Below are 113876 nucleotides of genomic sequence, written 5' to 3'. Positions count from 1 at the left end.
GCCAACGAGTGCCTCGCGCTACTCCTGGGTCTGCCGCGGCTCGCCGTGGTCACCTGGCCGAAGCCGACCGTTTAGCCGTCAGCGGTTCCTCCGGCGTCCGGAAAGGCGTCCTTGACGGGGCTCGCGCCGGGAGGGGACTTTGATTGCTGCTCTCAGGGATTCCGGTCAGGCGGCCCCGGCGGAGGAAGTGCTCGTGAGGAAGTTCGGCACGGTCCTGTGCGTAGTGGCGCTGGTCTCGGCCGCCGCCGCGTCGGCGCAGACGCCGGCGGCGGCCGTGGGCCTGGTGAACTGCGCGGGCACGACCACCGTTGACTTCTCACCCGGCGTCACCGACACCAGCCGGACCGTGGCGGTCAGTGGAGCCGACGAGGCCACCACCTGCCTCAGCCTCACCCATCCGGGCCTGACCAGTTTCTCCGGCCCGTTCTCGGGCACCGCCACCCAGTCCTGCACCACCCTTTTCGGCGGCGGGTCGGGCACCGAGACCCTCTACTGGAACGACTCCACCACCAGCACGTGGAATTACACCAACAGCTTCTCCAACGTGAACGGCACGAAGGTCGGCACCTCCACGGGAACCATCTCCGCCGGAACGCTCACAGGAGCGTCGATCACCCAGACCATCACCTTCGTGAACCTCGACCTGTCGGCGTGCTCCACCACCGGCGTCACCGAGCTCAACGGCACCGATACCTGGACTCTCGCCGGCCTGTGACGGTCAGGAGCCGTCCTCCAGTCGCCGAGGGAAGGATCCCTGCCATTTCCCCGCAGCCGTTCCGCACCTACGTCGAGACCGTCCTGGACGGCCTTGCCCCCGACCGGCCCGTCATCGTCGGCGGTGGCCGCCGCTGGACGGCGCGGGAGTTCCGCTCCCTGGTCCACCGGCTGACCCGCGCGCTCGCCGAACTCGGAATCGGCCGTGGCACCCATGTGACGGTCCTGAGCGGGAACCTGGTGGAGACCGTCGCCGCCCGGTACGCCGTCAACCTGCTCGGAGCGTCCTACAACCACCTTTACAACCGGCTCTCCGCCGACGTCCAGGCCATGATGGTCCGCGACGTCGAGACGAGCGTCCTCCTCGTCGATCCACTGCTGTCCGCCCGCGCCGCGCAGATCGTCGCGTCAGCACCCGTCGCACACGTCCTGCGGCTCGGGCCCGCCCCGAAGGGCGGCCTCGCTGTCGGAGAGGACCTCCTCGCGCTCGCCGAGGGCCGCGGTGACGAGCCGGTCGCGAGTCCGGCGCGGCCCGGGGACCTGTGCATGATCCGGCACTCGGGCGGCACCACCGGGCATCCCAAGGGGGTCCGCAGCACTTTCGGCCGGATGCGGCACACCGAGCAGATGCGGGAGCTGTTCGTCGGTGAAGCACCCCGGGACCTGGTCTGCACACCGATCTCTCACGCCGCCGGGTTCATCGCCGACGGCACCCTCGCCGCCGGCGGAACGGTCGTCCTGCACTACGACTTCGACCCCGCGCGGATCCTCGCGACGATCGCACGCGAACGCATCACCCACATGATGCTGCTGCCCCCGCTGCTCTACCAGGTCCTCGACCACCCCGACGCCGACCGCGCCGACACCTCCAGCCTGAAGCAGGTCACATACGGCGGCACCCCGTCCTCACCGAGCCGCACCGCCGACGCGGTGCGGCGGTTCGGCCGGATCTTCCAGCAGTCCTACGGCCAGTTCGAGGCCGGAGCCGTCACGCTCCTGCCGGCGCACGAGCACGACCCCGACCGCCCCGACGTGCTGCGCACCGCCGGACGCGTCCTGCCGGGCGTCGACGTCGAGATCCGGGATCCCGACGGGAAGGTCGTGCCCGACGGCGAGGTCGGCGAGATTTGCGTCCGCGGCCCGGACATGATGGAGGGCTACTGGAAGGACCCCGAACTCACCGCCCGGACCCTCGTCGACGGCTGGATGCACACCGGCGACCTCGGGAAGCTCGGTGAGAACGGCTACCTCACGGTCGTCGACCGGGTCCGCGACATGATCGCCGTGGTCGGCGGCCACGTCTACACCGTCGAGCTTGAGGACTTCCTCACCACACACCCCCAGATCCTCCAGGCGGCCGTCTACGGCGTCCGCGACCGCGAAGGCCCCGAACGCGTCCACGCGGCCGTCGTCCTCGCCCCCGGCTCCACCCTTACCGCCGACGGCCTGCGGGCCCTGGTACGCAACGGACGCGGCCCCATGTACGAACCCGACCACGTCCACCTCACCGACGCCCTCCCGCTCACCGACGCGGGAAAACCGGACAAGAAGCACCTTCGCCGGCAGGCAGCCGAGGAGCGGAGCACCCGCCCATGAGCTGGGCGGTCCACGCTGATCACGAACCGAACAGGAGGAGTTGGCATGAGCTGGACCGAGGTTCCCGGGGGCATGATCACGAGCCTGCCCCCCGCGGCCGCCATCGGCCCCGACGGGACGTGTTCGTCCTGGCTGTCGGATCCGACCAGGGAATCTACTGCAATTACCGGACCGGGGAGACCTGGCAGACCGCCTGGACCAAGATCCCCGGCGGGCAGACCAAGAACGCCGTCGCCGCCATCGCCACCGGTGGAGGCGGCATCAGCGCCGTCATCACCGGCCTGGACGGAAAGTTCTACACCTCCTGGCGCGACCCCAGCAGCGGCACCTGGACCCCCTGGGCCTCACTCGACAACGGAACCGGGTCCAGCCCGGTCACCGTCGCGGGCGCCGCGGACAGCGACAAGACCGCGTGGGTCCTGACCGGCAACAACAAGCACGTTTACACCTTCATCCAGGAGAACTTGATCGCCGAGTGACCCGCGCCGCCCCACACCCTGGGCGGAATCCGCCACCCACGCCGCCTCCCGTGATCGACATCGGGGCCGAACCACTGCCGGAACACCCGCACGCGACCAGCCGCGAGGAGCATCCATGAGCCCAGGCCCCATCGATACCACCGATGCCACCTTCACCGCCCAGGTCCTGCAGGCGCAGGGCCCGGTCATGGTCTTCTTCTGGGCCGAGTGGAGCGGCGGCTCCAAGATGATCAGGGCCGATGTCGACAGCTCGGCCTCCGACTTCGCCGGAAGACTGACGGTCGCCCGGCTCAACATCGACCAGAACACCGCGACACCTCCGCAGCAGAACGTGTCAAGCATCCCGGCGCTGCTGATCTTCAAGAACGGCGCGGAGGTCGCACGCAAACTCGGCGCGCTCAGCAAAGGGCAACTCACCGAGTTCATCGAGGCCAACCTCTAGAAGGCCGCCGAAAGGGCCCGGCGCGGGCAGAACTGTTGGCGCCGGCCGCGTATCCGCCGTCCCCCGCACCACAAAAGCGCGGCCGGCACGGAGGCTGTGGCCGACACACGCCGCTCCCATCAGGGGAAGTGTCCCGTCCGGCAGTTGCAGTTCCCGTTGCGTTCACTCCCGTTCAGCCCGGTCCGTCCCCCTGCTGCCGAGCCTCTCATCACAGGTCAGAGCGCTGACGGACCGAGCTGAACCCCAGGACGATCAGTTGGAAAGCGTGTTGGGGGCAACCCCTCACGATTCGCATCTCGTATCCTCCGCCAGTGCCTCAGCGGGCACGATGTCGTTGGCCCCCGCTGCTCGCAGCCGGGGCCAACGACGTTCGGGGTCTCGCCCTATGCGTATCTGCAGCCCACCGCTGACCGGGGCGCACGCCGTTGTCCGTCCACCTCCACGACGGCTACGGGCCTCTGCCGTGTCGGGTGGCGCCGTGGGGCTACCAGGGAAGGGGCTCGGGGCGGCGGCTCCACCACCAGCCGGCGTCGTCCGTGTACACGGGCTTCTCGTCGTCCGAGTCGAGCAGCCGTGCCCGGGTGACCGTACCGTCGGCGGCCGCGAGCCAGTACGCGCTCGGCCGGATCGATTCCGTCGGGTAGAGGACCGAGTGGCCGAGCACCCGTGCGAGCGCTGCGGCCAGCTCCGGCTCGCTCGGCTGCGGCTGCACGCTGTCCTGGGCATTCGTTGGCGGCAGCAGTGATTTTGCCGGCCGCGTCTACGCCGCCGCCGAAGACCGCCCCGAAGAGTGCGGCGTCGGTCGCCTCGTCGAGGTTGAGGCCGCTGCTCTGGCCGGTGGCCATCGCGATGGGCTGGGTGACGGCGAGGTCGACGGTGATCGACTCGACGCCGGCGATGGCGGCGGTGGCCAGGGTGGTGCCGATGATCGCGGCGACCTCGGTGGGGACGGCCACGCCCAGGGTGGCTGACAGGTCCACGACCTCGGCGGTGGCCGCCGCGGCGGCGGCTTCGGTGAGTCCTGCGGTGAAGAACGCCAGGGCGGTGCCGGCGACGGTGGTTCCGCCGACGATCTCCAGCTTGTCGCGCCCGCCCCGCCGTGGCCGTAGTTGTGCACCACCAGAGTGCCGTCCTCCAGCCGGTCGCTCTCGATTCGAACCCTCTCGCGGGTGGGTCGGGCTCCGATGCGGTGCTCGGTGATCTGCGCGTCCACCAGGTGGGGCTCGCTGAATGTGCAAGGGGCCAGGATGGCCTCGGCCGCAGCATCATCAGGGTCCAGGTCGCCGTTCCCTTCCATGGCGGTACCGCCCAGGACGACGGTGTCCGCCTGCGGGTAGATGCACAGCAGATCCGAGGAGAGGCCGCTGTCCCGGGTCTGGGACGAGGTTGCCGTCTCTCGCACCACCACCCCCACTCCTCCGACTTACTGACAGGGACGCCACCCTTCGGCGGCACACGAACGAGTGTGAACCGAGTTGGGGTCCAGGGACGGGACGGAGCGTCAGGCCGTCCCGTTCCGCGCGTGCCCGGACGTCCCCGACTGGCAGGGCATGCGCCGGCGGCGGGTGCCTGTGGCCCGGCACGCGGTGATCACGGTCCCGTTGCCGGACGCCTGGCGATCACTGCTCCCAGCAGCAGGCCGGCGGCGATGGCGGTGACAAGGGTGATCATCTTTGTCAGATCATGGAAGCCCTGGATGGGGTAACCGCCTGCCACTGCGGTCAGGCCGCGCATCCCGAGAGAGCCGACGGTGAGGGTGAAGAACCCGGGCAGGAGCAGCACGATCCGCGGTGGCCATGCCGGACGGGCGGCCAGCCAGGTGGCGAGCCCTCCGAGCACGACGGCGGCGGCGAAGGTGCCGCCAACTTCACCGACCAGTTCGGTGAAGCCTGCCTGCACCCCGACCGTCACATACACCAGCGCCAACAACGGGCCGGTCAGCCTGGCGGGGACCGCGAACGCCAGCACGGTACCCACGGTGAAGACGATCCATGCCAGGAACAGCGCCCACCGGGGCAGATCGCCGTGCGCGGCGACGTCGAACAGTGCGTGCCGGGAGCGCCCGGTGATCACCAGGCCGAGGATGACGCCCAGATAGAGCTGGATGAGAAGGAAGACGGCGTAGACCAGGCGGATCGCGCCGGTGGTGAGGAAGCCGGCGGCCATTTCCGCGGTCGCGGCACTCAGGTAGTCGCCGGGCACGAAGTAGAACAGCGCCGGGAGCATGAGCAGGACCGGGCCGCCGTGCGCGGGGGTGCGGGCGAACGCCTCCAAGGTGACCAGGGAGACGGCGGCCGCGGCGACCAGCGGCAGCACGGTGGCCAGCCGGGGCAGCCGCTCGGCGGCCGCCGCCAGCGAAGCGGTGCCGGCGCCGAGCACGGCGGTGGTCCACACCTCGTACCAGGTGGGCTGCATCAGCGGCGCGAACCCGACCGCGAACAGCACGATCCCGACCAGCTTCAGCCACCCGGGATACGGGGGCCGGGCGCTCTCGATCGCGGTCAGTCGTCGGTCGGCCTCGGCGACGTCCAGCCGCCCCGCGGCGATGTCGGCCAGCAGCGGCTTGAGGGCGACGACCTGGTCCATCCGGAACGCTTCGGGGAACTCCCGGACCGCCTTGGTGGTCGTCCGGCCCTGTGAGGCCACCGTGACGGTGGCGCCGTCGAGGACGACGACCAGGTCAGCGGTGGCACCGTAGACAGCCGCCGCCGAGCGCACCGACCGCTCGATCTGCTCGGCGCCCTCACCGCTGGTCCGCAGCAGCACGCGCGTCAGCCGCGTGAGGAACTCGGTCGCCTCCTGGTGGCGCTCCTGTCCCCGGTCCGCGGCGGCCGCAGGTCCGGTCACGGCCCGAGCTGGGCGAAGTTCTGCAGGAAGCGCGCCTCCACTTCGGCCATGTGCTGGATCTCGCCGGGATCCACGCTCTCGTTGGGCGCATGGATGAGACACCGCGGTTCTTCGACGCCCATCAGGATGATCTCGGCGTGGGGGTAGGTGTCGGTGAGCACGTTGCACAACGGGATGGACCCGCCCTGGCCGAGGAAGGCCATGGGTCGCCCGTAGACGGCGCGCATCGCGTCGTCCAGTGCCCGGTAGGCGGGGCCGTCGGTGGACGCGGCGAAGGGGTCGCCGCTCGACTCCGGCTCGACGGCGACCCGTACGCCCCAGGGTGCGGACCGCGTCAGATGAGCTGTCAGAGCCTGGAGCGCGTCTGCCGCCTCGACGCCCGGCGGGACGCGCAGCGAGATCCGGGCTCGGGAGCTGGGCGGTACGGCGGCGGCGGAGCCGACCACCGGCGGGCAGTCGATGCCCAGGACCGTGACGGCGGGCCGGGCCCAGAGCCGGTCGGCGACCGTCCCCTCGCCCGTGAGGGGAATCCCGTCGAGGACACCGGCATCGTGCCGGAACTGCTCCTCGTCGTATCCGGCGCCCTGCCAGGTGCCGTCGGCGGCGAGGCCTTGGACCCGGGTGGCGCCGGTGGACGGATCGCGCAGCGTGGACAGCAGCTGGATCAGCGCGGCGAGAGCGTCGGGGGCGGGGCCGCCGAACATGCCCGAGTGGACCTCGCCGGCCAGGGTCTCCACGGAGACGACGACGTTGACCAGTCCGCGCAGCGAGGTGGTGGCGGTACCGACGCCGACGGCGGCGTTGCCGGTGTCGCAGACCAGCAGCGCGTCGGCGGCGAACTCATCGCGGTGCGCGATCACATATTGCTCGAGGCCGCCGGTGCCCTGCTCCTCCGAGCCCTCGGCGACGAATCTGATGCCGACCGGCAGGTCGTCGCCCAATGCCCGCAACGCGGTGAGATGCATGACGATGTTGCCCTTGCAGTCCGCCGTACCGCGCCCGTACCAGCGGCCGTCGCGTTCGGTGAGGGTGAACGGTGGGCTGGTCCACGCGTCGTCGTCCAGCGGCGGCTGCACGTCGTAGTGGCAGTACAGCAGGACGGTGGGGGCGCCGGGAGGGGCGGGGCGGTGGCCGATGACCGCGTCGCTGCCGTCGGGGGTGCGGGCGAGGTGGACATCGTGCAGTCCGGCCTCTGTGAAGGCGTCGGCGACCCACTGGGCGGCCTTGCGGCACTCCTCGGGCGGGTACTGGCGGGGGTCGGCGACGGAGGGGATAGCGACCAGTTCGGTCAGGTCGGCTCGGGCGCGCAGCATGAGCGTGGCGATCCGGGAGCCGAGACCGTCCTGCGGTGTGGTGGTCATCCGGTGCGCACCGTCCGTCCGGTCTTGAGGTCGTTGATCTTGTCCTGGACCTTGTGGAGGGTGTCGGGACAGTAGATCTCCAGCACCTTCTTCTCGGCCCGGACGGCCCTGCCATCGGCGATGACGGGGCGAATGCCGGGGCCGGTGGCGCCGTTGGCGAGGTTGATCTTCCAGAGGGCGGAGGCGAGGGCGGAGCCGGGCTTCTCGCACGCCTGGCCGCCGTCGGTGCCCAGCGCCCGCTTGAGGGTGCCCACATTGGGCCGCGGGTAGCCCGCCTGTTCGGCGGCATCGGCGAGCTGCGTGGCCTTCTTGGTGGCCTCGTTGTCGGTGCTGACATTGGTGTAGCGGATGACGCCGACGATCGCGAGGGCCACCAGGAGGACGATCGCGCCGACGTACAGCCAGCGGTGCTCGGAGGCGAAACGGGTGGTCTTCATGCCGTCTCACCCGCCTGGTCGGTGACAGCGGGCTGTTTCCAGCCGGGCTTGCGCAGCTTGAGGAAAGCGTAGGGAATGAGCAGGCCGAGGATGACCAGACCGCCGCCGATGATCCCGATGTAGGCGCCGATGCTGCCGCTGCCGAACTGCGACGGCGGCACGAAGCCGATCACCAGGGCGGCCAGTGACGCCAGTAGGCCGACCACGCACATGAGGTTCAGGGCGGGCACCCGGTACCCGCGCGGATGGTCCGGCTGGGTCCTGCGCAGCCGCATCGCGGCCACCAGCATCAGCAGGTACACGATCAGGTAGACCTGCGTGGTGATCGTGGAGAAGATCCAGTAGACGTTCGAGACATCCGGGATCAGTGCGTACAGCAGTGCGATGACCGTGGTGACCACTCCCTGGGTCACCAGGATGTTCTGCTGGATGCCGTTCTTGTTCAGCTTCTGCAGGTACGGCGGCAGATAGCCTTCCTGCCGGGAAATCTCCAGCAGGCCCTTGGACGGGCCGGCCAGCCAGGTCAGCATCCCGCCCAGTGCCGCTGCTACCAGCATCACCGCGGCGATCGGGGTGAGCCATCCGACGTGGAAGTGGGAGAAGAACGCGTCGAACGCCTGCATCACGCCTGCGGTCAGGCTCAGTTGGTTGCCGGGCACCACCCAGCTGATCGCCAGTGCGGGCAGGATGAAGATCAGCAGGACCAGGCCCATCGCGAGGAACATCGACTTCGGGTACTCCCTGGCCGGGTCCTTCAGTGAGGAGACGTGCACCGCGTTCATCTCCATGCCGGAATACGACAGGAAGTTGTTGACGATCAGCACCAGGCTCGCCAGGCCGGTCCACTGCGGGAAAAGGTGCGAGGCGGTCATCGGCGCGGCCGAGGCGTTGCCCTGCCCGAGGAAAACGATGCCGAGCACGACCAGAACGGCGCCGGGGATCAGCGTGCCGATGATCAGGCCCCAGGAGGACAGCCCGGCCAGCGCCTTCGTCCCTCGCGAGGACACCCAGACGCCGGTCCAGTACAGCACCATGATCACGATCGCGGTGTACAGGCCGTTCGCGGCCAGCCGCGGGTCGATGACGTACGCCAGGGTGCTGGCCACGAAGGCCAGCAGGCTTGGGTAGTAGAAGATCGTCATGGCGAACTGGCACCACACCGCGAGGAAGCCGAGCGGCTTGGACAGCCCCTCGCTGACCCACCGGTACACCCCGCCCGGCCAACCCGACGCCAGCTCGGCGGACACCAGGGCGGTCGGTAGCAGGAACACGATCGCCGGTACCAGGTAGAGGAAGACACAGGCCAGGCCGTAGACGGCCATCGTCGGCGCGGCCCGCAGGCTCGCCACCGACGACGTCGTCATCAGCGCGAGCGTCAGCCAGCTCAGCCGAGGCGCCGCGGCGGCCTGCGCGGCCGCCTTCGGCACAGACCGCTCCGCGCGGCCTCGTGGCAGGTCTGCCGGCATGTCCATCGAGCTCATGCGCACCTCCGGTATCGGAGCGCCGTGCCGCGTGGCGCCTCCGGATGACAAACCTCTGCCTTCCCGGCCTGCACCGCGCGCGGAAACAGCCCACACGGGTGACAGCGGACAAGCCCGCCTCACCGGGCACGACGTCGACGGCCCCCACTGCTCGCAGCGGGGGCCATCGACGGTGGGGGTCGCGCCGGCGGCGTGGCCATGCCGCGCAGCTTCGCGATCAGCACCCTGTGGGCCACCGGGCATCACGGCATTGCCGCCGGGCATGTGCGGAGCTGTTGAATGAGGGACTGGGGGGCTTCCCTGGTGATATCGCGTTTCCTGGGGCAACGCGTTCAGAGGAATGATCCGTCAGGCGCTGCAACAATGCACCTTGATGGCTTCCAAAGGGTCGACGGCAAGCCCGGCTCTCCATGAGGGGAATTCCCGGCCAGGAGTTCCCCAAGAGGACGCCGCACAGCTATCTGCCGTGGTAGGCATTCCCCAAGGCTTCACGGAGGGGGGATGTCGGCAATGAGCGGTGACCAACTGGGATCTGATCCTGATCAGGAAACCGGGGGAAGCGGAATCTGGGGGAGCCGGAGCGGTAAAACGCAAATCATCGTCGCCGTGATCGGTGTCGTAGGAGCCGCTCTCGCGGCCGTACTCGCCGGAGTGTTCGCCGGTGGCGACAGCGGCAGTAGCAGCCCCAAGGCCGGCGAGCCGGCGTCTCTACCGGTGACGAGCAGCCAGACGCAGGACACCGCCGCCGCTGCGACCAGTTGCGGCAAGCACCTGCGGATCGTCGCTCCCCAGCAGAATTTCCGGATCGCGGACGGCAATCTCGGCGCCACCGTGCAAGTCGAGGCCTGCGATCTGAACGGCGACACGGGATGGATCTTCGATTTCGACCCCGCGGGCGACCAGGCGTACTTCCTCGACGGCACGGCTCCGTTCGCCCCGATCGCGCCGGGCGACGGCAGCTGGCACCTCGTCGACCAGGGGATCGGAAGCGTCGGCGATGTGAACACCCCGCACATCATCTACCTGGCCGAGGCGTCGCCCCAGTGCGCCAGCACGCTGCGCAAGGCCAAGCCCGACAAGAACGGCGACGTCACCTTCAAAACACTGCCCACCGGCTGCACCGTCGTCGACTCCGTCGACGTCACGGTCGTGGCCTATCCGTCCGAATCCATGAATGAGCAGGGCTCGCCCTCGGCGATTCTCTGACACCGACGACTGAACTCGTGGCGTCGCACGCAAGCGATCAGGTGAGGATCTGATGGGCGATGCCCGGCGCGCGCTGAACGAGCCGTCTCACGGACGGCGGTGGGCACTGGCTTATGGGTCGTCGAATCCGGAGATCGCCTTGCCGGTGTTGCTCTCGATCAGGGTGCGGGCTGAGGTGTTCGCCGCGGCGGTGAGTTCCTCCATATCGTCGGCGAAGGTCCGCCCTGCTGTGGCGGCGTCCCGCAAGCCGCCTTCGTCGGCGTCCGGCCAGAGGGGCGGGCTCAGAGAGGGGCGGGCTCAGAGGCGGGTGGCGGCCCGGACGAGGGCGGCGACCGGGCGCGAGCGGCTGTGGGGGGGCCACGCGATCACCGTCGTCACCGTCGGCGCGTCGGCTACGGGGACGGTGACGAGGCCGTCCCTCAGCTCGGCGCGCACCGACTCCGGCATGATCGCCGACGCGCGGCCGAGCGCGATCAGCTGGAGCAGCTGGGTGGAGTTGTGCACCGGCGGGCCGGCGCCGTCCGGGAAGGTGCCGTCGAGCCTCGGCCAGCGGGGCATGGGCAGGCCGGGCAGGGCGGCGACGTCGGCCATCCGCACACCGGCCCGGCCGGTGAGGGGGTGGCCGGCCGGAAGGACCACGACCTGTCCCTCCGTGTGCAGCTCCTCCGTGTCGAACCCGGCCGTCGAGTCGAACGGCCGGTGCAGCAGCGCCACATCGGCCCGCCCGTCCCGCAGCAGCCGCTCCTGTTCGCCGATCCCGCACAGCATCACGTCGACGGCGACCGCGCCGGGCTCCGCCGCGTAGGCGTCGAGCAGCTTCGCCAGCAACTCCCCCGTCGCTCCGGCCTTCGTGACGAGGACCACGCCGGGCCGGCCGGTCGGCGCGAGAGCGGCGCGGCGGGTGCGGCGCTCGGCGGCCTCGATCGCGTCGAGGGCCGCCCGCCCCTCCCGCAGCAGCACCGATCCGGCCTCGGTCAGGGTGACACCGCGGCTGCCGCGCTCCAGCAGTGCGGCCCCGAGACGGCGTTCGAGCTGCTGGATCGTCCGCGACAGCGGAGGCTGGGCGATCCCGAGTCGCTGCGCCGCCCGCCCGAAGTGCAACTCCTCGGCGACGGCGACGAAGTACCTCAGCTCCCTCGTCTCCATCCCGCCAAGCTACCCGACGCCGCCTCGGCGCCCGCTGCCACGACCGCTGCGAGCTGCTCCGATACCGGAGAGGTATCGCCGCTTACCCAGACGGTGTTGGCCGCGTGGCGCAGGTGCGGGACACGATGGACCGCATGAGCGGACAGACGATCACGCTGGTCACCGGCGCGAACAAGGGAATCGGGTACGAGATCGCGGCGGGCCTGGGCGCCCTCGGCTGGAGCGTCGGCGTCGGCGCCCGGGACGAGGCACGCCGGGACGCCGCCGTACGGAGACTGCGGGCGGGCGGCGCCGACGCGTTCGGCGTGCCGCTCGACGTGACGGACGACGCGAGCGTGGCGGCCGCCGCCCGGCTGCTGGAGGAGCGCGCCGGCCGGCTCGACGTCCTGGTCAACAACGCCGGAGTGACCGGCGGCATGCCGCAGACGCCCACCACGGTCGATCTCTCGGCCGTACGGACGGCCCTGGAGACCAACGTGGTCGGCGTGATCCGCGTCACCAACGCGCTGCTGCCGCTGCTGCGGCGTTCGGCGTCGCCGCGGATCGTCAACATGTCCAGCAGCGTCGGGTCGCTCACACGGCAGACCTCCTCCGACGGCGAGACGGGGCCGATCTCCGCGGCGTACGCACCGTCGAAGTCGTTCCTCAACGCCCTGACCGTCCAGTACGCCAAGGAGCTCCGCGACACGAACATCCTGATCAACGCCGCCTGCCCCGGCTACTGCGCGACCGACCTGAACGGCCACCGCGGGGTGCGCACCGCCGAACAGGGCGCGGCGATCGCGATCCGGCTCGCGTCCCTCGCCGACGACGGCCCGACCGGCGGGTTCTTCGACGAGGACGGCGTGGTGCCGTGGTGACCTCCGACGCGCTCCCGGGCTGAGGCGGGATCGGCGGTCGCACCCGCGGTCGCCGGGGGATCGCGGGCGGCCGAGCGACCGTGCCGGGAACAGCCGGTCCGGCCGGCATGGTTGCAAAGGTCGGGGACAGGCGCCGCACGGCGGGAGCCCGCAGGACACGGAGGTCGCGGGGTCGCCCGTTTCGCCGGTGTCCGGGCACCCGCGCCGTGGTACGCCTGGTACGCCTGGTACGACCGCCGCGCGCTTCGGATCACGACGTATGTCCGCAGGAGGACTGCTCCATGACTGACCGGCCCTTGACTCTCATGGCAGTGCACGCCCACCCCGACGACGAGGCCACCGGAACCGGCGGGGTCCTCGCCCGGTACGCGGCGGAGGGCGTGCGCACGGTTCTCGTGACGTGTACCGACGGCGGTTGCGGTGACGGACCGGACGGCGTCAAGCCCGGCGATCCCGGGCACGATCCGGCAGCGGTCACCGCGATGCGCCGTCGCGAGCTGCAGGCGAGCTGTGACGTCCTGAGGATCAGCGATCTGGAGATGCTCGACTACGCCGACTCGGGGATGATGGGCTGGGCGACCAACGACGCCGCCGGGTCCTTCTGGCAGACCCCGGTCGAGGAGGGCGCCGCCCGACTCGCGGAACTCATGCGGCGCTACCGGCCCGATGTGGTCGTCACGTACGACGCGTTCGGCTTCTACGGCCACCCCGACCACATCCAGGCGCACCGGATCACCATGGCGGCGCTGGAGATGACCTCGCTGACGCCGAAGGTGTACTGGACCACGGTTCCCCGCTCGATGATGCGGCGGTTCGGCGAGGTCATGCGGGAGTTCGGCGCGGCCATGCCGGAACCGGACCCCGCCGGGGCCGGCGCGATGACCGAGATCGGCCTCCCCGACGACGAGATCACCACGTGGGTGGACGCCACCGCCTTCAGCGGCCAGAAGTTCGACGCGCTGGCCGCGCACGCCAGTCAGGGCGAGAACATCTTCTTCCTCAAGATGGGCAAGGAGAGGTTCGGCGAGTTGATGGGCGTGGAGACCTTCGTGCGCGTCCGGGACACCACCGGCGCGGCCGTACCCGAGAACGACCTCTTCGCCGGACTGCGCTGATCCGCGAGCCGCACAACCGGGCGGCGTCGATCCCCGCCGCGCAACGCGGCTCGCCGCACACCGCCCTGGCCGCCCTGGCCGCCCTGACCGCCCTCCAGCGCTGCGCGGGCGCCCGGTCCTGCGACCGGGCGTCCGCCCTCCCACTCGGACGGACGCCTCCACCGTCGCGGCCGCACCTCCGGGGAGCCCGTAACGGCGATGGCACGTACGTGCGACCGAGTGGAAGGACCGCCCGCCGGCGACGGGTGGTTCGCAGGACGACTACGCCGAGTTCACGCAGGCCGTGCAGGCGGCCGGCGACACGATCGGCGTGATCCGCCGCACCGACCTCACCGACGAGCGGACCATCACCCAGTACGACACGGTGTGGACCGCCGTGCGGGAGATCCGTACGGCCACCGACGCGGGCGTGCGGATGCCCGGCCTCGCGGAGGTGGGCCGCTCCCGGGACACCATGCACGGGACCACGCCGGTCAGGGGCGCCAGCGGCTGGATCTGCCTGGACAACTACGGCAACGCCTACGACAAGGCGGTCGCCGTGGTCCGCCTCGACCCCGCCGCGCACGCCACCCGCCTCGTCGGCATCGCCTGGCCCGTCGGCAGCCCGCCCCCGGCCGACTGCACGGCTCCGCGCGGGAGATGAGCGGCCGGGGGGGCGGGGCGGGCGCGGTGGGCCCTTGGCCAACGGGTGTCACCAGTCCGAGTTGGTCGCCCCCAGTCCCATCAGCACCTGGTCGAAGGAGTTGCCGTCGTTGTCGTCGGTGTACGACATCGCGAGTGTGCCGAACGGGGATGAGGCCAGCGCGAGTTGCTCCTGGCGGCCGGTCGTGGCCTGGCTGACGGACTGGGCCGGCAGCCGGCCGGCGAAGGTGCCGTCGGGGTTGAGGCCGCGGGCCCAGACCGCCGGATCGGCGCCGGCGACGCTCCAGCCGACCACGGCGTCGCGCTGGTCGTCGATGCCGACGGTGGGGTTGCCGGCTCCGGCTCCGCTGGAGACCTCGACCTCGGCCGGGCCGGCGACGCCGGCCGCGGTGAACGACCGGGCCCAGACGCCGCGGGTGCCGGTGCGGTCGGACTCCCAGGCCACGGCGAAGTCGCCGTTGAAGTCCGCTGCCACGGACGGGCGTTGCTGCTGCCCGCCGGTGAGGCTGTTGGCGTCGCGGCGGGTGAGGGTGACGGCCCCGTTCGCCTTGGCCAGCTTCACCAGACCGACCTGGTAGGAGCCGTTGTTGTCGGTGTCCTCGTCCCAGACGACGACGGCGTCACCCGAGGCGGAGGTCGCCACGTCGGGGTTGTGGTGGGCGCCGCCGGGCGCGTTGACGGTCACCTCGTAGGCCTTCGTCGTGGTCCCGGTGAACCCGGCCGCCGTCACCGTCGCCGGCGCGGTGCCCTGGATGTCCTCCCACACCACGGTGAACGCGACCGCGGTGGTGCTGTTGGGCGCGCCGTCCGGATCGACCGCGACGCGCGGATGGATCTGCTGGCCGGCGGCGTTCGCGTTGGCCTGGCCGGAGCCGAGGACCGCGCCGGCCGGGGAGAGCACCCGGTAGGTGATGTTGTAGAACCCGTTGCCGTCCGGGTCCTCCGCCCACACGACGACGGCGTCGCCCCGGTCGTCGAGGCCCACGTCGGGCTGGAGATGCCGCCAGGCCGCGCCCGCGGTCCCGCCGGCCGAGAGCTTCTTCTCGTAGGCCGAGACGCCGTTGCGGTACAGCCGCACCCACACGTCGCTGTGCGCGTTGTCGTCCGGGGCGGTCGTGTCGCGGTCGTCCTCCCAGACCACCGCGACGTCGCCGAGGCGGTTGGCCGCGATCGCGGAGGAGTCCTGGTCGCCGGCGGAGTCGCTGTTCGCGGTCGCCCAGGACGTGGGCCCCGCCGCCGAGGCCGGGGCGACCAGGGCGAGGACCGCGACGATGCCGGCGACGGCCGCGCCGAGTACGGAGAGCTTACGCATCGGCCAACCCCGGCTGTCCGTCGTGGATGATGAAGGTCCTGGCGGTGGTCGCCGCCGCGCCGTGCTCGGTCACCGACGCCACCGACCGGAAGTCGGCGGTGATTTGCGACGGCGTGATGTGCGTGCGGACGTAGCCGCGCCGATCGGAGTAGAAGCGCAGGTGCGGGTTGAGCGATCCGTTGGGGATCGCCGTGGTGGCACTTCCGTTGCCGCCGCTGGTGATGGAGGTGCAGACGAGTTCGGAGCCGAAGGTCGCCGACGACGGATCGGCGTAGTCGGCCTTGAGGTTGTTGCCCCACGACGCGTGCACGTCGCCGGTCAGGACGACCGGGTTGCGTACCGCCCGGTCGATGATGCCCTGCTGGATCCGCGCCCGGCCGGCCCGGTAGCCGTCCCAGGCGTCCATGTTCATCGCGCCGGAGGAGTCCACGTTGCGGGCGAAGAAGACCTGCTGGCCGATGAGGTCCCAGGTGCCCAGGTGCTGGCCGAGTCCGTCGAGCAGCCACGCCTCCTGGGCCGCGCCGGTGATCGAACGGCTGGGCAGGTCGGCGTCCGCGCAGACCTTCGTCCCGTCGCCGCACGCCTGGTCGTCGCGGAACTGGCGGGTGTCGAGCATGTGGAACGTGGCGAGGGTGCCCCAGCGGACCCGGCGGTAGAGCTGGATGCTGTTGCCCGAGGGCGTCGCGGCGGCCCGCAGGGGCATGTTCTCGAAGTAGGCCTGGTACGCGGCGGTGCGTCGTGCGGTCCACTGGGCCGCGGTCAGCACGGGGCTGTTGTCGGCGCGGACCATGCCGGCGTAGTTGTTCTCCACCTCGTGGTCGTCCGGCACCACCAGCCACGGCGCGATCGCGTGCGCGGCCTGCAGGTCCGGGTCGCTGCGGTAGAGCGCGTAGCGGCGGCGGTAGTCGGCGAGCGACACGATCTCGCTGCCGAGGTGCTGGCGCAGGGCGCCGGAGGTGGCGCCGCCCTCGTAGATGTAGTCGCCCAGGTGCAGGATCAGGTCGGGGCGGTCGTCGGCCATACGGCGGTAGGCGGTGTAGTAGCCCTGCTCGTAGTGGGCGCACGAGGCGAAGGCCATCGTGAAGTCCCGCCCCACCGTGGTCGGCGCCGGCGCGGTGCGGGTCCGGCCCACCGGGGAGATGAACCCCTGGGCCCGGAACCGGTAGTAGAACTCCGAGTCCGGGGCGAGCCCGCCGGCCAGCACGTGCACCGAGTGGGCCTGGGCGTAGCGGGCGGTGAACGTACCGGAGGTGACGAGGGTGGTGAAGTTCTGGTTGGTCGACACCTGCCAGTCGACGGTGACGTCGGCGTTGGGCATGCCGCCCTGGCCGTCCGCGTTGGTCGGCGTGGGAGCCAGCCGGGTCCAGAGCACGACGCTGTTCTCGTCCGGTTCCCCGGAGGCGACGCCGAGGGTGAAGGGGAAGGGGGTGGGGGAGGAGGCGGCGGACGACGGCGTTGCCATCGCGCCGAGTTGGAGCGCGGCGGAGCCCGCGGTGGTGAGCCCGCCAAGGATGAGGATGCGGCGACTGAGGTTGCTCATGACCGCCCATGCTCGCGGACGCCGGTGAACTTCCGCCCCTGCGATCGGGACGGTCAAGTGTCATGTCAGCGGCGAGAGTTGACGACTTCCAGAGGGTGACCGTCCTGCTCCCGGTGGCGTCGAGGAGGCCCTCCGGAGGAGACCGTCGCGGGCTCGGGCGCGGGCTCGGGCGCGGGCTCGGGCCGGGGAGCCGGGGCCGCCCGCGCCCGTGTCAGTGGTCATCGCCGTGCGTGGATACATGGCCGACCTCGGGGAGTCGCCTGTCGTGCGACGAGGTCGGGACCAGCCGTGTGACGGAGTCGGGCATCGCGCCGACCGTGAACACGCGGACCAGGCCGTCGACGGCGGCGGTGACGAAGGAGGCGCGGGACGGCACCTGGTCGGGCAGCCGGACCGCGTGCGACCCGGCCTCACGGCGGCCGTCGAGGACCCGCATCGAGGTGCTCCTGGGCTCGGGCGGCACGAAGGAGGTGCCCCACAGGGCCTCTACGGTGACCTGCGCGGGCTCCCCGAGGGTCAGCCGCACGCACCGGTCGGCGGCGTCGTAGGTGATCTCGGCGCCGTCCGGGCGCCGCCGCCCGTCGGAGGTGGCCGCTTCGACCTGGGCGGCGATGACCCCTGGGATGCCGGCGAGCCCCTGGACGAAGGTCACCCCCGGGTTGCGCCTGGCGACCTCCTCGCGCAGGTGCTTCTTGGTGTCGGCCGGGACCATTCCGCCGAAGACCAGCACGTCGAGGCCGGTGACGTCGTAGTCGTCGAGGACGCGGTCGAACTGGTTGGTCGCGTCGGCGGCGTAGCCCTTGGCGCGCAGGATGCCGACCGCGGCGAGCAGGACGCCGGGGCTGCGGCCGACCACGAGGACGCGGTCGGGCTCGTCGGTGGGCGTGGCGTTCATCGTCGGATCTCCCTGGTGGTGGAGGCGCGCCGGCGGTCGGCGCCATGTTGGCTCTACCAATGTTGGCATCTCCAACATAGGCGATGTTGGCCCTCCCCACAATTGGTAATCTGAGGGCATGCCTGTGCCCCCCCATCGGCCCGGCCGTACGCCGGATCGGCTCAAGGACCGCCCGACCTGGCTCATCAGCCGCGCCTACGCGCGCTCCGCGGCCCTGCTCGCGGCCGGATTCGAAGCCGACGGAAAGGGCCTGCGCGGATATCACTACCGCCTGCTCGTGACCCTCGAACAGTGGGGACCCTCCAGCCAGGCCGACCTCGGCCGCGACACGGGGATCGACCGGAGCGATGTCACGGCGGCGCTCACCGAGCTCGAGTCACTCGGCCTCGTCGAACGCAGGGTCGACCCCGACCACAAGCGTCGGAACATCGTGACGCTGACGCCTCAGGGCCTGGACACCCTCCTCGCACTCGACGTCATGGTCGACCGGACCCAGGAGGCCGTGCTGGCGCCCCTGACCGCCGCCCAGCGACGTCAGTTCGTCGACCTGATGTCGCGGCTGCTCGACTAGGGCCCGCCGGCCCGCGGGTGTCCGTGGGGTGGCGCCGCGGCGTTACGCCGGGGTGTCGGCGGGTGAGACCTCGCTCGCCGGGGCGGCGGCGACCTCCGCGACCTGCTCCTCGGCGGCCGGGCGGGTGGTCTCGCCCCAGCGGGCGATGGCCGGCCCGGTGGCGCCGAGGAGCGCCAGCAGGACGCCGAGTCCGAACCATCCGGCGCGCCCGAAGCTCAGGGCGAAGCCGAGCAGGAGGGCCGGCGCGGCGGCCTTCACGGCCCCGGAGACGGTGTTGGAGAGCCCCTGGTACTGGCCCTGGGCGTGCGCCGGCGGCAGGCCGTACTCGAAGGCGAAGGTGCCGGCGGCGTGCCAGATCTCGCCCAGGGTCAGCAGCAGCATGCCGGTGACCAGCAGCAGGAGCGCCGCCCAGGCGGGCAGTCCGGCCATCAGGCCGAGCGCGGTGCAGCCGAGCAGCAGGACGAAGCCCGCCCTGCGCAGCGCGCCGCCGCCGTCCTTGACGGTGTGGACCTTCTCGCCGAGCCTGACCTGCAGCAGCACCACCACGGTGGTGTTGATCACGAAGGCCACGGTGATCGCCCAGGCCGGTGCGTCGGTGTGGTCGACGATCCACACCGGAATCAGGATCTCCAGGATCATGCTCTGCAGCATCATCGCGCCGCCGACGGTGGCGTAGGCGACGAACGGCAGGTCCCGCAGGGCGATCCAGCGGGGCACGCGCGCGTCCACGTCGTCCTGCTCCGGCCGCGGCAGCGGCGGGAAGTTGGGCACCCGCAGCAGCAGGAGCGACGCGCTGAACTGCGCCACGGCGAACAGGAGCAGCAGCACCTTGTAGGAGGTCTGGGTGCCGATCTCCACGCCGACCCCGCTGGCCAGCGAGCCCAGCGCCACGCCGAAGTTGGCCGCCGCCCTGACCTGGGAGCGCAGCTTGACGGTGTGCTCGCCCCCGACGCGGCGCAGCAGTGCGCCCACCGCGGGCATGTAGGCGGCGAAACTGAAGGTGATGACCGACTCGGCGGCGATCAGGCTCCAGAAGTTCTGCACGAACAGGAAGCCGATGCCGGCCACGCACAGCCCGGCGAGACCGCCCATCGCCACCCGCCGCGGTCCGATGCGGTCGGCGAGTTCACCGGCCGGGATCGAGAACGGGATGGCCAGCAGGCCGGCGATCATGAAGGCCAGTCCGACCTGGGTGGCGTCGACACCGACGATCCTCGTGAAGTAGAGGATGCTGATCGGCATGATGATGCCGCCGCCGACCGTGCTGATGAACGACGAGGTGACATAGGTCCGCTGGACGCCCGGCTCGGGGAGGAGGGACCTGAGGAAGGAGTTCGGACTTATCGTGGACATGACCCGCCTTCGCGTGGGTTGCGACCCGATGGGCATCGGCGTCGAGAGGGGTGGGGACCTGCCGTCTACGGGGTCAGCCGGCGCCTGTCGAGGGGCGGCCGCCGCACGGTCACGGCCGGAGCCTGACCGCGGTCACGACCGCAGCCTGGTCTCGCCGAGCCGTTCGGTGAGAAAGGCGCGTTCCACGTCGTTGTCGCAGAGGATCAGTGCCTCCTCGTACGCCTCGGCCGCCTGGTCCCACCTGCGCAGCTGCCGCAGGAAGTCGGCGCGCGCGGCGCTGAGGTAGCTGTACGCGGCCAGCGTCGGCTCCTCGGACAGCGGGGCCAGCGCGTCGAGGCCGGCCCGCGGCCCGTCGCGCAGTCCGACGGCCACCGCGCGGTTCAGCGCGATGACCGGGGAAGGCCACAGGTCGAGGAGCACGTCGTAGAGTCCGACGATCTCCGCCCAGTCGGTGTCCTGCCAGGTCGGCGCTTCGGCGTGCACCGCGGCGATGGCCGCTTCGAGGGCGTACCGGGTCGGCGGCCGGCGGCGCAGCGCCTCGGTGAGCAGCGCGACCCCTTCCTCGATCAGCCGCGGGTCCCAGCGGGTGCGGTCCTGCTCGGAGAGCAGCAGCATCCGCCCGGAGGCCGACAGCCGGGTGTCCGCCCGCGCGTCGATCAGCAGCATGAGGGCGAGCAGGGCGCCGGTCTCGGCGTCGTTCGGCATGATCAGGCGCAGCATGCGCGCCAGGCCCAGCGCGCTGTCCACCAGGTCCCGGCGCACCAGCCGGCTGCCGACCGGCGCGGTGTGGCCGGTGGTGAAGATCAGGTGCACGACCTCCAGGACGGCGCCGGTGCGTTCGGCGAGCTGGTCGGGCGACGGCACGCGGTACGGGATGCGCGCCTTGGCGATCTTGTGCTTGGCGCGGGTGACCCGTGCGGCCATGGTGGACTCGGACACGAGGAACGCGCGCGCCACCTCGGCCGTCGACAGTCCGCACACCAGCCGCAGCGTCAGCGCGATCCGGGCGTCGCGGGACAGCGCCGGGTGGCAGCAGGTGAAGATCAGCCGCAGCCTGTCGTCGTCGAGGGCGTCCTCGGGCCCGGGCACCGGCTCGTCCGCGACGAGCAGCGGCAGGTTCCGCGCCAGCACGGCCTGGCGGCGGTGCGTGTCCAGGACCCGGTGGCGTGCGGTGGTCGTCAGCCAGGCGCCGGGATTGTCCGGCAGGCCCGATTCCGTCCAGCTCTGGAGCGCCTGCGTGAAGGCCTCCTGAACGCACTCCTCGGCGAGATCGAGGTCCCGGGTCAGGTGGGCGGTCGCCGCCAGCACCCGTGCCCACTCGCGGCGGTGCACCTGCGCCACCACCGCGGCGACCTCCTCGCTCATCCCCGCTCCACCACCGGGCGGATCTCCACCCCGCTGTGGCCGGCGGTCGCCTCGTACAGCCGTGAGGCCAGGCCCATGACCTCGTCGAGGTCGCTCGCCTCGATCAGGTAGTAGCCCCCCACCGCCTCCTTGGTCTCCAGGAACGGCCCGTCGGTCGTGGTGGGCTGCCCTGACGCGTCCGTGCGCAGCGTGGTGGCGACGCTCGCCGGCTCCAGCTCGCGGGTGTCGAGCACCGCCGTCCCGGCCGCCGCGACCAGGTCGCGGTGCCCGTCGCCGAGCTTCTGCCGCTCCTGGTCGGACATCGAGGCCCATGCCCGCTCGTCGCCGTAGATGAGCACCAGGTACTTCGCCATGTCAGCCATCCCTTCGTTCGGAACCCCCCGAGAAGTCCGTCTACCTGAGCGACGAACACGAAGGGGTCCGGATCGACAATCTTGGAAGGGATTCTGGTGCAGGCGGCCGGCGAGCGGGTCGCCCCCGGTCGTGGCACCGGCGTGGAGACCGCCGCCGGCGCCTCGACCGAGGGGCCCGACGCCGCCCGCCGGTCCCTCTCAGCCCCTGAGGTAGACCGGCTGGTCGGAGTGGCCGTTGACGACGAAGCTGCCCTGCCCCACCAGCTCGTCGCGCGGCACCGCCAGGCGCATGTCCGGGTAGCGCTCGAACAGCGCGGGTATGCCGATCATCCAGGCCAGCTTGGCCAGGCTGACACCGAGGCAGTAGTGCGCGCCGAAGCCGAACGACAGGTGCCGCTTGTCCGCGCGCAGCGGGTCGAAGACGTCGGCGGTGTCGCCGTGGATGGCCGGGTCACGTCCGATGCCGGCGAAGTCGACGAGGATGACGTCGCCCTTCGCCATCCGCACCCCGCCGATCTCGAGGTCCTCGGTGGCGAAACGGAACGGCAGGTGCCCCACCGGCGACTCCACCCGGAGCGTCTCCTCGAACACCTCCTCCCAGGGGATCTCGCCGTTCGTCACCTTCTCCCGCAGCGCCTGGTCGTCCAGGAGGGCCAGGGTGGCGTGGGCGAGGCCGTTGACCAGGGTCTCGGACCCGGCGCCGAGCAGCAGGTGCAGGGTGCCGATCATCTCGGAGTCGCTCAGCCGCGAGCCGTCCTCGTCCTTGGCGGCGATCATCCCGGTGGTCAGGTCGTCACCGGGGTTCGCGCGCTTGTACTCGACAGGTCGGCGATGGCCTTCTGCCACTGGTCGAGGTTGGCCTCGGCGACGTCGTCGGTCATCGTGGTGTCGACGTTCTTGTGCCCGCCGGCCAGCACCTCGGCGCGGGCCTCGGCGGGCACGCCGAACAGGTCGCACATCAGGCGGGTGGGCAGCTCGCCGTGGAACCGCGACTTCAGGTCCACCACGCCGCCCTCTTCGCAGGCCGCGTCCAGTTCGTGGAGGAGCTCCTCGACCGTCTTGATGATGTGCGGCCGCATGGCCTCCACGCGCCGCGCGGTGAACGCCTTCAGCAGCAGCCTGCGCAGCCGGGCGTGGTCGGGGCCGTCGTGGGTGGCCATGTTGTCCATCGCCGCCCAGGTGATCAGCGGCCAGCCGTCCGAGATCTCCCCGTTGATGTACTCGGGCCAGCTGCGGCGGGGGTTCTTGGAGAACCGCTCGTCGCCCATCATCTCCTTGGCGACGTCGTAGCTGTGCACCGACCATGCCAGGACGTTGCCGGGCAGCTCGACCCGCGCGATGGGGCCCTGCTCGCGCAGCCGGGTCGTCTCCGCGTGGATGTCGGTCCCCTGGGGGTCGAGGGCGTACGGGCACACCGCTTCTGCCATGATCCTGCCTCCTCGTGGTGGAATCCGCGATCGCGGCCAACGTGAGCGTGGCGGCTTCGCGCCGCCGCTGACTCAATCTTTTTCACGGTATGGCTTCCTATCGGACTCGTATCACTTTCAAATTGCCTGATCGGGTCGCTGCGGTGCGCCCGCGGGAGGCCGCGGGTGCGGCAGGACGCGGCAATCTCGGAGATCCGGCGGCCGGATTCCGCCGTTACGGTGTCACCGATCCGGCTCCGGCGGGCCAGTTGGGCACGAGGCGGTCCGCCTGCGGGACGCGCCGGGCCGCAGGGCCCGGAACCCATCGACCGCGCGGGCCGGCTGGGCCCGCCGTCACCGAGGAGCACAGATGGAACCGTTCCGCGTCGACGTCCCCCAGGCCGCGCTCGACGACCTGAACCGCCGTCTGGACGACGCCCGCTGGCCGGCGGAGGTCCCCGGAGCCGGCTGGGACCGCGGGGTGCCGGTGGAGTACCTCAGGGAGCTGGCCGGGTACTGGCGGACCCGGTACGACTGGCGGGCCGCCGAGGCGCGGTTGAACGCCTTCCCGCAGTTCACCACCGACATCGACGGGACCAGGGTGCACTTCGTGCACGTGCGGTCCCCCGAGCCGGACGCGACGCCGCTGCTCATCACGCACGGCTGGCCGGGCTCCATCGTGGAGTTCCTCCGCGTCGCCGGGCCGCTGACCGATCCGCGCGCGCACGGCGGGGATCCGGCTGACGCCTTCCACCTGGTGCTGCCCTCGCTGCCGGGCTTCGGCTTCTCCGGCCCGACTCCGGAGGCCGGCTGGGGCGTCGGGCGGATCGCGGGCGCCTGGGCCGAGCTGATGCGCCGTCTGGGCCATGAGCGGTACGTCGTGCAGGGCGGGGACATCGGCGCCTGGATCAGCCTCGTCCTGGCAGGACTCGACAGCGAGCACGTCGTGGGCGCGCACGTGAACTTCCTGGACACCGCGCAGGGCGGTGCCGCCGCGTCCGCCGACCTCACCGAGGACGACCGCGGCCGGCTGCGCCTGCTGGACGACTTCCTGGAGCACGGGTCCGCGTACATGAGCCTGCAGGCCACGCGACCGCAGACGCTCTCCTACGCGCTCACCGACTCCCCCATAGGGCAGTTGGCGTGGATCGTCGAGAAGTTCCGGGAGTGGTCCGACTCCGACAAGGTTCCCGAGGACGCCGTGGACCGTGACGACCTGCTGACCAACGTCATGCTGTACTGGCTGACCGCGACGGCGGGCTCCTCCGCCCAGTTCTACTTCGAGATGGCCGGCTTCCTGCCGACCTCCCCGGTGCCGCCTCCCCCGGCCGACCAGGGGCCGCTGCCGGTACCGGTGGGGGTGGCCGTGTATCCGGCGGACCTCGCCAAGCCGGTGCGGCGGCTGGCCGACCGGGCGTTCTCCTCGATCGTGCACTGGAGCGAGCTGGAGCGCGGCGGCCACTTCGCCGCGATGGAGGAGCCGGACCTGTTCGTCGCCGACCTGCGCGCCTTCCGCCGGGCCCTGCGGCTCCGGGGCGCCTGACGTTCGTGCGTGCGGCGCCCGCGTGCCGTACGTGTCCGACGGCCCGGCCCTGCGTACCGCTGCGCGGCGCAGGGCCGACGGCCGTCAGGCGGTGTCGGTGTCGGTGTCGGTGTGCATGGTGAAGGTGCGGGCGGCGCGGACGCAGAGTGCGTCGAGTTCGGTGGCGCTGTGCGCGCCGAGGATCAGGAAGAAGTACCAGTCGGAGGGGCCGGTCAGGCGGGCCCGCTCGCCGATCTGCCGCTGCCGGTGCCAGGTGATGGTGCCGGGGAACGCGCGCAGTTCCTCGTCGGTCGGGGCGCTGGTGATGACGCCGGGGACCGTCGGCCGGATGCTGATCCCGCCGACGTGCGGCCAGGCCGGCTTCAGCGGCGGGATGCCGCCGGTCAGCGCGGTGTCGGCGATGAGGGACCAGGTGGAGCGGCCGTGGTAGGCGCCGAGCATCAGCTGCACCCAGGCGCCGCCGCCGCGTGAGGCGATCTCGGAGAAGACCAGCTCCCCGTCCGGGCGCTGGAAGACCTCCAGGTGCGTCGGGCCGTCGGCGATGCCGAGCGCCGGGTTGATCCGCGCGTGCATCTGCCGGAGCCGGTCGTAGAGTTCGGGGTACTCCTCGGGCGCCAGGATCATCGATCCGTCCAGGGCGTTCTCCAGCACCGTGATCCGCGGCCGCAGGTAGCGGTGCACCACGAACGTCTGCTCCCGGCCGTCCGACCAGATCGCGTCGACGCACAGCTCCTCGCCCGGCACGAACTCCTCGACGATCAGGTGCCGGGACCGCTGCGCCGGGTCGAACCGCAGTCCCGTCGCGGCCGCGGCCAGCTCCGCCGTCTCCTCGACCCGCACCGTCGCGCTGGCGCCGAAGCCGGCCGCCGGCTTGACGATCAGCGGCGCCGTCAGCTCCTTGCCGACCTCAGCCGTGGCCGCCTCGTCCTGGGCGTCGGCCAGCGACCGGAACCGCGTCACCGGCACTCCGGCGTCCCGCACCAGCTCCTTCATGAGGCGTTTGTCGCGGTGCGCGACGTGGTGCCGGGGGTCCGCGGGCGCGTCCTGCACCAGCATCCGCAGGTAGCCGGCGCCGAACTGGCTCAACTCGTTCTGGTTGCACACGCGGATGACCGGTGGACACGTCTGCCGCACGTCGACGGCGACGGCCGACAGTTCGGCCAGCGAGTCGAGGCTGCCCACGGTGTAGACCTTCCGGCACCGGGCCAGCAGCCGCGGGTCGGGCGACTCGTACCGGACGTCGGCACGCTCCAGCACCAGGCAGACCTCGACCTCGCGTTCGGCGCGCGCGGGGTGGTCCAGCAGGGCGGCGAGCAGCTCCGGCTGGTATCGGCAGACCACGACGGTGCAGGGGCCGGCGTGGTCAAGACGCCCGACGGTCATCGCCGGCCTCCTCCGGGTCGAGAAGTTCCCTGAGGCCCCGCCGGTCCGCCTTGCCGCCCGGGAGCAGCGGCATCGCCGCGAGCGCCACGACGCGGTCGGGCATGGCGGCGCCGAGCACGGCGTGCAGCGGGCGGCGCAGCGCCGCGGCGACGGCCGGGTCCGGACCCTCGACGACCAGCACGAGGTCGCCGCTGGAGGGCAGTTGGACGCAGCACGCCGAGCGGACCGCGGGCAGGCCGGCCGCAGCCGCCTCGACGGAGGCGATGTCCACGAACACACCCCGGCGTTTGACCAGCGAGTCCAGCCGGCCGAGGACCACCAGCCGCCCCGCCTCGTCGAGTACGCCGCGGTCCTGGGTACGGAACTCGGTCGTCCCCCCGGTGCACGTCAGGCGCGCGCGGTCGTCGGGCCCGCAGGTGTCCGGCAGGTATCCCAGCGAGCCGTCCGGGGTGGTGACGACGACCCTCTGGACGCCCGCCGGGCCGCCTGCCGGGCTGTCGGAGCGGTCGGCGCCCGCGTCGGCGCCCGTGTCGGCGGGTTCCAGGCCGAGGACCGCGCCGGGCAGCGGGTGGCCGACCGGTTGCAGGCCGGGGCCGCAGTCGCCGGGCACGTCGTAGTGGAACTTGGCGAGCGTGGTCTCCGACGGGCCGTAGAGGTTGGCGACCTTCGACTTCGGGGCGGCGGCACGCCACGCCCGCACGTGCCGCCCGTACAGGGGTTCGCCGGCGAACACCGTGTGCCGCAGCGCGTCCGGCGCCGGCGTCGTCGGCGGGGCGGCCGCCAGCCAGCGGGCGCTCAGGCTCGGCACCGCGTGCAGCACCTCGATGCCGTTGCCGGCGAGCCAGGGAAGCACGGCGGCCGGGGTGGCGCGGACGGCCGGGGCGGCGATGTGCAGTTCACCGCCGGAGCACAGCGGCAGCAGCAGGTCGCGGTAGACCACGTCGAAGGAGGGGGAGGTCAGCATCGCCACCCGGGTGCCGGGCCCGAGGCCCAGGGCGGCGATCTCCCAGTCGATGAAGGCCAGCAGCCCGGCTGCCCGGCCGACGATGCCCTTGGGGGTTCCCTGGCTGCCCGAGGAGAACACCAGGTAGCCGGCGCCGGCCGGCAGCACGCGCGGGTCGGGCTCGCCGGTCGGCTCGGCCTCGCCGGTCTCCGGCCGCAGCACGGCCGACGGCCGGGCGGTGTCCAGCACGTCGGTCACGCGGTCCGCCGGCTGCTGTTCGTCGACGAGCAGCGGCACCAGCCCGGCGGCCCTGGCGCCGAGGAAGGCGGCAGGCCACGCCGGGTCGCCGCCGGCGAGGACCGCGACGACCGTGCCGGGCGCCAGGCAGAGGTCCGCGCACCGGCTCTGCCACTGATCCGTCTGCCGCAGCAGGTCCCGGTAGGTGATCCGCTCGCCCCCGCCGACCACGGCCGGGTCCGCGGGATGCCGCGCCGCGACCTGCCTGACCCGGTCGACCACCGGGCAGGGCGGGACGCCTTCCACGGCGCTAGCGGCCACTGGCCGCGTCGATGCGCTGGACCAGCAGGTCCGCCAGCTCACCGAGCGACGTGGTGTCGAAGATGTCCACGATCGTGCACTCGACGTCGAACTCCTCCTCCAGCACGGTGGCCATCTGCACCGCGGAGATCGAGTCGAAACCCGCCGCGATCGGATCGACGCTCGCGTCGACCTCCTCGCCGTGCGCCTGCCGCGCGGCGGCGAGTACGGCGGCGAGCACCCGGCCGGAGAGGTTGCTGCTCGTTGCGGTGTCCACTAGTTGTCCCTCCAGGGCTGGTCAGGGGTCTGGGCGATGCGCAGGACGAGGTCACGGAAGTCGCCGGTCCACCGTTCGACGGTGCCGGCCTCAAGGCGGTCCGGGGGGTACTCGAGCTGGCCCATGAGGCCGCCGGAGGACAGTTCCCACATCCCCCAGATGCACCGGCCGCCGCGGTCGAACGGGATCTCCTCCCGGAAGGTGACCCGCTCGGCTCCCTCGGCGAAGGGGATCTCGTCGGGACCGGGAAGGGGCCGCAGGTAGTTGAAGAAGAGCGGCACGTTCCCGGGCTGCTCGTTCGGCCGCATGAACGCGGGCATGCGGCGTTCCAGCTCGTTGTTCGGCATCGGGTGGCGGTACGCCTGCAGGCAGGTGGTCCGTGCGCTCAGCAGGACGTCGCGGAGGGTCGCGCAGCCGTCGAGGTCGACGCGCAGCGGCAGCGCGTCGACGAAGTTGCCGATCGTGTCGAGGAACGTCGGGTGGTCGCGGGGCGCTCTGACCGTCATCAGCGCCGGGTCGCTGGTCCCGGTGAGCCCGTTCGCCAACAGCGCGCCCGCGGCGACCAGGACGTGCCAGGTCGATGCGCGCTCGGCCTTCGCCCTGGCCCGTACGGCCGCCATCTCGCCCGGGGTGAGGTCGAAGGTGAGGGTGCCGTACGGGGCTTCCCCGGGCGCGGCGAACGGACGGTCGGCGGACGGACGGTCGGCGGGCAGCCGGTCGGCGGGCGGCGCGAAGACGGCGGCTCCGGCCAGGTGACCGGCCCAGTACGCGCGCGTCGCGCGGGCCTTGGCCTCGTTCAGCGTCCGCTGCTGCCAGGTGGCGTACTCGCCGTACTGGCGGACCGGCGGCAGCGCCGGGGCGGTGCCCGCCGTCCTGGCCTGGTAGAAGGCCGCCAGGTCGCGGCGCAGCACGCCGGCCGACCAGGCGTCGCCGGCGATGTGGTGGGTCACGAGGGTCAGCACCGCGTCGCGGTCGTCGAAGCGGTACAAGGCCGCGCGCAGCAGCGGGCTGTGGTTCCTCGACATGGTCTGCGTGTAGAGGTCGGCGAGCAGTTCCTCGGCCAGGTCCTCGCGTGACTTGTCAGGTCCCGTCTCCAGCCGGTGCTGGGTGAAGGGCACGGGCGCCGGCGGCAGGACGCTCTGGTGCCCGTCGCCGCCGTCCTGCGCCGGGGAGGTGATCACGGTCCGCAGCGACTCGTGCCGGACCACCACGTCGTCCAGCGCGCCCTGAAGTGCGGCGGAGTCCAGCGTCCCCTTGATCCGTAAGGCCATGGGCATGATGTACCGGTCCATGTCCTGTCCCGCCGCCTCGTTGACGCAGCACATCGTCAACTGGGCGGAGAGGGGATACCGGAGCCGCCCCTGGAGTTCCTGCATCTGCCAACCGCCTTCCCTGGTCGCGCCGCGGTGACTCTACTGCCGGCCACGCGGCGGCAGGGCCGCGACGGCGGCTGCGCCCGGGTCCGGAAGCCGGGTGCGGGCGGCGGGGACGGCACTCGTGCGGGCGGTGCCCGGGGCCGCGGGGGTGGTGGGCGAGGCCATGTCTGCTCCCTCAAGGGCGGTGATCGACGGGTACCGGTGCCGCTGGAGTGCCTGCTGACCGGCCGGAACGGGCGCCGCCCGGAGGCGGTCGTCCCGCGGTGGCCGTCCTGCGCCCCCTACCGTCACACCGCGCGCGGGCCGTCGCATCTTCCAGCTTGTGGAGTGCGAGGCGGCACTGCGGAAGATGCCGGAGGCCCGCGGCGGTTGGCAGGCTGCGGTACGGCGCGGCGGCGGTGGCGACCGCCACGATCGAGGCGGAGAGGCGGGGCGATGCGGATCGACACCAGGGAGAACGCCAGGATCGCCGTGGTGGGCGTTCAGGAGGCACTCGACCGGAACTGGCACGACCCGGCATGCGACGTCGACATCGTCCGGGCGCGACTGGCGGACCTCGGCCGGCGCGCGGAGTTGGAGGCGGCCGGCTTCCTGGTCAAGCCGTCGTGGGTCAACTGGCTCGCCCCGCTGACCGATTCGGCGGCCGCCTTCCAGGCGCGGCTGCCGTCCAAGGAGCGCAAGAGCCACCGCTACGCCGCCCGGACGGCCGAGAGCGGCGGGATCACCCTGCGCGTGCTGCCCACGGTCGGCGAGCAGGACCTGCGCGACTTCCTCCTGCTCTACGACCGGCAGATCGCCGGCATGGCCCACGGCGTCAACCACGCCCGCCGTCAGGAACGCCATCTGCTGCGCCATCTGGACACACTGCTGGGCGTGTTCGCGTTCGCCGACGGCGCCCTGATCGGAGGCTGCCTGGGCTGGCTGCGGCCCGAGCAGTCCCTGATCCAGCTGCGGTTCTCCGCGGTGGCCGACGCGGCGCGGCAGGGCATGCTGTCGCGCCTGATGTACCTGGCCGCCTTCGACGCGGCGCGCGAACGCGGCTGCACCCTGGCCTCGTTGGGCAACGACCCCTCCCTGCTGGGGCACACGGCCCAGCCCGGCCTGTTCGGCTTCAAGGCGCGCCTCGGCTTCACGCCGGTCCCCACCCAGACGCTGCCGCCCCAGGTCACCGGCGACGAGGCCGAACTCGTCGTCCGGATGCGGGCGTTGGCGCAGCCCTCGCTGTCGATCGCGTATCACGGCGCCGAGACGGCGCCGATCCTGGAGGGACTGCCGGCCTCGCTGCCGCTGCGGGCCGTGCTGCTCTCTGCGGCGCCGGACCCGCAGGAGCCCGCCTGGCTGCCGCGCTCCCCCATCCCGGTCACCCGGCGCGTGGTCGGCGAGGCGCAGGAGTCGCTGCGCTGAGCCCGGCCCGGGTCCCGGCCTGCCCGGGTCCCGGCCGGGCCGGTGGCACCGCTCCGGCCGGGAGCCGCAGGCCCTTCGCGCGGCGCCTCACAGGCGCAGCACCACCTTGCCGACGTACTCCCCGCGCATCTGGCCGACCGCCGCGTCGACGCCGTTCTCCAGGCCGTGCACCACGGTCTCCGCCACCACCAGGTCCCCGGAGCGGACCCACTGCGGGAACTCCTCCTCGAACTTCGGCACCAGGTCGGGGTGGTCGAAGGTGTAGTACGCCTGGAGTCCCAGGCGCTTGCGGACGAGGGTCATCATGTTGCGCGGACCGTTCGGCACCCCCGAGTGCAGCTGCTCGGTCTGCCCGCACACCACGATCCTGCCGCGCGGCCTCATCGCGTCGATGGCCGCTTCCAGCTGGCGGCCGCCCACGCTGTCGAAGTACACGTCGATGTCGTCCTGGAGGCGGAAGTCCTCGTCGTGGTGGTCGAACGCGGCGTCGTAGCGGAGCGTCTCCTTCGCGTAGGCGACCTTGCGGGCCGAGCCCACCGAACCGATGACCTTGGACGCCCCGCGCAGCCGGGCGATCTGCCCGGCGATGCTGCCGACCCCGCCGACCGCGCTCGACACCAGGACGGTGTCTCCCGGCCTGATCCCCGCCAGCTCGATGCCGATGTAGGCGACGATCCCGAAGCACAGGTGGTGGGTCAGCGACGGATACGCGCCGGCGTCGACCCGGCGGAACCGCGTGGCCGAGGCCACCGCGTAGTCCCGCCACCCCAGCCGGTGCCAGACGATGTCGCCGGCCTTCAGGTCCTCGTCGGCCGACTCGATCACCTCGCCGACCGCGTCGCACCACATGGCGGTGTCCGTCGCGAAGTGCGGGATGTCCAGTGCCGAGAGGTCCTTCATGTGCATCAGCGCACCGGGGTCGATGGACATGTACAGATTGCGCACCAGCACCTCCCCCGGCTTCGGGTCCGGCACGGGCACCTCGATCAGGCGGACGTCCCCCGCCTCCGGGATGAGCCGGGCCGGACGGGCCACCAGATGCATCTCACGACCGAGCCTCACGACAAGCCTCCCCTATCGGTGATCACTGCTGCGGCGGCCCTGGAGCGCCGCCCGCGCCGCTCCCGGTACCTTTCCCGCCACGCGGCCCGCGCGCACGTACGCGGGCACGGCACGGGCAGGGCACGGGCACGGGCACGGCACAAGGCTGCTGCGCCCGCGGGCGCCCGGCATCTCCCGGCATGCCCGACCGCGGACGCCGGTCTTGACCGCGGCGCGTATCTGAGGAGTGAGGTCGGAGCCGATTTTCCCGTCCGAGAAGAAACCGCAGGTCAGAAGCGGTCTTCTCGGATTTTTCCGGCAGGACGGCAGGCGGCGGCCGGCCCGCGCCAGGAATCCGATGCGGACAGCCGGAGCGAAGGAGACCTCCGGGGGGGCACACTAGGTGCAATGACAAAGCCCGGTGCACCGAAGCGTCATCTGCCCACCAGCCCTTTCAAGGCTGCCGTCCCGCCAGACCCCAAGCACTTCGCCGCAGGCGACCAGGTCGCCCATGACATCTACGGCCTCGGTCGGGTCACCGACACCGAGGAGGGCGTCGCGGCGCTCGTGGACTTCGGGTCGACCCGGATGCGGATCCTCAGCCCCTACACCAAGATGATCAAGCTGTAGGACCACCGTCCTCGGCCTCCCGATCACCGCACACCAGGCTCCCCCGGGAGCCTGCGACGAAAGACGGACCTCCCATCGACATGACCTCGCTGTTCTCCTCACTGGAAGAACAACCCCGCCGCCCCGCCGCGTCCTCGCCGACTCCGACGACGAACCCGTTCCAGGACCCGGGCTTCGAGGTGGACGAGTCCTTCCCGTGGGAGGACGCACAGGAGCCTGCCTAGGGCCACCCCCGGGCAGGCTCACGGGGGATAGCTTTCGTGGACATGACGTTAGCGCTGAACCTCACCGCCATGATGATCTCCCTCGTGGCGCTGGTCGTCTCCATACTCCTGACCCTGCGGCAGATCCGCCTCAGCAACGGGGGGAATCACCTGCCGGTGATCCTCGAGGCGTTCAAGCTGGCCCACGACCCTGACTCGACCTACCTCAACGCCGAGAAGTACCTCCTGAACGACCTGGCGCGGGAGCACTCCGTCGACTGCGGCGTCACCGAGCTCCCCGCCCCGGCCCGCGCCTACGCGCTGACCATCGGGATGTTCTTCGACGACCTCGGCAAGGTCGTCGCCCACGACATCGTCCACCAGGACATCGTGGTCGGCTCCTTCGGCCCGGGGCTCGTCCGCATGTGGGACGCCCTCGCCCCGTACGTCTACCGGCAGCGGCGTACCCACGGCAACCACTTCTGGATCTACTTCGAGGACCTCGCGGTGCGCGCGGCCACTCGACCGAGTGCCGTGGTGTACGCCGCCCTGGGCCTGCGGTCCCGCCCTCCGCGGCAGGAGCCGCACGTCTCCGCGGCGTGACCGGGCGCGACCGGGCTTGACCCTCGACCTGGTCGAGTGCCCAGAGTTCGGGGGGTGGAGAGCGAGATGCGCGGCATCGGCGAGATGGCCCGGTGCAGCGGGCTGAGCGTGAGTGCGCTGCGGTTCTACGACGGCGCCGGCGTGCTGGTCCCGTCGTGGGTGGACCCGGTGAACGGGTACCGCTGGTACGCCCCCGGGCAGCTCGACGAGGCCCGGCTGCTGGCCCGGCTGCGCGCGGCCGGCATGCCGCTGGCGGACATCCGGCTGGTGCTGGCCGGCTGGTCCAGCGCGGACACCGAGCTGGTGCGCCGGTTGCTGCGGACGCATCTGCGGCGTCTGGAGCGGGACCTGTCCGACGCCCGCACGGAGCTCTCCACGGTCCGAGCGCTCCTCGATCACCGGGAGAATCCCATGGCCTCAGCCCACACCGCGACCGTCCGGTTCACCGTCCCCGCGCCCGCACTGGCCGCCGCGCTGGACGCGGTCCGGTTCGCCGCCAGTACCGACCCCGAGCTGCCGATGCTCGGCGGCGTCCTGCTCGACGTCGAGGGCGCGTCGCTCCACGCCGTCGCCACCGACCGCTACCGGATGGCGGTCGCACACGCCCGCGGCGCCGCTGACGGCGCGCCTCGCGCGCAGGTCATCGTGCCGTCCCCGGTGGCCGACGCGATGCGGGCGCTGCTGGATGGCGGGGGCTCCGTCCAGCTCACGGTGGAGGGCGGCCAGGTGGCCCTGGACACGGGCGCGCACCAGGCGGCCGGCCAGTGCCTCGACCACGACTTCCCCGACTACCGCCGGCTCGTCCGGCTGCCGGCGGGGACGCGCGCCGTCGTCGACGTCCGGGCCTTCCGGGCGGCGGTGGAGAACGGCCCCTTCCGTACCGCCGAGGGCGCCGAGCCGGGGGGCGGCGCCCCGGATCTCAGCGTGCTGAGGGTGGCGGGCGACGGCACGGTCGCCGTCTGCGCGGAGGAGGACGACGACCAGGACGGCGTCGTCGCGGTCAACCGCGCGTTCCTGCTGGACGCGCTGGACGCACTGGCCATGGGGGCCGCGGGGGCGCGGGACCGGCTGGTCCTGGAGTTCGGCGCGCCCAACGCGCCGATGGCGATCCGCCGGACCGACACCGAGGACGCCTTCTCGATCCTGATGCCCGTCCGCCTGGACGCGTGACTCCCGCCGCGGCCGCGGCTGGGACCGCGCTCCGCGGCGGTTCCGCCACCCGTCATGCTGGTCGTACGGACGTCGGCGCGCACGAGCGCGCGGTCGTCCGCGGGCGGAGAGGGGCAGCGCGGTGACGCACAGCGAATCCATCGGGTCGGTGTCGGGGTCGGAGTCGGGGACGGGGTCGGGGACGGAGTTCCGGGCCACCGCCGAGGAGGCGGAGAGCGCCGTGGGCGTCGCCGCACCCGAGGAGGACAGCGCAGCCGAGGGCGACAGCGGCGACTCCGGGCGTCCTCGGCGGCCGCTGCGGCGGAGGCTGGGCGGGACCGTGGTGCTCCTCGTCCTCGCGTCGCTGTTCGTGCTGCCCTGGTGGACGCTGTTCGGCTCCGGGGCCGGGTGGCCGTTCCCGGTGTTCCTGGCCGGCACGGTGGTCTTCGCCTGCTCGCTGGTCTCCTTCCCGTTCCTGATGGCCGCCGGCCACGGGCGCCGGCGGGCCGACCGGGCGGCTCGTGTCGCGGACAGCACCCTCGGGGCGGTCTGGGTGCTGTTCACCTGGTCGGTGCTGGGCGGCCTGGTCCACCTGGCGCTGATCGCGCTGGACGCCGGCGGCCCCGACCGGGCCAGGTACCTCGCCGCGGCCGTCGCCGCGGTCTCCGTCGCGCTGCTGGCCTGGGGGCACTACGAGGCCATGCGGGTGCCGCGGGTGAAGCGGCTCGACGTCCACCTCCCGCGGCTGGGCGGCGGGCTGGACGGCGCCCGGGTCGTCGTACTGGCCGACACCCACTACGGGCCGATCGACCGGGCCCGCTGGTCGGCCCGCGTGGCCGAGGCGGTCAACGCGCTCGACGCCGACGTCGTGGTCCACGCGGGCGACATCGCCGACGGCACCCCCGAGCAGCGCCGGGAGCAGTCGGCGCCGCTCGGGACGATCCGGTCGCGGCTGGCGAAGGTCTACGTCACGGGGAACCACGAGTACTTCGGGGAGGCCCAGGGCTGGCTGGACCGGATGGCGGACCTGGGCTGGGAACCGCTGCACAACCGCCACGTCGTGGTGGAGCGCGGCGGGGACTCCCTCGTCCTCGCGGGCGTGGACGACGTGACCGCCGCGTCCTCCGGCCTGGCCGGGCACCGCGCGGACCTCGGCGGCGCGCTGGCCGGGGCCGGCCCCGACCGGCCGGTGCTGCTCGTCGCCCACCAGCCCAAGTACGTCCCGCAGGCCGCGGCCGCCGGCATCGACCTCCAGGTCTCCGGGCACACCCACGGCGGCCAGATCTGGCCGTTCCACCTCCTGGTCCGGATCGACCAGCCGGTGGTGCACGGCCTGAGCCGGCACGGCGAGCGGACGCAGCTCTACACCAGCCGGGGCGCCGGCTTCTGGGGCCCGCCCTTCCGGGTCTTCGCGCCGAGCGAGATCACGCTGCTCACCCTGCGCTCGGGCAGCCGTCCCGTGTGAGCGCCGCCGGTGTCCTATCGTGAGCGGGACGTTCCGGTACGGCACGCCGGGCCGCGGGCCGCGGGCCGGGAACGCCGACCCCACTGATCGCGCGCCACGGGAGCACCGGGAGCACCGCATGGGCCTCATCCACATCGAGATGTTCGCGACCCTCGACCTCGTCGGGCAGGCGCCCGGCGGCCCCGACGAGGACCCGGCCGGGTTCCCGTTCGGCGGCTGGCAGGCGCCCCTGATGGACGACGCCTCCGGCGCGCAGATCGGCGCCGCGTACGAGGGGACGGACGCCCTCCTGCTCGGCCGGCGGACGTACGACATCTTCGCCGCCTACTGGCCGCACCAGGAGGGCGGCGAGGAGAACGGGATCGCCGCGCTCTTCAACGGCATCCCGAAGTACGTGGCCTCCCGCGGCACGCCCGACCTCTCCTGGGCCGGGTCCACGCAGCTCGGGCCCGATCTCGCCGGCGCGGTGCGGGAGATCCGCGACCGGCACGAGAACATCAAGGTCGTCGGCAGCCTGGACCTGGTGCAGACCCTGCTGCGCGAGAAGCTCTTCGACCGCCTCGACCTGTGGGTGCACCCGATCGTGCTCGGCGTCGGCAAGAAGCTGTTCGACGGCGGCGCGGTGCCGACGAACCTCACGCTCCTCGAACCGCCGGCGGCCGGCGGGAAGGGCACCGTGTACCTGCGCTACGGACTCGCCGACGGCACCCCCGCCACCGGGGACATGAGCGCGCCCGATCGCGGCGTCTGACCCGGCCCGGCCGAACCCGAGACCACGGCCCGGCCCCGGGACTCCGGGGCCGGGCCGTGGAACGTTCCGAGCAGCGGCTCAGGGGCTCAGCAGGCGCCGAGGTCCTGCCAGACGCCCCACTCGCCGGTGGTGCCGGGCTCCTCGCCCTGCGTCCACCACTTCGCCTTCCAGTTGTGGCCCTTCCAGGACGCCGTGTTGCCGCCGGTGTAGATCTGCGAGGAGCTCCAGGACGCCGTGGTGCACGTCGTCCCTCCCCCGCCGGTCGTCGTGCCGCCCGTGGTGGTGCCGCCGGTCGTCGTGCCGCCCGTGGTGGTGCCGCCGGTGGTCGTCCCGCCGGTCGTCGTGCCGCCCGAGCCGCCGGTGTACCGCAGGAAGGCGTCGGTGAACGCCAGGCTGCTCTGGCTGATCTCACTGCACGTGGAGAGCGAGTTGGCGCTGCCGCTGCACGGCTGGTCGCGGTTGACCGACCAGAACGCCAGCCGTGCGACGCCGTGCTGCGCGGCGAAGCTCTCCACGGTCTGGGCGTCCGCCAGGGTGAAGGTGGAGCCGTCGTCGTTCTTGCCGATCATCGGGGTGATCCCGAGGTTGGCGTAGCCGTACGTGGAGTCGACGGACTGCATCTGGGAGAGCGTGGCCTGGGCGGCGGCGACCGAGCCCTGGCCCATCTCGGTGCCGGTGCCGGCGTAGAAGTCCATGGTCATGATGTTGACCACGTCGATCTTGACGCCCGCGTTCTTGGCGGCCTTGATGATGTTCACGCCGTCGTTGGTCAGTCCGCTCGTCAGCACCGGCAGGGTGACCGAGAACTTCAGGCTGGGGTTGGACGCCTTGAGGTCCTTCATCGCCTGCATCTGCCGTGCGGCGGCCGCGGTGTCCGCGATCGCCGCGCCTTCGATGTCGAAGTCCAGCTGGGTGACGCCGTAGTCGTTGATGAGCGCCTGGTACCCGGCGTCGATCGAGCTCTGGGTGGAGCAGGTCCAGGCGAGCGGCAGGCCGCTGGCGCCGCCGGAGGAGATGATGAGGGAGGCGCCCTCGGACTTCGCCTTGGCGATCAGCGGATCGGTGAAGGAGTCGTTGCCGATGGGGAGGGTGTCGCCCCAGATCTGGTTGCAGCCGGAGCCGAGCACGAAGGCCGCGGTGTAGGCCTTGAGGCCGTGTCCGGTGATGGCGGTGTCGAGCAGTCCCTCCTGACTGTTCGACATGTCGACGTAGGGGGCGACGGCGTAGGGGCTGGTCGCCGCGGCGTTGCCGGCGGGAGCCAGGGCGAAGACCGCACCGGCGGTCGCGAGCGTGAGCGCGGTGGCGGAAGCCGCCCATTTCACAGGGTGCATGGGAGTCCTCGGGCGTGGAGTGGTGGGGGGATGCGTCGCGGGCCTGAGTTGGTACGTACCAAACCGCCTGCGGGCGCGCCCCGTCAAGAGGACTAGACCAACTTCCTCATTCCCAGCACATCTCGCCGGCCGCCCGGCGCCCTTCCGACAGCCCGTCATCCCGCCGACACCCCGGGCCCGGTCGATCGCCGACCGGGCCCGGGGTGCGTGCGGGTGTGCCGCGCTCAGTTGTAGAGGTTGGCCTCCACGATCGACCACCAGCTGGTCGAGGCGCCGGTCTGCACGACCTTGACGTAGCGCGCGGTCGCCGCCGGGAAGACCGCGGTGACCTGCGCACCGGTCCCCGATCCGGTCGCCACCGCGTTGCCGAAGTTCACGCCGTCGGCCGAGGTGAACACCTGGTAGCCGCGGGCGTAGTCCGCCGCGCTGCCGCCCGAGTCCATCACCAGCTTGGAGAAGGTCCGCGCCGCGCCCAGGTCGAGCGTGAACGACTGCCCGGAAGCCATCGGGACGCCCGTGCTCCAGCGGGTCCCGGTGTTGCCGTCGAGCATGTTGGCCGGCACGTCGCCGCCGCCGGTCGCCGACGCGGTCGCCGTCCAGCCGGTGCGCGGCAGCACCGCGCCGGTTCCTCCTCCGCCGCCTCCCGTGCTGCCGTCGGTGTAGGCGTTCAGCTCGGCGATCGACCACCAGCTGGTCGAGGCGCCGGTCTGCACGACCTTGACGTAGCGCGCGGTCGTCGCCGGGAAGACCGCGGTGACCTGCGCGCCCGTCCCGGAGCCGGTGGCGACGGCGCTGCCGAAGTTCACGCCGTCGGTCGAGGTGAACACCTGGTAGCCGCGGGCGTAGTCCGCCGCGCTGCCGCCCGAGTCCATCACCAGCTGGTCGATGCTCCTGGCCGCGCCCATGTCGAGGGTGAACGACTGCCCGGCCGCCATCGGGGTGCCGGTGCTCCAGCGGGTCCCGGTGTTGCCGTCGAGCATGTTCGCCGGCACGTCGCCGCCGCCGGTCGCCGACGCGGTCACCGTCCAGCCGGTGCGCGGCAGCACCGTCTGGGTGCCGCCACCGCCGCCACCGCCGCCGCCGGCGATCGTCGTGCTGCCGGTGAGCCGGATGTCACGCGACGACGAGCCGACGTAGACGGTGTTGGTGCCGGCGGCGTTGGTCCAGCCGTTGTTCCAGTACTGGAAGCTGCGCGCGTCCAGGGTGAGCGAGACGTGCTGGGTCTGGCCGGGGTTGAGGGTGACCCGGGTGAACCCGCGCAGGTTCTTCGGCGGTTCGCCGGTGGTGCTCGGCTGCCCCACGTACACCTGCGGGACCTCGGCGCCGGCCCGCGAGCCGCTGTTGGTGACGTCGAAGCCGACGGCCACGCTGCCGCCCGCGTCCGGGGCGCCGACGGTCAGGTTGGCGTACGTGAACGAGGTGTACGACAGGCCGAACCCGAACGGGAACAGCGGCGCGACGCTCTGGCTGTCGTACCACCGGTAGCCGACCTTGAGGCCCTCGGAGTACTGCACCTGGCCGTTCTGGCCGGGCCACTGGGCGGTGGAGGAGGTCGGCCCCTGCGACAGCGCGGTCGGGAAGGTCACCGGCAGCTTGCCGCTGAAGTTGACGTCGCCGAAGAGCAGCGAGGCGATCGCGTTGCCGTCCTCCTGGCCCGGGTACCACGCCTCGACGACGCCCTTGACGGCGTTGACCCACGGCATCGTCACCGCGGAGCCGCTGTTGACCACCACGACCGTGTTGGGGTTGGCCGCGGCGACGTCCGTCACCAGCTTGTTCTGGTCGGCGGACAGGTCGATGCCGCTGAGGTCGCCGCCCTCGGACTCGAAGTTCGACACGAAGACGACAGCCAGGTTGGCCGCACGCGCCGCCGCCACCGCCTGGTCGTGCACGTTCTGGCCGGGGATGCTCCAGCCGAGGGTGGCGTTGCTGGCACCGCCGGCGTTGTAGTAGTCGACCTCGATGCTCACCGGCTGGCCCGCGGTCAGCGACACCGTCCCGGTACGGGTGGTGCTGCCCTGGTCGGCCCAGTTGTCGATGACCTTCTGGCCGTTGACGAACACCCGGGAGCCGTCGTCGCTGGTCGCCGAGAGCTGGTAGCTGCCGGTGACCGGCGGGTGCAGGGTGCCGGTCCACTTGGCCGACCAGTTGGTCGCGTTGACGCCGGGGGCCGGCGAGGCGCCGCCCCACACGTCGTCCACGTTCGCCTCGTTGCGGGTCAGCACCGGGGTCCCGGTCAGCCCGGTGTTGTTGTAGTACGACGCGGTCAGGCCGGCGCCGCTGCCCGAACTGGGCGTCAGGGAAGCGCTGTCCACCGGCGGCAGCGCGCCGCCGGCCGGGGTGCTGCCCTGCGAGTACGTGACGTTCACGCCCGAGCCGGCCCGGCTCTTGATGCCCTGGTACGGCGTGACGAGGTAGGGGGCGTTGACGCCGGCGCTGCCACCGCCCTGCGACATCGCGTCGGTGCCGGCGTCGTCGCCGATCACCGCGATCGAACCGGTGCCGGAGCCGATCGGCAGCACCGGACCGGAGTTCTTGAGCAGCACCGAGCCCTCCTGCGCGACCTGCTTGGCGGTCGCGTTGTGGGCGGAGCTGGTGACGACCGATCCGGTGGTGCCGGTCTGCGCGTGGTCGAAGAGCCCGGCCTTGAACATCGAGGTCAGGATGCGGCGCACGTGGTCGTCGATGGTCGCCTGGGAGACCTGGCCGCTGTTGACCGCGTTGGTCAGCGCCGTGCCGTAGTAGTCGCTCCCGGGCATCTCCATGTCCAGGCCGTTGTTGGCCGACGCCACGGTGGAGTGGGTGGCGCCCCAGTCGGAGGTGATGAAGCCGGTGAAGCCCATGTCGCCCTTGAGCACGGTGTTCTGGAGCTGGCCGTTCTCGCAGGCGAAGGCGCCGTTGATGGCCGAGTAGGAGCACATCGCCGAGTCGGCGCCGCCCTGCTTGACCGATGTCTCGAAGGCCGGCAGGTAGATCTCCCGCTCGGTGCGGTCGGAGACGACGGCGTTGTCGGTGATGTTGTTGCGGTTCGTCTCCTGGTTGTAGACGGCGTAGTGCTTCACCTGCGCCATCGGGCCCTGGCTCTGGATGCCCTGGATGTCGGAGGCGCCGATCTGCCCGGCGAGGTAGGGGTCCTCGCCGAAGGACTCGAACGCCCTGCCCCACCGCGGGTCGCGCACGATGTTGATGGTCGGGGCCAGCACCACGTTGGTGCCCTTGCCCCACTGCTCGGAGCCGAGCACCTGGCCGTACTGGTTCATCAGACCGGTGTCCCAGCTCGCGGCGCCCGCCACCGGCGCGGGCAGCTGCGTGACGCCGCTGAACCCGTCCCCGGCGCCGACCGGCCCGTCCTGGAGGTGCAGCGGCGGGATGCCCAGCCGGGTGTTGCCGTCGACGCAGCCGACGTAGCCGCATCCCTGGCCGCCGTGCAGCATGGCCAGCTTCTCGGTCTGGGTCATGGCGGCGAGCAGTTCGTCGGCGCGGGCCAGCGGGGTCTGCGCGGTGTTCATCCACGGCTGGTCGGCCGCGCCGGCCTGCTGGGTCCCGGCGACGGCGCCGCCGCTCAGCAGCAGCGCGAGGACGGCGCCGACCACCGTTCTCCTGGCCAGGCGGGCGCGGAACGGCAGGCGGCGCCGGGGCGGCCGGGCCCTTCGCTCCGGACGGGCTGGTGCGTTCATGGGCGTACGCTCCGTTTCTGGCGACCGCGCACGGCGGCGCGCTGCGTCGCGCGTCCGCCGGGTCACCGGGGGTCCGCGCCGGACCGCGGGGTGTCCGGGCGGGGCTCGGGCGTGTGGGGCGTCCAGCCGCTACGGCGGCGACAAGCATCGGAGAGCGCTCTCCGTCGTTGAGAATCGCCTACCCCCACTCTCGCGTCAAGCATTCCCACAGGCTTCTTTCACGCCGTGAACCGACGTGTCCCCGGCCGGGGTCGGCGCCGGGACGACGCCGGCCCCCACCGCGGACGGTGGGGGCCGGCGCTGTCCTGCCCGGTGGATCAGAGGGCCAGCCGGCTGACGGCGGCAGCGGTGATGCCCTTCACGTAGCCGGGGTCGTCGCCGGGCTGGCCGGTGAGTTCGACGATCCCGAACCGCTGGCCGCCGCGGATCACCGCGACGCCGCCGGAGACCACGCCGTCGCCGCTGAACGCCGTGTACCAGGTGGCCGTGCCGGACGGGAAGGAGACCGCGTGCGCCGGGCCGAAGTACCAGTGGCCGGCCACCTCGTCCTGGCAGTCGCGCACCAGCGCGTTGAGCAGCTTCTCGTCCGCGGCAGCCGCCTTGGCGGTGGAGGCGTCCGCGACGGACTCGGTCAGATAGCTGTCGCGGTCCTCGAAGGTCCAGGCCACGTCGGCGTACGCGGCGGCCTTCCCCTGCGTCAGCGTGCGCATCGACTCCTCCCCGGAGCACGCCGACAGGGCCTGGTCCCCGGTCAGGTCCACCGTCGCGGAGAGCGGGGTCATGCCCTGCTGGTAGAAGTCGCCGCTCTGGACGAGGTTGCCGGAGCCGAGGCCGGGCCCGGCGGTGGTGGCGGTGGTGTGCACGGCGGCCGCCGTGGTGTGGGCGACACCGGCTGTGATGTGCGCGGTACCGGCGGTGTGCGCGGCGACCGCGCCGGCGCTCGCCGGGTGCACGCCGATCGCGACGGTGAGCACGGCCGCGCCGAGGCAGGCCGCCGTAGCGGCGACGCGGGTGCGGGTGCGGGTGCGGGTGCGGTGGTCGGACATCTCGTATCCCCCTGTGTGGTCTCGACGCGCCTTGCGTCGTCGTACATCAGGGGAGATGCCGGCGGTGGCGGAAAAGTTGGACGGGAATTCCGCGGCGATCGGAAGCGGGCGACGCGGGCGGACGCGGAGGTCTCAGAGCCGGGTCACGGCATCGCGGACGATCCGTGACGTCGCCGCCGTGCCGAGGCAGGAGGCGATCTCCAGGAAGCCGTAGTGGGTGCCGTTCCGGAGCACGGCGATGCCGCCGCACGGCTCTGTGCCGCGGGGTGCGGCGCCCGTGGTGTTCAGGTCACCGTCGTAGGAGCCCATCCAGCTCGCGGTGATGTCCGCCGTGATCCGCACGGTGTGCGTGGGGCCGTACACCCAGTGGGTGGCCGGCTCGTCCTGGCACGGCACCTCCTCCAGCAGGAGGCGCTCGGCGAAGTTCGCCGCCATCGCCGAGGACTCGGCTTCCGCGGCGACCTCCCGCGCCACCTGGTCCTCGACCTTCGCCGCCAGTGTGGAGTCGCTGTCCTCGGTGCGCTCGGAGGTCAGGAACCCGCGGAAGTGCGCACCGGGCCCGCCGAGCGTCTCGCCGAGGGTCTTCTCCCCGGCGCAGGCCGAGTTGGCGTAGTTGCCGTCCCCGAAGCGGTCCCGTACGTAGAGCTGCCGGACGACCCCGACCTGCGCGAACTCGGCCGCCGTCAGCAGATTCCGCTCGGTCAGCGGTCCGGTGGAGGCCGTGACGGAGACGGAGGAGGCAGAAGGCGAGGCGGAGGGGGAGGCAGAAGGCGAGGCGGAAGGGGAGGCGGAAGGGGCGCGGGCGGGCAGCACGAAGCGGCCGGTCAGCACGCCCAGCCCGACGGCAGCCGCCATCAGGAAGACGATCGTCCGTGTCCGCACAGCGGCAACACCTCCCGGTCCCGATCTGCCTGACGCTCGCGGCGTGTGGAAAGTTGGGTGGCTTCTCGCGGAAGCCGCCGTTCTCAGCGAGCGCCGCCGCCGAGGCGGTCGCGCATGAAGCGGCGGGCCTGGTGGATGCGGTCCTTGACGGTGCCCAGCGGGACGTCGAGGGCCTCCGCGACCTGGCCGTAGGTCAGATCGCCGAGATCGCGCAGCACGAAGGACTCGACCAGGGCGGGATGCCGCTGCTCGAGCGCGCCCAGCGCCTCCATCAGGTCCAGCCGGGTTCCCGCGATGACGCTCGTCGTCCGGGCGTCGACGCTCTCGGGGAGGACCGCGTGGCTGTCCTCCGCGCGCCGGCGCATCGAACGGTAGGTGGACCGGGCGGCGTTCGAGGCGATCACCGTCACCCAGCCCAGGAACGCGCCCCGCCCGTCGTACTCGTGCAGATGGGTGCTGACGGACAACAGGGCGTCCTGCGCGGCCTCTTCGGCGTCGGCGTGATGCGGCAGGAAGCGGGAGCAGCGGCGCATGACGAGAGGCCGCAGCTTGGTGAGGAGGCATTCCATCGCCGCGCGGTCGCCCGCCTGGGCGGACGCCACGAGCCGTGCCAGCCCGTCCTCTTCGTGCACCGCGCTCGTCTCCCCGTTCTCGTCCTGTCCGTGTCCCGGTAGGCGCCCGGGAGTTCCCCGGCACCTCCGGCTCAGGCAGAATGCCGCCATATGCAGAAACTAGGCCGCTACCTCCTTGAGGGCAGGCTGGGAGCGGGCTCGTTCGCCACAGTCTGGAAAGCATACGATCCCGAACTCGACACGGACGTCGCGGTCAAGGTGCTGGCCGACAACTGGGCGTCCAACGCCGACGTGCGCGAACGGTTCCTGGCGGAGGCGCGGCTGCTCCGCAGGATCTCCAGCCCGCGGGTGGTGCGCGTCCACGACATCGGCGTCCAGGACGAACGGCCCTACTTCGTCATGGACTACGTACGCGGCGGCACCCTCGCCGAGCGGATCGGGAACTGCCGTCCCGCCGAGGCGATCCAGCTGGCCGCGGAGGCCGCCCGTGCCGTCGAGGTGCTCCACGGCACGGGCGTCATCCACCGCGACATCAAGCCGTCGAACCTGCTGCTCGACACCGCCTGTACGCCTGCCGCGGTCCTGGTGGCGGACCTCGGCAGCGCCAAGCAGCTCGCCGACGCCTCGGGGCTGACCGTGACCACCGGCACCCCCGCGTACATGGCGCCGGAACAGGCGTACCAGACCGGCGGGTTCGACGGCCGCGCCGACGTCTACGCCCTCGGTGTCGTGACGTTCGAACTGCTCACCGGGCGCAAGCCGTTCGGTTCCGCGGGACGCACCTTCCTCACGCCGGACCAGCCGCCGCCGCCCTGGCCGCCGGCCTGCCCCGGGGACCCGGTGTTCCCCGACGCCCTCCACCGCCTCCTGCGGGCCGCTCTCTCCGTCGACCCCGACGACCGCCCGCAGTCGGCGCAGGCGTTCGCGGACACCCTGCTGTCACCGGAGGTGGCGGAGGCAGCGGACGGAACGGTGCAGTCGGCGGAGCCGGTGAGGACAGCGGCGACGGTGGAGCCGGCGGCAGCGGAGGGGCCGGCGGCCGGGTCGTCGCGGCCCGCCCGCCCGGTGGCGGTCTGGCTCGCGGCGCTCGCCGTGTTCCTGGTGGCGGCGGGGCTGACCTGGCTGGTGCGCTGAGCCCGGCGTCCCCCGCAGCACGAGCCGCTCAGCACCGTCCGCTCAGCACCGTCCGGTCAGCACCGTCCGGTCAGGACGAGCCGGTGAGGGCCGGGGCGGTCCAGATGTCGATCACGATCTGCGAGTGCGTGGCCTGCGCCGCCGCCGCGCGGCCCGCGTAGTTGCGGTCGACCTGCGCGGCCTCGGCCGCGCTCGGCTTGGCGTTGGTGCACGAGGTGCCGGGTCCGTGGCCGGACATCAACTCCGAGCACGGTCCGGTGTAGTGGTCGGGCAGCCCGAGGATGTGGCCGGTCTCGTGGGCCGCGATGCGGGTCACGTCGTAGCCCTCGTCGACCGCTTCCTGGCCGAGCTGCACCTGCCCCTTCCTGCCGCCCGGGACGATCGGCCCCAGCGTGGTCTGCGGCCAGCCGGAGGTCGCCTGGTAGACGAAGTTGGCCGTCGCCGACGAAGTCGCCGGCTGCAGGTGCACGTTGTGCACGGCGTTGTTCCAGTTCTGCACCCCGAGCGTGATCGCGCTCGCCCAGGTCCCCGCGCGGCTGGCGTCGTAGGTCAAGGTGACCACCGCCGCGCTCGCCTTCGGCGCGGGCTGTGCCGTAGCGAGACCGGATGTAGCGCCCAGCACTGCCGGGATCAGCGCCGCCACTGCGGCTATTCGCTTGATCATGAGACTCGTGCGCCTCCTCTGCACCAACTGACCGATGGGCCACAAGAGCACCACGGCGGCGCGGAGTTCCACAAGTACGCGCACACGTGGACGCGCCGCCCGGACGGTGTCCGGGCGGCGCGTCCTCCAGCGGGGTCGGGGCCGTCAGTGCGGCAGCCGGACCGGAACGGACGGCGGGTGGGTGAGGTGGACCGGTGCGGCGTGCTTGAACAGGCCGGTGGACGCGGTCACGGTGAAGGCGTCCGGCAGGTAGCCGGTCGAACGGGTGCCGGGGGTGTAGCCGTTGCTGTCGAGCACGACGTCGTAGCGGCCCGGCGTGACGCCCCGGGTGTTGAGGAGGATCGTCAGGGCGGTGCCGTCGGCGCTCACCGACACCGGGGTCGACATCGAGTAGTCGGTCGCCTTCAGGCCGTCGTGCGCCAGGTCGACCTCGGTGCCGAGGTTCAGGTTGGCGCCGTGGACGACCAGGCGGTCGTCCGTGCCGGCCGGACCGGAGGCGGGTGACACCGAGGTGACGTCCGCGGGCTTGGGCTGGGTCGAGCACTGGAAGCTGCACACGCCCTGCATCGTGTACGCCAGCGGCGTCGGCGTGCTGCCGGGGCTGACGACGAACAGCACCTGGGTGGCGGCGGCGTCGTCCTCCACGAGGCAGTAGTAGTGGAACCCGGGACGGTATCCGCCGCACTGGTACGCGTAGTCGAAGCTGGTGCCGTTCCAGTTCGCGCTGCTGTACATGCCGAGCGCGGGTGCGGCGCCGGGGCTGTCGGTCGTCCCGTACACGTCGAAGGTCAGCCGCGGCTTGACCTGCATCACACCGCAGAAGGCGGTGGCGGACTCGGTGAGCGAGCCGCCGCGCGGCCCGAACCCGTCAGGGGAGAGGGAGTTCGCGGTGCACTGCGGCACCCAGCCGGACGCGGTGCCCACCCGCCAGGTGTCCACACGCGCGGCGATCGGCGTGCCGGCGTAGCCGGAGGCGAGCACGATGGCCACGTAGGACGTCGAGCCGCTCACCCGGCAGGCGGCGCCGTGCTGCCAGCACACGATCGTGCCGGAGGCGTCGACGACCAGGAGGTCCGCGCCGGTGTTGCGGGCGGCGTCCGGGGTCCGCACCGACAGCCACAGCTTGTCGGTGGCGGCGGCCTCGACGCGCAGGCAGCGGGAGTCCAGGGCGGAGGTGAAGCTGTAGCCGGTGGACGGGCCGCCGACGGTCAGCGACGCCGGGGTGGCGCACACCGCCGTGGACGACACGTCGCGGCGCACCAGGTGGTAGGTGTCGGCGTGGCCGGTGCCCACCAGGACGGCGGTGTAGTCGACGCCGGCGGTGTAGCGGCAGGTCGTCGCCGAGCTGCCGCCGTTGCTGCACAACTGGTCGCCCGCGGCGTCGAACACCTGCACGGAGGCGTTGGCCTGGTTGGTGCTGTTGGTGTAGTCGAACATCTCCGCCGTGGTGTGGGAGCTCGCGGGCAGCGCCAGGCAGGCGGTCTGCCGCGCCGCGGTCAGCTGGACCGGCGTCCCTGTGGAGCCGCCGAACGGCGTCCGCGGCCACGCGGCGCAGCCGGTGGCGTCACCGGTGCGCTGGACGGTCAGCCCGTACACCCCGGGGACCGGGGCGGTCAGCACGAGGTGGAAGGGGGCGGTGCCGGTCAGCTTGCAGACGGCGAAGGAGTACTCGTTCTCGCACTGCGGGCTGCCCTTGGTGTCGTACACCGTCTCGATCGGCTCCGGCCCGTCCTCGGTGGGACTCCCCACCAGGTAGAGGCCGTTGCCCGAGGCGGTGGGCAGCGTCACGCAGTCGCGGGCGCCGGCGGCGGTCAGGTCGTGGCGCACCGGGCCGCCGCTGAAACCCGTGCCGGCCCCGGCCACGCACCCCGCGGTCTGCGTCGGCGAGATGAAGACCGGCGAGAACGCGGTGCCGTCGACGTGATCCGGCCGGAACACCATGGCGTACGTGCCGGCCGCCGGGAAGGTGCAGGTGTCCTCGCCCTGCCGGCAGAACCGGGTGCCGTCCAGCTGGTAGACCGGCGTCCCGCCGACGTCGTAGGTGCCGGCCGCGGGCACCTGGAGCAGCCAGCACGGGTCGGTGGAAGCGGCCGGAACGGTGCCGTACGCCTGCGGTGCCAGCGGCGTGCAGCCCGCCGGGTCGGACAGCCGGGCGATGCGCAGGCTGTACGCGCCGGCCACCCGGTAGCCGAGCACCCGGTACGGTCCGCTGCCGGTCAGCACGCAGCCGTCCTGGCTGCCGCCGTCGCCGCTGTCCGTCGAACAGCTCGGCGTGCCCGACGGGTCGACGATCGAGGTGGCGAGGCCGCCGTAGGCGTCGGTGCTCGCGGTGAGGTCGATGCGGTCGCCCGCCGTCGCGTCGAACGGCTGGCAGTCCACCTGCACCGGCGAGTCGAACGTCCGGTGCAGCACCGGCAGGTCGTACGCCGTGCCGACCGGCGGCGCGCACCCGTCGGCCGCCGCCAGCGGGACGAGCGCGATCGTGTACGCGGCGGGGTCCCAGCCGTTGTCCACCATCAGCAGGGTGTACGTGCCCGCGCCGGGCAGGTCGGCGCACGTCGTCCCGTCGATGCCGCTGCACGCCACATCGGCCTGCGGGGTGAGCAGTTGCCAGGTCGCGTTCGATCCGTTGCCGGGGACGGAGACCATCACCCGGCCCTCGGGCAGCGTCACGGTACGGCACTGCGCCTCGTCGACCGCCAGCGTGCCGGACGCGGCCGCCGGGCCCGGGTCGCCGAAGTGCGCCGCGGGGAGCGCCGCACAACCGCCGGGGTGGGACAGCCGGTTCACCGCCACGCCGTACGACGCCGCCTGCGCGTAGGAGTCCACCAGCAGCATCCGGTAGGGGGCCGTGCCCGAAAGGGTGCAGGCCGCACGGGAGTCGGAGGCGGAGCACACCGCGGTGCCGCTCGCGTCGTAGACCGTGGCGGGCACCTCGTACGACACGCCGCCCAGCCGCAGCACGTCGCCGCTCGCGGCCCCGCTGCCGAGCGCGTGGCAGGACGCGGCGGCCCCCGCGTCGAGCGAGCCGGTCACCGGCGCGCTACCGAAGTCCAGTCCGGTCGACGGGAGTTCGGGGCACGGCGAGGAGCGCAGCGAGGACACCGCGAGGGAGTAGGCGGCGGTGCCGTACTCCTCGGCCACCACCAGCGTGTAGGTGCCGGCCTCGCCGGTCGCGCAGCTCGTCGGGCCGTACGGCGACAGGGAGCAGAGGTAACCGGCGCCGTCCGGGCCGTTGACCGTGCCGCCGAGGTTGCCCCCGCCGGTCGCGGTGAGCTGGATCGTCAGGACGTCGTCGGCGGCGGAGGTGGTGACGGTGTACGTGTCGCTGCCGCCGTCCGGGATCGACGCGCAGGCGTGCACGGTGTCCAGCGGGAGCGTGCCGCCGCAGGTCGCGCCCTGGGTGTCCTTCGCGCCGGCCGAGGAGGAGGCGCGGGCCGCGGCCTTCGCCCGCAGGGCCTTGACCTCGGCGGCCGAGGGCGCGGCGGGCTTCGCGACCGGCTTCTGGGCGCTGGCCTTCACCCCGGCCGGCTTCTGGGCGGCCGGGGTGTGCGCGGTGGCGCGCGGCGCGGCGGGACCGGTCGCGGCCGCCGGCTTCACGGCCGCCTGCTTCGCGGTCGCGGGCTTGACGGCTGCGGGCTTGACGGCTGCGGGCTTCACGGCCGCCGGCCCGGTGGTGGCGTAGCTGGGCCCCACCCAGCCGAGCAGCGCCACCGCGGCGCCGGTGACCAGTGCGGTGAGCGCGACGGCGCTCGTTCTCCCTCGGCGACGCCCACGGCGTCGCCCGGTGCCGGGCAACTGAGACATACGGTCCCCCCCCTGGAAACCGCCCCGCCCCGGTGACGACCACCGGGGTCATAGGGCCAGGGAAGTGTAACGACCACGTATGACGGGTCACCACCGCGTAAGCGCCGCACCCCTGGCGTTCATCCGTCCGCCACCTCCAGGGCACCCGCGCCCCCGGCCCGGCCCGCCGCCGCCCGGGTCACCCCATGCTCTTCGCGCCGTCCAGGGACTCGCGGATGATGTCGGCGTGGCCGGCGTGCTGGGCGGTCTCGGCGATGACGTGCATCATCACCCGGCGCGCCGACCAGCGGCTGCCCTCCTCGAACCACGGGGCCTTCGGCAGCGGCTGGGTGGCGTCCAGGTCGGGCAGCGTGGCGACCAACTCGTCGGTCCTGCGGGCCTGTTCCGCGTACGCGTCCAGCACGCCGGCCAGCGTCTCGCCGGGCAGCAGCCGGAACTCGTCGGCCCGCCGCGCCCAGTCGGCCTCGGTCATGGCGCTCGCGTCGCCCATCGCCGAGGGGCCCTCCACGACGAACCGCGCCCAGCCCCGCTCGACCGACGTGACGTGCTTGATCAGTCCGCCCAGGCACAGCTCGCTCGCGGTGGTCCGCCGCCCGGTCTGCTCGTCGGTGAGGCCGCGGGTGGTGAAGCGGAGGAAGTGCCGGTGCTTGGCCAGCATCGCCAGCAGGTCGGCCCGTTCGCCGGTCACGTCCCGCGTCGCCTCTGTCGCCTCGGCCGTCTTGGCGGTCTCGTCACGGACCGTCGTGCTGGTGCTCATCGTCAGCGCCTTCCGTCGTCGCGTTCCCTCGTTCCACCACCACGGTAGGGACCATTGCGGTCATTTCCCGTCCTGAATGGCGGGAGACTGGACCCCATGGCGAACACCAGCTCCCGGACGCTGCGACTGCTGTCCCTGCTCCAGACCCACCGGTACTGGCCGGGCGCCGAGCTGGCGGAGCGGCTGGGGGTCTCGGTCCGCACCCTGCGCCGGGACGTCGACCGGCTGCGCGAGCTGGGCTATCCGGTCGAGGCGCAGCGCGGCGTCGACGGCGGCTACCAGCTCGCCGCGGGCGCGGCGCTGCCGCCGCTGGTCATCGACGACGAGGAGGCGGTCGCGCTGGCCGTCGGGTTGCAGGCCGCGGCCGAGGGCTCGGTGGAGGGCATCGCCGAGGTCTCCGTCCGGGTGCTCGCCAAGGTGGCGCAGGTGATGCCGGTCCGGCTGCGGCGGCGGGTCGAGGCGCTGCGGGCGATGACCGTGCCGGCCGGCTGGGGCGACGCTGAGCCCAGCGCCATCGACCCGGCCGTCCTCGTCACCCTCGCGCTGACCTGCCGGGACGGCGAGCGGCTGCGCTTCTCCTACACCGCGGCGGACGGCCGCCGTTCCGACCGGCAGGTCGAACCGCACCGCCTGGTACGCCTGGACCGGCGCTGGTACCTGGTCGCGTACGACCTCGTCAGGCACGACTGGCGCAGCTTCCGCGTCGACCGGCTCGCCGACCCCGGCGGGACCGGCGCCCGGTTCCGCGCCCGGGAGCTGCCCGCCGCCGACGCCGCCGCCTTCGTCAGGGCCGGCCTGCAGCACCGGCGGCACCCGCACCGGGTCGAGGTCGTGGCGGACGCCCCGGCCGCGGCGGCACGCGAGCGGATCGGCCGGTGGTGCACGGTCGAGGAGGTCGACGCGGAGCACTGCCGGCTGCTGATGACCTCCGACTCCCTGGACTGGCCGATCCTGGCGCTGGGCGTGCTCGGCGTCGACTTCCGGGTCGTCGGGCCGCCCGAGCTGCTCGACCGGCTCCAGGACTGGGGGGACAGGTTCGGCCGGGCTACGGGCACGCGTCCCGCGGGTCCCCGCCCGTCCTGAACCGGGCGAAGAGCGGCGGCGAGTCCCATCCGGGCCGCTCGCCGCTCAGCCATGCCTCCACCGACGGCGCCGGCGGGCGCACCCGGCCGAGCCAGTACAGGGCGACGGCGGCCACCGCGCCCGCGACGGCGAGCGCGAAGCAGATCCACAGCGCCATCCTGGTGCCCGAGTCGAGGCCGCCGCTGAAGGTGGTGGCCGCGTACAGCAGCACCGGGGCGATCATGAACGCCGCGACCGCCCTGAGCAGTTCGATGATCGCGAAGACGCGCTGCACGTTGGTGGACTGGAGCGAGAAGCCGGCGATGAACAGCGCCGGCACCACGGACGCGCCGACGCCGATGCCCACCAGGCCCGAGCCCGTCGCGGTGAGCGTGGACGTGGGCGGGGCCGAGCCGTTCATGACCAGGATGCCCGCCGTCAGGAAGCCCATCCCGGCGAGCACGAAGTAGTGCAGCCAGCGGGTGCGGAAGGCGCTGCCGAAGACGACCGCGGCGATGACCGCGCCGCCGAACTCGGGGAGGTAGAGCAGCCCCAGCCGCATGGGCGTCTCGTGCCGGGCGAGCGAGGTCAGGGTCAGCGTGATCGCCGACACCGACGCGGCCGCCGCGCAGATGGCGGCGACGATGCCGGCGACCGGGAGGGTGCTGAGCAGGCTCCCCACGCACAGCAGCGGCCGCTCGGTGCGGTATTCGTGGACGAAGAGGATCACGATCAGCAGCAGGCCGCCGAGGAGCGGTGCGATCGTGGTGGGGTCGACGAAGTCGTGGGAGAGCAGCTCGGAGGCGCCGAAGAACGCCGCCACGCACCCGACGGTGGCCAGCACCAGCGCCGCGTAGTCGATGCGCGCGCCCGGGTTGGCCGGCGGGGTCTCCTGGAAGGTCAGCAGCGACAGCACGAGCGCCGCGGCCGCGATGCCGGCGATGATCCAGAACAGCGGCCGCCAGCCGTGCGAGGAGGCCTGCACGCCGCCGACCACCGGGCCGAGCGCGACCGCGCCGAAGATGCACACGTTCATGACCATCGCCGTGGTGCGGAGCCTGCTCGCCGGATATCCGATGATCAGCGGCGGCACGGCCGCGATCAGCAGCAGGCTGGTGCACAGGCCCTGGAGGATGTGCCCGACGATGAACATCGCCGGGTCGACCGCCGCCGCGGTGAGCACCGAACCGATCAGCAGCAGGACCCCGTAGACGAGCAGCATCCGCCGCTGCGGCAGCAGTTGGGCGAACTGCACGGCCAGGACCGTGCCCACCGCGTAGCCGGCGTTGGCCATGCCCAGCGTGATGCTCATCGCCTGCGGGCTCATGCCCAGTTCCCGGGCGATGAGCGGCGTGATGGGTCCGAGGGCCGCCGAGAGGGCCAGGTAGGGCACGAGAGCGAAGACGACCATGGCCGCCACCGCGGGGTACCGGCCGGCCAGGGGACCCTGTCGCATCACTCGACTGCTCCTCGTTCGGTGATCGTCGGTACGGGACGTATCGGCGGCATTCGGGCGGAAAAGGGCGCGCAGTCACCATGGTGGACCGCCGCCCCCCCCCGCTCACGTCAAGCGCAGCCGCCGAAGTCACCCGATCGACGCTCGGGCGGGTGAACCCGCCGGTCCGCGGGCGGGGCGTCCCGCAGGGCGTCGCGCAGGACGCCGATCGCGGCGGGGATCTCGGTGTCGCCGATGTTGCCGTAGCCGAGGACGAGCGCGCGCCCGGCGGAGGGCGCCGCCCGGTAGGTGTCGAGGTCGACCAGGCACAGCCCGGCGGCCGCCGCGGCCAGCACCGTACGGCGGGTATCGGTGGTCTCCGGCAGGTGCAGCAGGATGTGCAGCCCGGCCGCCGCGCCCTCCACCCGGCCCTGCGGCAGCAGACCGCCGAGGGTGCGCAGCAGCAGGTCGCGGCGGGCCCGGAAGCGCCGCCGCGCCAGGCGCAGGTGGGCGTCGTACCAGCCGCGGTCGATGAAGGTGGCGAGCGCGAGCTGGTCGAGCACCGGGGGCGCGGCGGCCACCGGGTTCGCCGCGCGCAGCGCCCGGCCCGTCGCGGCGGGCGCGAGCAGCCAGCCGAGGCCGAGGGCCGGCGAGAGCGTCTTGCTGACCGAGCCGAGCAGGAAGACCCGGCTCGGGTCCATCCCCTGCATGACCGCGACCGGCCGGTGGTCGTAGCGGAACTCCGCGTCGTAGTCGTCCTCGACGATGAACCCGTCCACCTCGCGGGCCCAGCGCACCAGGCCCGCCCGGCGGGCCGGGGACAGCGACGCGCCGGTGGGGAACTGGTGCGCCGCGCCGACCACGACCGCCCTGGCCGGGGTACGCGCGAGGTCGTCGGTGCGCAGGCCGTCGCGGTCCACGGGCACCGGGTGGACGCGCAGTCCGGCGCTGGCCGCGGCGACCCGCAGCCGGCCCCAGCCGGGGTCCTCCACGGCCACGTCGGTGATGCCCCGGGCGGACAGCGCCCGGCAGGTGCGGACCAGGCCGTCGGTGACGCCGGCGCAGACCGTGACGCAGGACGCGTCGGCGTCCGCGGCGCGCGAGCGCCGCAGGTACTGGGCGAGGGTGCCGCGCAGTTGCGGGTGCCCGGCGGGGTCGGGCAGGCCGAGGTCGTAGTGGACGGCGGAGCCGGTGACCGCGCGGACGGCGTCCGCCCAGCGGCGGCGCGGGAACGCCCGCAGGTCGGGCAGCCCCGGCGCGAGGTCGTAGCGGACCGGCGGCGGCGCGGGCGCGCGGCGGGCGTCCGGGGGTGCCGGTGCGCTCTGCGGCGACCAGGAGACGCGGGTGGCGGAGCCCACCCGGGCGGCGAGGTAGCCCTCCGCGCCGAGTTGCCCGTACGCCTGCGTCACCACCCAGCGGGAGCAGCCGAGTTCCTCGGCGAGCGCCCGGCTCGGCGGGACGGCGGCGCCCTCCGCCAGCCGGCCCTCGCGGATCGCCGTGCGCAGCGCCTGCGCGAGCCGGTCGTGCAGGGCCCGCGGGCCCCGCGGGCCGCGCCCGGCGCCGGCGCCGGCCGCCGGGGGGACGTCCAGCAGGGTCGCCCAGGCGAAATTGGTCTGTGAAAAGGCCATGGGATTGGAGCGTAGTACCGATCCGAATCGGCCTAGCGTGGTGGACATGGATGACAACCTGGTTCTCGGCGCGATGCTCTTCGGCACGGTTCAGGACGAGCGCAGCTCGTTCGAGATCCTCGACCACTTCGTGGCCGCGGGCGGCGTCTGGATCGACACGGCCGACTGCTACGCGTTCTGGGCCGACCCCACCGGCTTCGGCGGCCGCAGCGAGGAGCTGCTCGGACGCTGGCTCGCCGCCCGGCCCGGCGTCCGCGACCGGGTGCGGATCAGCACCAAGGTCGGCTGCGAGCCGACCGAGGCCGGGCGCTTCCCGGAGACCGCGGAGGGCCTCTCGGCCCGCGCGGTCAAGAACGCCGTCGAGGGCAGCCTGCGCCGCCTCGGCACCGACCACGTCGAGATGTACTGGGCGCACATGCCCGACCCGGTCACGCCGCTGGAGGAGACCGTCGCGGCCTTCGGCGAGCTGGTGTCCGCGGGGACGGTCGGCCGGCTCGGCTGCTCCAACTACCCGGTCTGGCAGATCGAGCGCGCCCGGCAGATCGCGCGGGCCCAGGGCGCCGAGGGCTTCACCGCCGTGCAGCAGCACCACACGTACCTGCGGCCGCTCCCCGGCACCCGGCCGACCGTGTCGCACCGCTTCGGCGCGGTCACCGACGAGGTGCTGCACTACCTGGAGCACCACCGGGAGATGGAGCTGTGGGCGTACACGCCGCTCTTGAGCGGCGGCTACACCCGCGAGGACAAGCCGCTGCCCGCGGAGTACGACCACCCCGGCACGGCGCGCCGCCTCGCGGTGCTCGACGAGATCGCCGCCGAGACCGGCACGAACCGCAACCGCGTCGTCCTGGCCTGGCTGACCGGCGGCCGGCCGGCCGCCACCCCGATCGTCGGCGTCAGCACGGTCGCCCAACTCGACGAGGCGATCGCCGCAACCGCCCTCCCCCTCACCGCCCCCCAACGCGCCCGTCTGAACGCCGCCGCCTGACCGGCCGACCGGCCGCGTCGGCCGCGTCGGCCGCGTCGGCCGCGTCGGCCGGCTGAGCGGACCGGGCGCGCCCCGGGGGGGCGGCCGGCCGGGGCCGATGGGGTCCGGCCGGAGGCCGGGTGGCCGACCCGGGCGGTCGGCGTCGGCTGGCGCCCGGCCGGGGCCGGCCGACCGGCCGCCGCCCGAACCGGACCGGGCGCGTCCCGCGAGGGGCCGTTGGCCGAAGGCCGGTGGACGGCCTGAGCGGTCTGATCGGTCGGCGGCGGGACGCCGGGCCCCCGCCCCCCGGCCGGGGACGGTCGACCGACGTCAGCCGTCGGCTGGCCGAGCCCGCACCGGGCCGGGCGCGACCCACGGGGGTCGGCCGGCAGGGGCCGACCCGGGGTGGCCGCCGCCGGACCGCACCGGACCGCACCGGACCGCACCGGACCGCACCGGGCCGGGCGCGCGCCCGCAGGGGGTCGGCCGGTCGGGGTGACGCCCGGAAGGGCGGGGCGGTGCGGGTGGGAGGTCAGCGGGTCACCGCGGTTTCGCGGGTCACGCGCGAGAGCTTTTGGGGGTTGCGCACCACGTAGAGCGCGCCGATGAGGCCGTCGTCGATGCGGAGCGTGACGACGGCCTCGATCTCGGGGCCGATCCGGATGATCAGTGCGGGGCAGCCGTTGATCTGGGCCGGTTCGACCGCGGCGGTGCCGACGAGCAGGGGGAGGCCCTGGGAGAGGGTGCCGGCCACGCTGTCGGCGCCGACGAGCGGCTGGGTGGCGGCGGGCCTGATGCCGCCGCCGTCGCCGATGAGGACGACGTCGGGGGCGAGCAGGTCGAGCAGGTCGCGCAGGTCCCCGGTCTCGACCGCCTGCTGGAACGCCCTGAGCGCGCGTCCCGCCTCGGCCGCGGAGACCGTGCCGTGCGGCCGGCGGGCGGCGACGTGCGCGCGTGCCCGGTGGGCGATCTGGCGGACCGTCGCCGGGCTCTTGTCGACGGCCTCGGCGATCTCCTCGTACTCCGCGCCGAACACCTCGCGCAGCACGAACACGGCCCGCTCGGTGGGCCGGAGCGTCTCCAGTACGAGCAGCATCGCCGTCGAGACGCTGTCGGCCAGCTCGACGTCCTCGGCCACGTCGGGCGCCGTCAGCAGCGGTTCGGGCAGCCAGGGGCCGACGTACGTCTCCTTGCGGCGGGCCAGGGTGCGCAGCCGGTCGAGCGCCTGGCGGGTGGCGATCCTGACCAGGTAGGCGCGCGGGTCGCGCACCGCGCCGAGGTCGACGCCCGCCCACCGCAGCCAGGTCTCCTGCACGGCGTCCTCCGCGTCGGCGGCGGACCCGAGCATCTCGTAGGCGACGGTGAACAGCAGGCTGCGGTGGGCGACGAACGCCTCGGTGGCGCGGTCGCGTTCGGGGCGGCCGCCGGGGTCGAGCGGTCCGGCCGGGTACGTCGTTCGCTCGTCCATCGCCGGTTCCTCGCCCTTCGCCTCGCGGATGCGCCACCCATGGGACGCCGGTCCCCGCCGCCGCGTGACACCCGTGTGCGGTGGCGCACGTCACATCGCGGCGCTGTCACGGACGCGGGGGCGCCGCCATCTCGTGTTCGTCCCGGTGTCCGCGACAGCGGACCCATCGTCACCCGTGAGGACCCGCACCTATGGAACCCCGATTCGACCTGCTCGACAGCCCGACCGCCGCGAAGGTCGCCAAGCGCTTCTACACCACCTCCCTGGCCCTCCAGCAGTCGGCGCTGCCCAGGACCCTTCAGGAGCTGCTGCAGTTGCGCGTCAGCCAGATCAACGGCTGCGGCTTCTGCGCCGACGCCCACATCAAGGAGGCCGCGGCGGCCGGCGAGACACCGCTGCGGGTCGGCCTGGTCGCCGCCTGGCGGCACACCACCGTGTTCACCGCGGCCGAGCGGGCCGCGCTGGCGTTCGCCGAGGAGGGCACCCGGGTCGCCGACGCCGACGAGGGCGTGTCCGACGCGACCTGGGCCGCGGTGCGCGAGCACTACGACGACGACCAGGTCGGCGCCCTGGTCTGCCTGGTCGCGCTGATCAACGCGGCCACCCGGATGGGGGTGATCGTGCACAGCCAGGGCGGCTCCTACGAGCCGGGCGCGTTCGCCGCGCTCGCCTGACGCCGGTCCGCCCCCGCCGGGCACCCGGCGGGGGCGGACCGGCCGGCAGGACCGGGCGGTCCGCGGTCAGGGGTCAGCGGTCCGCGGTCAGCCGCAGGACGCGCACAGCCCCCGGTAGGTGACCTCGACCTGGGCGACCGTGAAGCCGAACCGCTGGTCGGGGGGCAGGTCGGCGAGGGGGTCGCCGGTGGGGTGGACGTCGCGGATGGTGCCGCAGCCGGAGCAGACCAGGTGCTGGTGCGGGCGGTGGGCGTTGGGGTCGTACCGCTTGGCGCGGCCGTCGGTGGCGACCTCGATGACCTCGCCGAGGGAGACCAGCTCGCCCAGGGTGTTGTAGACGGTGGCCCGGGAGATCTCGGGCAGCCGGTCCGCCGCCCGGGCGTGCACCTCGTCTGCGGTCAGGTGCACGTGGTCGCCGTCGAGGACCTCGGCCACGACGCGCCGCTGGGAGGTCATCCGCCAGCCGCGCCCCCGCAGTCTGTGCAACAGGTCACTCATGTCGGTTCACCTTTTCAGGTCCGCGGATGCCCGAGGCTACCAGTGGTGTCCGGAATCCGATCGGATACGCAATTGGCGTCCTTCTTGACTTGGACTGAGTCCATCGTAGGATCGGTTCCGGTGATAGCCAAGGGACAGGAAGACTCCAGTACGGCAGGAGCGGAGACGTGGCCCCCTCCGTGGGACTGCGGCAGTCCCCGAGTCACCCCGCAGTGCCCGAGCCCCGTGGTCCGCCCGGTCCGGAAGGATTCCCATGTCTGAGAACCATGATGCAATCGTCGTAGACGCGAAGTCGGAGGGCGAGGGCGGCTGCCCGGTCGCGCACGATCGCGCACCCCACCCCACGCAGGGCGGCGGGAACCGCGCCTGGTGGCCGGAGCGGCTGAACGTCAAGATCCTCGCCAAGAACCCGGCGGTGTCCAACCCGCTGGGCGAGGAGTTCGACTACGCTGCGGCGTTCCAGAGCCTCGACCTGCCGGCCGTCAAGCAGGACATCACCGAGGTGCTCACCACCTCGCAGGACTGGTGGCCGGCCGACTTCGGCCACTACGGCCCGCTGATGATCCGGATGGCCTGGCACAGCGCCGGCACCTACCGGATCAGCGACGGCCGCGGCGGCGCCGGCGCCGGCCAGCAGCGCTTCGCGCCGCTCAACAGCTGGCCCGACAACGTCAACCTGGACAAGGCCCGCCGGCTGCTGTGGCCGGTGAAGAAGAAGTACGGCCAGAGCCTGTCCTGGGCCGACCTGCTGATCCTGGCGGGCAACGTCGCGCTGGAGTCGATGGGCTTCGAGACCTTCGGCTTCGCCGGCGGCCGCGTCGACGTGTGGGAGCCCGAGGAGGACGTCTACTGGGGCCCCGAGACCACCTGGCTCGACGACAAGCGCTACACCGGCGACCGCGAGCTGGAGACCCCGCTCGGCGCGGTCCAGATGGGCCTGATCTACGTCAACCCCGAGGGCCCCAACGGCAACCCGGACCCGCTGGCCTCCGCCCGCGACATCCGTGAGACCTTCCGCCGGATGGCGATGAACGACGAGGAGACCGTCGCGCTGATCGCCGGCGGCCACACCTTCGGCAAGACCCACGGCGCCGGACCGGCCGAGAGCGTCGGCGACGACACCGAGGCCGCCCCGATGGAGGCCCAGGGCCTCGGCTGGAAGAGCACCCACGGCACCGGCAAGGGCGCCGACGCCATCACCTCCGGTCTGGAGGTGACCTGGACCACCACGCCCACCCGGTGGAGCAACGGCTTCTTCGACAACCTCTTCGGCTACGAGTGGGAGCTGACCAAGAGCCCGGCCGGCGCCCACCAGTGGAAGCCGAAGGACGGCGCGGGCGAGGGCACCGTCCCCGACGCGCACGACGCCTCGAAGCGGATCGCCCCGTCGATGCTCACCACCGACCTCGCGCTGCGCGTCGACCCGGTCTACGAGCAGATCTCCCGCCGCTTCCACGAGAACCCGCAGGAGTTCGCGGACGCCTTCGCGCGCGCCTGGTACAAGCTGACGCACCGCGACATGGGCCCCAAGTCGCTGCTGCTCGGCCCGGAGGTCCCGCAGGAGACCCTGCTGTGGCAGGACCCGCTGCCGGCGGCCGAGGGCCAGTCGATCGGCGCGGACGACGTCGCCGCGCTGAAGCAGAAGCTGCTCGACTCGGGCCTGACCGTCTCGCAGCTGGTCACCACCGCCTGGGCGTCCGCCTCGACCTTCCGGGCCAGTGACAAGCGCGGCGGGGCCAACGGCGCCCGCATCCGCCTTCAGCCGCAGCGCGGCTGGGAGGTCAACCGGCCGGACGAGCTGGGCGTGGTGCTGAGCACCCTGGAGGGCATCCAGCGGGAGTTCAACGCCGGCTCCGGGGCGGCGAAGGTCTCCGTCGCCGACCTGATCGTGCTCGGAGGCACCGCGGCCGTGGAGAAGGCCGCCGCCGACGCCGGGTTCGCGGTCGAGGTCGGGTTCACCGCCGGCCGGGTCGACGCGACCGACGAGCACACCGACGCGGAGTCGTTCGCCGCGCTCGAGCCGAGCGCCGACGGCTTCCGCAACTACACCGGCAAGGGCAACCGGCTGCCGGCCGAGTACCTGCTGCTGGACCGGGCGAACCTGCTGAGCCTGAGCGCTCCGGAGCTGACCGTCCTGGTGGGCGGGCTGCGCGTGCTGGGCGCCAACCACGACGGCTCCAAGGCCGGCGTGCTGACCGCGACCCCGGGCGTCCTGACCAACGACTTCTTCGTCAACCTGCTCGACCTGGGCACGACGTGGACGTCGACCTCCGAGGACCAGAGCACCTTCGAGGCGCGCGACGCGGCCGGCGCGGTCACCTGGACCGGCACCCGCGCCGACCTGGTCTTCGGCTCCAACTCCGAACTGCGGGCGGTCGCGGAGGTCTACGCGAGCGACGACGCGAAGGAGAAGTTCGTGAAGGACTTCGCCGCCGCGTGGACCAAGGTCATGGAGCTGGACCGGTTCGACCTGGTCTGACCGCCCCGCGGGGGCCGCGCACCCGCACACCCCGCACACCCACGGCGTCCGGACCGGCCTGCCCAGGCCGGCCCGGACGCCGTGCGTCCGGCGCCCGCCGACGACTGACGGCCGGCGGCCGGGCGCCGACAGCCGGCGGCGGTGTCAGCGGCCCGGTATAGCGTGGGGCCGTGCTCGACGCCGAGGAGGTCCGCCGCATCGCGCTGTCCCTGCCGGGGACGGTCGAGAAGGAGCTGTGGAACCATCCCACCTTCCACGTGGCCGGCCGGATGTACGTCACGGTGCCCGGCGACGGGACGTCGTTCGCGGTCCGCTGCCCGCGGCACGAGCGGGCCGAGCTGATCGCGGCGGAGCCGGCGAAGTTCTGGGTGCCGCCGCACGAGGCGCACTCCTCATGGGTACGGGCCCGGCTGGCGGCGCTCGACGACCGCGCCGAGCTGTACGACATCCTCGTCGACTCCTGGCGGCAGGCCGCACCCCGGGACCTCGCGGACTCCTTTCCCTGAGCCGCCGCGCGCCGCGGGAGCGCCCGCGCCTGCTGATCGCCGCCTGCTGATCGCCGCGGGCGCTGCCGCGGCCGGCGGCGCGGGCTCACGTCCGCCGCCGAGCCGCCTTCCTCCGCCCGCCCCGCCGGCCCGCCCCGGCAATGCCCCCGGCCCCGCCCGACTCCGCGGCCGCCGCGATGTTCCGGGCCATCCCGCCGAAGACGGCCGCGTGGAAGGGGGCGACGCTCCACCAGTACGCGTGCCCGGCCAGGCCGTGCGGCTGGAACAGCGCCTGCTGCCGGTACACCGTGCGCCCCTGCCGGTCCTGGTCCACGTACATCACCAGCCAGGCCCGGCCCGGCACCCGCATCTCCGCCCGGAGCCGCAGCAGCCGGCCCCGCTCGATCCGCTCGACCCGCCAGAAGTCCAGCACGTCGCCGTCCTCCAGGTGGGCCGCGTCCCGGCGGCCGCGGCTCAGGCCCACCCCGCCCCACAGCGTGTCCAGCCAGCCCCGCACCGACCAGGCCAGCGGCCAGGAGTACCAGCCGTTCTCGCCGCCGATGCCCTCGACCACCCGCCACAGCTGCTCGGGCGTCGCGGCGACGGTGCGGGCGCGGCGGTCGGAGTAGAGGCTGCCGCCCGCCCAGCCCGGGTCGGTCGGCAGTGGATCGCCGGGCGCGGAGTGGGCCGCCGGGTCGGCGGCGCGGCTGCTCGCGTCCGCGCCGCCGACCCACTGCAGGGCCAGCAGCAGCGACCGGTCGAGGCCGGCGCGTCCCTCCGGCGGGTCCGGCACGTAGCGCGCGATGTCGCCCTCGCGGCAGACCACCTCGTGCTTCAGCGACTCGACGAGCGGCTTGGCCAGGCCGCCGGGCACCGGCGTGACCAGGCCGACCCACAGGCTGGACAACCGCGGGGTGAGCAGCGGCACCGGCAGGATGAGCCGCCGGGGCAGCCGGGCGGCGGCGGCGTACCGCTGCATCATCTCCTGGTAGGTGACGACGTCGGGGCCGCCGATGTCGAAGGTCCTGTTCACGTCGTCCGGCAGGCCCACGCATCCGACGAGCAGGCGCAGCACGTCGTGCACGGCGATGGGCTGGGTGCGGATGCGCACCCACGCGGGGGTCACCATCACCGGGAGCCGCTCGGTGAGGTAGCGCAGCATCTCGAACGAGGCCGATCCCGATCCGATGACCACCGCGGCCCGCAGCACGGCGGTCGGCACGCCGGAGGCGAGCAGGATGCGGCCGACCTCGGCGCGCGAGCGCAGGTGGGGGGAGAGGTCGTGCTCGGGGACGTCCGGCGGGTTGAGACCGCCGAGGTAGACGATCCGCCGCACGCCGGCGGCCCGCGCCTGCTCGCCGAAGACGGTGGCGGCCCGCCGGTCGGTGTCCTCGAAGCCGCGGCCGGTGCCGAGGGCGTGCACCAGGTAGTAGGCGACGTCCACGTCCTGCATGGCCTCGCGCACGGACGCGGCGTCCGTGACGTCGCCGCGCACGGACTCCGTCCGCTCCGCCCAGGCGTGGCCGCGCAGCTTGGCGGGCGAGCGGACCAGGCAGCGTACGGAGTGGCCGGCGGCGAGCAGTTCGGGTACGAGCCTGCTGCCGATGTAGCCGGTGGCTCCGGTCACCAGGCAGCGCTGCGGCGTTTCGGGTCCCATGTCACTCCCGGAGGTGCGGCCTCTTTGCCGCGACGCCTGCCCGGCGGGCGCGGAGCGCAATCGCTGTTCACGATTCTGAACCCTTGTGCCGCGCCGGATGCCCCCGTACGGCGCAGCGCGGGAGCGGGTCCGGAGCGGCAGGGCCGGCGGCGCCGAGCGGCCGCCCTCCGGGTGAACCGCCCTGAGCTGCGGGAACACCGATCGTCCAACTCCGGTGCGCGCGCGATTCGTTGACGTGCCGTAGCGGTCGTGCTATCCAAGTCAGGCGCCCCATTGGACTGGACCAAGTTCAGGTCAGTGAACTTCATACATCAGGAGGACCCCCCACATGAAGATCCGCGCCCAACTCCTCGCCACCGCGGTCGCCTTGACCACCGTCGGCACCCTCGGCTTCCTCGGCGGCAGCGCCCAGGCCGCCGACCCCGGCGTCGCCCCCGGCGGCAACTTCAACCTCTCCGTCTGGGAGCTGCAGGAGCCGGTCGGCTCCCCCGGCTCGCCGACCACCATCCCGTCCTCCCGACTCCAGGGGGCGAACGGGTTCCAGGACTCGTACTTCTACACCGACACCCGCGACGGCGCGATGACCTTCTGGGCGCCGGAGAAGGGCGTCACCACCCCGAACTCGAACTACGCGCGCTCCGAGCTGCGGGAGATGAACAGCAACGGCAGCGCCGCCGACTGGTCGCTCGCCGGCAGCCACAAGCTCAGCGCGACGCTGCGCGTGGTGTCGGTGACCTCCAACGTGTGCGTCGGGCAGATCCACCTCGGCTCGGGCGGCAGCTCCACCAAGCCGCTGATCGAGCTGTACTACCACTCCAACGGCGACATCGTCGCCGGCACCGAGAACTCGCCGGACGGCGGCCAGACGACACACACGGTCGGCCACGTGTCGGTCGGCAAGACCTGGACCTACACGATCGCGGTCTCCGGCGGCCACACCATCGACCTGACGGTCAACGGCAGCACCACGCACTACGCCATACCGTCGTCCTTCAACGCCTACAAGCAGTACTTCAAGGCGGGTTCGTACAACCAGTCGTCGTCCAGCAGCACCACCAAGGGCGCCCGGGTGGCCTTCTACGGGCTGACCGTCTCGCACAGCTGAGCGCCCCCTGCCGGACGCCGCTCGACCCGCCCGCACGGCCCCCCACGGCCCGGGGCGCTCCGCCACCTCCCTCCGCCGCGCCGTCAACCCCGTTCGCCATCAGGGCTCTTGACGGCGCGGCACGGGGGAGGACACTATCCGTGGAACGTTAGGAACCTTTCCTAACTACGGTCGGCACGCCCCCCCGTGCCGCCGCAGTCCGCTCTCCCCCCACGCCCCCCCACGTACGACCGAAGGGCTGACATGAACAGGACTTCCGGAATCGTCTCGCTCGCCGTCGCGGCGAGCCTCGGCTCCGCGGGCCTCCTCGCCACGACCGCGCTTCCCGCCCAGGCCGCCGCGGCCTCCTTCCCCGCCCACTACTCCGCGCCCTACCTGGAGCTGAGCAGCTCCAGCGCCGCCGACATGGCCGCCGACATGAAGGCCACCGGCACCAGCCACTACACGCTGGCCTTCCTGATCCCCAAGTCCGGCTGCACCGCGAAGTGGGAGGACGGCGACGCCTCCGTCGGCTCCTTCACCTCCCAGATCAACGCGCTGAAGGCGGCGGGCGGCGACGTCGTCATCTCCTTCGGCGGCGCCGAGGGCGGCGAGCTCGCGCAGACCTGCACCTCGGTCTCCAGCCTGACCGCCGCCTACCAGAAGATCGTCACCACCTACGGCGTCACCCGGCTCGACTTCGACATCGAGGGCCCGGTGCTGGACAACACCGCCGCCAACTCCCGCCGCGACCAGGCGCTCGCCGCGCTCCAGGCGGCGAACCCCGCGGTGCAGGTCGACTACACCCTCCCCGTCGACCCCGACGGCCTGGAGTCCGACGCCCTCAACCTGCTCAAGGACGCCAAGAGCAAGGGCGTCAAGGTCAACCTCGTCAACATCATGACGATGGACTTCGGCGACGGCGAGAACGCCCTGGCCGACGCCGAGTCGGGCGCCAACGCCACCCACACCCAGCTCACCAGCCTCTACGGCGGCACCTCCGCCGCGGTGTGGAACAAGATCGGCCTGACCCCGATCGCCGGCCGCAACGACGACGACGAGAACTTCACCCAGGCGAACGCGTCCACCCTGGAGAGCTTCGCCGCCTCCAAGGGCGTCCAGGAGCTGGCGTTCTGGGAGGTCGACAGCTACGACAAGGCGACCGGCTACGCCTACTCGAAGATCTTCAACAAGCTCACGTGAGGCCCGGCCGGGGCCCGCGGCGTGACGGCGCCCGCGGGCCCCGGTCCGACGTGGCACGTGTCACCCCGGATCGGGGAATCGGGCCCGGCGTGGCGCGGCTGAGCATGTACGAGGTCGCGCAGCCGGGGGACCTGCGGACACGGAAGCGGACAAGGAAGCCCATCGCATGTACAAGAACATCCTCACCGCCGTCGACGGTTCGGCCCACGGCGCGGCGGTGCTGGACGCCGCCGCGTCCCTCGCCAAGCTCACCGGCGGGCGGGTCCACGTCATCCACATCCGCGCCTCGGAGATCATCGCCGCGGGCCTGACCGGCGGCACCGTCGTGCCGGTCGAGGAGACCACGGCCGGCCGGCAGGTCCTGGACGAGGCGCTCGCCCGGCTGCGGGCCGACGGGATCACCGCCGACGGCGAGGTGGACGAGGGCATGCGCCATGACCTCGCGGCCATCCTGGTGGAGCGCGCCGAGGCGCTCGGCAGCGACCTCATCGCGGTGGGCCCCGGCCACTACAGCGGCATCTCCGGCCTGCTGCACACCAGCGTCAGCCAGGGCGTCGCGCGGACCTCCCCGGTGTCGGTGCTGCTGGTGCACGACGCGGCCTGAGCACCGTCCGGCACGCGGCGGCGGGGGCGCGGCACATCGTCGCGCCCCCGCCGCCGTCTCGCCGACGCGGCGTCAGTTCACCGAGTAACCCATCACGTCCGCCACGACGTTGACCGAGCCGTACGGGTTGTAGAGCCCGACCTGCCCGTGCCCCAGCGGGAGGTAGACGAGCTGGGACGTGATCTGCCCGCGCGGGAACACCAGGGCCTGCATCGAGGGCTGGAAGGTGTTGCGGTCGCCCCACGCGACGAGGTAGCCGGTGGAGGACGGGGCCAGCGCGGTCAGGTTCAGCAGCACCCCGGTGGCCCCGGCGGGGACGCCGCCGAACCCCGCGGCCTTGAAGACGAGCCGCCCGGTGGCCGGGATCGGCCCCTTCCGGGCGTTGACGCCCAGCCGGGTGTCGAGGACCCGCACCGGGGCGGCCGTCGCCGTCACCGGCATGTTGATCGAGGAGCCGGACACCAGCGGCAGGTAGAACCCCTCCACCGAGGCGGTCAGGTCCACCGAGCCGAAGTTGTTGTACAGCGTCACCCGGCCCTGGCCGTCCACCGGGACCACGATCGTCGCCGACCGGGCCTCCCCCGCACCGAAGCTCAGCTCCGAGGCGTACGGCACCTTGCCGCCCGCCCGGTACGCGCTGACGAAGCTCGCCGCCGTCGCGTGCGTGGCCGTCACGTCGAGGACCACGGCGGTCGCCGCCGACTCGACGGAGTTGCGCTGCCGCGAGAGCGCGGTGAAGGTGAGCGACCTGCCCTGGCCGAGCTTGCCGGTCTTCGGCAGGCCGTTGCCGCCGGTGGTGTCCAGCACCTCGTGGAACTCGCCCCAGATCGCGGCGTCGTTCGCCAGCACCGTGCCGGTCTGCGCGGACGGGGCGGTGGTGGTCCAGCCCTCGGCGTCCACCGCGAGGCCGACGCTCCCGGCCGAGTTGTAGACGTACACCGAGCCGTCCGGGCCGACCGGCACGTTCACCAGGTTCGCGGTGGACGCGCCCTGGTGGAAGGTCAGGTCGGAGACGGGCGGGCGCTTCGCGCCGGTCGGGTAGACGGTGATCGAGCCGCCGGCGGTGGGGTGGCTGACGGTGAGGTTCAGCAGCACCGAGGCGGCCTGCCCGATGCCGCCGGCGCCGGCCACCTTCATCCGGACGGTGCGGCCGGGACCGAGCGGCGCCTCGGCCACGCCCAGCCCCAGGTGGGTGTCGAGGATGCGGGCCGGGTCCATCGGCACGAAGACCGGGCCGACGACGGCCTTGGCGGTCGCCGTCGCAGTCCGCCCGCCGGCGTCGGTCACGGTGCCGGTGAGGGTGTAGGTGCCGGGCCTGGCGTAGGCGTGCGTCAGGCCCTCGCACGATGCGCCCTGGCTGGCCTGCGGCGTCCCGTCGCCGAAGGAGACCCGGCAGGAGCTGACGCTGAAGGGGCTGGTCGACCGGTCGCGGACGGTCACCGTCATCGGTGCCTGCGCGTCCTGCTGGGCGACGCTGATCGCGGCGGCCAGCGGGGCCATCGGCAGGACGCTGAAGGAGACGCGGTAGCTTCGCCCCGGCTCGGTGACGGTCGCCGTGTAGAGGCCGTCGGCGGCGGCCGCCGCGGGCAGCGCGAGGCCCGCCGCGAGCAGTGAGAGCACGGCGGCGCACGCCCTGCGGGATCCGGCCACGTGGTCCCCCCCTGGGTCCAAGCCGGGGCGTATGCAGGCCGGTCGGACGGCCGCGGCACACACCCGGGATACGCAGCGGAAGATATCACCGGCGCGCGACGGCAGTGCGCGGCCATGTGGGGCTTTGCCGAAGCGGCAACGAGGGTGGCCGGGCGCGCGCCGGCCGGCGCATGATCGGCCGGGACCGCCACAGGACGCCGCCACGGGACGCCGGCACGGGAGCCGGGCGGCCACCGGACGCTGGAGGAAGCATGCCGCAGCAGGATCCGACCACCGCCGCCACGCACCGCCTGGTGCCCTCGCCCGCCGGACGCGTCCACCTGGTGGAGCAGGGCGCCGGGCCGCTGGTGCTGCTCGTGCACGGCTTCCCCGAGTCCTGGTACTCCTGGCGCCGCCAGCTGCCGGCGCTGGCCGCCGCCGGATACCGCGCGGTCGCGGTGGACGTGCGCGGCTACGGCCGTTCGTCCCGGCCCGCCGACCCGGCCGCCTACCGGATGGTCGAGCTGGTCGCGGACGCCGCCGCGGTGGTCGAGGCGCTCGGCGAGCGCACCGCGGCGGTCGTCGGGCACGACTGGGGGTCGGGCATCGCCGCGAACTGCGCGCTGCTGCGGCCCGACGTCTTCCACGCGGTGGGGATGCTCAGCGTCCCCTACACCCCGCGCGGCGGCCGCCGGCCCAGCGAGGTCTTCGAACGCCTCGGCGACGACGAGGAGTTCTACGTCTCCTACTTCCAGCAGCCCGGCCGCGCCGAGGCCGAGATCGAGCCGGACGTGCGCGGCTGGCTCGCCGGGATCTACGCGGCGCTGTCCGCCGACACCATGGCGGCGCCCGGCGAGCCGACCCCGCACTTCGTCCCGCCCGGCGGCCGGATGCGCGACCGGTTCCCCGCCGGCCCGCTCCCCGGCTGGCTCAGCGACGCCGAACTCGACTTCTACGCGTCCGAGTTCGAGCGCACCGGGCTGACCGGCGGGCTCAACCGCTACCGCTGCATGGACCGCGACTGGGAGGACCTCGCCGCCTTCGACGGCGCCCCGATCCGCCAGCCCGCCCTCTTCGCCGGCGGCGGCCTCGACCCCTCCACCACCTGGCTGGCCGACGCGATCGACGCCTACCCGACCACCCTCCCCGCCCTGCACACCTCCCGCGTCCTCGACGGCTGCGGCCACTGGATCCAGCAGGAACGCCCCGCCGAACTCAACGCCCTCCTCACCGACTGGCTGAACGCGGTCACACCTCGACGCTGACGCCAGGCGCCTCGCGTCCCGCGCCCGGGGTCACGCGCCGGCCCCCGCCCGCCGGCCCACGCGTCGGCCCGTCACGCGTCGGCCATCGGCGGCATCCCGCCCTCGGTGGTGCTCATGTCGATGACGGTGAAGTGGGCGCCCTGGGGGTCGGTGAGGGCGGCGAAGCGGCCGAAGGGGCTGGTCATCGGGCCGAACCTGAGGATCGCGCCGTGGTCCACCGCGCGCTTGACCGCGGCGTCGCAGTCGTCGGTGGCGAAGTAGACGTTGATGTAGGAGGGGACCTCCGGGGGGAACTCCTCGCCCATCCTCATCCGGCCGAGCACCGGGTTGTCCTTGCCGCCGAGGCTGAAGACCATGAAGTCGACGTGCTCGTCGGCCATCTTCTGCGCCTGGTACGGGAAGACCTCCGACAGGAAGGCGTCCGCGGTGCCCGGGTCGCGGGTGAAGACCTCGGCCCAGGCGTACGCGCCCGGCTCGCCGCGCTTCTCGAAGCCCTTGTGCCCGCCCGGCTGCCAGACGCCGAAGGCCGCACCGCTCGGCTCCCTGGCGAGGGCCATCGTGCCGAACGCGCCGACCTGCATCGGCTCCATCAGCACCTGGCCGCCCGCCGCCTTCACCTTCTCGGTGGTCGCCGCGGCGTCCGGGGAGGCGAAGTACAGGCACCAGGCCGACTGGCCCTCGGCGCCCGGCATCGGCGGCACGATCGCCGCGACGGCCTTCCCGTCGGAGTACGCCTGCGTGTAGTCGCCGTACTCGGACGCGCTCTCTCCGAAGGTCCAGCCCAGCACCTCCCCGTAGAAGCTCTTGGCGCCCTCCAGGTCGGAGAACATCGCGTCCGCCCAGCACGGCGTGCCTTCCGGGAACTCGGTCATGATCCAGACTCCGTCGTTCGAGATCAGCGGGGAATTCGTCCCCCTGGTTCCGTTCATCTCTCGTGGACCCATTCGCCCCCTTAACCCCTTTCGCCCACGCTAGTCAGTCCGTGCGCCGCCCGCGCGGGGAACCGCCGGATCGGGGCCCGGGGGGAGAGGATGGCGGCATGGACATCACCGTGCGGCTGGCCCAGGACCCGGCGGCCGACGAACTGCTCGGCCGCAGCCCGCTCGCCCTGCTCGTCGGGATGCTGCTCGACCAGCAGGTGCCGATGGAGTGGGCGTTCTCCGGCCCGTACACGATCGCGCGGCGCCTGGGCGCGGACGACCTCGACGCGCACGCCATCGCCGCGTACGACCCGGAGGGGTTCGCCGCGCTGCTCGCCGAGAAGCCGGCCGTGCACCGCTACCCGGGGTCGATGGCCACCCGGGTGCAGCAGCTGTGCCAGTACCTCGTCGACACCTACGGCGGCGACGCGGCCGCGGTGTGGGAGGGCGCGGCCGACGGCGCGGAGCTGCTCGGCCGGCTCAAGGCGCTGCCGGGCTTCGGCGAGCAGAAGGCGAGGATCTTCCTTGCGCTGCTCGGCAAGCAGGCCGGGGTGCGCCCCAGCGGCTGGCGCGCGGCCGCCGGCGACTACGGCCAGGAGGGCTCGTGCCGGTCGGTGGCGGACATCACCGGCCCCGAATCGCTGGCGAAGGTGCGGGCGCACAAGCAGGAGGCGAAGGCCGCCGCGAAGGCCGCGAAGGCTGCGAAAGCGGCGGAGAAGGGCTGACCAGGGGCCTGCGGCGACCCGCCGGACGGGTGATCCGGGGCGGCGAATCCCCCACCGGGATCGGGACTGTGTTACTGTCGAAACAGTTGCAGTTTTGGTACCCATGAACTCTGTGTGCGCCTGACGGGATGTGACCCCTCGGGCGCATTTTTGTTTGCGGCCTCCAGATGGGGTCAATGCAGCGACGCCGGACCCGCGCAGTGTGGATCCGGGAACTGCCCCTATCAGAGGAGATTGACATGGCCACCGGCACCGTGAAGTGGTTCAACGCGGAAAAGGGCTTCGGCTTCATCGAGCAGGACGGCGGCGGCGCCGACGTCTTCGCCCACTACTCGAACATCGCTGCCCAGGGCTTCCGCGAGCTCCACGAGGGCCAGAAGGTCAGCTTCGACGTCACGCAGGGCCAGAAGGGCCCGCAGGCGGAGAACATCGTTCCGGCCTGACCTGGGACATCCGCCGCGGGAGGCTTCTCCCGTAGCGGTCTCGGCCGGGTCCCGCACTTCAGGGCGCGGGCCCGGCCGTTCGCTTTTCCTGACGCGCCCCTGTGAGCGCGCGTCACGCACACCCCGCGCATCCCGCGCCGCGCGCACAGAGCAGTGCGCGCCCATGAGCGTCGCTATTACGGCGCATCGCCGCCACCCGTGAGTTGCCGGCGTCACCCGCCCGGCTCGTTCTGCGGATCTCCGCCCCGCTCCTTTCTTCTCTGCGGAGTCTTCTCCGGCACGCGCCGCCGTACGAGAAATGACTTCGTGATGAACGAAAACCTCCATGGCCGCAACCCGGCCAGGTCCCGCCCGCGCAAGCGCCGCGAATTCGCCGGCTCCGGTGATTCCGGCGCCGCCACCACCGTACGGGCCGGCGCCCCGGCGCCCGTCGAGGCCCCCGCAGAACCCGCCGCTCCCCTCGCCGCGTCCTTCGCGGAGCTGAACATGCCCGAGCCGCTGCTCGCCGAGCTGGGCCGGCAGGGCGTCACCGTCCCCTTCCCGATCCAGGCCGCGACGCTCCCCAGCTCGCTGGCCGGACGGGACGTTCTGGGCCGCGGCAGGACCGGTTCCGGCAAGACGCTCGCCTTCGGGCTGGCGCTGCTGGCGCGCACCGCGGGCTCGCGGGCCGAGGCCCGGCAGCCGCTGGCCCTGGTGCTGGTCCCCACCCGGGAGCTGGCCCAGCAGGTCACCGACGCGCTGACGCCCTACGCGAGGGCGCTGCGGCTCCGGCTGACCACCGTCGTCGGCGGCCTCTCGGTGCGCCGCCAGGCGCTCGCGCTGCGGGACGGCGCGGAGATCGTCGTCGCCACCCCCGGCCGCCTGCGCGACCTGGTCGAACGCGGCGACTGCCGGCTCGACAAGGTCGCCATCACCGTCCTGGACGAGGCCGACCAGATGTCCGACCTCGGCTTCCTGCCGCAGGTCACCGCGCTGCTGCGGCAGGTCCGCCCCGACGGGCAGCGGATGCTGTTCTCCGCCACCCTCGACGGCGACGTCGACCGGCTGGTCCGCTCGTTCCTGACCAACCCGGTCCGGCACAGCGTCGACCCCTCCGCGGGCTCGGTCACCACCCTCGCCCACCACCTGCTGCGGGTCACCGCCGAGGACAAGCGCGCGGCCACCGTGCGCATCGCCGCCCGCGACGGCCGCGTGCTGTTCTTCCTGGACAGCAAGCGCGCGGTGGACCGGCTCACCACCGGACTGCTCGCCGCGGGCGTACGGGCCGGGGCGCTGCACGGCGGCAAGTCCCAGCCGCAGCGCACCCGCGTCCTCACCCAGTTCAAGTCCGGCGAGGTCACCGCACTGGTGGCCACCAACGTGGCCGCGCGCGGCATCCACATCGACGACCTCGACCTGGTCGTCAACGTCGACCCGCCCGCCGACCACAAGGACTACCTGCACCGCGGCGGCCGTACCGCCAGGGCCGGGGCGTCCGGCAGCGTCGTCACGCTGGTGCTGCCCGAGCAGCGCCGCGACACCGACCGGCTGATGGCCAAGGCCGGCATCGTCGCGCAGTCCACCGCCGTCCACTCCGAGGACGCGGAACTCGCCAGGATCACCGGCGCGCGGCAGCCCTCCGGGGTGCCCGTCGCGGTGCACGTGCCGGCGCAGCCGGTGCGGGTCGGCCGGGGCGGCGCCCCGGCCGGCGGCGGGCGGGGGCGCGGTCGCGCACCCCGTGCCGGAGCGCCGGGCGGTGGCGGCGCCCCGGCCGCGGGCCGCGCGGGACACGGCGGCCGCACCGGCCGCTCCCAGGCCCCGGCGCGCCGCGGACGTGCCGGATGACGCCCGTGGAGGCGACCGCGACGGTCGCCCGCGACGGCGAGGACACCGCCTGCGAGGGCAGCGACTTCGCCGGGCTGGCCCGCCGGATAGCCGCCTCGGGCCTGATGGCCCGCAGGCCGGGCTACTACTGGGTCCGGATCGGCGGGGTCGCGGTGCTGTACGTGGCGGCGTGGACGGCGTTCGCGCTGCTCGGCTCCTCGTGGTGGCAGCTGCTGGTCGCGGGCGCGCTCGGCGTGCTGTTCTCGCAGGTCGCGCTGGTCGCGCACGATCTCGCACACCGGCAGGTGTTCCGGCTGCGCCGGCCAAGCGAGACCGCGGGCCGGATCGCCGGCAACCTCTGCGTCGGCATGAGCTACGGCTGGTGGCAGGACAAGCACACCCGCCACCACGCCAACCCCAACCACGAGGAGCTCGACCCGGACGTCAACCCGGACATCCTCGTCTGGTCCCAGGACCAGGCCAGGAACGCCCGCGGGCTGGCGCGCTGGATCGGCGGCCGGCAGGCGTACTGGTTCTTCCCGCTGCTCACGCTGGAGGGCATGAACCTGCACGTCGCCGGGGTACGGGCACTGTTCCGTCCCGGCTACCGGCGGCGCGGCCTGGAGGCGTCCCTGCTCGGCGTGCACATCGCCGGCTACCTCGCGGCGCTGTTCCTCGTGCTCACGCCGCTGCAGGCGCTGGCCTTCCTCGCCGTCCACCAGGCCGTCTTCGGGGTCTACATGGGCTGCACGTTCGCGCCGAACCACAAGGGCATGCCGACGCTGACCGGCTCCGCGCGGCCCGACTTCCTCCGCCGCCAGGTGCTCACCTCGCGCAACGTCCGCGGCGGCCGCTTCATCGACGTGGTACTCGGCGGGCTCAACTACCAGATCGAGCACCACCTCTTCCCGAGCATGCCCACGCCGCACCTGCGCCGCGCCCAGCCGATCGTCCGGGCGTACTGCTCCGAACTCGGCATCTCCTACACGGAGAGCGGTCTGCTGGCCTCCTACGCGCAGGCGCTGCGCCACCTGCACCACGTCGGCGCACCGCTGCGGGCCACGCCGCAGCTCCCGTGACACCGCCCGCCGCCGGGTCCGTACGGGCACTGCTGTCGTCACTGCCGGAAACGTGAGAACGTGGGTTTCCGGCTCCACTCCCTCACCCCTCTCGAGGCATGATGCGCGTCACCATCGCCCGCCGCCACTTCTACTTCCACGCCAATGAGGTGGAGCAGGCGATGAACGGGGTCACCCCCGAGCCCGCCGTCACCGGCATGTCGGTGGACATCGGCGGCGTTCGCTACCCGATCATGCAGGTCGGCGCGGTGATCACCCGCCAGGACCGGCGCGACTTCAACGCGGGCGAGGTGCAGCGGGCGATGCAGGCGCTGGGCTTCCCCATCCACACCACGTCCGGCTGACGCCGGGCGGTTTCGGCCGGCGCGGCGCCGGCGGACGCCGGGCCGCACGAGCTCGACCCGGCCGACCTCGGCCGACCCAGCGGGACGCCGGCGCGCACCGGCGGACCCGCCCGGGCCCCGAGGCCGGCTGACGCCGACGCGCACCGGGCCGACCCGGCCGGCCCGGCGAACCCGGGGCTTCTGCGGCCGCCCGCCCCTCCCCGATCCGGCGGGCTTCGGCCCGCACCCCGGCCCGGCGGGCACCGACGGATTCGGCGGCCTTCGGCCCGCACGGGCCCCGGCTGACGCCGACCCACCGGCTTCGCCCGCCGGCCGACTCGGCGAGCCCGGCAGAGCCGGGCCTCTGCGGCCGCCCGCCGCTGCCCGATTCGGCGAAACGCCGACACGCACCCGGCCGGCGCACGCCGAGCCCGCACCGGCCCCGGCTGACGCCGACGACACCGGCTGCCGCCAGGCCCGCACCGGCCACCCCCGCCAAGCCCGGCAGAGCCGGGCCTCTGCCCGATTCGGCGAAACGCCGACACGCACCCGGCCGCCCGTCGCTGGCGGATTCGGCGCACGCCGACACGTACCCCGCCGCCACTCGACCGGCTCGGCCGCGCCGAATCTCGCTGACGCGGGCCCGCGGGTCCGCGGGGGGTGGGGTGGACGTTTGGGGTGGGGGATGACAGAAAGGGGGCGGTCTGCGGAAGGGTGAGGGGTACGCGTGATATCGGAACCGGAGTTGAGCGGGGGGCCGGAGGGGCCCGGCCCCGACCTGGCGGGGGATGTCGCCGAGGCGGACGGCTGGGGGCAGGCGCTGCGGGGCGGCCGCAGGGGGTGGGTCTGGGGGCTCGCCGGGATCGTCGTCGCGTCCGCCGGCTGGGCGGGCGGCCTGCAGGCGTACCACTCCCACCACGGCTCCGGCCCCGACATGCACGGGTACGCGCTCGGCGCCAGCCCCTGCGCGGGCGGCACGCTCAGCCCGCTGACGGACGCGCTGGAGCTCCACGACGCACAGGCGGTGTCACCGGCGGCGGTGCACCTCGGCGAGGCGCTGGACCAGATCCGCTGCACGCTGTCGGGGGCCTCGCCGCTGCCGCACGGCGGCACCGCCCGCTACGAGGTGTTCGTGACCATCGACCTGCACAAGCGGACCGATCCGAAGGCCGAGTTCGAGGACCAGCGGGACCTCAACCCCAGCGACATCAGCCCGGTCGAGGCGACGACGACCGTGCCGGGCCTCGGCGACGAGGCGTATCTGCTGACCGTCAGCGACCAGACCCGCGATCTGGAAGTCCTGCACGGCGGCGCGGTGTTCACCCTCACCCTCACCGGCTACAACAGGCTGCCGGTCTCCGACGACACCGTCAACGCCCTGCACACCCCCGACGTCTCCGCCGACGTCGGCCGGTTCCAGCCGGCGATGGTCGACGCGATGCGCCGGGTGATGAAGGACCAGGAGCGCGGCTGAGCGCGGCCGCTCACACCTCGAAGCGGTAGCCCATCCCCGGCTCGGTGATCAGGTGGCGCGGGCGGGTCGGGTCGGGTTCGAGCTTGCGGCGCAGCTGGGCCATGTAGACGCGCAGGTAGTTCGTCTCGGTGCCGTAGCTGGGCCCCCACACCTCCTGGAGCAGCTGGCGCTGGGTGATCAGCCGGCCGGCGTTGCGGGTGAGCACCTCCAGCAGGTGCCACTCGGTGGGCGTCAGCCGCACGTCCGCGCCGTCCCTGACGACCCGCTTCGCCGCCAGGTCGACGGTGAAGGACGCGGTCTCCAGCACGGCGGCGCCGGGGCCGGGGTCGGCGCGGCGGAAGGCCGCGCGCAGCCTGGCCAGCAGCTCGTCCATGGCGAACGGCTTGGTGACGTAGTCGTCCGCGCCGGCGTCCAGCGCCTCGACCTTCTCGCCCGAGGCGTGCCGTGCGGACAGCACGATGATCGGCACCCGGGTCCAGCCGCGCAGCCCGGCGATCACGTCGACGCCGTCCATGTCCGGCAGCCCGAGGTCGAGCAGCACCACGTCGGGGTGGCGTTCGGCGGCCAGCCGCAGCGCGGTCGCGCCGTCCGGGGCGGCGTCCACCTCGTACTTGCGCGCCCGGAGGTTGATCACCAGGGCCCGGACGATCTGCGGTTCGTCGTCGACCACCAGCACCCGGCTCATACGGGTCCCCCCTCGTCCGCGGCGCCGCCGGCGACCCGCAGCGTCAGTACCATCGTCAGCCCGCCGCCGGGGGTCTCCTCCGCGGTCAGCGTGCCGCCCATCGACTCGGCGAAGCCGCGGGCGACCGCGAGGCCGAGGCCGACGCCGTTGCCGCGCGGCGCGTCGCCGTACCGCTGGAACGGCTCGAAGATGCCGTCGCGCGCGGCCTCCGGGACGCCGGGGCCGCGGTCGGCGACGCGCAGCTCCACCCGGTCGCGCAGCGCGCTGGCCGCGACCAGCACCCGGCGGCCCGCCGGGCTGTACTTGACGGCGTTCTCGACGACGTTCGCCACGCTGCGTTCGAGGAGGCCGGGGTCGGCCGAGATCATGGGGAGGTCCTCCGGGATGTCGAGGTCGACCCGGTCGCGGGGCACCGCGGCCAGGGCCGCGGGCACCACCTCGTCGAGGTCGACCGGGGCGACCAGCGGGCTGACCGTGCCGGTCTGCAGCCGGGACATGTCGAGCAGGTTGCCGATCAGGTGGTCGAGCCGGTCGGCGCCGTCCTCGATGCCCGCCAGCAGCTCCGCCTCGTCGTCCGCCGACCAGGCGACGTCGTCGGAGCGCAGCGAGGTCACCGACGCCTTGATGCCGGCCAGCGGGGTGCGCAGGTCGTGCGAGACGGCGGCGAGCAGCGCGGTGCGGATGCGGTTGCCCTCGGCCAGCTCGCGGGCCCTGGCGGCCTCGTCGGCCAGCCGCTGCCGGTCCAGCACGCCGGCCGCCTGGGCGGCGAACGCGGACAGCACCCGCCGGTCGGAGGCGGGGAGCACCCGGCCGCCGAGCGTCAGCAGCAGCCGCTCGTTGACGGCGACCTCCACGTCGGCGTCGCCAGGGCGGTCGTGCGGGCCGCCGCCGGCCGCGCCGGCCCTGGTCCACGGGCCGCGCGCGTCGTGGCGCTCCCACAGTGCGGCCGACGCCATCCCGAAGGTCTCCCTGACCCGTTCCAGCAGCGCCCCGAGGGTGTGCTCGCCGCGCAGCACGCTGCCCGCGAGGTACGACAGGATCTCGGCCTCCGACTGGAGCCGCGCGGCCTGCTCGGTGCGGCGCGCGGCGAGGTCGACCACCGAGGCGACCGCGGCGGCCACCACCACGAAGACGACGAGCGCGGTGATGTTCTGGCCCTCGGCGATGGTGAAGGCGTGGGTGGGCGGCGTGAAGTAGTAGTTGATCAGCAGCGAGCCGCCGACTGCGCAGGTCAGCGCCGGGTAGAGGCCGCCGAGCAGCGCGGTGGCGACGGTCAGGGTCAGGAACAGCAGCATGTCCGTGGCCAGGCTCGGACCGCCCTGCCACGGCGTCAGCGCGGCGGTCAGCAGCAGCGGCCCGCCGACGCCGGTCAGCCAGCCGGCCAGCACCCGGGTGCGGCCCAGCCGGGCGCCGCGGGCGACGGGCAGCGCGCGGCCGCCGCCGGCGTGCTCGTGGTTGACGATGTGCACGTCGAGGTCGGTGCCGCCGCCGCGGGCCACGGTCGCGCCGACGCCGGGGCCGAGCACGTACTGCCAGGCGGGGCGGCGGCTCGCGCCGAGCACGATCTGGGTGGCGTCGGCGCCGCGGGCGAAGTCGAGCAGCGCGGACGGCACGTCGTCGCCGACGACCTGGTGGAAGGAGCCGCCGAGGTCCTCGACCAGGGTCCGCTGCGCCGCGGTCTCCTCGGTCGGGGCGCCGCCGCCGGCGAGGGCGGCGTCCTGGTAGCCGCGGGCCCCTCGGCCGCCGCTGCGCACCACGTGCACCGCGAGGATCTCGCCGCCGGACGCCTTCGCGGCCAGCCGCGCGGCGCGCCGCAGCAGGGTCGCGCCCTCCGGGCCGCCGGTCAGGCCGACCACGATGCGCTCCCGGGCCCGCCAGGCCGCGGAGATGGCGTGCTCGGCGCGGTACTGCCGCAGGTGCTCGTCGGCGCGGTCGGCGGTCCACAGCAGCGCCAGTTCGCGCAGCGCGGTGAGGTTGCCTGGCCGGTAGTAGTCCGACAGCGCGGCGTCCACGCCCTCCGGCGGGTGGATGCGGCCGTCCGCGAGGCGGCGCCGCAGGCCCTGCGGCGACAGGTCCACCAGTTCGATCCGCTCGGCGGTGCGGACCACCTCGTCGGGCACCGTCTCGCGCGGGCGCACCCCGGTGATCGACTCGACGATGTCGCCGAGGGACTCCAGGTGCTGGATGTCGAGGGTGGTCACCACGTCGACGCCGGCCCCGAGCAGCTCCTCGACGTCCTGCCAGCGCTTGGGGTGGCGGGCGCCGGACGGGTTGGCGCTCGCGAGGTCGTCGACCAGCGCGGTGCGCGGGGCGCGGGCGAGCACCGCGGCGACGTCGAGCGCGCCGCCGGGCCCGGCGGGGAGCGTGTCCAGGCCGCGCAGCAGCGCCTCGACGGGGGCCCGGCCGCGGGTCTCGACGCGGGCGGCGAGCACCGCGTCGCCACGTCCCCGGCAGTCGCGGGCGGCGGACAGCATGGCGGAGGTCTTGCCCACACCGGGGGCGGCCCCCAGGTACACGCACAGACTGCCGCGCGCTGTCGCTTCCACGCAGCTCACTGTAGGTCCGCGGGAGGCCGCGAACATCACCGAGCCGGGCGTACCGGCCGATATTGACGGCCCCTTGACGAGGCGCTTCATCCGTCCGCGCGCCGCCCCCGCCCCGCCGCAGCGCCGACCTGCGCGGGGAGCGCGGCGAGGAGGGGGCGGGGGCGTTAAGAACACGTATGGATCGGCTGCGCCGCCGTGGGTCGCCGCCCGTGCGGGGGTTCGATGGGGCGGCAGCAGTACGCAGTACGACAGGAGCACCCGATGTCCACCCCCGTCCGGACGGACCGCGTGCGCGCGTGGCTCCTGGAGGGCCTGTCCGACATGGCAGGGCACCAGCCGGGCCCGCACGCCAAGCCGGCCCCCGCCACCGAGCACCAGGGCCAGCGGTGGTGGCGGGTGATGTGCCTGACCGGCGTGGACTACTTCTCCACGCTCGGCTACCAGCCCGGCATCGCGGCCCTCGCAGCCGGGCTGCTGTCGCCGATCGCCACCGTGGTGCTGGTCGTCGTGACGCTGGCGGGCGCGCTGCCGGTCTACCGCAGAGTGGCCGTCGAGAGCCCGCACGGCGAGGGCTCGATCGCCATGCTGGAGCGGCTGCTGACCTTCTGGAAGGGCAAGCTCTTCGTCCTGGCGCTGCTGGGGTTCGCGGCCACCGACTTCCTCATCACGATCACCCTGTCGGCCGCCGACGCCTCCACCCACCTGGTGGAGAACCCGCACTTCGCCTCGGCCCTGCAGAGCCATCAGGTGCTCATCACGCTGCTGTTGATCGCGCTGCTCGGCGCGGTCTTCCTCAAGGGCTTCCTGGAGGCCATCGGGGTCGCGGTGGTGCTGGTCGGCATCTACCTGGCGCTGAACGTGGTGGTGGTCGGCGACGGCCTGTGGCACGTGATCACCGCGCCGCACCTGGTGACCGACTGGACCAGCGGGCTGACCGCGGAGCGCGGCAACGTCTTCGTGATGATCGGCGTCTCGCTGGTGATCTTCCCGAAGCTCGCGCTGGGCATGTCGGGCTTCGAGACCGGTGTGGCGGTGATGCCGCACGTGCAGGGCGATCCCGCCGACACCGAGGACGCGCCGGCCGGACGGGTCCGCGACACCAGGAAGCTGCTGACCACCGCGGCCCTGATCATGAGCGTCTTCCTGATCGCCACCAGCTTCATCACCACCGTGCTGATCCCGAAGGACGACTTCGAGGCCGGCGGCCCGGCGAACGGCCGGGCGCTGGCGTACCTGGCGCACCAGTACCTGGGCTCGGGCTTCGGCACCGTCTACGACTTCTCCACCATCGCGATCCTGTGGTTCGCGGGCGCCTCGGCGATGGCGGGCCTGCTCAACCTGATGCCGCGCTATCTGCCGCGCTACGGGATGGCGCCGCACTGGGCGCGGGCGGTACGGCCGATGGTGCTGGTCTTCACGCTCGTCGCGTTCCTGGTGACCTGGATCTTCGACGCGAGCGTCGACAAGCAGGGCGGCGCGTACGCGACCGGCGTGCTGGTGCTGATGAGTTCGGCCGCGGTCGCGGTGACCATCTCCTCGCACCGGTCCCGGCAGCGGCGCTGGACGGCCTCGTTCGGGGTGATCGCGGTGGTCTTCCTCTACACCACGGTCGTCAACGTGCTGGAGCGGCCGGACGGCGTGAAGATCGGCGCGTGCTTCATCGCGGGCATCGTGCTGGTCTCCCTGCTGTCCCGGCTGGCCCGCTCCTTCGAGCTGCGGGTGACCGGCGTGGAGCTGGACCCGATGGCGGCGCGGTTCGTACGGGACGTGGCCAGCCGCAGGATCCGCTTCATCGCCAACGAGCCGGGGCTGCGGGACGCCGCCGAGTACCGTGACAAGATCCACCAGATCCGCGCGGACAACGACATCCCGCCGGAGGACGACCTGGTGCTGGTCGAGGTCACCGTGCTGGACGCCTCGGAGTTCGAGTCCGCGCTGATCGTGCGGGGGCACGTGCTGCACGGCCGGTACCGCGTGCTGTCGCTGGAGAGCTCCTCGGTGCCCAACGCGCTCGCCGCGCTGCTGCTGCACGTCAGGGACGTGAGCGGGTGCAAGCCGCACATCTACTTCGAGTGGACCGAGGGCAGCCCGTTCGCCAACTTCCTGCGGTTCTTCCTCTTCGGGCACGGCGAGATCGCGCCGGTAACCCGGGAGGTGCTGCGCGAGGTCGAGCCGGACCCGGCGAAGCGGCCGCGCGTGCACGTCGGCTGACCGCCCGGAGGCCCGCCTCGGAAAAGGCGGCCCGGGAGCGCCGCGCGCCAAGGGCGCGTCAAGATATCGCCGCCGCGCGTCAAGGCCCTGTCAGCCGCGGGTCCGTACCGCCCGGGTGCGCCCTAGCGTCGCGGGTATGGCCCCGCGAACCGCACGCACCGGCCCGGCGGCCGGGACCGGTCCCGGCGCCGAGGCCGCCGACCGCCACTGGCTGGGCGGCGCCCGGTGCGCGGCGGGCTGCGCGCTGGGCTTCTGGAGCCTGACCACGCTGCTCGACCTGGCCGCGGGCAGCCTCACGCCGGGGCGGGCGGGGCTGTGGTGCGCGCTCGCCGCGGCGCTGTTCGCGGTGCTGCTGCCGCCGCGGGTCACCGCGGGCCGGGGCCGGATGGCGGCCCGCGGCCTGCTGCGGGTGGAGCGGGTGCGCACCGACGCCCTGGTGGCGGTGCGCCGGCAGGGCGGCGCGACCTCGCAGACGCTGGTGCTCCAGGACGTCCACGGCGGCCGGCTGCACCTGGACCCGCGGCTGCTGTCCGAGGCCCCGCTGCTGTGGCACGAACTCGACCGCGGCGCGCGGATCTCCCGCGCGCACGGCACCCTGCGCTGCGGCCAGGAGGTGCTGCGCGAGCTGGAGACCACCATCGACCGCGACCTGGCCCACGAGGTCTTCAGGGCGTCCGGGCTCGACTGAGCCCGGACGCCTCCGCACCGCTCAGCCGATCTCCGGTTCCGTCGGCGGCCGCGGCTCCGCGAGCGGCTCGGCGCACGCCGCTGCCAGCGACACCACCATGGTCAGGCCGCCGCCGGGGGTCTCCTCGGGGATGAGGGTGCCGCCCATCGCCTCGGTCAGCCCGCGCGACAGGGCGAGGCCCAGGCCGAGTCCCGTGGTGTTGTCGGTGTCGCCGAGCCGCTGGAACGGCTCGAAGACCCGGTCGCGGTCCTCCGGCGGCACGCCGGGGCCGTGGTCGGCGATCCGCAGCTCGACGTGCGCGCCCAGGGCGCTCGCGCTGACCAGCACCGGGCTGTCCCGCGGGCTGTGCCGCAGCGCGTTGGCGACCAGGTTCGCCACCACCCGTTCCAGTAGCGGCGGATCGGCCAGCACGTCGGGCACCGCGTCCAGGCCGCGTACGGCGATCGCGGCGATCGCGGCGGCGTCGCCGTCCGGGCCGCCGCGGGGCGCGCCGGTGCGGGCGCCGGACGCGCCGCTGAGGGTGTCGAGCGCCGCCGGGGTGATCTCGGCGAGCGCGGTGGGGCGCAGGTCGAGGGTGAGCGCGCCGGCCTGCAGCCGGCTCATGTCCAGCAGGTTGTCCACCAGCCGGTCCAGGCGCAGCAGCGACTCCTCGGCGGTGGCGAGCAGTTCCTCGCGTTCGGCGTCGGTGAACTCCACGTCGCGGCCGCGCAGCGAGCTGATCGCGGCGCGGCCGCCGGCCAGCGGGGTGCGCAGGTCGTGGCTGACGGCGGCGAGCAGCGCGGTGCGCAGCCGGTCGGCGGCCCTGACCGGCTCCACCTCGGCGGCCGCCTCGGCGAGCCGGGCGCGTTCCAGCGCGGCGGCGACGTGGCCGGCGAAGGCGATCAGCACCCGCCGCTCGGACGCGGCGAGGGTGCGGCCGCGCAGCACCAGCTCGTCGTCCGGCCCGACCGCCACCGCGACCCGCCCGGCGCCGGCCGTCTCGGCGGCGCCGGGCGGCGCGTCGGGGCCGGCGGGGCGGTCCGGGCCGGCGCGGTGCACCAGCTCCGCCGATTCCATGCCGAACGCCTCGCGGGTGCGTTCCAGCAGGACCGCGACGCCCCGGTCGCCGCGCAGGATGCTGCCGGCGACCGAGGAGAGCGTCTCGGCCTCCGCGGTGGCGCGCGCCGCCCGGCGCGACAGCCGCAGCGAGCGGTCCACGATCGTGGCGACGGTGACCGCGAGGACCGCGAACACCGCGAGCGCCAGGGCGTTGTTGGTCTCGCCGATGGTGAACCGGCCGACCGGCGGGATGAAGTAGTAGTTCAGCAGCAGCGAGGCGGTCACCGAGGCGAGCAGCGCGGACAGCACGCCGCCGATGCAGGCCACGCCGACCACGCTGAGCAGCATCAGCAGCGCCTCGCTGGTGAGGTTCAGCTGCCCTCGGGAGTGGGTGAGGACCGCCGTCAGCAGCACCGGCAGCACGAGTCCCGCGACCGGTCCCGCGATCCTGCGCACCGGCGACAGCACCCCCCGTGCGGTCGGCAGCAGCCGCCCGCGCCCGGCGCGTTCGTGGGTGACCATGTGGACGTCGATGGCGCCCGACCCCTCGACGGTGCTCTCCCCGACGCCGCGTCCGGTCAGGAAGTGCGCGAGGCGGCCGCGCCTGCTGGTGCCGACGACCAGCTGGGTGGCGTTCTCGGCGCGGGCGAAGTCCAGCAGCGCGGTGGGCACATGGTCGCCGACCACCGTGTGGAAGGTGCCGCCGAGGCTCTCCACCAGGGCGCGCTGCCGGGACAGCGCGGCCGGTGAGGCGTCGGCGAGGCCGTCGCTGCGGGCCACGTGGACCGCCAGCAGGTCGCCGCCGGCGGACCGGTCGGCGATCCTGGCGGCGCGGCGGATCAGCGTGGCGCCCTCCGGCCCGCCGGTCAGCGCGACGACGACGCGTTCGCGGGTCTCCCACACCCCGCCGATGCCGTGGTCCGAGCGGTACTTCTGCAGCGCCTCGTCGACCCGCCCGGCCACCCACAGCAGCGCCAGCTCGCGCAGCGCGGTGAGGTTGCCGACCCGGAAGTAGTGGGACAGCGCGGCGTCGACCTTCTCCGGCGCGTAGACGTTGCCGTGCGCGAGGCGGCGGCGCAGCGCCTCGGCGGGCATGTCGACCAGTTCGATCTGGTCGGCGCGGCGGACCACCTCGTCCGGCACGGTCTCCCGCTGCGGCACGCCGGTGATCTTCTGCACGACGTCGTTGAGCGACTCCAGGTGCTGCACGTTGACCGCGGTGATGACGTCGATCCCGGCGCGCAGCAGCTCCTCGACGTCCTCCCAGCGCTTGGCGTGCCGGCCGCCCGGCACGTTGGTGTGCGCCATCTCGTCGACGAGCGCGACCTCGGGGGCGCGGGCGAGCACCGCGTCGAGGTCCATCTCGGGGAAGACCGCGCCCCGGTGGGTGCGGGCGGACCTGGGCAGCTGCTCCAGGCCGTGCAGCATCTCCTCGGTGTGCGGCCTCGCGTGGCACTCGGCGTAGCCGACCACCACGTCGGTGCCGCGGCGCGCCCGCCGGTGCCCCTCGTCGAGCATCCGGTACGTCTTGCCGACGCCCGGCGCCGCGCCGAGGAACACCTTCAGGCGTCCGCGCCGCCGGGTCGCCACACCGCCCGCCCCGCCGGCCCCGCCCGGCCCGGTCGTCATCACGTCACCTCGATCCGGCCAGCGCCAGGTTGAGGTCGACCACGTTCACGTACGGCTCTCCGAGGAAGCCCGCGGCGCGGCTGTGCGTGTTCTCCCGCACCAGGGCGCGGACCGCGGCCGGGTCCAGGCCGCGGGCCCTGGCGACCCGGTCGACCTGCTCCGCGGCGTACGCCCGGGAGATGTCCGGGTCCAGGCCGGAGCCGGAGGCGGTGACCGCGTCGGCGGGCACGTCCTGCGGCCGCACGCCGTCGAAGGCCGCGACGGCCGCCTGGCGCTCCGTGATCGTCGTGACCAGGTCCGGGTTGTTCGGGCCGAGGTTGGACGCTCCGGAGGCCAGCGGGTCGTAGCCGCCCGCGGACGGGCGGGGCTGGAAGAACCTCGGGTCGGGCCTGGCGGCCTCGTTCGGGTCGTCGGGGTGCTTCTTCGGCAGGTCGTAGGTCTGGCCGAGGAGGCTGGACCCGGCGACCTGCCCGTCGTGGTGGACGAGCGAGCCGTTCGCCTGGTGCCCGAAGGCGGCCTGGGCGACGCCGGTGACCAGCAGCGGGTACACGATGCCGGTCAGCACGGTGAGCACCAGCAGCATCCGCAGGGCGGCCAGGTGGTTGCGGACCGTGGCGGGAAGGGAGCTTGGCATGATCTGTTGCCTTCTTCTGTCAGCGTGCGCGGTGCTCGGTCAGCGCAGTCCGGGGATGAACTGGATGATCAGGTCGATGACCTTGATGCCGGCGAAGGGCAGCAGCAGGCCGCCCAGGCCGTAGACCCAGATGTTGCGGCTGAGCAGCTTCGCCGCCGAGGACGGCTTGTACCGCACGCCGCGCAGCGCCAGCGGGATCAGCACCACGATGATCAGCGCGTTGAAGACGATCGCCGAGGTGATCGCGGACGTCGGGCTGTGCAGCCGCATGAGGTTGAGCGTGTCGAGCCCCGGGTAGGCGGCGGCGAACATCGCCGGGATGATCGCGAAGTACTTCGCCACGTCGTTGGCGATGGAGAAGGTGGTCAGCGCGCCGCGGGTGATGAGCAGCTGCTTGCCGATCTCCACGATCTCGATCAGCTTCGTCGGGTTGGAGTCCAGGTCCACCATGTTCCCGGCCTCCTTGGCGGCGGAGGTGCCGGTGTTCATGGCCACGCCGACGTCGGCCTGCGCGAGCGCCGGGGCGTCGTTGGTGCCGTCGCCGGTCATCGCGACGAGCTTGCCGCCCTCCTGCTCGCGCTTGATCAGCGCCATCTTGTCCTCGGGCGTGGCCTCGGCGAGGAAGTCGTCCACGCCGGCCTCGTCCGCTATCGCCTTCGCGGTCAGCGGGTTGTCGCCGGTGATCATCACCGTGCGGATGCCCATCCGGCGCAGCTCCTCGAAGCGTTCGCGCATGCCGGACTTGACGACGTCCTTGAGGTTGATGACGCCCAGCACCGTCGCGGTGGTCTCGCCGTCGCGGCGCACCACCTCGCCGACGACCAGCGGGGTGCCGCCGCCGCCGGCGATGGAGTCGACCATCGGGCCGACCTCCTCGGCGGGGTGGCCGCCGTTGTCGCGGATCCAGTGCATGACCGCGGTCGCCGCGCCCTTGCGCAGCGAGCGGTGGTCGCCGTCCTCGACGAGGTCGACGCCGCTCATCCGGGTCTGCGCCGTGAACGGCACGAACTCCGCGTGCGGGAGCTGCCCTTCGGCGCGGCCGCGCAGCCCGTGGCGCTCCTTGGCCAGCACCACGATGGAGCGGCCCTCGGGGGTCTCGTCGGAGAGCGAGGACAGCTGCGCCGCGTCGGCCAGCTCGTCCACCGTGACCCCGCCGACCGGCAGGAACTCGGCGGCCTGCCGGTTGCCCAGGGTGATGGTGCCGGTCTTGTCCAGCAGCAGCGTGTTGACGTCGCCCGCGGCCTCCACGGCCCGGCCGGACATCGCCAGCACGTTGCGCTGCACCAGCCGGTCCATGCCGGCGATGCCGATCGCGGACAGCAGCGCGCCGATGGTGGTCGGGATCAGCGCGACGGTCAGCGCCACCAGGACGACGATCGACTGCTCGGCGCCCGCGAAGACCGCGAACGGCTGCAGCGTCACCACGGCCAGCAGGAAGACGACGGTCAGCGAGGCCAGCAGGATGTTCAGCGCGATCTCGTTCGGCGTCTTCTGCCGGGCCGCGCCCTCGACCAGGGCGATCATCCGGTCGATGAACGTCTCGCCGGGCCTGGAGGTGATCTTCACCACGATCCGGTCGGAGAGCACCTTGGTGCCGCCGGTGACCGCGCTGCGGTCGCCGCCCGACTCGCGGATGACCGGCGCGGACTCGCCGGTGATCGCCGACTCGTCCACCGAGGCGACGCCCTCGACGACGTCGCCGTCGCCGGGGATGACCTGGCCGGCCTCGACGACCACGTGGTCGCCCAGGGTCAGCGCGGCGGCGGCGACCTGCTGCTCGCGCGGCGCGGACGCGCCGGGCGTCCAGCCGGTGAGCCTGCGGGCGACGGTGTCCGTCTTGGCCCTGCGCAGCGTCTCCGCCTGCGCCTTGCCGCGGCCCTCCGCGACGGCCTCCGCGAGGTTGGCGAAGACCACCGTCAGCCACAGCCACACGGTGATCACCCAGGCGAAGACGCTCGGGTCCTTGACCGCGGAGACGGTGGTGAGGACGGCGCCGACCTCGACGACGAACATGACCGGGTTCTTGACCATGGTCCGCGGGTCGAGCTTGCGGGCCGCGTCGGGCAGCGCGGCGAGCAGCTGCCCGGGGTCGAGCATGCCGCCGGAGATCCGGTGCGCCCGCGTCGGCTCGGCGGGTGTGCTCCCCGGCGAGGCGGGGGGTTCGAGGGTGGTCAGGGACATCAGTGCAGACCTTCCGCGAGCGGACCCAGCGCGAGCGCCGGGAAGTAGGTGAGGCCGACGACGATGAGGATCACGCCGGTCAGCAGGCCGACGAACTGCGGCCGGTGGGTGGGGAGGGTGCCCGCGGTCGCGGGCACCGGCTGCTGCCGGGCCAGCGATCCGGCCAGCGCCAGCACGAACACCATCGGCAGGAAGCGGCCGAAGAGCATGGCGAGCCCCAGCGCGGTGTTCCACCAGTCGGAGGTCACGGTGATGCCGGCGAAGGCGGAGCCGTTGTTGTTCGCCGCCGAGGTGAAGGCGTAGAGGACCTCGGAGAAGCCGTGCGGGCCGGAGTTGAGCATGTTCGCCCGCTCGCCCTTCAGCGACATCGCGGTGCCCGCGCCGATCAGGACGACCGCCGGGGTGGTGAGGATGTAGAGGGAGGCGAACTTCATCTCGCGGGCGCCGAGCTTCTTGCCCAGGTACTCCGGGGTGCGGCCGACCATCAGACCGGCCACGAACACCGTGATGACCGCCAGGATCAGGATTCCGTAGAGCCCGGAACCGGTGCCGCCGGGCGCGATCTCGCCGAGCATCATGTTGAAGATCGTCATCCCGCCGCCGCCGGGCGAGAAGGAGTCGTGGAAGGAGTTGACGGCTCCGGTGGAGGTCAGCGTGGTGGACACCGCGAACAGCGCGGAGGCCCAGACGCCGAAGCGCTGCTCCTTGCCCTCCATCATCCCGCCGGCCGCGTGACCTGCGGCGCTGCTGACGCTGTGCAGTTCGTTGACGGTGACCACGGCCACCGAGGCGGCCCAGATCAGGCCCATCACCGCGAGGATCGCGTAGCCCTGGCGCCGGTCGCCGACCATGCTGCCGAAGGTGCGCGGCAGCGCGACGGCGATCACCAGCAGCAGGTAGATCTCCAGCCAGTTCGTGAACGCGTTGGGGTTCTCGAAGGGGTGCGCGGAGTTGGCGTTGTAGAAGCCGCCGCCGTTGGTGCCCAGCTCCTTGATGGCCTCCTGCGAGGCGACCGGGCCGCCGGTGATCGACTGCTTGTCGCCGACCAGCGTGGTGATCTCGTGGACGCCGTGGAGGTTCTGCACCGTGCCCGCCGCGACCAGCACGATCGCGAAGACGACCGCCAGCGGCACCAGCACCCGCAGCACGATCCTGGTGAGGTCCACCCAGAAGTTGCCGACCCGGTCGGTGCGGTTGCGGGTGAAGCCCCGGATCAGCGCGGCGACCACGGCGATGCCGACGGCCGCGGAGACGAAGTTCTGCACCGCGAGGCCGGCCATCTGGACCAGGTGGCCCATGGTCGACTCACCGGAGTACGACTGCCAGTTGGTGTTGGTGACGAAGGACGCCGCGGTGTTGAAGGCGGTGCCGGGGGCGACCGCCTTCATCCCGACGGCCAGCAGCAGGTGGTTCTGCAGCCGCTGGAAGGCGTACAGGAAGAGCACCGACACCACGGAGAAGGCCAGCACGCTGCGCAGGTACACCGGCCAGCGCTGGTCGGCGTCGCCGTCCACCCCGCCGAGCCGGTAGATCGCGCGCTCCGCCCGCAGGTGGCGGACGGAGGTGAGGGTGTGGGCGAGGTGGTCGCCCAGCGGCCGGTACGACAGGGCCAGCGCGCCGATCAGCGCGATGACCTGGAGCCAGCCGGCAAGGGTGTCGTTCACTAGAACTTCTCCGGGTGGATCAGGGCCAGCACCAGGTACCCGACGAGGGCGGCCGCGACGACGAGACCGACGATGTTGTCGGCGCTCACAGCCGCTCCACCCCCTTGGCGATCAGACCGACCACGGCGAAGACGGCCAGGACGACGAGCACGAACACGAGGTCTTGCATGCGGAAGCACCCCGGGGGGTCAGAAGGGGACGGGTCCGCGCGCCGAAGCCGGCGGGCGGGCCGGCTCGTGCCGGCGTGACCAGGGAACAGCCGCCCCACCCGGATGCGGCCGCCCCTTAGCGCGTCCCTGACGCGGCCCCCGGGCGCCTTGACGGGGTCTTGACGCGGCGCGGACCACCCGCGGACCACCGGCGGCTGGCGCGGACCAGCCGCGGCCCCCGTCAGCGGGCGGTGCGCCCCGAGGTCAGCAGGCCGGGCGGGGTGCGGGGATCCGCTGCTCGGTCCAGATGATCTTCCCCGCCGCGGTGTAGCGGGTGCCCCACTGCTCGGCGAGCTGCGCCACCAGGAACAGGCCGCGGCCGCCCTCGTCGGTGGTCGCGGCGTAGCGCAGGTGCGGGGAGGTGCTGCTGGCGTCGCCGACCTCGCAGATCAGCGTCCGGTCCTTGAGCAGCCGCACCCGGATCGGACCGCCTGCGTACCGGATGGCGTTGGTGACCAGCTCGCTGAGGATCAGCTCGGTGGTGAAGGCCAGGTCCTCCAGGCCCCACCGCTCCAGCTGCTCGGTGGCGCCCCGGCGCACCTCGGCGACCGCGGCCGGGTCCTGCGGCACCTCCCAGCCGGCGATCCGGTCCGCCGGCAGCGCCCGGGTGCGGGCGACGAGCAGCGCGATGTCGTCCTTCGGGCTCTGCGGGAGCAGGGCGGCGAGGACCGCGTCGCAGATCTCGTCGGGGGTGCGGCCCACGCCCTGCAGCGACGTGCGCAGCAGTTCGAGGCCGACGTCGATGTCCCGGCTGCGGTCCTCGACCAGGCCGTCGGTGTACAGCACCAGCCTGCTGTCCTCGGGCAGCCGCCGCTCCACCGCCTCGAACGGCAGCCCGCCCAGGCCCAGCGGCGGTCCGGCCGGCACGTCGAGGAACTCCGCGGTCCCGTCGGGGCGCACCAGCACCGGCGGCAGATGCCCGGCCCTGGCCAGCTCGCAGGTCCGCGACACCGGGTCGTAGATCGCGTACAGGCAGGTCGCGCCGGAGATGGTGGTGCCGGTGGCGCCCGGCGCGGTCTCGTCCTTGTCGATCCTGGCGACCAGGTCGTCCAGGTGCGCCAGCAGGTCGTCCGGCGGCAGGTCCAGCATGGAGAAGTTGTGCACCGCGGTGCGCAGCCGGCCCATGGTGGCCGCCGCGTGCATGCCGTGCCCGACGATGTCCCCCACCACCAGCGCGACCCGGGCGCCCGGCAGCGGGATCACGTCGAACCAGTCGCCGCCCACGCCGGCCTGGGCCGGCAGGTAGCGGTAGCCGACGTCCAGCGCGTCCTGCTCGGGCAGTCCGTGCGGCAGCAGGCTGCGCTGCAGGCTGACCGCCATGGCGGTGTTCCCGGTGACCGCGGAGTCGAGCTGCTCCTGGGTGGCGTACTTCGTGTCGAAGAAGCCGGTGTTGCGGCCGACCCGCAGCACCGCGACGCGGTCGCTGACCGCCCGCACCTCGTCCATGTCGTCGCTGACGAAGAGCACGCCCAGCCGCTGGTCGCGCAGCCGCTGCACCAGTTCGAGCACCAGGGCGGCCTGCCGCGGGCCGAGCGCCCTGGTCGGCTCGTCGAGCACCACCAGCTCCGGTTCGCCGATCAGCGCCCTGGCGACCCTGACGCCCTGCCGCTGCGCGCCCGACAGCGAGGCCACCGGCACCCGCAGGCTGGGGATGTCCACCGACAGCGACTCCAGCAGGCGGCGGGAGCGGCGCTCCATCGCGACCTCGTTCAGCATGCCGAAGCGGCGCAGTTCGCGGCCGAGGTAGAGGTTCTCGACGGTGTCGAGGTTGTCGCACAGCGACATGTCCTGGTGGACGGTCGCGATGCCCAGGCGCTGCGCGTCCAGCGGCTTGCGCAGGTCGATCCGGCGGCCCTTCCACTCCACGGTCCCGCTGTCCGCGGCGTGCACGCCGGAGACCATCTTGACCAGGGTGGACTTGCCCGCGCCGTTGCCGCCGACGAGGCCGAGCGCCTCGCCCTCGCGGATCTCCAGATCGACCGCGCTGAGCGCCTGGACGGCCCCGAAGCGCTTGCTGATCCCGCGCATGGTGAGCAGGGGATCGCCTCTCACACCATCACCTCCGGCTCGCGGCCCGCCGCCGCGTACCGAAGTCTGCCCGCCGCGGGGGTGCGGCGCACCGCAGACGACGAGAGTCGACGGGCCGGTCCACGCCGAGGTCACCGTACGTGCGACCGCCGACACGCCAGGTCACGCCGCGGGCCCGGCGGGCGGTCCGCGGCGGCTCCGGCCGGGCCGCGGCGGCGGCGCGGGAGGGGCGTGCGGGCCGATTCCGTAAACGTTGCCGGGAGATGACGGCAAAGCCCCCCGTAAACGTTGCCGGTTGTCTTGACACTCCAGGGGGGACAGAGCACTCTCCCCTGAGAGCGCTCTCATCCCCCACCCTTCCGGCGGCCACCGTTCCCGGCCGGACCCGGCCGCCGGACCCCCCACAAGGAGATGGATCTCGCATGTCGATCACAGGCAAGCGCTTTCAGCGAGTGCGGAGCCGGATGCGCGGCGCCGGCGCCGGCCGCGGGCCGGGCGGACGGGTCGCGGTCGGGCTGCTGGCCGTCGCGGCCCTCGCGGCGGTGGCGCTCGGCGGTTCGCCGACCGCCTCGGCCTCCGCCTCGGCCGGGGCCGGCGCGGCCGCACGGCCCGCCGCGGCGCAGGCCGCCGCACAGCCCGCCGACGTCCCGGCCGCGCCCGCCGGCTTCTCCACCACCTGGAGCGACGACTTCAGCGGCGCCGCCAACACCGGGCTGAACACCGACACCTGGCGCTACGACGCCGGCGCCGGCTGGACCTTCGGCACCGGCGAGATCGAGACGATGACCAACAGCACCGCCAACGTCTACCAGGACGGCAGCGGCCACCTGGTGCTGAAGGCGCTGCACACCGGCACCGACCCGAACGCCAACTGGACCTCGGGCCGCGTCGAGACGCAGGCCGACGGCTTCGGCGCGAAGCCCGGCGGCGTGGTGCGGATGCAGGCGTCCATCCAGCAGCCGAACCTCAACACCACGAACGGCGCGGGCTACTGGCCGGCCTTCTGGATGCTCGGCGCACCGCTGCGGGTCGGCGTCACCTGGCCGGGCTCCGGCGAGGTCGACATCATGGAGGACATCAACGCCCGCAGCTCGGTCTTCGGCACGCTGCACTGCGGCGTCGGCTCCGGCGGCCCCTGCAACGAGACCAGCGGCATCGGTTCCGGCGAGCGCGCCTGCTCCGGCTGCCAGACCGGCTATCACACCTACGCGGTGGAGATCGACCGCTCGGTGCAGCCCGAGCAGATCCGCTACTACCTCGACGGCGCGAACTACTTCACCCTCAACTCGAGCCAGGTGGACGCCATCACCTGGGCCAACGCGGTCGACCACAGCTTCTACATCATCTTCGACCTGGCGATCGGCGGCGGCTTCCCCGCGGCCTTCGGCGGCGGCCCGACCGCCGCGACCGCCTCCGGCGGCCAGCTGAACGTCGACTACGTGGCCGTCTACAACAAGGGCCCGGCCCTCGGCACGAACATCGCGCAGGGCAAGCCGACCACGGCCTCCTCCAGCGAGAGCGCGACGTTCCCGCCGTCCAACGCCACCGACGGCAACGTCACCACCCGCTGGTCGAGCGGCTTCTCCGACCCGCAGTGGCTCCAGGTCGACCTCGGCCAGCCGTACAACCTCAGCCACGCGACGCTCACCTGGGAGGCGGCCGCGGCATCGGCCTACCAGTTGCAGACGTCCAACGACGGGACCAACTGGACGACCGTCTACTCCAACAGCAACAACCCGCAGGACATCCAGGACACCGCCCTCTCCGGGTCGGGACGCTACGTCCGGGTCTACGCGACCGGCCGGGTCTCCCAGTACGGCGACTCGCTCTACGAGTTGGCGCTCTACGGCACGCCCGTCTCGGGCGGCACCACCACCGGCGGCACCACGACAGGCGGCACCGGCGGCACGCCCGTCCTGCTCTCGCAGGGCAGGACGGCCACCGCGTCCTCCTCGGAGAACGGCAGCTTCACCGCGCCGATGGCGGTCGACGGCAACACCGGCACCCGCTGGTCGAGCGGCTTCTCCGACCCGCAGTGGCTCCAGGTCGACCTCGGCGCGAGCCACACGATCAGCCAGGTCGGCCTCACCTGGGAGACCGCGTACGGCACGGCCTTCCAGATCCAGACGTCGAACGACGCGACGAACTGGACGACCGTCTACAGCACCACCACCGGCACCGGCGGCAACCAGACGCTGAACGTCTCCGGCACCGGCCGCTACGTGCGCTTCTACGGCACGCACCGCTCCACGCAGTACGGCTACTCGCTCTGGGAGTTCCAGGTCTACGGCACCTGAGCGCGCCCCCGCACCACGGCGCCACGGCACCGCCGCACCGCCGCCCGCCCCGGCCCGCCCCGCGCGAGCCGGGGCGGGCGCTCGCGCGCCGACGGGCGTCAGTGCGGGTGGTGATGGCTGCGGCGGTCGCCCTGGGGCAGCCGGCTGATCCGCACCAGCCGGTCGAAGTCGACGGCGACGCCGCGCAGCAGCAGGTCGACCAGCCGGACGGCGGCGGGCTCGTCGACGGGGGCGCCGCCGAACAGCGCGCGCTGGTAGACCACCGACGCGAGCAGGTCGACGAAGAGCTCGGGGTCGACGTCGGGCAGCAGGTCGCCGCGGTCCACCGCCCGGCGCACCGCGACGGCGGCCGCGCCGCGGCTCGGCTGGACGAGCGTGTCGACCAGCCGCCGGTGCAGCGCCGGGTCGGCCGCGCAGTCGGCGATCAGCGGCGCGAGCACCCCGGGCGGCAGCCGCCGCTCCAGCACCTCGGCCAGCAGCCGCACGCTCTGGTGCAGGTCGCAGCGGGTGCAGTCGTTGTCCGGCACCGGCGGGGTGACCAGCACCGAGGCGAGCGCGTCGATGACGAGCTGCTGCCGCACCGGCCAGCGCCTGCGGATCGCCGCCTTGGTGGTGCCGGCCCTGGCGGCCACCTTCTCCAGCGCGAAGCCGGCGTAGCCGCCCTCGCGCAGCGTCTGCACGGTCGCGGCGAGCAGCGCCGCGTCGATCGCCGGGTCGCGGGGCCGACCGGCCGCGGTCGGGGGCGTCACCGCTCGGCGTCCTGCGGGTACCAGCGCAGCTCCACGGTGTTGCCGTCCGGGTCGCTCACGTACACCGACTGCGCCCGGCCGCGTGCGCCCCAGCGCGGCACCGGCCCCTCCAGCACCGTGAACTCCCCCGAGTCCAGCACCTCCTGCCAGTCCAGCGGCTCGACCACCAGGCATATGTGGTCGACGTTCGACTCCCCCCGCGGCCGCTGCACCAGGTCGATGACGGTGCTCGGGCTGACCCGCACGGACGGGAAGGGCACGGTGCCGGCCCGCCACTCCTCGGCCCGCTCGATCCCGAGCCCGAGCGGGCCACCGTAGAAGCCGAGCGCGCGCTCGACGTCGCTCACGTTGAGCACCAGGTGGTCGAAGGCGGTGACGCGCATGGGGTGTTCCCTCCGGACAGAGATTAAATACGAACCGGTTCGGATCGTATCCAGGGCCGCCGTCCCGGTCAACGGCCGCGGCGGAAATCCGGTGGCCCCGCCCGCGCCGGAGGACTGGAATGGGCGCGGACGTGCACACGCCGGTGAGGAGACACACGTGACGGGTTCCGCCGACCAGGACCGGGGTCCGGTCGAGACCGGCCCCGAGACCGTACGGGCGCTGCTGGCCGACCAGTTCCCGCAGTGGGCGGAGCTGCCGGTGGAACCGGTGGGCGAGCCGGGCGTGGACAACCTCACCTACCGCCTCGGCCACGCCATGTCGGTGCGCGTGCCGCGGTTCGCCCGGTGGGAGGGCCAGGTGCGGCGGGAGCAGGAGTGGCTGCCGCGGCTCGGCCCGCTGCTGCCGCTCGCGGTGCCGGTGCCGCTGGCGCAGGGCTCGCCCGGCCGGGGCTGCCCGTTCGTCTGGTCGGTGTACCGGTGGCTGCCCGGCGACCGCGCGGACCTGCGAAAGATCGACGAGCCGCGGCAGGCGGCGGTGGACCTGGCGGCCTTCCTGCGGACGCTGCGCGAGGTGGACGCGGCCGGCGGGCCGCCGCCGGAGTGGAGCAACGGCTTTCGCGGCGTGCCGCTGGACGACCCGCGCGACTCGGCGGTGGTGGCCCACCGGATGCGCGAGCGGATCGCCGCGCTGGACGGCCTGACCGACACCGACGCGCTGACCGAGGTCTGGCAGGCCGGGCTGGCGGCGCCCGCCTGGGACCGGCCGCCGGTGTGGGTGCACGGCGACCCGGCGCCGGGCAACCTGCTCAGCGCGGGCGGCCGGCTCAGCGCCGTCATCGACTTCGGCACCCTCGCGGTCGGCGACCCGGCCACCGACCTGATCGCCGCCTGGACCTTCCTTGACGCGCGGACCCGCGGCGTCTTCCGCGACGCGCTGGACGTGGACGACGCGACCTGGGCGCGCGGCCGGGCGTGGGGGCTCTCCGGGGCGCTGCCCTCGCGCGCCGAACTGTCCGGCGGCGAGGAGGCCGGCGGCGCGGCGGCCGCCGCGGCGGCCCGCCGCCGGCTGGACGACCTGGTCGCGGACCTCGCCGGCTCGCGGCCCCGGCGGTAGCGGCGCCGCGGCCGTGGCGCCTGCGCGGCCTCGCGGCGCGGACGCCGACGGGCCGCCGGCAGGTGCGCCGGCGGCCCGTGGTGGAGCGGGGGTGGAGCAGGGGTCGAGCGGTGGGGCGGGCGCGCGGTACCGCGCGCGGAGTCCCGGGCCTCGCGGCCCGCGGGCTCAGTGGTTGCCGGCGCCGTTGCCGGACAGGACCGGGATGTTGCTGAGGATGTGCGACAGCGGCTCGTCGCCCTTGATCTGGCTGCTGTTCTCGGTGCACTGCTGGTTCTGCGGCGAGGACAGCACGTTGATGTCCTGGACGGTGATCGGGATGAGGCCGATCAGCGAGCCGACGTTCGCCTTGACCGGCAGGCCGATGCAGGGCTTGTTCAGGGTGCCCTGGACCAGGCCGATCTGGGGGCTCTGGGTGCCGCCGGTCACGGTGTTGCCGTAGGCCTGCTGGGCGCCGTTGCCGTTCACCGTGGTGGCGCCCTCGTCGTTGCCGACGGCCATGGCCGGGGAGGCGGTGGCGCCGACGGCGGCGACCGACGCGGCGAGAGCAGCACCGGCGAGCATCTTCTTGATCATTGTTGTCCCTTTTTTGGTGCTTGGATGCACGGTCTGGAAGGTCTGGCAGAGCGATCTGATCAACCGCTCGTGGGGGGTTTGGTTCCGCCTTTTCACTCCGACGGGCGAGCCGCCGGAGCGAGGGTGACGCCGCGTCAGCCGCCGAGCGGCAGGCCGTTCAGGGGCAGGCCGCCGAGCAGCGAGGCGACCGGCAGGGCACCGGTGAGGGTGGACAGCGGGCCGCTCTTGGCCGCGTCGGTCGCCTGGCCCAGCAGCGCGTTCGCCGGCACGGCGTCGGCGGTGTGGTCGACCTGCGCGGCGGTCGAGGTCAGGTGCGTCCCGTCGAGCACCTGCTGCACCGGCTGGGCGGCCATGAGCTGGTCGACTCCGGAGTTGATGCTGGTGGGCATCGCCGGCGCGGCGGCCGGTGCGTCGGCGAACGCGGGTGCGCCCACGCCGACCGCGATCACGGAGCCCGCCATGGCCGCTGCAACCTTCGAATACTTCACGTGCCAGCCTTTCAGTAGCCGAAGCCGAATTCGTCGGCGATTCGGCGGTCCGGTTCTGTCGGTCGGGCCGATGTCGCTTCCTACGGCAGTTCTTCTTCGCGGTGGTCAACGACCGCGCAAAGCCGTGGAAACGCCGACTCAAACCGCGGACCGGACAATCACCCGAACGGTGCCGGTGCGGCGGCCCGCGGAAACGGGCCGCTGTGCGTCAGCGGCGGGCGTGGCCGCCTGAGGCGCGGCCCGACCGCGCGGGCGCGGTGCGCGCCGAACGGCGGTAGAGCAGGGCGCCGCCCAGCAGCAGGGCGGCGGCGGCCGCGGCCGCGGCGCCCGTCTCGGCGCCGCCGAAGCCGGTCTCCGCGAGGACCTCGTGCACCGGCGCGGCGTGGGGGGCGGGGGGGACTTCGCGCTGCCGCGGCGGCGCCTGCGGGGCCGGCGCGGCCGGACGGGGCGAGGCCGGGGGCTGGGCCGGCGGGGCGCCGTTGACGCAGGTGTTGCCGAACGCCGGGTTCAGCGCGGCGGCGCCGTCCACGGAGTTGCCGCAGACGTTCACCGGCGCCTCGACCGGCACGGACACGCTGTTGCCCGAGAGCAGCCCGGGAGAGCCGGACGCCGTCCCGTTGCCGTCGGAGTCAGCGCTGGCGTATCCGCCGCTCACCGCGAGAATGCTGCTCGCTGCGGCGACGGTGAGCACGCCTCGGCTCAAGATCTGTCGCATCGAAATCGTTTCTCCGCTCGGGTACGCGGTGGGCAGGTCTCGTCCCACGGGCGTACGTCCGCCGGGGCGCGCCGGATGCGCGTCCCGATACGCACCGCCCCGGGGCGCCGAGGCACTCCGGGGCGGTACCTGATCAGGACCGCACGGCCCCGCAGGTCGAAGTCGTCGTCACTCGCTGACGTTGGCGCAGGTGTTGCCGAACGCCGGGTTCAGCAGCGCGATGACGTTGATGGTGTTGCCGCACACGTTGACCGGGATGTGGATCGGGACCTGGATCACGTTGCCCGACAGGACACCGGGGGAGTGGGCGGCGACGCCGTTCGCTCCGGAGTCGGCGAACGCGGGGGCGGCGGCGCCGCCGACGGCGATCATCGTGCCGGCGGCGAGGGCCGCGACCTTCGTGTACTTCACTGTCGTACTCCTTTTCGTCAGCGGCGTTCCCCATCCGTCACGGATTTCGTGACGGCCGGTCCGGCATTCCCCCGACCGCGAACTCCGCTACGACCCCTAACGACCGGCGGCGACGTCAGGCAACTCCCGAGTCCGCACGCCGGGCACGTTCCACTCGAATGGACGGCGAGAACGCGGCTCGGAATCGGGCAGGGGAAACAGCGGTGCACCGGCACGACCGGAATTCCGGGGTGCCGGTGCCGCGGCGGCGCCTCGGCTCAGTGGTTGCCGGCGCCGTTGCCGGACAGCACCGGGATGTTGTCCAGGATGTGCGAGAGCGGCTCGTCGCCCTTGGACTGGGTGGAGTTCTCGGTGCACTGCTGGTTCTGCGGCGAGGACAGCACGTTGAGGTCCTGCACGCTGATCGGGACGAGGCCGATCAGCGAACCGAGGTTCGCCTTGGCGGGCAGCGCGATGCAGGGCTTGTTCAGCGAGCCCGCGATCAGGGCGAACTGCGGGCTCATGTAGCCGCTGGTGTACGTGTTGCCGTAGTACTGCGCGGAACCGTTGCCGTTGGCGGTGGTGGTGCCCTCGCTGTCGCCGATCGCCATGGCCTGCGGGGCGACGGTCGCGGAGACGCCCGCGATGGAGGCGGCCACGGCGGCCGTGGCGAAGATCTTCTTGATCACGGTTGGTCCTTCTGGTGAGAGGTCGCCCCGGTACCAGGGGCCGCACTGCCCAACCCCGCGGCGGCCCGATGGTAATGATCCTTCACCCGAATGGATAAGGCGGGCGCGACGTCGGTTCGCACATCCCTCGCACGGGTGGGACGGCGGCGTCGAGCTGACACCGACCCCCCGGCGAATGATCGGATCGTCATAAGAATTCGGTCTGTTGTGGCGCCGCGCGTCGCACGTGATTTCCGACGTCAGCCATGCATTCCTGTTCTGGGGATTACCTGACAGGCACGGTATTCGTTGACTGCACGCAGCCCGTCGACCGGCGCCGCCCCGGCGCGGGTCGCGAGGCCGCGGGACCGACCACACTTCGGCTTCGCCGGGTCCGCCCGGCGTGAGAGAACGGCGTGCGATGCCGCAACACCAGTACGGGCTCGGTGGGCTGACGGTGCTTCACCTGGCGCAGCCGGTCGAGGGGGGTGTCGCGCGCGTGGTCACCGACCTGGCGCGCGCGCAGGTGCGGGGCGGCGCGCGTGTGGTGGTGGCGTGCCCGCAGGAAGGACCGCTCCCCGAGGCGGTCCGCGCCGCGGGCGCCGCGACCGTACCCTGGCCGGCCCGCCGCGCGCCCGGCCCCGGCCTGCCGCGCGAGGTCGCCGCGGCGGCGCGGGTGATCCGCGACACCGCGCCCGACCTGCTGCACCTGCACAGCGCGAAGGCCGGCCTGGCCGGGCGGCTCGCGGTCCGCGGCCGCATCCCGACCGTCTTCCAGCCGCACGCCTGGTCCTACGAGGCGGCCGCGGGGCCGCTGCGGGCCGCCGCGGTGCGCTGGGAGCGGGACGCCGCCCGCTGGGCGGACCGGGTGCTGTGCGTCAGCGCCGCCGAGCGCGCGTCCGGCCAGGCGCAGGGCGTCCGCGCGCACTGGGCGGTGGTCCGCAACGGCGTCGACACCGCGCACTTCACGCCGCCGCTGCGCCGCGAGGGGGTACGGGCGGCGCTGCCCGCCCTGGCCGGCCTCGACCCGGACGCCCCGCTGGTGGTGTGCGTCGGGCGGCTGTGCCCGCAGAAGGGGCAGGACCTGCTGCTCGCCGCCTGGCCCGAGGTGGCCGCGCGGCTGCCGAGGGCCCGGCTGGTCCTCGTCGGCGACGGCCCCGACCGCACCCGGCTGCGGCTCGCCGCGCCCGCCGGGGTGCTGCTCGCCGGCCCCGCGGCCGACCCGCTGGCCTGGTACCAGGCGGCCGACGCGGTCGTGCAGCCCTCCCGCTGGGAGGGCATGGCCCTCGCGCCGCTGGAGGCGATGGCCTGCGGCCGGCCCGTCGTCCTCACCGACGTCGGCGGCGCCCGCGAGTCGCTGCCGGCGGCCGACGCGGACACCTGCGTGGTGCCGCCGGGTGACGCGGCCGCGCTCGCCGCCGCCCTGCTGCGGCTGCTCACCGACCCCGCGCTGCGCACCGCGGCGGGGCTGCGCGCCCTTGCGCACGCGCGCGAGCACCACGACGTGCGAAGAGCCGCCGACGCGGTCACCGCGCTCTACGCCGGACTGCTCCCGCTCCCCCGCGCCCAGCAGGAGCCCGCCCGATGACCCACGACACCTCCTCCCGCCGGCCCCCGCTGCCCGGCCCCGCCTCCCCCGCGGCCCGGCCGCAGGACCCGGCCGCGAGCACCGCCGACGCGGCCGCCGGCCCGGCCGGCGCCGCGAGGCCCCCGGCCAGGAACACGGCCGCGGCCCGCCCGTCCGACGCGGTCGCCGGTGCGCGCTCCCGCAACGCCCTGCCCGGGTCCGCGGCCCGGCCCGCGACGCGCGCCGCAGGGCCCGCGCCCGGCTCGGCGGCGCCCCCGGCACCGGCCCATACGCCGCCGGCCAAGACGCCGGCCAAGACACCGCTGCCCGCCGCTCTGCCGGCCGCCGCGGCCACCGCGCCCGCGGTCGGCGTACGCCCGCGGCACCGGGCGTTCCGGCCGGCGTCGGCGGCGGGGCTGGTCGCCGCGGACACGGCGGGCCTGGTCGCGGGGGCGCTGGCGGCGCTCGGCGCGGGCGCGCCGGAGCTGGGCGCGCCGACCGCCGCCGGGCTGGCCGTGGTGATGCTGGCGGCGCAGCACGGCGCCGGGGCCTACCGGCCGGGGTTCGCGCCGTCGGCGCTGGCCGAGGTGCCCGCCTTGGCGCTGCGGGCCGGCGCGGCCTGGGGCGTCGCGGCGGCGCTGGCGGCGGCGGGTTCACGCGCGGGCGCGCTCGGCTGGGCGGCGCTGCTCGCCGCCTTCGCCGTCACCACGCTGGCCGCGGGCGCGCTGCGCGCCCTCGGCTACGGGCTGCGGCGCCGCTCGGGCCGCCGCAACCCCCGCTCCACCCTGATCGTCGACGCGGGCGCGCAGGGCCGGCGGGTCGCCACCGCGCTGCACGAGCACCCCGAGTACGGGATGCGCCCGGTCGGCGTGGTCACCCCCGACCCGGGCGCGGAGCCCACCGACCCCGCGCTGCGGCTGCTCGCCGCGGCCCTGCACGCGCAGACCCCCGGCGCGCCGCCCGACCTGCCGCTGCCGGTGCTCACCGGGCACGGCGAGATCACCCGCGCGGTGATCCAGAACAGCGTGCGGCACGCGGTCGTCGTCGGCCCGCCCGCGCTCGACGCGCGCACCACCGCGACGGTGCGGCTGCTGGCCGCGCAGGGCTGCTGCGTGTGGCAGCTGAGCACGGACCGCGGGCCCGTACCGCCCGCGCACCTGTGGGGGTTCGCCTGCCGGCGGCTGGAGCTGGAGCCCTATCCGGTGCCTCGGCCGGGGCGGTGGGCCAAGCGGGCGCTGGACGCGGCGCTGTCCGGGATCGCGCTGCTCGGCCTGTCGCCGGTGCTGGCCGGGTGCGCGCTGGCGATGCGGATCGCCGACGGACCCGGCGTGATCTTCCGGCAGGAGCGGATCGGGCTCGGCGGACGGCCGTTCACCCTGCTGAAGTTCCGCACGCTGCGGCCGCGCACCGCGCAGGAGTCGGCGACCCGGTGGAGCGTGGTGGACGACCACCGGATGAGCCGCGCCGGGCGGCTGCTGCGCCGCACCTCGCTCGACGAGCTGCCGCAGCTGTGGAACGTGCTGCGCGGCGACATGAGCCTGGTCGGGCCGCGCCCCGAACGCCCCTACTTCGTCGAGCAGTTCAGCCGCGCGTACCCCGGCTACCAGGACCGGCACCGGATGCCGGCCGGGATCACCGGCCTGGCGCAGGTGCACGGGCTGCGCGGCGACACCTCCATCGCGGACCGCGCGCGCTTCGACAACCACTACATCGACAGCTGGTCGTGGTGGCAGGACGTGGCGATCATGCTGCGCACCGTCGGCTCGCTGTTCCGGCTGGGCGGCAGCTGATGGCGAGCACGATCCCGGACCGGCGCGCGCCGGCCCCCGCCGCCGGCCCTGCGGCGCGGCCGGCCCCCCACCCGCGGCCGCCGCGGCCCGGCCGCCGGCCGGCGCTCGCCCTGCCCGATGCGCTGCGGCCGTACGCCTGGCTGGCGCCGCTGCTGCCCGCAGTCGCCACCGTCCTGCTGCTCGCGGCGCCGGTGGCCTCCGGCGACGTCAGCGCGTCCGGCAAGGTCACCCCGGCCGACGCCGCGTCCGCGGTGCTCGTGCTGACCTGCGCGGTGCGGCTGCTGCGCGCTCGGCGCCGCCTGCTCAGCCCGGCCGCCGCGCTGGTGCTGGGCGCGCCGCTGGCCGGTTTCGCGGTCGCCGCCGCGACCTCGCCCGACCCGGGCGCGGGCGTCGCCGGATTCCTGCGCTACGCCCAGGTGTTCGTGCTGGTGCCGGCCGCCGTCGTGCTGCTGCTGCGGGACCGCAGGGACTTCGCGGTGGTCGCCGGGTCGATCGTGGCGCTGGCCCTGGTGCAGGGCGCGGTCGGGGTGTGGCAGTACGCCACCGGCACCGGCGCCTCGTACGCGGGCGAGGACATCCGGGCGGTGGGCACCTTCGGGCCCTCGGACGTGATGGACATGGCCACCGTCGTCGCGTACGGGCTGCTGGTCGCCGCCGCCTGGGCGCTCGCGCCGGGCCCGCGGCGCGTCCGGCTGGCCGCGCTCGGCTGCGCGGCGGCGCTGCTCGCGCCGCTCACCGTGTCCTTCAGCCGCGGCACCTGGATCGCCACGGCGGTCGCGGGCAGCGCGATGATCGTGCTCGCCGGGCGCCGGCAGGCGGTGCGGATCCTCGGCGTGCTGGCCGCCTGCGCGGTGCTGCTGGTCGGCGGCTGCGGGGTCGGCTCGCAGATGATCGGCCAGCGGCTGGCGAGCATCACCCAGGTCACCGACGCGCCCGACCCGTCCGTCACCGACCGGTACACGCTGTGGGCCGCCGCGCTGGACATGTGGCGCGAGCACCCGGTGGCCGGGGTGGGCCTCAAGCGGTTCCCCGAGGAGCGGGACGGCCACGCCTCGCTCGCGCTGTCCTCCGGCAGCGACACGGCAGGCGCGGGCCAGGTGTTCCGCCGCGAGCCGCTGCTCTCGCCGCACAACATGTACCTGCTCACCCTCAGCGAGCAGGGGCTGGTGGGCTGCGCCCTGCTGACCGGCTCCTGGGCGGCGCTGCTGGCCGCCGGCGTCGCCCGGCTGCGCAGGGCCGCGGTCCGCGGCCGGCGCGGTGGGCCCGCGGCGTGCGGACTCGCCGCGGTGGGCCTGCTGCTGTGGCAGTGCACCGACTTCCTCTACGCCGACATCGGCGGCCCGTCGACCGTGCTGACCGCCGTGCTGCTCGGCCTCACCGCCTGGTGGGCCCTCGACCCCGGCCCGCACCCGCCAGGACCGGAGCCGCGCGGATGACCGGCCTCCACCCGCCGCCCGCCCCGCCGCGCGGGCGCGGGCTCGCGTGGGCGGCGGGGGTCACCGCCGGGCTGAGCGCGGTGGGTTCGGTCGGCGGGCTGGTCCGCGACCAGGCGATCGCGCACCTCTTCGGGGCCGGCGCGGAGAGCGACGCGTTCCTCGTCGCTTGGACGGTGCCGGAGATGGCGGCGACCGTGCTGATCGAGGACGCGATGGCGCTGCTGATGGTGCCGGCGTTCAGCGCGGTGCTCGCGCGCGGCGGCGGCGCGCGCGGGCTGGTGCGCGGAACCCTGCCGAAGCTCCTCGCGCTGCTCGCCGCCCTGACCGCGGCGCTCGCCGCCGCCGCGCCCTACGTCGTGGACGTCCTCGCCCCCGGCCTCGCCGACCCCCGCGCCGCCGTCGCCTGCACCCGCCTGACCGCCCTCACCGTCCTCACCTTCGGCCTCGCCGGCTACCTGAGCGCCGCCCTCCGCGCCCACCGCCGCTTCGTCCCCCCCGCCGCGATCTACGTCGCCTACAACGCCGGCATCATCGCCACCCTGCTGGCCCTCCACACCCGCTACGGCATCCGCGCCGCCGCCGCCGGAGTCGCCGTCGGCGGCCTCTGCATGGTCCTCATCCAACTCCCCGCCTTCGCCTCGACATTGCGCGCAACCCCGCCCCCCGCAGGCGGAAGCCCGGCCACCGGCCAGGACCACTCCGCCGCCTTCACCGAAGCCGCTGCGGCCGCCGCTGCCACCGGAGGCCCGGCCACCGGCCCGGCGCACCCGATCCGCGCCGGGCAGGCCGCCACCGCCGTACAACCAGCCGCCGTGCACGCGCACGCGGCCCCCATCGAAGCCCGGACAGCACACCGCACCGCGGAGCCCGCCCACTCCGCCTCCAGGGAGGCAGCGCCGGAGCCCGCCGCCGACTGGTCCGCCCCCGGCGGCCAACCGGCCACCGGCCCAAGCAGGCCCGCGCACGCCGGGCAGGCCGCCACCGCCGTACAACCAGCCGCCGTGCACGCGCACGCGGCCCCCACCGAAGCCCGGACAGCACACCGCACCGCGGAGACCGCCGCAGGCGAGAACCCGGCCACCGGCCCGGCGCAGGCCGAACAGGCCGCCGCAGGCGACCGGCGGTGGGCCCGCACCGCGGAGACCGCCGCAGGCGGAAAGGGGTACCGGGTCGTCGCCCAGCGGCGAGCGGACCGGCGGCTGCGAGGCGAAGGGGGGCGGACCGGGGTGGCGCTGGCGCTGCTCGCGCCGGTGGTGCTGTTCACCCTCGGCCGGCAGGCACAGGTCCTGGTGGAGCGGTTCTTCGCCGCGCCGCTGCCCGCCGGGGCGATCTCGCACCTCAACTACGCCCAGAAGGTGGCGCAGTTGCCGATGGCGCTGTCGCTGATGATCTGCACGGTCACCTTTCCCGTGGTGTCGCGCGCGCTCGCGGAGGGGGACCGGGAGCTGGCCAGGCGGCGGGTCGTGCGCGATCTGAACCTGGCCTGCCTGGTGGTGCTGGCCGGCACCGCGTACGTGCTGGCCTGCGCACCGCAGATCACCCACGTGCTCTTCCAGCGCGGCGAGTTCGACGCCGCGGACACCGCGGCCACGGCCGGCGTGATGCGGGTGTACGCGCTCGGCCTGCTCGGCCAGACCCTGGTGGGCGCGCTGATCCGGCCGTACTTCTCCGCCGCCAGGCCCACCTGGTACCCGGCCGCCTCGATGGCGGCGGGGCTGCTGGTCACGGCCGTGGCGGACGCCGCCGCGGCCGGGCCGTGGGGCGCCTACGGCATCGCCGCGGGCAACGCGGCGGGGATCAGCGTGACCGCCGTGCTGCTGCTGCGCGGCCTCGCCCGCCGCGGCGTCGACGTGCCCGCCCGCACCCTCGCGCCGGGCCTGGCCAGGACCGCCGCGGCCGCGCTGGCCGCCGCGGCCGCCGGGTGGGCGCTGGCCGCCCGGCTGCCGGACCCGCCGGTGGCCGCCGCGGCCTGCGCGCTCGCGGTACCCGCGGTGTTCGCCCTCGCGGCCGTCGCGCTGCGCGCCCCCGAAGTCCCGTACCTGTTCGCCCCCGTACTGCGTAAGGGCCGCCCATGACCGCTGAACTCGCCGTCCCCCCGGGGTCCGAGGCCGCCCGGCGGGCGCCCTGGACGCTGATGTACCACTCGGTGGGGGACCCCTCCGACGACCCGTACCTGATCACCGTCAGCCCGGACCGGCTGACCCGGCAGCTGCGCTGGCTGAGCCGCCGCGGCCTGACCGGCGTGAGCATGCGCGAACTGCTGGCCGCCCGCGCGCTCGGCCGGGCGGCCGGCCTGGTCGGCCTGACCTTCGACGACGGCTACGCCGACTTCCTCACCGACGCCGTGCCGCTGCTGCGCAGGCACGGCCACACCGCGACGGTGTTCGTGCTGCCGGGACGCCTCGGCGGCGACAACGCATGGGACGGGCAGGGGCCGCGCAAGCCGCTGCTGGACGCCGGCGGCATCCGCGCCGCCGAGGCCGAGGGGATGGAGATCGGCTCGCACGGCCTGCTGCACCTGGACCTGACCGCGACCGACGACGCCACGCTGGACGCCGAGGCCGCGGAGAGCCGCAGCCGGCTCGCCGAGATCACCGGCACCGTGCCCGGCGGCTTCTGCTACCCCTACGGCGCGGTCGACGCCCGCGCGCTGCTCGCGGTGCGGCGGGCCGGGTACGCGTACGCCTGCGCGGTCGATCCGGGCCCGCTGGCCGGGGCGTTCGCGCTGCCGCGCACGTACGTCGGGGAGCGCGACAGCGCGGCGCGGCTGCACGCCAAGCGCGTCCTGCACCGGACGCGCGGCGCCCGGCTCGCCGAACTCCCCGACCCCCAGCGGCAGCCGCAGCCGCAGCCCCGGCCGCAGGGCCGCGCGCCCCACGACCCGTCAGAACCGGCGGCACCATCCTCCCGGGAGGACACATGAGAGTCCTGCACGTCATCACCGGCCTCGGCGTCGGCGGCGCCGAGCAGCAACTGCGCCTTCTGCTGCGCCACTTGCCGGCCGAGTGCGAGGTGGTGACGCTGACCAACCCAGGCGCGGTGGCGGACGGCCTGCGCGCCGACGAGGTGCCCGTCACCAACCTGGGCATGCACGGCAACCGCGACCTGTCGGTGCTGCCGCGGCTGGCCCGGCTGATCCGCGCCGGGCGGTACGACGTCGTGCACACCCACCTGTACCGCGCCTGCGTCTACGGCCGGCTCGCGGCGCGGCTGGCCGGGGTGCGCACCGTCGTCGCCACCGAGCACTCGCTGGGCGAGACGCAGATGGAGGGCCGCCCGCTGACCCTCGCGACCCGCACGCTGTACCGGGCGACCGAACGGCTCGGCTCCGGCACCCTCGCCGTCTCCGAGACGGTCGCGCGGCGCCTCGACGGCTGGGGCGTGCCGCCCGCCCGCGTGCACCTCGCGCCGAACGGCATCGACCCCGAGGCGTTCGCCTTCTCGGCGGCCGCCCGGCTGGAGACCCGGGACCGGCTCGGCATCCCGCAGCACGCCTACGTCGTCGGCGGGGTCGGCCGCCAGGTGCCGGGCAAGAACTTCGACGACCTGATCCGCGCGGTCGCCGCGAACCGGGACGCGCACCTGCTGCTGGTCGGCGACGGCCCGGAGCGCACCCCGCTGCTGCGGATCGTCCACCAGGTCGGCGCGGGCGGCCGGGTGCACTTCGCCGGGTCGCACGAGCACCCGGCGCCCCGCGAGCCCGGGGTGCCCGACCTGCTGTCCGCCATGGACCTGTTCGTCTCGCCCAGCCCCGAGGAGTCCTTCGGCCTCGCGGTCGTCGAGGCGCTGGCGGCGGGCCTCCCGGTGCTGTACGTGGCGTGTCCCGCCGTCGAGGACCTCGCGCCCCAGGACGCGCCGGGCGCCCGCCGCGTCGGCGGCTACGAACTGGCCGCCGCGATCCGCCAGGAGCTGCTGGCGGGCTCGCGCCGGATGCCGGTGCCGGCGGCGGTCGGCCACTACCACATCGCCCGTACCGCCCAGGCGGTCATGGCCCTGTACACCGCCGTCACCGCGACCGCCGCCGGCGCCCCGACCCCGCTCCCGGCCCCCGCGTCCAGCGGCGCGCCCACCGCGCCCGCTCAGGACTCCCCCGGCGCCCAGCCCGGGACCACCGCACTCGCCCCAGCAGAGAAATGAGCGCAGCCATGAAGGACCCCGCCGGCACGCCCGGCCTCCGCGACCCGCACCACCGCCGCCGGCGCCCCGCCCTGCGCGCGCTGCCGCGCTGGGCCCCGCTGCCGCTCGGCGTCGGCCTCGGCCTCGCCTGCGGCCTCGGCTACGGACTGGCCGCGACGCCGCAGTACAGCGCGACCGCGTACGTGATGGTGGTGCCGGCCCGCGGCGGCGACCCGGCGGCCACCGCGGGCTTCGCGCAGGCGTACGGACGCATCGTCACCGGGTCCTCGGTGCTCGCCGGAGCCGAGAGCGCGACCGGCACCCCGGCCGCGGACCTGCGCACGCACGTGCAGGCGGCGACCTCGCCGGACGCGCCGATGATCTCGGTCACCGGCACGGCGGCGCGCGGGCGGGCCGCCGCGGGCATCGCGGACGCCGTCGCCCGGTCGCTGGCCGCGACCGGCAACCGCACGGCCGCCGACACCGGGGTGCGCCTGCTGCTGTTCTCGCGCGCCACCGCGCCCACCGCGCCGTCCTCCCCGTCGGCGCCGCTGTCCGGCGCGGTCGGCGCGAGCGCGGGCGGGCTGCTTGCCGCGCTCGCGCTGCTGGTACGCCGCCCGACCGACCCGGCCGACTCCGCCGAGCCGACCACGGTGGCGCCCGCGGCCGCCACCGTGCCGGGGCCCGCCCAGGAGCCCGTCAGGGCGTCGGTGTGACGCCGCGGGAGGCCGGCGCGGGCACGGGTGGGGGCACGGACACGGAGGCCGTCGCGAACGCCGCCGTGCCCGGCGCGCGGCAGCCGGCGCACCGCGCCGGGCACGGCGACCGCGGCGCACTGGTCGTCGAGGTGTGCCGGGACCCGGAGGCGTTCGCCGCACTGGGCCCGGAGTGGGACGCGCTGTACCGGCGGTGCCCCACCGCGACGCCGTTCCAGAGCCACGCCTGGCTGCACTCCTGGTGGCTGTCGTACGGCAGGCCCGGCCGGCTGCGGCTGGTCCTGGTGCGGCGCGGCGGGGAGTTGGCGGCGGTGGCTCCGCTGGTCCGCGGCGGCGGGCTGCCGCGGACGCTGGCGTTCGCCGGCGGCGTGCTCACCGACCACATGGACGTGCTGATCGCGGACGGCGACGCCACCGAGGCCGCCGCCACCGAGGCCGGCTCCGCCGTGCTCGACGCGCTCGTCACCGGGATGCGGCGGGCGGCCCGCGGCGGCGTGCTCGACCTGCGCGAGGTGCGTCCCGGCGGCGCGGCCGAGCGCGTGTACGCGCGCTGGAACGCCCCCCGGCGGCAACTCCCCGACTCGGTCTGCCTGGAACTGCCGGGGCTGCCGATGGACGGGCTGATCGCACGCGTCGGCAGCGGGCGCGGCCAGCGCATCCGCAAGTCGCTGCGCGACCTCGACCGGGCCGGCATCACGGCGCACGACGTGCCGCCGGAGCGGGTGCCGGCCGCGGTCGCGGGGCTGCTGCGGCTGCACCTTCGGCAGTGGGAGGGCCGCGGGGTGACGCCCGAGCACACCCGCGAGCGGTTCGCCGCGCACCTGGCCCGCGCGGCGGCCGGGCTCGCCGCCTCGGGCGGCGCGGCGGTCACCGAGTACCGCAGGGACCGCGACGGCGAGGTGGTCGCGGCCGGACTGACCGTGCTCTCGCCGCGCCTGGCGGGCGGCTACCTCTACGGCGCGAGCCCCGCGCTGCGCGAGGCCAAGCTGGACGTGATGACGCTGCTCACCCGGCACACCGCCGGGCTCGCGGCGGCCGGCGGGCGCGAGACGCTGAGCCTGCTGCGCGGCGCGGAGCCGTACAAGTACCACTGGCAGCCCGAGCCCCGGCCCAACCGGCGGCTGCTGCTGTCCGGCCGCGCGGCCGCCCCGGCGATGCTGCTGCGGTACGCGCTCGCCCGCGGCCGGGCGGCCGCCACCCGGTCCGCCCGGCTGCGCGCCCTGCGCGACCGGGTGCGGTCCCGGCTGCGCACCCGGCGCTGACCCCGGCGGGGCACGGGCGCCGGGTGCGCTGCCGGGAGCCTCACGCCTTGCCGCTCGCCCGCGCCTTCGGCCGCAGCTTCACGCACACCTCGGCGTCGTCGTAGGACTTCTTGAGCTCCTCGCTGAGCGGCATCGGCGCGCAGGACTCGACCAGGGCGCCGGCCGGCGCGGGAACGGGACGGGCGGCGCCGGCCCCTGCCGGCGCGGGCAGGGTGCCCGGCAGCGGCACGGCCGTGGGCGGGGCGGTGGGCTTGGCCGTCGGCGCCGGGGTGGGCTTGGCGGTGGGCGCGGCGGTCTGGGGCGGCGTCACGGCCGGTGCCGGCGGGAGCGCCGGCGTGGGCGTGGCGCCCGGCGTCGCGGGGAGCGTCGGGGTGGGCGGAGCCGTCGGGGTCGGCTTCGCGGTGACCGTGGGCGTCGCCGTGGGGGTGGGCGCCGGGACGACGGGCGCGACCTTGCGGCCGTAGAGCAGCGCCCGGTAGACCGCCGTCGCCTTCGGGTTGTCCGTGCACTGCCACACGCCGTGCGGGCAGTAGTCGGTGATGGTCTGGTAGAGCGGCCGGTGCTGGGCGATCCAGGTGAGCATCAGGCTCATGTAGTCCGGGTTGTCGCCGTTCCTGAACAGCCCCCACTCCGGGTACGAGATCGCCTTGTGGTGCCGCGCCGCGAACGCCACCTGCGCCTGCAGCCCGTACGGCTCGGTGACCTGGTCGAAGAAGGACTCGCCCGGCGGCTGGTCGTAGGAGTCCATGCCGACGACGTCGACGCTCGCGTCGCCCGGGTAGCACTCGGTCCAGGCGATCGCGTCGCGGCCGCGGTTGGGCGCGAAGTCGAAGCGGAAGTGCTGGCCGGGGACCGCGCGCATGGCGGCGACGACGCGGTTCCAGTACGCCTTCCAGCCCGCCGGGTCGGGCCCGCAGCGGTGCGAGTACGTGGCGCCGTTCATCTCCCAGCCGAGCACGATGACGGTGTCCGGCACGCCCAGCGACACCAGGTGCTGGGCGAGGCGGGTGAAGTGCGCGTCGTACGCGCCGCTCGCGCCCCGCTGGATCAGGCCGCGGACCTGGTAGTCCGACAGGTGGTCCTCGTTGTGCTGCTGCATCGGCACGTTGAGCACCAGCATCCGGCCGGGCTCGGCGCGCTGCCAGTCCGCCCACGGCTGGAGCAGCCCGGTGTCGCCCTCGATCGCGTCCCAGGTGTCGCCCGGCAGATACGTGTGGCCGACCCGGATGTCGGTGCCGCCGAGCCACGTCTGCAACGCGGCCAGGCTCCGCACCCCCTGCTCTCCCGAGTCGGTGAAGGCGCCCATCGGCGGCAGCCGCGTGCCGGGCAGCACACCGTAGGGCGCGGCGGCGGGTGACCCGCCGGACGCGGTGGCGGACCCGGTGGCGGCGGGCGCGGCGGCGGGCCGCGCGGGCTTGTCGTCACCGAGCGCGACCACTCTCAGCCCGGACAGCAGCACCGCGGCCGTGGCCGCTCCGGCCGCCGCCCTCGCCATCCAGTGACGTCGACGGGCCATGGACACTCCTTCGTCGCCGTGCCGGCGCCGGGGACTTCGACGCCTTCTGACGATCAGTCATAACGTACGACGAATTCAACCGCGCTTTATAGGGGGCCGTCCGGGCCATCCTCGCGGAAAGCCTCGCGGAAGGGCACATGCTGCGTGAGCCGGAAAGGCAGCGGTGAGGGAATTCCGTCACTCCGTCAATACCGTTCAGCGGCCGCGCGGTACATCACTCGGGCGGATGAATTTTCTCCTCGCCCGCACCGATGATCCGTATGTTCGCCTGCCCCGGAGGCAGGATGAGCGGGCGTCAGGCGGCGGGCCGGCGCGGCGGCGAGCGGGAGGAGCCCGGCATGGTGACGCGCAGAAGGATGCTGACCACCGGTCTCAGCACGGCGGCGGCCGTCTCCGGCACCGCGGTGGCGCTGCGCCCCATGCTCACGGCCGGGAGCCCGGCGGACGGCAAGGCGGCGGGGAGGGCGGCGGGGAAGGACGGCGTGCCCGGCGACCACGACGCGCCGCTCTTCGACGAGATCTACCGCGGCCGCCGCATCCAGGGCTTCCGCACGGCCTCGGAGAGCGGCGTCGCGCTCTTCGTGGACGGCCGGCCGCTGCATGTGATGCGGCGGGTGGACGGCAGCTGGATCAGCATGGCCAACCACTTCCAGCCGTTCCTGACGCCGCTGGCCACCGCCCGCGGCGCGGTCGACGTCATCGGGCACGCCCCGCTGACCGACGGAACCGAGCGCGTCGCCCATGACGACCACTGACCTGCCGAGGGGTGCGTTCTCGTGTACACCCGTGTGAACCAGCGCCATCTGACGAGCGCCCAGCGCTCCCGGTTCGTCGAGGCGGTCGTGCAGCTCAAGCGGATGGGCGCCTACGACAAGTACGTCACGCTGCACGCCCGGTACTTCGCCGCGGACGGCGAGAGCGGGCTGCGGATGGCGCACATGGCGCCGACGTTCTTCCCCTGGCACCGCCAGTTCCTGCTCACCTTCGAACGCGAGCTGCAGACCGTCGATCCGGGCGTCACCATCCCGTACTGGGACTGGACCGCCGACCGCACCGCGGACTCCCCGCTGTGGGACGCCGACTTCATGGGCGGCAACGGCCGCGACAGCGACGGCCAGGTGATGACCGGGCCCTTCGCCTACCAGGGCGGCAACTGGCCGATCACCTACGGCGTCACCGACGAGAAGTACCTGACCCGCAGCCTCGGCCGGCCCGACCGGCCGATCGCGCTGCCCACCGCGGCCGAGCTGGGCAGCGCGCTGGCGATGGGCACCTACGACACCGCGCCGTGGAACTCCGCGCCGGCCACCAAGGGGTTCCGCAACAAGTTCGAGGGCTGGACGGTCAGCCCGGAGAAGGGCGGCTACCTGCACAACCGGGTGCACCAGTGGATCGGCGGCCACATGACCGGCGGCACCTCGCCGAACGACCCGGTGTTCTGGCTGCACCACGCCTTCGTCGACCTGATCTGGGTGCGCTGGCAGCGCAGGCACCCGCACGCCGGGTACCTGCCGGCCAAGCCGCTCGGCGCGAAGGACCCGCAGCACGGGCGGGTGATGAGCCTGACGGAGGCGATGCCGCCGTTCGGCGTGAAGCCGTCGGCGCTGCTGGACCACCGGAGGTTCTACACCTACGAGGAGAGCTGAGCGCGGGCGCCGCCGCGGGCGCGCGCGAAGGCCTCCCGGCACGCGCGTGGGATGCGTGCGCCGGGAGGCCGTGTGACGAGCGCGGACGACCGCGCCGGCCTACCAGGCGGTGTCGACGCCGTGCACCGAGGCGTTGGTGCACTGGTTGCCGAAGGCCGGGTTGAGCAGGCCGATCACGTCCACGGTGTTGCCGCACACGTTCACCGGAACGTGCACGGGCACCTGGATGAGGTTGCCGGACAGCACGCCCGGCGAACCGACCGCAGCACCCTGGGCGCCGGCGTCGGCCATGGCCATACCAGCGCCGCCGGCCAGAACGGCACCCGCGGCGGCGGTGACAGCCGCGGCCTTTGCGATACGCGACATCTGAGATCTCCCTGAGAACGAGAACCAGCCGCAGCACCTGCGGCTTTTGACGCTCTGCGCAACGGCGGGAGATCACGGTTGGTCACGCCGGTTGAGCCGATCCAGTGACGGCGGCCTCCATCGGACCGCCGTCACGACGCCCTCGGGACGCTCCCGGGGTCGGCGCAGGGTAGGCGCAGGGTCCGCGTCGGGTCCGCGTCGGGGCCTGTCAGGCCGCCGGGACCACCGGAACCGCCGGGACAGCGGACGCGGACGGCGCGACGCTCGGCGCCGCGCTCGCCGTGTCGGAGGCCGCGCCCAGCAGGCCGCCCAGCAGCGCGCTGAGGGTGTCCACCAGGCCGCTGACCACGCCGGTCGCCGCGCTGAGCAGGCCGGTCAGGGAGTCGGTGAGCGACTTGACCAGTCCGTCCAGCGCGGTCTGCAGCTGGGTCAGCGCGTCGGAGGCGGCGTCACGGGCGGCCCGGTTCGCCGTGCGCTCCGTGTTCGCCTCGCGGGTGGCGGCGATGGACGCCTTCGCGGCGTCCGCCTCCTTGGCGAGGGTCGCGGCCTGCGCGTCCCCGGCGACCGCGTCCTCGACGAACTTCGCCACAGGGGTGGCCACGTGGCCGACCCCGCCGAGGGTCCTGGCCTGCGCGATGATGGTGGCCCGGTCCGCCGCCGCGGCGACCGGACGGGACGTGCGGATCGCGTGGTGGGGCGCTTCGGCGGACGCGGAGGAGGCGGCCAGCACTCCGCCGGTGACGCCGCCGACGAGCGCGAGAGAGACGACCACGCCGGTGATCCGGTGGGTACGCATGGGACGGTTCCCTTCGGGAGGCGAAAACAGCTATGTGGCCCCACGGTGAAAAACCGAAAGTCGCACCGCAACCCGCGGTGTCCACCTGTCGGAGTAGCTCCCGGCCGCCTCCTTCGCGCAATTCGGCTGCGAGCGTGCGGGGTTAGCCGCCGGCGGCTCTTTATCAGCAACTGGGCCGTTGGAGTGCGGCACTGACCGGGATATTCCCCGAACGGAGGAATCCCGCGGCCGCTGGTCGCCCGCTGAGGTGATATCCGCACGATTCGGGCCCCCCAGGCGGTTAGGGTCCCGCGCATGACCCAGACCAGCCAGAGCAGTAGCACGTCCACGCCGTCGCTCCGCAGCAGGCTCGGCACCCTCGTGGTGATCCCGTGGGCCGGCGAACACCACGAGGACGGGGCCGACATGCCCTTCCTGATGGCGTACTCGCTCGGCGACGGCGTGGCGGGGCCGGAGGACACGCGGGAGGCCGTGCTGGAGGCCGCCGCGGAGATCGGGCTGCCGGTCGGCGGCATGATCCTCGACGTGGCCATGGCGCAGAAGCCGCCGGTCAAGGTGCTCGTCGAGGGCGGCC

The 113876-nt window shown here is 73.6% G+C and carries 100 protein-coding genes (1 of these 100 running past the window's edge); 48 read left to right on the top strand and 52 right to left on the bottom strand.

Annotation, left to right across the window (positions count from 1 at the left end):
* The first annotated feature begins 193 nt into the window (after window positions 1–193).
* The 4 genes from V2S66_RS05050 to V2S66_RS05035 all read left to right on the top strand — a co-directional run bounded on the left by V2S66_RS05050 (window position 194) and on the right by V2S66_RS05035 (window position 3231).
* Window positions 194–715, top strand: coding sequence for a hypothetical protein (locus V2S66_RS05050; protein ID WP_330793202.1), 522 nt, complete (start codon window positions 194–196; stop codon window positions 713–715).
* Window positions 716–759: 44 nt separating this feature from the next.
* Window positions 760–2310 (top strand): AMP-binding protein, encoded by a 1551-nt coding sequence (locus tag V2S66_RS05045; RefSeq protein ID WP_413966296.1) that lies wholly within the window; start codon window positions 760–762, stop codon window positions 2308–2310.
* A 119-nt stretch (window positions 2311–2429) separates the two neighbouring features.
* Window positions 2430–2789: a PLL family lectin gene (locus V2S66_RS05040; RefSeq protein WP_330793200.1), complete on the top strand. Its 360-nt coding sequence runs from the start codon at window positions 2430–2432 to the stop codon at window positions 2787–2789.
* Window positions 2790–2904: 115 nt separating this feature from the next.
* Window positions 2905–3231: a thioredoxin family protein gene (locus tag V2S66_RS05035; RefSeq protein ID WP_330793199.1), complete on the top strand. Its 327-nt coding sequence runs from the start codon at window positions 2905–2907 to the stop codon at window positions 3229–3231.
* 484 nt (window positions 3232–3715) lie between these two features.
* Here the strand turns inward: V2S66_RS05035 and V2S66_RS05030 are convergent, their stop codons facing one another.
* The 5 genes from V2S66_RS05030 to V2S66_RS05010 all read right to left on the bottom strand — a co-directional run bounded on the left by V2S66_RS05030 (window position 3716) and on the right by V2S66_RS05010 (window position 9357).
* Window positions 3716–3943: a hypothetical protein gene (locus V2S66_RS05030; RefSeq protein WP_330793198.1), complete on the bottom strand. Its 228-nt coding sequence runs from the start codon at window positions 3941–3943 to the stop codon at window positions 3716–3718.
* 878 nt (window positions 3944–4821) lie between these two features.
* A complete protein-coding gene (locus tag V2S66_RS05025) occupies window positions 4822–6078 on the bottom strand; it encodes a threonine/serine exporter family protein (protein ID WP_330793197.1) in 1257 nt (418 codons plus the stop codon).
* Window positions 6075–7439, bottom strand: coding sequence for a dipeptidase (locus tag V2S66_RS05020; protein ID WP_330793196.1), 1365 nt, complete (start codon window positions 7437–7439; stop codon window positions 6075–6077). The genes V2S66_RS05025 and V2S66_RS05020 overlap by 4 nt, the downstream gene beginning before the upstream one ends.
* On the bottom strand, window positions 7436–7876 hold the full coding sequence (locus tag V2S66_RS05015; RefSeq protein WP_330793195.1) for a hypothetical protein: 441 nt from the start codon (window positions 7874–7876) through the stop codon (window positions 7436–7438). The genes V2S66_RS05020 and V2S66_RS05015 overlap by 4 nt, the downstream gene beginning before the upstream one ends.
* Window positions 7873–9357, bottom strand: a complete 1485-nt coding sequence (locus V2S66_RS05010) for an APC family permease (RefSeq protein ID WP_330793194.1) — start codon at window positions 9355–9357, stop codon at window positions 7873–7875. Before V2S66_RS05010 ends, V2S66_RS05015 begins: the two co-directional genes overlap by 4 nt.
* Window positions 9358–9858: 501 nt before the next feature.
* Between V2S66_RS05010 and V2S66_RS05005 the strand changes: the two genes are divergently transcribed.
* Window positions 9859–10563, top strand: coding sequence for a hypothetical protein (locus tag V2S66_RS05005; protein ID WP_330793193.1), 705 nt, complete (start codon window positions 9859–9861; stop codon window positions 10561–10563).
* 297 nt (window positions 10564–10860) lie between these two features.
* Here V2S66_RS05005 and V2S66_RS05000 read toward each other — a convergent pair whose 3' ends face one another.
* Window positions 10861–11709, bottom strand: coding sequence for a LysR family transcriptional regulator (locus V2S66_RS05000; RefSeq protein WP_330793192.1), 849 nt, complete (start codon window positions 11707–11709; stop codon window positions 10861–10863).
* A gap of 134 nt (window positions 11710–11843) precedes the next feature.
* On the opposite strand from V2S66_RS05000, the gene V2S66_RS04995 reads away from it, so the two are divergent.
* The 3 genes from V2S66_RS04995 (at window position 11844) to V2S66_RS04985 (ending at window position 14327) form a co-directional block, all read left to right on the top strand.
* Window positions 11844–12569 carry an SDR family oxidoreductase gene (locus tag V2S66_RS04995; RefSeq protein ID WP_330793191.1) on the top strand — a complete coding sequence of 242 codons (726 nt, stop codon included), beginning with the start codon at window positions 11844–11846 and terminating at the stop codon, window positions 12567–12569.
* A 281-nt stretch (window positions 12570–12850) separates the two neighbouring features.
* Window positions 12851–13684, top strand: a complete 834-nt coding sequence (locus V2S66_RS04990) for a PIG-L family deacetylase (RefSeq protein WP_330793190.1) — start codon at window positions 12851–12853, stop codon at window positions 13682–13684.
* Between the two features lie 283 nt (window positions 13685–13967).
* Entirely contained in the window at window positions 13968–14327 is a 360-nt protein-coding gene (locus tag V2S66_RS04985) for a hypothetical protein (protein WP_330793189.1), read from the top strand.
* A 48-nt stretch (window positions 14328–14375) separates the two neighbouring features.
* On the opposite strand, the gene V2S66_RS04980 is transcribed toward V2S66_RS04985, so the two are convergent.
* From V2S66_RS04980 to V2S66_RS04970, 3 genes are all read right to left on the bottom strand, one after another.
* Window positions 14376–15638, bottom strand: coding sequence for a hypothetical protein (locus V2S66_RS04980; protein WP_330793188.1), 1263 nt, complete (start codon window positions 15636–15638; stop codon window positions 14376–14378).
* Window positions 15631–17178: an alkaline phosphatase D family protein gene (locus V2S66_RS04975; RefSeq protein ID WP_330793187.1), complete on the bottom strand. Its 1548-nt coding sequence runs from the start codon at window positions 17176–17178 to the stop codon at window positions 15631–15633. The genes V2S66_RS04980 and V2S66_RS04975 overlap by 8 nt, the downstream gene beginning before the upstream one ends.
* A 211-nt stretch (window positions 17179–17389) precedes the next feature.
* A complete protein-coding gene (locus V2S66_RS04970) occupies window positions 17390–18073 on the bottom strand; it encodes a hypothetical protein (protein ID WP_330793186.1) in 684 nt (227 codons plus the stop codon).
* 118 nt (window positions 18074–18191) lie between these two features.
* Between V2S66_RS04970 and V2S66_RS04965 the strand changes: the two genes are divergently transcribed.
* Window positions 18192–18644 (top strand): MarR family winged helix-turn-helix transcriptional regulator, encoded by a 453-nt coding sequence (locus tag V2S66_RS04965; RefSeq protein ID WP_330793185.1) that lies wholly within the window; start codon window positions 18192–18194, stop codon window positions 18642–18644.
* A 42-nt stretch (window positions 18645–18686) separates the two neighbouring features.
* On the opposite strand, the gene V2S66_RS04960 is transcribed toward V2S66_RS04965, so the two are convergent.
* From V2S66_RS04960 to V2S66_RS04940, 5 genes are all read right to left on the bottom strand, one after another.
* Complete coding sequence (locus tag V2S66_RS04960) at window positions 18687–19997, bottom strand: MFS transporter (protein WP_330793184.1); 1311 nt, start codon at window positions 19995–19997, stop codon at window positions 18687–18689.
* A gap of 132 nt (window positions 19998–20129) precedes the next feature.
* A complete protein-coding gene (locus V2S66_RS04955; protein ID WP_330793183.1) occupies window positions 20130–21362 on the bottom strand; it encodes an RNA polymerase sigma factor in 1233 nt (410 codons plus the stop codon).
* The gene (locus V2S66_RS04950; RefSeq protein ID WP_330793182.1) at window positions 21359–21715 is read right to left on the bottom strand and encodes a YciI family protein; all 357 of its coding nucleotides are present in this window, start codon (window positions 21713–21715) and stop codon (window positions 21359–21361) included. The genes V2S66_RS04955 and V2S66_RS04950 overlap by 4 nt, the downstream gene beginning before the upstream one ends.
* Window positions 21716–21913: 198 nt before the next feature.
* Entirely contained in the window at window positions 21914–22561 is a 648-nt protein-coding gene (locus V2S66_RS04945) for a cytochrome P450 (RefSeq protein ID WP_330793181.1), read from the bottom strand.
* Window positions 22501–23142 (bottom strand): cytochrome P450, encoded by a 642-nt coding sequence (locus tag V2S66_RS04940; protein WP_330793180.1) that lies wholly within the window; start codon window positions 23140–23142, stop codon window positions 22501–22503. The genes V2S66_RS04945 and V2S66_RS04940 overlap by 61 nt, the downstream gene beginning before the upstream one ends.
* Before the next feature lie 349 nt (window positions 23143–23491).
* Between V2S66_RS04940 and V2S66_RS04935 the strand changes: the two genes are divergently transcribed.
* Window positions 23492–24664, top strand: a complete 1173-nt coding sequence (locus tag V2S66_RS04935) for an epoxide hydrolase family protein (protein ID WP_330793179.1) — start codon at window positions 23492–23494, stop codon at window positions 24662–24664.
* Window positions 24665–24748: 84 nt separating this feature from the next.
* On the opposite strand, the gene V2S66_RS04930 is transcribed toward V2S66_RS04935, so the two are convergent.
* The 4 genes from V2S66_RS04930 to V2S66_RS04915 are packed head-to-tail and all read right to left on the bottom strand — an operon-like array spanning window position 24749 to window position 29180.
* Window positions 24749–26047: an ATP-grasp domain-containing protein gene (locus V2S66_RS04930; RefSeq protein ID WP_330793178.1), complete on the bottom strand. Its 1299-nt coding sequence runs from the start codon at window positions 26045–26047 to the stop codon at window positions 24749–24751.
* A complete protein-coding gene (locus V2S66_RS04925; RefSeq protein WP_330793177.1) occupies window positions 26028–27533 on the bottom strand; it encodes an AMP-binding protein in 1506 nt (501 codons plus the stop codon). Before V2S66_RS04925 ends, V2S66_RS04930 begins: the two co-directional genes overlap by 20 nt.
* 4 nt (window positions 27534–27537) lie before the next feature.
* Entirely contained in the window at window positions 27538–27804 is a 267-nt protein-coding gene (locus V2S66_RS04920) for an acyl carrier protein (RefSeq protein ID WP_330793176.1), read from the bottom strand.
* A complete protein-coding gene (locus V2S66_RS04915; protein WP_330793175.1) occupies window positions 27804–29180 on the bottom strand; it encodes a condensation domain-containing protein in 1377 nt (458 codons plus the stop codon). Before V2S66_RS04915 ends, V2S66_RS04920 begins: the two co-directional genes overlap by 1 nt.
* A 435-nt stretch (window positions 29181–29615) precedes the next feature.
* Between V2S66_RS04915 and V2S66_RS04910 the strand changes: the two genes are divergently transcribed.
* Window positions 29616–30584: a GNAT family N-acetyltransferase gene (locus V2S66_RS04910; RefSeq protein WP_330793174.1), complete on the top strand. Its 969-nt coding sequence runs from the start codon at window positions 29616–29618 to the stop codon at window positions 30582–30584.
* Between the two features lie 87 nt (window positions 30585–30671).
* Here V2S66_RS04910 and V2S66_RS04905 read toward each other — a convergent pair whose 3' ends face one another.
* Window positions 30672–31646, bottom strand: coding sequence for an NADP-dependent oxidoreductase (locus V2S66_RS04905; RefSeq protein WP_330793173.1), 975 nt, complete (start codon window positions 31644–31646; stop codon window positions 30672–30674).
* Window positions 31647–32033: 387 nt separating this feature from the next.
* On the opposite strand from V2S66_RS04905, the gene V2S66_RS04900 reads away from it, so the two are divergent.
* From V2S66_RS04900 to V2S66_RS04875, 6 genes are all read left to right on the top strand, one after another.
* On the top strand, window positions 32034–32255 hold the full coding sequence (locus V2S66_RS04900) for a hypothetical protein (RefSeq protein ID WP_330793172.1): 222 nt from the start codon (window positions 32034–32036) through the stop codon (window positions 32253–32255).
* An 80-nt stretch (window positions 32256–32335) separates the two neighbouring features.
* Window positions 32336–32479 (top strand): hypothetical protein, encoded by a 144-nt coding sequence (locus V2S66_RS04895; protein ID WP_330793171.1) that lies wholly within the window; start codon window positions 32336–32338, stop codon window positions 32477–32479.
* Between the two features lie 42 nt (window positions 32480–32521).
* Window positions 32522–33061, top strand: coding sequence for a DUF4760 domain-containing protein (locus V2S66_RS04890; RefSeq protein ID WP_330793170.1), 540 nt, complete (start codon window positions 32522–32524; stop codon window positions 33059–33061).
* Between the two features lie 54 nt (window positions 33062–33115).
* Entirely contained in the window at window positions 33116–34231 is a 1116-nt protein-coding gene (locus V2S66_RS04885) for a DNA polymerase III subunit beta family protein (RefSeq protein ID WP_330793169.1), read from the top strand.
* A gap of 220 nt (window positions 34232–34451) precedes the next feature.
* Window positions 34452–35675, top strand: a complete 1224-nt coding sequence (locus tag V2S66_RS04880) for a metallophosphoesterase (RefSeq protein ID WP_413966295.1) — start codon at window positions 34452–34454, stop codon at window positions 35673–35675.
* A 118-nt stretch (window positions 35676–35793) separates the two neighbouring features.
* Window positions 35794–36426, top strand: coding sequence for a dihydrofolate reductase family protein (locus tag V2S66_RS04875; RefSeq protein WP_330793168.1), 633 nt, complete (start codon window positions 35794–35796; stop codon window positions 36424–36426).
* An 86-nt stretch (window positions 36427–36512) separates the two neighbouring features.
* Here V2S66_RS04875 and V2S66_RS04870 read toward each other — a convergent pair whose 3' ends face one another.
* The 5 genes from V2S66_RS04870 to V2S66_RS04850 form a co-directional block, all read right to left on the bottom strand.
* Complete coding sequence (locus tag V2S66_RS04870) at window positions 36513–37757, bottom strand: chitinase (RefSeq protein WP_330793167.1); 1245 nt, start codon at window positions 37755–37757, stop codon at window positions 36513–36515.
* A 224-nt stretch (window positions 37758–37981) separates the two neighbouring features.
* A complete protein-coding gene (locus tag V2S66_RS04865; RefSeq protein WP_330793166.1) occupies window positions 37982–41434 on the bottom strand; it encodes a glycoside hydrolase family 3 C-terminal domain-containing protein in 3453 nt (1150 codons plus the stop codon).
* 317 nt (window positions 41435–41751) lie between these two features.
* A complete protein-coding gene (locus V2S66_RS04860; protein WP_330793165.1) occupies window positions 41752–42480 on the bottom strand; it encodes a hypothetical protein in 729 nt (242 codons plus the stop codon).
* A gap of 132 nt (window positions 42481–42612) precedes the next feature.
* Window positions 42613–43362, bottom strand: a complete 750-nt coding sequence (locus V2S66_RS04855) for a hypothetical protein (protein WP_330793164.1) — start codon at window positions 43360–43362, stop codon at window positions 42613–42615.
* Between the two features lie 83 nt (window positions 43363–43445).
* The gene (locus V2S66_RS04850) at window positions 43446–43994 is read right to left on the bottom strand and encodes an RNA polymerase sigma factor (RefSeq protein ID WP_330793163.1); all 549 of its coding nucleotides are present in this window, start codon (window positions 43992–43994) and stop codon (window positions 43446–43448) included.
* A gap of 90 nt (window positions 43995–44084) precedes the next feature.
* Here V2S66_RS04850 and V2S66_RS04845 point away from each other — a divergent pair, with 90 nt between their 5' ends.
* The gene (locus V2S66_RS04845; protein WP_330793162.1) at window positions 44085–45068 is read left to right on the top strand and encodes a serine/threonine-protein kinase; all 984 of its coding nucleotides are present in this window, start codon (window positions 44085–44087) and stop codon (window positions 45066–45068) included.
* Between the two features lie 70 nt (window positions 45069–45138).
* Here the strand turns inward: V2S66_RS04845 and V2S66_RS04840 are convergent, their stop codons facing one another.
* From V2S66_RS04840 to V2S66_RS04830, 3 genes are all read right to left on the bottom strand, one after another.
* Window positions 45139–45732 (bottom strand): snapalysin family zinc-dependent metalloprotease, encoded by a 594-nt coding sequence (locus V2S66_RS04840; protein WP_330793161.1) that lies wholly within the window; start codon window positions 45730–45732, stop codon window positions 45139–45141.
* A 144-nt stretch (window positions 45733–45876) separates the two neighbouring features.
* On the bottom strand, window positions 45877–49539 hold the full coding sequence (locus V2S66_RS04835) for a hypothetical protein (RefSeq protein ID WP_330793160.1): 3663 nt from the start codon (window positions 49537–49539) through the stop codon (window positions 45877–45879).
* A gap of 178 nt (window positions 49540–49717) precedes the next feature.
* Entirely contained in the window at window positions 49718–50296 is a 579-nt protein-coding gene (locus V2S66_RS04830) for a DinB family protein (RefSeq protein WP_413966287.1), read from the bottom strand.
* Window positions 50297–50392: 96 nt separating this feature from the next.
* Here V2S66_RS04830 and V2S66_RS04825 point away from each other — a divergent pair, with 96 nt between their 5' ends.
* On the top strand, window positions 50393–51379 hold the full coding sequence (locus tag V2S66_RS04825) for a helix-turn-helix transcriptional regulator (protein WP_330793159.1): 987 nt from the start codon (window positions 50393–50395) through the stop codon (window positions 51377–51379).
* Here the strand turns inward: V2S66_RS04825 and V2S66_RS04820 are convergent.
* Window positions 51342–52814 (bottom strand): MFS transporter, encoded by a 1473-nt coding sequence (locus V2S66_RS04820; RefSeq protein ID WP_330793158.1) that lies wholly within the window; start codon window positions 52812–52814, stop codon window positions 51342–51344. The genes V2S66_RS04825 and V2S66_RS04820 overlap by 38 nt on opposite strands.
* A gap of 110 nt (window positions 52815–52924) precedes the next feature.
* Window positions 52925–54421, bottom strand: coding sequence for a MocR-like pyridoxine biosynthesis transcription factor PdxR (gene pdxR / locus V2S66_RS04815; RefSeq protein WP_330793157.1), 1497 nt, complete (start codon window positions 54419–54421; stop codon window positions 52925–52927).
* A 46-nt stretch (window positions 54422–54467) separates the two neighbouring features.
* On the opposite strand from pdxR, the gene V2S66_RS04810 reads away from it, so the two are divergent.
* Window positions 54468–55409 carry an aldo/keto reductase gene (locus V2S66_RS04810; RefSeq protein ID WP_330793156.1) on the top strand — a complete coding sequence of 314 codons (942 nt, stop codon included), beginning with the start codon at window positions 54468–54470 and terminating at the stop codon, window positions 55407–55409.
* A gap of 511 nt (window positions 55410–55920) precedes the next feature.
* On the opposite strand, the gene V2S66_RS04805 is transcribed toward V2S66_RS04810, so the two are convergent.
* Window positions 55921–56856 carry an RNA polymerase sigma-70 factor gene (locus V2S66_RS04805; RefSeq protein WP_330793155.1) on the bottom strand — a complete coding sequence of 312 codons (936 nt, stop codon included), beginning with the start codon at window positions 56854–56856 and terminating at the stop codon, window positions 55921–55923.
* Window positions 56857–57047: 191 nt separating this feature from the next.
* Between V2S66_RS04805 and V2S66_RS04800 the strand changes: the two genes are divergently transcribed.
* A complete protein-coding gene (locus tag V2S66_RS04800; protein WP_330793154.1) occupies window positions 57048–57530 on the top strand; it encodes a carboxymuconolactone decarboxylase family protein in 483 nt (160 codons plus the stop codon).
* Between the two features lie 87 nt (window positions 57531–57617).
* Here V2S66_RS04800 and V2S66_RS04795 read toward each other — a convergent pair whose 3' ends face one another.
* Window positions 57618–58028: a Fur family transcriptional regulator gene (locus V2S66_RS04795; protein WP_330793153.1), complete on the bottom strand. Its 411-nt coding sequence runs from the start codon at window positions 58026–58028 to the stop codon at window positions 57618–57620.
* Window positions 58029–58281: 253 nt separating this feature from the next.
* Here V2S66_RS04795 and katG point away from each other — a divergent pair, with 253 nt between their 5' ends.
* Both katG and V2S66_RS04785 read left to right on the top strand, forming a co-directional pair.
* On the top strand, window positions 58282–60507 hold the full coding sequence (gene katG, locus V2S66_RS04790) for a catalase/peroxidase HPI (protein ID WP_330793152.1): 2226 nt from the start codon (window positions 58282–58284) through the stop codon (window positions 60505–60507).
* A 170-nt stretch (window positions 60508–60677) separates the two neighbouring features.
* The gene (locus V2S66_RS04785; RefSeq protein WP_330793151.1) at window positions 60678–61013 is read left to right on the top strand and encodes an MmcQ/YjbR family DNA-binding protein; all 336 of its coding nucleotides are present in this window, start codon (window positions 60678–60680) and stop codon (window positions 61011–61013) included.
* Window positions 61014–61098: 85 nt separating this feature from the next.
* On the opposite strand, the gene V2S66_RS04780 is transcribed toward V2S66_RS04785, so the two are convergent.
* Entirely contained in the window at window positions 61099–62649 is a 1551-nt protein-coding gene (locus V2S66_RS04780) for an SDR family oxidoreductase (protein ID WP_330793150.1), read from the bottom strand.
* A gap of 328 nt (window positions 62650–62977) precedes the next feature.
* On the opposite strand from V2S66_RS04780, the gene V2S66_RS04775 reads away from it, so the two are divergent.
* The 3 genes from V2S66_RS04775 to V2S66_RS04765 all read left to right on the top strand — a co-directional run bounded on the left by V2S66_RS04775 (window position 62978) and on the right by V2S66_RS04765 (window position 65540).
* On the top strand, window positions 62978–63754 hold the full coding sequence (locus V2S66_RS04775; protein ID WP_330793149.1) for a polysaccharide lyase family 7 protein: 777 nt from the start codon (window positions 62978–62980) through the stop codon (window positions 63752–63754).
* Window positions 63755–63997: 243 nt separating this feature from the next.
* Window positions 63998–64936 carry a glycosyl hydrolase family 18 protein gene (locus V2S66_RS04770; RefSeq protein WP_330793148.1) on the top strand — a complete coding sequence of 313 codons (939 nt, stop codon included), beginning with the start codon at window positions 63998–64000 and terminating at the stop codon, window positions 64934–64936.
* 166 nt (window positions 64937–65102) lie between these two features.
* Window positions 65103–65540, top strand: coding sequence for a universal stress protein (locus V2S66_RS04765; RefSeq protein ID WP_330793147.1), 438 nt, complete (start codon window positions 65103–65105; stop codon window positions 65538–65540).
* 72 nt (window positions 65541–65612) lie between these two features.
* Here V2S66_RS04765 and V2S66_RS04760 read toward each other — a convergent pair whose 3' ends face one another.
* The gene (locus V2S66_RS04760) at window positions 65613–67190 is read right to left on the bottom strand and encodes a PKD domain-containing protein (RefSeq protein ID WP_330793146.1); all 1578 of its coding nucleotides are present in this window, start codon (window positions 67188–67190) and stop codon (window positions 65613–65615) included.
* Between the two features lie 251 nt (window positions 67191–67441).
* On the opposite strand from V2S66_RS04760, the gene V2S66_RS04755 reads away from it, so the two are divergent.
* Entirely contained in the window at window positions 67442–68434 is a 993-nt protein-coding gene (locus V2S66_RS04755; protein WP_330793145.1) for an alpha/beta fold hydrolase, read from the top strand.
* A 71-nt stretch (window positions 68435–68505) separates the two neighbouring features.
* Here the strand turns inward: V2S66_RS04755 and V2S66_RS04750 are convergent, their stop codons facing one another.
* Window positions 68506–69306, bottom strand: coding sequence for a VOC family protein (locus tag V2S66_RS04750; RefSeq protein WP_330793144.1), 801 nt, complete (start codon window positions 69304–69306; stop codon window positions 68506–68508).
* 167 nt (window positions 69307–69473) lie between these two features.
* On the opposite strand from V2S66_RS04750, the gene V2S66_RS04745 reads away from it, so the two are divergent.
* The 6 genes from V2S66_RS04745 to V2S66_RS04720 all read left to right on the top strand — a co-directional run bounded on the left by V2S66_RS04745 (window position 69474) and on the right by V2S66_RS04720 (window position 75201).
* Window positions 69474–70079 carry an HhH-GPD-type base excision DNA repair protein gene (locus tag V2S66_RS04745; RefSeq protein ID WP_330793143.1) on the top strand — a complete coding sequence of 202 codons (606 nt, stop codon included), beginning with the start codon at window positions 69474–69476 and terminating at the stop codon, window positions 70077–70079.
* A 239-nt stretch (window positions 70080–70318) separates the two neighbouring features.
* On the top strand, window positions 70319–70522 hold the full coding sequence (locus V2S66_RS04740; protein ID WP_014179498.1) for a cold-shock protein: 204 nt from the start codon (window positions 70319–70321) through the stop codon (window positions 70520–70522).
* Between the two features lie 309 nt (window positions 70523–70831).
* Complete coding sequence (locus V2S66_RS04735; protein ID WP_413966286.1) at window positions 70832–72346, top strand: DEAD/DEAH box helicase; 1515 nt, start codon at window positions 70832–70834, stop codon at window positions 72344–72346.
* On the top strand, window positions 72343–73404 hold the full coding sequence (locus tag V2S66_RS04730; RefSeq protein ID WP_330793142.1) for a fatty acid desaturase family protein: 1062 nt from the start codon (window positions 72343–72345) through the stop codon (window positions 73402–73404). Before V2S66_RS04735 ends, V2S66_RS04730 begins: the two co-directional genes overlap by 4 nt.
* Window positions 73405–73502: 98 nt before the next feature.
* A complete protein-coding gene (locus V2S66_RS04725; protein WP_413966285.1) occupies window positions 73503–73748 on the top strand; it encodes an SCO5918 family protein in 246 nt (81 codons plus the stop codon).
* Window positions 73749–74454: 706 nt separating this feature from the next.
* Window positions 74455–75201 carry a hypothetical protein gene (locus V2S66_RS04720; RefSeq protein ID WP_330793141.1) on the top strand — a complete coding sequence of 249 codons (747 nt, stop codon included), beginning with the start codon at window positions 74455–74457 and terminating at the stop codon, window positions 75199–75201.
* Between the two features lie 10 nt (window positions 75202–75211).
* Here V2S66_RS04720 and V2S66_RS04715 read toward each other — a convergent pair whose 3' ends face one another.
* Together V2S66_RS04715 and V2S66_RS04710 are read right to left on the bottom strand one after the other, a co-directional pair.
* Window positions 75212–75886: a response regulator gene (locus V2S66_RS04715; protein ID WP_330793140.1), complete on the bottom strand. Its 675-nt coding sequence runs from the start codon at window positions 75884–75886 to the stop codon at window positions 75212–75214.
* Complete coding sequence (locus tag V2S66_RS04710) at window positions 75883–78468, bottom strand: ATP-binding protein (RefSeq protein ID WP_413966294.1); 2586 nt, start codon at window positions 78466–78468, stop codon at window positions 75883–75885. Before V2S66_RS04710 ends, V2S66_RS04715 begins: the two co-directional genes overlap by 4 nt.
* 225 nt (window positions 78469–78693) lie before the next feature.
* On the opposite strand from V2S66_RS04710, the gene V2S66_RS04705 reads away from it, so the two are divergent.
* Window positions 78694–80643 (top strand): APC family permease, encoded by a 1950-nt coding sequence (locus V2S66_RS04705; protein WP_330793138.1) that lies wholly within the window; start codon window positions 78694–78696, stop codon window positions 80641–80643.
* 136 nt (window positions 80644–80779) lie between these two features.
* Window positions 80780–81331, top strand: coding sequence for a hypothetical protein (locus V2S66_RS04700; protein WP_330793137.1), 552 nt, complete (start codon window positions 80780–80782; stop codon window positions 81329–81331).
* A 21-nt stretch (window positions 81332–81352) separates the two neighbouring features.
* Here the strand turns inward: V2S66_RS04700 and V2S66_RS04695 are convergent, their stop codons facing one another.
* The 6 genes from V2S66_RS04695 to V2S66_RS34475 form a co-directional block, all read right to left on the bottom strand.
* On the bottom strand, window positions 81353–83998 hold the full coding sequence (locus tag V2S66_RS04695) for a sensor histidine kinase (RefSeq protein ID WP_330793136.1): 2646 nt from the start codon (window positions 83996–83998) through the stop codon (window positions 81353–81355).
* A 4-nt stretch (window positions 83999–84002) separates the two neighbouring features.
* On the bottom strand, window positions 84003–84632 hold the full coding sequence (gene kdpC / locus V2S66_RS04690; protein WP_330793135.1) for a potassium-transporting ATPase subunit KdpC: 630 nt from the start codon (window positions 84630–84632) through the stop codon (window positions 84003–84005).
* A 39-nt stretch (window positions 84633–84671) separates the two neighbouring features.
* A complete protein-coding gene (gene kdpB, locus V2S66_RS04685) occupies window positions 84672–86813 on the bottom strand; it encodes a potassium-transporting ATPase subunit KdpB (RefSeq protein ID WP_413966284.1) in 2142 nt (713 codons plus the stop codon).
* Complete coding sequence (gene kdpA / locus V2S66_RS04680; RefSeq protein WP_330793134.1) at window positions 86813–88477, bottom strand: potassium-transporting ATPase subunit KdpA; 1665 nt, start codon at window positions 88475–88477, stop codon at window positions 86813–86815. The genes kdpB and kdpA overlap by 1 nt, the downstream gene beginning before the upstream one ends.
* A complete protein-coding gene (gene kdpF, locus V2S66_RS04675; protein WP_330793133.1) occupies window positions 88477–88566 on the bottom strand; it encodes a K(+)-transporting ATPase subunit F in 90 nt (29 codons plus the stop codon). The genes kdpA and kdpF overlap by 1 nt, the downstream gene beginning before the upstream one ends.
* 324 nt (window positions 88567–88890) lie before the next feature.
* A complete protein-coding gene (locus V2S66_RS34475; protein WP_413966293.1) occupies window positions 88891–90714 on the bottom strand; it encodes a SpoIIE family protein phosphatase in 1824 nt (607 codons plus the stop codon).
* Between the two features lie 422 nt (window positions 90715–91136).
* On the opposite strand from V2S66_RS34475, the gene V2S66_RS04660 reads away from it, so the two are divergent.
* Window positions 91137–93011, top strand: a complete 1875-nt coding sequence (locus V2S66_RS04660) for a galactose-binding domain-containing protein (RefSeq protein WP_330793132.1) — start codon at window positions 91137–91139, stop codon at window positions 93009–93011.
* Between the two features lie 98 nt (window positions 93012–93109).
* Here V2S66_RS04660 and V2S66_RS04655 read toward each other — a convergent pair whose 3' ends face one another.
* On the bottom strand, window positions 93110–93760 hold the full coding sequence (locus V2S66_RS04655) for a TetR/AcrR family transcriptional regulator (protein WP_330793131.1): 651 nt from the start codon (window positions 93758–93760) through the stop codon (window positions 93110–93112).
* Window positions 93757–94143 carry a VOC family protein gene (locus tag V2S66_RS04650; RefSeq protein WP_330793130.1) on the bottom strand — a complete coding sequence of 129 codons (387 nt, stop codon included), beginning with the start codon at window positions 94141–94143 and terminating at the stop codon, window positions 93757–93759. Before V2S66_RS04650 ends, V2S66_RS04655 begins: the two co-directional genes overlap by 4 nt.
* A 157-nt stretch (window positions 94144–94300) precedes the next feature.
* Here V2S66_RS04650 and V2S66_RS04645 point away from each other — a divergent pair, with 157 nt between their 5' ends.
* A complete protein-coding gene (locus V2S66_RS04645; protein WP_330793129.1) occupies window positions 94301–95257 on the top strand; it encodes an aminoglycoside phosphotransferase family protein in 957 nt (318 codons plus the stop codon).
* Window positions 95258–95422: 165 nt separating this feature from the next.
* Here V2S66_RS04645 and V2S66_RS04640 read toward each other — a convergent pair whose 3' ends face one another.
* The 5 genes from V2S66_RS04640 to V2S66_RS04620 all read right to left on the bottom strand — a co-directional run bounded on the left by V2S66_RS04640 (window position 95423) and on the right by V2S66_RS04620 (window position 98112).
* Entirely contained in the window at window positions 95423–95830 is a 408-nt protein-coding gene (locus V2S66_RS04640; protein ID WP_330793128.1) for a rodlin, read from the bottom strand.
* Between the two features lie 134 nt (window positions 95831–95964).
* Entirely contained in the window at window positions 95965–96291 is a 327-nt protein-coding gene (locus V2S66_RS04635) for a hypothetical protein (RefSeq protein WP_330793127.1), read from the bottom strand.
* Window positions 96292–96526: 235 nt separating this feature from the next.
* Complete coding sequence (locus V2S66_RS04630; protein ID WP_330793126.1) at window positions 96527–97033, bottom strand: chaplin; 507 nt, start codon at window positions 97031–97033, stop codon at window positions 96527–96529.
* A gap of 168 nt (window positions 97034–97201) precedes the next feature.
* A complete protein-coding gene (locus V2S66_RS04625; RefSeq protein ID WP_330793125.1) occupies window positions 97202–97444 on the bottom strand; it encodes a chaplin in 243 nt (80 codons plus the stop codon).
* A gap of 257 nt (window positions 97445–97701) precedes the next feature.
* Complete coding sequence (locus tag V2S66_RS04620) at window positions 97702–98112, bottom strand: rodlin (protein ID WP_330793124.1); 411 nt, start codon at window positions 98110–98112, stop codon at window positions 97702–97704.
* A 400-nt stretch (window positions 98113–98512) separates the two neighbouring features.
* Here V2S66_RS04620 and V2S66_RS04615 point away from each other — a divergent pair, with 400 nt between their 5' ends.
* The 8 genes from V2S66_RS04615 to V2S66_RS04580 are packed head-to-tail and all read left to right on the top strand — an operon-like array spanning window position 98513 to window position 108978.
* Window positions 98513–99679: a glycosyltransferase family 4 protein gene (locus V2S66_RS04615; RefSeq protein ID WP_330793123.1), complete on the top strand. Its 1167-nt coding sequence runs from the start codon at window positions 98513–98515 to the stop codon at window positions 99677–99679.
* Complete coding sequence (locus V2S66_RS04610; protein WP_330793122.1) at window positions 99676–101448, top strand: exopolysaccharide biosynthesis polyprenyl glycosylphosphotransferase; 1773 nt, start codon at window positions 99676–99678, stop codon at window positions 101446–101448. The genes V2S66_RS04615 and V2S66_RS04610 overlap by 4 nt, the downstream gene beginning before the upstream one ends.
* The gene (locus tag V2S66_RS04605; RefSeq protein WP_330793121.1) at window positions 101448–102884 is read left to right on the top strand and encodes an O-antigen ligase family protein; all 1437 of its coding nucleotides are present in this window, start codon (window positions 101448–101450) and stop codon (window positions 102882–102884) included. The genes V2S66_RS04610 and V2S66_RS04605 overlap by 1 nt, the downstream gene beginning before the upstream one ends.
* Entirely contained in the window at window positions 102881–104959 is a 2079-nt protein-coding gene (locus tag V2S66_RS04600) for a lipid II flippase MurJ (protein WP_330793120.1), read from the top strand. Before V2S66_RS04605 ends, V2S66_RS04600 begins: the two co-directional genes overlap by 4 nt.
* Window positions 104956–105807 (top strand): polysaccharide deacetylase family protein, encoded by an 852-nt coding sequence (locus tag V2S66_RS04595; RefSeq protein ID WP_330793119.1) that lies wholly within the window; start codon window positions 104956–104958, stop codon window positions 105805–105807. Before V2S66_RS04600 ends, V2S66_RS04595 begins: the two co-directional genes overlap by 4 nt.
* On the top strand, window positions 105804–107021 hold the full coding sequence (locus tag V2S66_RS04590) for a glycosyltransferase (RefSeq protein WP_330793118.1): 1218 nt from the start codon (window positions 105804–105806) through the stop codon (window positions 107019–107021). The genes V2S66_RS04595 and V2S66_RS04590 overlap by 4 nt, the downstream gene beginning before the upstream one ends.
* Window positions 107022–107029: 8 nt before the next feature.
* Window positions 107030–107716 (top strand): YveK family protein, encoded by a 687-nt coding sequence (locus V2S66_RS04585; protein ID WP_330793117.1) that lies wholly within the window; start codon window positions 107030–107032, stop codon window positions 107714–107716.
* Complete coding sequence (locus V2S66_RS04580) at window positions 107713–108978, top strand: GNAT family N-acetyltransferase (RefSeq protein ID WP_330793116.1); 1266 nt, start codon at window positions 107713–107715, stop codon at window positions 108976–108978. The genes V2S66_RS04585 and V2S66_RS04580 overlap by 4 nt, the downstream gene beginning before the upstream one ends.
* 40 nt (window positions 108979–109018) lie before the next feature.
* On the opposite strand, the gene V2S66_RS04575 is transcribed toward V2S66_RS04580, so the two are convergent.
* On the bottom strand, window positions 109019–110494 hold the full coding sequence (locus V2S66_RS04575; RefSeq protein ID WP_413966283.1) for a glycosyl hydrolase: 1476 nt from the start codon (window positions 110492–110494) through the stop codon (window positions 109019–109021).
* A 338-nt stretch (window positions 110495–110832) separates the two neighbouring features.
* Between V2S66_RS04575 and V2S66_RS04570 the strand changes: the two genes are divergently transcribed.
* A complete protein-coding gene (locus V2S66_RS04570; protein ID WP_330793115.1) occupies window positions 110833–111249 on the top strand; it encodes a tyrosinase family oxidase copper chaperone in 417 nt (138 codons plus the stop codon).
* A gap of 21 nt (window positions 111250–111270) precedes the next feature.
* Entirely contained in the window at window positions 111271–112140 is an 870-nt protein-coding gene (locus tag V2S66_RS04565; RefSeq protein WP_330793114.1) for a tyrosinase family protein, read from the top strand.
* A gap of 99 nt (window positions 112141–112239) precedes the next feature.
* Here V2S66_RS04565 and V2S66_RS04560 read toward each other — a convergent pair whose 3' ends face one another.
* Both V2S66_RS04560 and V2S66_RS04555 read right to left on the bottom strand, forming a co-directional pair.
* Window positions 112240–112506 (bottom strand): chaplin, encoded by a 267-nt coding sequence (locus V2S66_RS04560; RefSeq protein WP_330793113.1) that lies wholly within the window; start codon window positions 112504–112506, stop codon window positions 112240–112242.
* Window positions 112507–112714: 208 nt separating this feature from the next.
* A complete protein-coding gene (locus V2S66_RS04555; protein WP_330793112.1) occupies window positions 112715–113302 on the bottom strand; it encodes a hypothetical protein in 588 nt (195 codons plus the stop codon).
* A gap of 294 nt (window positions 113303–113596) precedes the next feature.
* Here V2S66_RS04555 and V2S66_RS04550 point away from each other — a divergent pair, with 294 nt between their 5' ends.
* Window positions 113597–113876, top strand: the 5' portion of a protein-coding gene (locus V2S66_RS04550) for a DUF5949 family protein (protein ID WP_330793111.1). Its footprint extends 230 nt past the window's final position; only the first 280 of its 510 coding nucleotides appear in the window; it begins with the start codon at window positions 113597–113599; the stop codon falls past the right edge of the window.

This window comes from Actinacidiphila polyblastidii (assembly GCF_036353415.1).
Classification (GTDB): domain Bacteria; phylum Actinomycetota; class Actinomycetes; order Streptomycetales; family Streptomycetaceae; genus Actinacidiphila; species Actinacidiphila polyblastidii.
This window is presented reverse-complemented; position numbering and strand designations above follow the sequence as displayed.

Bases quoted from the DNA above. Each gene is read 5' to 3' on its own strand.
- V2S66_RS05035 (WP_330793199.1), top strand. From the start codon at position 2,905: ATGAGCCCAGGCCCCATCGATACCACCGATGCCACCTTCACCGCCCAG.
- V2S66_RS05020 (WP_330793196.1), bottom strand. From the start codon at position 7,439: ATGACCACCACACCGCAGGACGGTCTCGGCTCCCGGATCGCCACGCTC.
- V2S66_RS05015 (WP_330793195.1), bottom strand. From the start codon at position 7,876: ATGAAGACCACCCGTTTCGCCTCCGAGCACCGCTGGCTGTACGTCGGC.
- V2S66_RS05010 (WP_330793194.1), bottom strand. From the start codon at position 9,357: ATGAGCTCGATGGACATGCCGGCAGACCTGCCACGAGGCCGCGCGGAG.
- V2S66_RS05005 (WP_330793193.1), top strand. From the start codon at position 9,859: ATGTCGGCAATGAGCGGTGACCAACTGGGATCTGATCCTGATCAGGAA.
- V2S66_RS05000 (WP_330793192.1), bottom strand. From the start codon at position 11,709: ATGGAGACGAGGGAGCTGAGGTACTTCGTCGCCGTCGCCGAGGAGTTG.
- V2S66_RS04995 (WP_330793191.1), top strand. From the start codon at position 11,844: ATGAGCGGACAGACGATCACGCTGGTCACCGGCGCGAACAAGGGAATC.
- V2S66_RS04990 (WP_330793190.1), top strand. From the start codon at position 12,851: ATGACTGACCGGCCCTTGACTCTCATGGCAGTGCACGCCCACCCCGAC.
- V2S66_RS04980 (WP_330793188.1), bottom strand. From the start codon at position 15,638: ATGCGTAAGCTCTCCGTACTCGGCGCGGCCGTCGCCGGCATCGTCGCG.
- V2S66_RS04975 (WP_330793187.1), bottom strand. From the start codon at position 17,178: ATGAGCAACCTCAGTCGCCGCATCCTCATCCTTGGCGGGCTCACCACC.
- V2S66_RS04970 (WP_330793186.1), bottom strand. From the start codon at position 18,073: ATGAACGCCACGCCCACCGACGAGCCCGACCGCGTCCTCGTGGTCGGC.
- V2S66_RS04965 (WP_330793185.1), top strand. From the start codon at position 18,192: ATGCCTGTGCCCCCCCATCGGCCCGGCCGTACGCCGGATCGGCTCAAG.
- V2S66_RS04960 (WP_330793184.1), bottom strand. From the start codon at position 19,997: ATGTCCACGATAAGTCCGAACTCCTTCCTCAGGTCCCTCCTCCCCGAG.
- V2S66_RS04955 (WP_330793183.1), bottom strand. From the start codon at position 21,362: ATGAGCGAGGAGGTCGCCGCGGTGGTGGCGCAGGTGCACCGCCGCGAG.
- V2S66_RS04950 (WP_330793182.1), bottom strand. From the start codon at position 21,715: ATGGCGAAGTACCTGGTGCTCATCTACGGCGACGAGCGGGCATGGGCC.
- V2S66_RS04940 (WP_330793180.1), bottom strand. From the start codon at position 23,142: ATGGCAGAAGCGGTGTGCCCGTACGCCCTCGACCCCCAGGGGACCGAC.
- V2S66_RS04935 (WP_330793179.1), top strand. From the start codon at position 23,492: ATGGAACCGTTCCGCGTCGACGTCCCCCAGGCCGCGCTCGACGACCTG.
- V2S66_RS04930 (WP_330793178.1), bottom strand. From the start codon at position 26,047: ATGACCGTCGGGCGTCTTGACCACGCCGGCCCCTGCACCGTCGTGGTC.
- V2S66_RS04915 (WP_330793175.1), bottom strand. From the start codon at position 29,180: ATGCAGGAACTCCAGGGGCGGCTCCGGTATCCCCTCTCCGCCCAGTTG.
- V2S66_RS04910 (WP_330793174.1), top strand. From the start codon at position 29,616: ATGCGGATCGACACCAGGGAGAACGCCAGGATCGCCGTGGTGGGCGTT.
- V2S66_RS04900 (WP_330793172.1), top strand. From the start codon at position 32,034: ATGACAAAGCCCGGTGCACCGAAGCGTCATCTGCCCACCAGCCCTTTC.
- V2S66_RS04895 (WP_330793171.1), top strand. From the start codon at position 32,336: ATGACCTCGCTGTTCTCCTCACTGGAAGAACAACCCCGCCGCCCCGCC.
- V2S66_RS04890 (WP_330793170.1), top strand. From the start codon at position 32,522: ATGACGTTAGCGCTGAACCTCACCGCCATGATGATCTCCCTCGTGGCG.
- V2S66_RS04875 (WP_330793168.1), top strand. From the start codon at position 35,794: ATGGGCCTCATCCACATCGAGATGTTCGCGACCCTCGACCTCGTCGGG.
- V2S66_RS04870 (WP_330793167.1), bottom strand. From the start codon at position 37,757: ATGCACCCTGTGAAATGGGCGGCTTCCGCCACCGCGCTCACGCTCGCG.
- V2S66_RS04865 (WP_330793166.1), bottom strand. From the start codon at position 41,434: ATGAACGCACCAGCCCGTCCGGAGCGAAGGGCCCGGCCGCCCCGGCGC.
- V2S66_RS04860 (WP_330793165.1), bottom strand. From the start codon at position 42,480: ATGTCCGACCACCGCACCCGCACCCGCACCCGCACCCGCGTCGCCGCT.
- V2S66_RS04845 (WP_330793162.1), top strand. From the start codon at position 44,085: ATGCAGAAACTAGGCCGCTACCTCCTTGAGGGCAGGCTGGGAGCGGGC.
- V2S66_RS04840 (WP_330793161.1), bottom strand. From the start codon at position 45,732: ATGATCAAGCGAATAGCCGCAGTGGCGGCGCTGATCCCGGCAGTGCTG.
- V2S66_RS04835 (WP_330793160.1), bottom strand. From the start codon at position 49,539: ATGTCTCAGTTGCCCGGCACCGGGCGACGCCGTGGGCGTCGCCGAGGG.
- V2S66_RS04830 (WP_413966287.1), bottom strand. From the start codon at position 50,296: ATGAGCACCAGCACGACGGTCCGTGACGAGACCGCCAAGACGGCCGAG.
- V2S66_RS04825 (WP_330793159.1), top strand. From the start codon at position 50,393: ATGGCGAACACCAGCTCCCGGACGCTGCGACTGCTGTCCCTGCTCCAG.
- V2S66_RS04820 (WP_330793158.1), bottom strand. From the start codon at position 52,814: ATGCGACAGGGTCCCCTGGCCGGCCGGTACCCCGCGGTGGCGGCCATG.
- pdxR (WP_330793157.1), bottom strand. From the start codon at position 54,421: ATGGCCTTTTCACAGACCAATTTCGCCTGGGCGACCCTGCTGGACGTC.
- V2S66_RS04810 (WP_330793156.1), top strand. From the start codon at position 54,468: ATGGATGACAACCTGGTTCTCGGCGCGATGCTCTTCGGCACGGTTCAG.
- V2S66_RS04805 (WP_330793155.1), bottom strand. From the start codon at position 56,856: ATGGACGAGCGAACGACGTACCCGGCCGGACCGCTCGACCCCGGCGGC.
- V2S66_RS04800 (WP_330793154.1), top strand. From the start codon at position 57,048: ATGGAACCCCGATTCGACCTGCTCGACAGCCCGACCGCCGCGAAGGTC.
- V2S66_RS04795 (WP_330793153.1), bottom strand. From the start codon at position 58,028: ATGAGTGACCTGTTGCACAGACTGCGGGGGCGCGGCTGGCGGATGACC.
- katG (WP_330793152.1), top strand. From the start codon at position 58,282: ATGTCTGAGAACCATGATGCAATCGTCGTAGACGCGAAGTCGGAGGGC.
- V2S66_RS04780 (WP_330793150.1), bottom strand. From the start codon at position 62,649: ATGGGACCCGAAACGCCGCAGCGCTGCCTGGTGACCGGAGCCACCGGC.
- V2S66_RS04775 (WP_330793149.1), top strand. From the start codon at position 62,978: ATGAAGATCCGCGCCCAACTCCTCGCCACCGCGGTCGCCTTGACCACC.
- V2S66_RS04770 (WP_330793148.1), top strand. From the start codon at position 63,998: ATGAACAGGACTTCCGGAATCGTCTCGCTCGCCGTCGCGGCGAGCCTC.
- V2S66_RS04765 (WP_330793147.1), top strand. From the start codon at position 65,103: ATGTACAAGAACATCCTCACCGCCGTCGACGGTTCGGCCCACGGCGCG.
- V2S66_RS04755 (WP_330793145.1), top strand. From the start codon at position 67,442: ATGCCGCAGCAGGATCCGACCACCGCCGCCACGCACCGCCTGGTGCCC.
- V2S66_RS04750 (WP_330793144.1), bottom strand. From the start codon at position 69,306: ATGACCGAGTTCCCGGAAGGCACGCCGTGCTGGGCGGACGCGATGTTC.
- V2S66_RS04745 (WP_330793143.1), top strand. From the start codon at position 69,474: ATGGACATCACCGTGCGGCTGGCCCAGGACCCGGCGGCCGACGAACTG.
- V2S66_RS04740 (WP_014179498.1), top strand. From the start codon at position 70,319: ATGGCCACCGGCACCGTGAAGTGGTTCAACGCGGAAAAGGGCTTCGGC.
- V2S66_RS04735 (WP_413966286.1), top strand. From the start codon at position 70,832: ATGAACGAAAACCTCCATGGCCGCAACCCGGCCAGGTCCCGCCCGCGC.
- V2S66_RS04730 (WP_330793142.1), top strand. From the start codon at position 72,343: ATGACGCCCGTGGAGGCGACCGCGACGGTCGCCCGCGACGGCGAGGAC.
- V2S66_RS04725 (WP_413966285.1), top strand. From the start codon at position 73,503: ATGATGCGCGTCACCATCGCCCGCCGCCACTTCTACTTCCACGCCAAT.
- V2S66_RS04715 (WP_330793140.1), bottom strand. From the start codon at position 75,886: ATGAGCCGGGTGCTGGTGGTCGACGACGAACCGCAGATCGTCCGGGCC.
- V2S66_RS04710 (WP_413966294.1), bottom strand. From the start codon at position 78,468: ATGTTCGCGGCCTCCCGCGGACCTACAGTGAGCTGCGTGGAAGCGACA.
- V2S66_RS04705 (WP_330793138.1), top strand. From the start codon at position 78,694: ATGTCCACCCCCGTCCGGACGGACCGCGTGCGCGCGTGGCTCCTGGAG.
- V2S66_RS04700 (WP_330793137.1), top strand. From the start codon at position 80,780: ATGGCCCCGCGAACCGCACGCACCGGCCCGGCGGCCGGGACCGGTCCC.
- V2S66_RS04695 (WP_330793136.1), bottom strand. From the start codon at position 83,998: ATGACGACCGGGCCGGGCGGGGCCGGCGGGGCGGGCGGTGTGGCGACC.
- kdpC (WP_330793135.1), bottom strand. From the start codon at position 84,632: ATGCCAAGCTCCCTTCCCGCCACGGTCCGCAACCACCTGGCCGCCCTG.
- kdpB (WP_413966284.1), bottom strand. From the start codon at position 86,813: ATGTCCCTGACCACCCTCGAACCCCCCGCCTCGCCGGGGAGCACACCC.
- V2S66_RS34475 (WP_413966293.1), bottom strand. From the start codon at position 90,714: ATGCGCGGGATCAGCAAGCGCTTCGGGGCCGTCCAGGCGCTCAGCGCG.
- V2S66_RS04660 (WP_330793132.1), top strand. From the start codon at position 91,137: ATGTCGATCACAGGCAAGCGCTTTCAGCGAGTGCGGAGCCGGATGCGC.
- V2S66_RS04650 (WP_330793130.1), bottom strand. From the start codon at position 94,143: ATGCGCGTCACCGCCTTCGACCACCTGGTGCTCAACGTGAGCGACGTC.
- V2S66_RS04640 (WP_330793128.1), bottom strand. From the start codon at position 95,830: ATGATCAAGAAGATGCTCGCCGGTGCTGCTCTCGCCGCGTCGGTCGCC.
- V2S66_RS04635 (WP_330793127.1), bottom strand. From the start codon at position 96,291: ATGGCGGGCTCCGTGATCGCGGTCGGCGTGGGCGCACCCGCGTTCGCC.
- V2S66_RS04630 (WP_330793126.1), bottom strand. From the start codon at position 97,033: ATGCGACAGATCTTGAGCCGAGGCGTGCTCACCGTCGCCGCAGCGAGC.
- V2S66_RS04615 (WP_330793123.1), top strand. From the start codon at position 98,513: ATGCCGCAACACCAGTACGGGCTCGGTGGGCTGACGGTGCTTCACCTG.
- V2S66_RS04610 (WP_330793122.1), top strand. From the start codon at position 99,676: ATGACCCACGACACCTCCTCCCGCCGGCCCCCGCTGCCCGGCCCCGCC.
- V2S66_RS04605 (WP_330793121.1), top strand. From the start codon at position 101,448: ATGGCGAGCACGATCCCGGACCGGCGCGCGCCGGCCCCCGCCGCCGGC.
- V2S66_RS04600 (WP_330793120.1), top strand. From the start codon at position 102,881: ATGACCGGCCTCCACCCGCCGCCCGCCCCGCCGCGCGGGCGCGGGCTC.
- V2S66_RS04595 (WP_330793119.1), top strand. From the start codon at position 104,956: ATGACCGCTGAACTCGCCGTCCCCCCGGGGTCCGAGGCCGCCCGGCGG.
- V2S66_RS04590 (WP_330793118.1), top strand. From the start codon at position 105,804: ATGAGAGTCCTGCACGTCATCACCGGCCTCGGCGTCGGCGGCGCCGAG.
- V2S66_RS04585 (WP_330793117.1), top strand. From the start codon at position 107,030: ATGAAGGACCCCGCCGGCACGCCCGGCCTCCGCGACCCGCACCACCGC.
- V2S66_RS04575 (WP_413966283.1), bottom strand. From the start codon at position 110,494: ATGGCCCGTCGACGTCACTGGATGGCGAGGGCGGCGGCCGGAGCGGCC.
- V2S66_RS04570 (WP_330793115.1), top strand. From the start codon at position 110,833: ATGGTGACGCGCAGAAGGATGCTGACCACCGGTCTCAGCACGGCGGCG.
- V2S66_RS04560 (WP_330793113.1), bottom strand. From the start codon at position 112,506: ATGTCGCGTATCGCAAAGGCCGCGGCTGTCACCGCCGCCGCGGGTGCC.
- V2S66_RS04555 (WP_330793112.1), bottom strand. From the start codon at position 113,302: ATGCGTACCCACCGGATCACCGGCGTGGTCGTCTCTCTCGCGCTCGTC.